The 111081-nt window shown below is 57.7% G+C and carries 114 protein-coding genes, 1 tRNA gene and 2 riboswitches (1 of these 117 only partly in view); of the genes, 70 read left to right on the forward strand and 45 right to left on the reverse strand.

Annotation, left to right across the window (positions count from 1 at the left end; genetic code table 11):
- Positions 1 to 345 (reverse strand): hypothetical protein (locus tag ACR0JB_RS18705; RefSeq protein ID WP_480790180.1); only part of this gene is annotated, 345 nt, incomplete at its 3' end.
- Positions 346 to 572: 227 nt separating this feature from the next.
- Here ACR0JB_RS18705 and ACR0JB_RS18710 point away from each other — a divergent pair.
- Entirely contained in the window at positions 573 to 1787 is a 1215-nt protein-coding gene (locus ACR0JB_RS18710) for a DegT/DnrJ/EryC1/StrS family aminotransferase (protein ID WP_480643998.1), read from the forward strand.
- A gap of 6 nt (positions 1788 to 1793) precedes the next feature.
- Here ACR0JB_RS18710 and ACR0JB_RS18715 read toward each other — a convergent pair whose 3' ends face one another.
- From ACR0JB_RS18715 to ACR0JB_RS18730, 4 genes are all read right to left on the reverse strand, one after another.
- Positions 1794 to 2459: a trypsin-like serine peptidase gene (locus tag ACR0JB_RS18715; RefSeq protein ID WP_254437398.1), complete on the reverse strand. Its 666-nt coding sequence runs from the start codon at positions 2457 to 2459 to the stop codon at positions 1794 to 1796.
- Positions 2460 to 2563: 104 nt separating this feature from the next.
- On the reverse strand, positions 2564 to 3118 hold the full coding sequence (gene phaR, locus ACR0JB_RS18720; protein WP_170349151.1) for a polyhydroxyalkanoate synthesis repressor PhaR: 555 nt from the start codon (positions 3116 to 3118) through the stop codon (positions 2564 to 2566).
- A 135-nt stretch (positions 3119 to 3253) separates the two neighbouring features.
- Positions 3254 to 3700 (reverse strand): phasin family protein, encoded by a 447-nt coding sequence (locus ACR0JB_RS18725; protein WP_170349152.1) that lies wholly within the window; start codon positions 3698 to 3700, stop codon positions 3254 to 3256.
- A gap of 131 nt (positions 3701 to 3831) precedes the next feature.
- Entirely contained in the window at positions 3832 to 5634 is a 1803-nt protein-coding gene (locus tag ACR0JB_RS18730) for a PHA/PHB synthase family protein (protein WP_170396330.1), read from the reverse strand.
- A 114-nt stretch (positions 5635 to 5748) separates the two neighbouring features.
- Here ACR0JB_RS18730 and phaZ point away from each other — a divergent pair, with 114 nt between their 5' ends.
- Together phaZ and ACR0JB_RS18740 are read left to right on the forward strand one after the other, a co-directional pair.
- On the forward strand, positions 5749 to 7020 hold the full coding sequence (gene phaZ / locus ACR0JB_RS18735; RefSeq protein WP_170349154.1) for a polyhydroxyalkanoate depolymerase: 1272 nt from the start codon (positions 5749 to 5751) through the stop codon (positions 7018 to 7020).
- A gap of 28 nt (positions 7021 to 7048) precedes the next feature.
- Positions 7049 to 7609, forward strand: coding sequence for a DUF6151 family protein (locus ACR0JB_RS18740; protein ID WP_226688278.1), 561 nt, complete (start codon positions 7049 to 7051; stop codon positions 7607 to 7609).
- Here the strand turns inward: ACR0JB_RS18740 and ACR0JB_RS18745 are convergent.
- The 5 genes from ACR0JB_RS18745 to ACR0JB_RS18765 all read right to left on the reverse strand — a co-directional run bounded on the left by ACR0JB_RS18745 (position 7600) and on the right by ACR0JB_RS18765 (position 11203).
- On the reverse strand, positions 7600 to 8316 hold the full coding sequence (locus ACR0JB_RS18745; protein ID WP_170396334.1) for an alpha/beta fold hydrolase: 717 nt from the start codon (positions 8314 to 8316) through the stop codon (positions 7600 to 7602). The genes ACR0JB_RS18740 and ACR0JB_RS18745 overlap by 10 nt on opposite strands.
- 85 nt (positions 8317 to 8401) lie before the next feature.
- A complete protein-coding gene (locus tag ACR0JB_RS18750) occupies positions 8402 to 9016 on the reverse strand; it encodes a hypothetical protein (protein WP_170349434.1) in 615 nt (204 codons plus the stop codon).
- 17 nt (positions 9017 to 9033) lie between these two features.
- On the reverse strand, positions 9034 to 9462 hold the full coding sequence (locus ACR0JB_RS18755) for a VOC family protein (RefSeq protein WP_480790181.1): 429 nt from the start codon (positions 9460 to 9462) through the stop codon (positions 9034 to 9036).
- Complete coding sequence (locus ACR0JB_RS18760) at positions 9462 to 10454, reverse strand: alpha/beta hydrolase (protein ID WP_480790182.1); 993 nt, start codon at positions 10452 to 10454, stop codon at positions 9462 to 9464. The genes ACR0JB_RS18755 and ACR0JB_RS18760 overlap by 1 nt, the downstream gene beginning before the upstream one ends.
- Complete coding sequence (locus ACR0JB_RS18765) at positions 10454 to 11203, reverse strand: alpha/beta hydrolase (RefSeq protein WP_170349159.1); 750 nt, start codon at positions 11201 to 11203, stop codon at positions 10454 to 10456. The genes ACR0JB_RS18760 and ACR0JB_RS18765 overlap by 1 nt, the downstream gene beginning before the upstream one ends.
- Positions 11204 to 11396: 193 nt before the next feature.
- Here ACR0JB_RS18765 and thrS point away from each other — a divergent pair, with 193 nt between their 5' ends.
- The 5 genes from thrS (at position 11397) to ACR0JB_RS18790 (ending at position 16090) form a co-directional block, all read left to right on the forward strand.
- Positions 11397 to 13355, forward strand: coding sequence for a threonine--tRNA ligase (thrS, locus tag ACR0JB_RS18770; RefSeq protein ID WP_170349160.1), 1959 nt, complete (start codon positions 11397 to 11399; stop codon positions 13353 to 13355).
- Between the two features lie 222 nt (positions 13356 to 13577).
- Positions 13578 to 13880 (forward strand): BufA1 family periplasmic bufferin-type metallophore, encoded by a 303-nt coding sequence (locus ACR0JB_RS18775; protein ID WP_170349161.1) that lies wholly within the window; start codon positions 13578 to 13580, stop codon positions 13878 to 13880.
- Between the two features lie 70 nt (positions 13881 to 13950).
- Positions 13951 to 14808, forward strand: a complete 858-nt coding sequence (gene bufB / locus ACR0JB_RS18780) for an MNIO family bufferin maturase (protein ID WP_170349162.1) — start codon at positions 13951 to 13953, stop codon at positions 14806 to 14808.
- Complete coding sequence (locus ACR0JB_RS18785) at positions 14805 to 15566, forward strand: HvfC/BufC N-terminal domain-containing protein (protein WP_170396342.1); 762 nt, start codon at positions 14805 to 14807, stop codon at positions 15564 to 15566. Before bufB ends, ACR0JB_RS18785 begins: the two co-directional genes overlap by 4 nt.
- A complete protein-coding gene (locus ACR0JB_RS18790; RefSeq protein WP_170349164.1) occupies positions 15563 to 16090 on the forward strand; it encodes a DoxX family protein in 528 nt (175 codons plus the stop codon). The genes ACR0JB_RS18785 and ACR0JB_RS18790 overlap by 4 nt, the downstream gene beginning before the upstream one ends.
- Position 16091: 1 nt before the next feature.
- Here the strand turns inward: ACR0JB_RS18790 and ACR0JB_RS18795 are convergent, their stop codons facing one another.
- Together ACR0JB_RS18795 and ACR0JB_RS18800 are read right to left on the reverse strand one after the other, a co-directional pair.
- Entirely contained in the window at positions 16092 to 16460 is a 369-nt protein-coding gene (locus ACR0JB_RS18795; protein ID WP_170349165.1) for a hypothetical protein, read from the reverse strand.
- 41 nt (positions 16461 to 16501) lie between these two features.
- Entirely contained in the window at positions 16502 to 16819 is a 318-nt protein-coding gene (locus ACR0JB_RS18800; RefSeq protein ID WP_170349166.1) for an ArsC/Spx/MgsR family protein, read from the reverse strand.
- Between the two features lie 215 nt (positions 16820 to 17034).
- On the opposite strand from ACR0JB_RS18800, the gene ACR0JB_RS18805 reads away from it, so the two are divergent.
- Positions 17035 to 17241: a cold-shock protein gene (locus tag ACR0JB_RS18805; protein WP_010439113.1), complete on the forward strand. Its 207-nt coding sequence runs from the start codon at positions 17035 to 17037 to the stop codon at positions 17239 to 17241.
- 156 nt (positions 17242 to 17397) lie between these two features.
- Here ACR0JB_RS18805 and thyX read toward each other — a convergent pair whose 3' ends face one another.
- Positions 17398 to 18309 carry an FAD-dependent thymidylate synthase gene (gene thyX, locus ACR0JB_RS18810; protein ID WP_170375946.1) on the reverse strand — a complete coding sequence of 304 codons (912 nt, stop codon included), beginning with the start codon at positions 18307 to 18309 and terminating at the stop codon, positions 17398 to 17400.
- A gap of 175 nt (positions 18310 to 18484) precedes the next feature.
- Between thyX and ACR0JB_RS18815 the strand changes: the two genes are divergently transcribed.
- From ACR0JB_RS18815 to ACR0JB_RS18825, 3 genes are read left to right on the forward strand one after another with little or no spacing between them, the layout of a single operon-like run.
- A complete protein-coding gene (locus ACR0JB_RS18815) occupies positions 18485 to 18913 on the forward strand; it encodes a VOC family protein (protein WP_170349169.1) in 429 nt (142 codons plus the stop codon).
- Entirely contained in the window at positions 18910 to 19614 is a 705-nt protein-coding gene (locus ACR0JB_RS18820) for a DUF1194 domain-containing protein (protein WP_170396344.1), read from the forward strand. Before ACR0JB_RS18815 ends, ACR0JB_RS18820 begins: the two co-directional genes overlap by 4 nt.
- Positions 19611 to 20321, forward strand: a complete 711-nt coding sequence (locus ACR0JB_RS18825) for a DUF1194 domain-containing protein (RefSeq protein ID WP_170396346.1) — start codon at positions 19611 to 19613, stop codon at positions 20319 to 20321. Before ACR0JB_RS18820 ends, ACR0JB_RS18825 begins: the two co-directional genes overlap by 4 nt.
- Here ACR0JB_RS18825 and ACR0JB_RS18830 read toward each other — a convergent pair whose 3' ends face one another.
- From ACR0JB_RS18830 to ACR0JB_RS18840, 3 genes are all read right to left on the reverse strand, one after another.
- On the reverse strand, positions 20322 to 20819 hold the full coding sequence (locus ACR0JB_RS18830; protein WP_413247476.1) for a MarR family winged helix-turn-helix transcriptional regulator: 498 nt from the start codon (positions 20817 to 20819) through the stop codon (positions 20322 to 20324).
- Between the two features lie 77 nt (positions 20820 to 20896).
- Entirely contained in the window at positions 20897 to 21121 is a 225-nt protein-coding gene (locus tag ACR0JB_RS18835; RefSeq protein ID WP_480790183.1) for a succinate dehydrogenase assembly factor 2, read from the reverse strand.
- Positions 21122 to 21150: 29 nt separating this feature from the next.
- Positions 21151 to 21543 (reverse strand): helix-turn-helix domain-containing protein, encoded by a 393-nt coding sequence (locus tag ACR0JB_RS18840; protein ID WP_170349173.1) that lies wholly within the window; start codon positions 21541 to 21543, stop codon positions 21151 to 21153.
- Positions 21544 to 21633: 90 nt separating this feature from the next.
- Here ACR0JB_RS18840 and ACR0JB_RS18845 point away from each other — a divergent pair, with 90 nt between their 5' ends.
- Both ACR0JB_RS18845 and ACR0JB_RS18850 read left to right on the forward strand, forming a co-directional pair.
- The gene (locus ACR0JB_RS18845) at positions 21634 to 22836 is read left to right on the forward strand and encodes a pyridoxal phosphate-dependent aminotransferase (RefSeq protein WP_170577614.1); all 1203 of its coding nucleotides are present in this window, start codon (positions 21634 to 21636) and stop codon (positions 22834 to 22836) included.
- Between the two features lie 14 nt (positions 22837 to 22850).
- Positions 22851 to 23252, forward strand: coding sequence for a hypothetical protein (locus ACR0JB_RS18850; RefSeq protein WP_170549590.1), 402 nt, complete (start codon positions 22851 to 22853; stop codon positions 23250 to 23252).
- Positions 23253 to 23260: 8 nt separating this feature from the next.
- Here the strand turns inward: ACR0JB_RS18850 and ACR0JB_RS18855 are convergent, their stop codons facing one another.
- The 3 genes from ACR0JB_RS18855 to ACR0JB_RS18865 all read right to left on the reverse strand — a co-directional run bounded on the left by ACR0JB_RS18855 (position 23261) and on the right by ACR0JB_RS18865 (position 26387).
- Positions 23261 to 24613, reverse strand: a complete 1353-nt coding sequence (locus ACR0JB_RS18855; protein WP_480790184.1) for an MATE family efflux transporter — start codon at positions 24611 to 24613, stop codon at positions 23261 to 23263.
- Positions 24614 to 24719: 106 nt separating this feature from the next.
- Positions 24720 to 25643 carry a polyphosphate kinase 2 gene (gene ppk2 / locus ACR0JB_RS18860; RefSeq protein ID WP_170396352.1) on the reverse strand — a complete coding sequence of 308 codons (924 nt, stop codon included), beginning with the start codon at positions 25641 to 25643 and terminating at the stop codon, positions 24720 to 24722.
- A 135-nt stretch (positions 25644 to 25778) separates the two neighbouring features.
- Positions 25779 to 26387: a carboxymuconolactone decarboxylase family protein gene (locus ACR0JB_RS18865; protein WP_425080393.1), complete on the reverse strand. Its 609-nt coding sequence runs from the start codon at positions 26385 to 26387 to the stop codon at positions 25779 to 25781.
- Positions 26388 to 26521: 134 nt separating this feature from the next.
- On the opposite strand from ACR0JB_RS18865, the gene ACR0JB_RS18870 reads away from it, so the two are divergent.
- From ACR0JB_RS18870 to ACR0JB_RS18885, 4 genes are all read left to right on the forward strand, one after another.
- A complete protein-coding gene (locus ACR0JB_RS18870; protein WP_480790185.1) occupies positions 26522 to 27352 on the forward strand; it encodes a class I SAM-dependent methyltransferase in 831 nt (276 codons plus the stop codon).
- A 132-nt stretch (positions 27353 to 27484) separates the two neighbouring features.
- Positions 27485 to 29443, forward strand: coding sequence for a DNA topoisomerase IV subunit B (gene parE / locus ACR0JB_RS18875; RefSeq protein ID WP_170396358.1), 1959 nt, complete (start codon positions 27485 to 27487; stop codon positions 29441 to 29443).
- A gap of 41 nt (positions 29444 to 29484) precedes the next feature.
- Positions 29485 to 30540 (forward strand): serine hydrolase domain-containing protein, encoded by a 1056-nt coding sequence (locus ACR0JB_RS18880; protein WP_480790186.1) that lies wholly within the window; start codon positions 29485 to 29487, stop codon positions 30538 to 30540.
- Between the two features lie 119 nt (positions 30541 to 30659).
- The gene (locus ACR0JB_RS18885) at positions 30660 to 31718 is read left to right on the forward strand and encodes a GTP pyrophosphokinase (protein WP_170505429.1); all 1059 of its coding nucleotides are present in this window, start codon (positions 30660 to 30662) and stop codon (positions 31716 to 31718) included.
- Between the two features lie 83 nt (positions 31719 to 31801).
- On the opposite strand, the gene ACR0JB_RS18890 is transcribed toward ACR0JB_RS18885, so the two are convergent.
- Positions 31802 to 31963, reverse strand: coding sequence for a hypothetical protein (locus ACR0JB_RS18890; RefSeq protein WP_170505427.1), 162 nt, complete (start codon positions 31961 to 31963; stop codon positions 31802 to 31804).
- A gap of 63 nt (positions 31964 to 32026) precedes the next feature.
- On the opposite strand from ACR0JB_RS18890, the gene ACR0JB_RS18895 reads away from it, so the two are divergent.
- The gene (locus tag ACR0JB_RS18895; protein ID WP_170359182.1) at positions 32027 to 32308 is read left to right on the forward strand and encodes a hypothetical protein; all 282 of its coding nucleotides are present in this window, start codon (positions 32027 to 32029) and stop codon (positions 32306 to 32308) included.
- A gap of 18 nt (positions 32309 to 32326) precedes the next feature.
- Here the strand turns inward: ACR0JB_RS18895 and ACR0JB_RS18900 are convergent, their stop codons facing one another.
- The 3 genes from ACR0JB_RS18900 to ACR0JB_RS18910 all read right to left on the reverse strand — a co-directional run bounded on the left by ACR0JB_RS18900 (position 32327) and on the right by ACR0JB_RS18910 (position 35721).
- The gene (locus ACR0JB_RS18900; RefSeq protein ID WP_480790187.1) at positions 32327 to 33097 is read right to left on the reverse strand and encodes an alpha/beta hydrolase; all 771 of its coding nucleotides are present in this window, start codon (positions 33095 to 33097) and stop codon (positions 32327 to 32329) included.
- Positions 33098 to 33169: 72 nt separating this feature from the next.
- Positions 33170 to 34009 carry an EamA family transporter gene (locus ACR0JB_RS18905; RefSeq protein ID WP_480790188.1) on the reverse strand — a complete coding sequence of 280 codons (840 nt, stop codon included), beginning with the start codon at positions 34007 to 34009 and terminating at the stop codon, positions 33170 to 33172.
- Between the two features lie 1037 nt (positions 34010 to 35046).
- A complete protein-coding gene (locus tag ACR0JB_RS18910) occupies positions 35047 to 35721 on the reverse strand; it encodes a TIGR04283 family arsenosugar biosynthesis glycosyltransferase (RefSeq protein ID WP_480790189.1) in 675 nt (224 codons plus the stop codon).
- Positions 35722 to 35794: 73 nt separating this feature from the next.
- Here ACR0JB_RS18910 and ygfZ point away from each other — a divergent pair, with 73 nt between their 5' ends.
- Positions 35795 to 36532, forward strand: a complete 738-nt coding sequence (gene ygfZ / locus ACR0JB_RS18915; RefSeq protein WP_170396366.1) for a CAF17-like 4Fe-4S cluster assembly/insertion protein YgfZ — start codon at positions 35795 to 35797, stop codon at positions 36530 to 36532.
- 104 nt (positions 36533 to 36636) lie between these two features.
- Positions 36637 to 37581 carry an ABC transporter transmembrane domain-containing protein gene (locus tag ACR0JB_RS18920; protein ID WP_170396368.1) on the forward strand — a complete coding sequence of 315 codons (945 nt, stop codon included), beginning with the start codon at positions 36637 to 36639 and terminating at the stop codon, positions 37579 to 37581.
- 57 nt (positions 37582 to 37638) lie between these two features.
- Here the strand turns inward: ACR0JB_RS18920 and efp are convergent, their stop codons facing one another.
- A complete protein-coding gene (gene efp, locus ACR0JB_RS18925) occupies positions 37639 to 38202 on the reverse strand; it encodes an elongation factor P (protein WP_170349189.1) in 564 nt (187 codons plus the stop codon).
- Between the two features lie 218 nt (positions 38203 to 38420).
- Between efp and ACR0JB_RS18930 the strand changes: the two genes are divergently transcribed.
- The gene (locus ACR0JB_RS18930; RefSeq protein ID WP_008757056.1) at positions 38421 to 38741 is read left to right on the forward strand and encodes a DUF6280 family protein; all 321 of its coding nucleotides are present in this window, start codon (positions 38421 to 38423) and stop codon (positions 38739 to 38741) included.
- A 63-nt stretch (positions 38742 to 38804) separates the two neighbouring features.
- Here the strand turns inward: ACR0JB_RS18930 and ACR0JB_RS18935 are convergent, their stop codons facing one another.
- A complete protein-coding gene (locus tag ACR0JB_RS18935) occupies positions 38805 to 39374 on the reverse strand; it encodes a cobalamin biosynthesis protein CobQ (RefSeq protein WP_170396369.1) in 570 nt (189 codons plus the stop codon).
- A gap of 61 nt (positions 39375 to 39435) precedes the next feature.
- On the opposite strand from ACR0JB_RS18935, the gene ACR0JB_RS18940 reads away from it, so the two are divergent.
- Positions 39436 to 40893, forward strand: coding sequence for a cobyric acid synthase (locus tag ACR0JB_RS18940; protein WP_170410436.1), 1458 nt, complete (start codon positions 39436 to 39438; stop codon positions 40891 to 40893).
- A gap of 3 nt (positions 40894 to 40896) precedes the next feature.
- Here the strand turns inward: ACR0JB_RS18940 and ACR0JB_RS18945 are convergent, their stop codons facing one another.
- The 3 genes from ACR0JB_RS18945 to ACR0JB_RS18955 form a co-directional block, all read right to left on the reverse strand.
- Positions 40897 to 41775 (reverse strand): hypothetical protein, encoded by an 879-nt coding sequence (locus ACR0JB_RS18945; protein ID WP_425080386.1) that lies wholly within the window; start codon positions 41773 to 41775, stop codon positions 40897 to 40899.
- A gap of 74 nt (positions 41776 to 41849) precedes the next feature.
- A complete protein-coding gene (locus ACR0JB_RS18950; protein WP_170396373.1) occupies positions 41850 to 43268 on the reverse strand; it encodes a TolC family outer membrane protein in 1419 nt (472 codons plus the stop codon).
- Between the two features lie 96 nt (positions 43269 to 43364).
- On the reverse strand, positions 43365 to 44018 hold the full coding sequence (locus ACR0JB_RS18955) for a protein-L-isoaspartate O-methyltransferase family protein (protein WP_170349438.1): 654 nt from the start codon (positions 44016 to 44018) through the stop codon (positions 43365 to 43367).
- Positions 44019 to 44246: 228 nt separating this feature from the next.
- Between ACR0JB_RS18955 and ACR0JB_RS18960 the strand changes: the two genes are divergently transcribed.
- The 3 genes from ACR0JB_RS18960 (at position 44247) to ACR0JB_RS18970 (ending at position 48567) form a co-directional block, all read left to right on the forward strand.
- A tRNA-Cys gene (locus tag ACR0JB_RS18960) sits at positions 44247 to 44320 on the forward strand.
- Between the two features lie 289 nt (positions 44321 to 44609).
- The gene (locus ACR0JB_RS18965) at positions 44610 to 46010 is read left to right on the forward strand and encodes a site-specific integrase (RefSeq protein WP_480790190.1); all 1401 of its coding nucleotides are present in this window, start codon (positions 44610 to 44612) and stop codon (positions 46008 to 46010) included.
- A gap of 103 nt (positions 46011 to 46113) precedes the next feature.
- On the forward strand, positions 46114 to 48567 hold the full coding sequence (locus ACR0JB_RS18970) for a KAP family P-loop NTPase fold protein (RefSeq protein WP_480790191.1): 2454 nt from the start codon (positions 46114 to 46116) through the stop codon (positions 48565 to 48567).
- 107 nt (positions 48568 to 48674) lie between these two features.
- On the opposite strand, the gene ACR0JB_RS18975 is transcribed toward ACR0JB_RS18970, so the two are convergent.
- From ACR0JB_RS18975 to ACR0JB_RS19005, 7 genes are all read right to left on the reverse strand, one after another.
- Complete coding sequence (locus ACR0JB_RS18975) at positions 48675 to 49376, reverse strand: HhH-GPD family protein (protein ID WP_480790192.1); 702 nt, start codon at positions 49374 to 49376, stop codon at positions 48675 to 48677.
- A gap of 102 nt (positions 49377 to 49478) precedes the next feature.
- Positions 49479 to 50933 carry a DNA cytosine methyltransferase gene (locus ACR0JB_RS18980; RefSeq protein WP_480790193.1) on the reverse strand — a complete coding sequence of 485 codons (1455 nt, stop codon included), beginning with the start codon at positions 50931 to 50933 and terminating at the stop codon, positions 49479 to 49481.
- Between the two features lie 200 nt (positions 50934 to 51133).
- Positions 51134 to 51889: an MvaI/BcnI family restriction endonuclease gene (locus tag ACR0JB_RS18985; RefSeq protein WP_480790194.1), complete on the reverse strand. Its 756-nt coding sequence runs from the start codon at positions 51887 to 51889 to the stop codon at positions 51134 to 51136.
- A complete protein-coding gene (locus ACR0JB_RS18990; RefSeq protein WP_480790195.1) occupies positions 51889 to 53556 on the reverse strand; it encodes a DEAD/DEAH box helicase family protein in 1668 nt (555 codons plus the stop codon). The genes ACR0JB_RS18985 and ACR0JB_RS18990 overlap by 1 nt, the downstream gene beginning before the upstream one ends.
- Positions 53557 to 55884 (reverse strand): ATP-binding protein, encoded by a 2328-nt coding sequence (locus tag ACR0JB_RS18995; protein WP_480790196.1) that lies wholly within the window; start codon positions 55882 to 55884, stop codon positions 53557 to 53559.
- A gap of 250 nt (positions 55885 to 56134) precedes the next feature.
- Complete coding sequence (locus tag ACR0JB_RS19000; RefSeq protein ID WP_480790197.1) at positions 56135 to 57346, reverse strand: hypothetical protein; 1212 nt, start codon at positions 57344 to 57346, stop codon at positions 56135 to 56137.
- A 495-nt stretch (positions 57347 to 57841) separates the two neighbouring features.
- On the reverse strand, positions 57842 to 58798 hold the full coding sequence (locus tag ACR0JB_RS19005; RefSeq protein ID WP_170359196.1) for an NAD(P)-dependent oxidoreductase: 957 nt from the start codon (positions 58796 to 58798) through the stop codon (positions 57842 to 57844).
- 102 nt (positions 58799 to 58900) lie between these two features.
- On the opposite strand from ACR0JB_RS19005, the gene ACR0JB_RS19010 reads away from it, so the two are divergent.
- From ACR0JB_RS19010 to cobJ, 8 genes are all read left to right on the forward strand, one after another.
- On the forward strand, positions 58901 to 59785 hold the full coding sequence (locus ACR0JB_RS19010) for a LysR substrate-binding domain-containing protein (protein WP_170375972.1): 885 nt from the start codon (positions 58901 to 58903) through the stop codon (positions 59783 to 59785).
- 72 nt (positions 59786 to 59857) lie between these two features.
- Positions 59858 to 60066: riboswitch (cobalamin riboswitch) on the forward strand.
- An 83-nt stretch (positions 60067 to 60149) separates the two neighbouring features.
- On the forward strand, positions 60150 to 60539 hold the full coding sequence (locus ACR0JB_RS19015) for a DUF1636 family protein (RefSeq protein ID WP_170375974.1): 390 nt from the start codon (positions 60150 to 60152) through the stop codon (positions 60537 to 60539).
- Positions 60536 to 61591: a cobalamin biosynthesis protein CobW gene (gene cobW / locus ACR0JB_RS19020; RefSeq protein ID WP_480790198.1), complete on the forward strand. Its 1056-nt coding sequence runs from the start codon at positions 60536 to 60538 to the stop codon at positions 61589 to 61591. Before ACR0JB_RS19015 ends, cobW begins: the two co-directional genes overlap by 4 nt.
- Before the next feature lie 3 nt (positions 61592 to 61594).
- Positions 61595 to 64888 (forward strand): cobaltochelatase subunit CobN, encoded by a 3294-nt coding sequence (gene cobN, locus ACR0JB_RS19025; RefSeq protein WP_170505405.1) that lies wholly within the window; start codon positions 61595 to 61597, stop codon positions 64886 to 64888.
- On the forward strand, positions 64885 to 66024 hold the full coding sequence (gene cobG / locus ACR0JB_RS19030; RefSeq protein WP_170396379.1) for a precorrin-3B synthase: 1140 nt from the start codon (positions 64885 to 64887) through the stop codon (positions 66022 to 66024). Before cobN ends, cobG begins: the two co-directional genes overlap by 4 nt.
- The gene (locus tag ACR0JB_RS19035) at positions 66024 to 66653 is read left to right on the forward strand and encodes a precorrin-8X methylmutase (RefSeq protein ID WP_170396381.1); all 630 of its coding nucleotides are present in this window, start codon (positions 66024 to 66026) and stop codon (positions 66651 to 66653) included. Before cobG ends, ACR0JB_RS19035 begins: the two co-directional genes overlap by 1 nt.
- Entirely contained in the window at positions 66650 to 67378 is a 729-nt protein-coding gene (locus ACR0JB_RS19040; RefSeq protein WP_170349249.1) for a precorrin-2 C(20)-methyltransferase, read from the forward strand. The genes ACR0JB_RS19035 and ACR0JB_RS19040 overlap by 4 nt, the downstream gene beginning before the upstream one ends.
- Positions 67375 to 68127: a precorrin-3B C(17)-methyltransferase gene (gene cobJ / locus ACR0JB_RS19045; protein WP_170375981.1), complete on the forward strand. Its 753-nt coding sequence runs from the start codon at positions 67375 to 67377 to the stop codon at positions 68125 to 68127. Before ACR0JB_RS19040 ends, cobJ begins: the two co-directional genes overlap by 4 nt.
- Here cobJ and ACR0JB_RS19050 read toward each other — a convergent pair.
- Positions 68100 to 68849 carry a cobalt-precorrin-6A reductase gene (locus tag ACR0JB_RS19050; protein WP_170396384.1) on the reverse strand — a complete coding sequence of 250 codons (750 nt, stop codon included), beginning with the start codon at positions 68847 to 68849 and terminating at the stop codon, positions 68100 to 68102. The two genes, cobJ and ACR0JB_RS19050, sit on opposite strands and share 28 nt — an antisense overlap.
- Between ACR0JB_RS19050 and cbiE the strand changes: the two genes are divergently transcribed.
- The 9 genes from cbiE to ACR0JB_RS19095 all read left to right on the forward strand — a co-directional run bounded on the left by cbiE (position 68848) and on the right by ACR0JB_RS19095 (position 75696).
- Positions 68848 to 70047, forward strand: coding sequence for a precorrin-6y C5,15-methyltransferase (decarboxylating) subunit CbiE (cbiE, locus tag ACR0JB_RS19055; RefSeq protein WP_170396386.1), 1200 nt, complete (start codon positions 68848 to 68850; stop codon positions 70045 to 70047). The two genes, ACR0JB_RS19050 and cbiE, sit on opposite strands and share 2 nt — an antisense overlap.
- Positions 70044 to 70412 carry a cobalamin biosynthesis protein gene (locus ACR0JB_RS19060; protein ID WP_170349253.1) on the forward strand — a complete coding sequence of 123 codons (369 nt, stop codon included), beginning with the start codon at positions 70044 to 70046 and terminating at the stop codon, positions 70410 to 70412. Before cbiE ends, ACR0JB_RS19060 begins: the two co-directional genes overlap by 4 nt.
- Positions 70409 to 71203 (forward strand): precorrin-4 C(11)-methyltransferase, encoded by a 795-nt coding sequence (gene cobM, locus ACR0JB_RS19065; protein ID WP_170349254.1) that lies wholly within the window; start codon positions 70409 to 70411, stop codon positions 71201 to 71203. The genes ACR0JB_RS19060 and cobM overlap by 4 nt, the downstream gene beginning before the upstream one ends.
- The gene (locus tag ACR0JB_RS19070) at positions 71196 to 72512 is read left to right on the forward strand and encodes a cobyrinic acid a,c-diamide synthase CobB (RefSeq protein ID WP_170396388.1); all 1317 of its coding nucleotides are present in this window, start codon (positions 71196 to 71198) and stop codon (positions 72510 to 72512) included. The genes cobM and ACR0JB_RS19070 overlap by 8 nt, the downstream gene beginning before the upstream one ends.
- Positions 72509 to 73237, forward strand: a complete 729-nt coding sequence (gene cobA / locus ACR0JB_RS19075; protein WP_170396390.1) for a uroporphyrinogen-III C-methyltransferase — start codon at positions 72509 to 72511, stop codon at positions 73235 to 73237. The genes ACR0JB_RS19070 and cobA overlap by 4 nt, the downstream gene beginning before the upstream one ends.
- Complete coding sequence (cobF, locus tag ACR0JB_RS19080; RefSeq protein ID WP_170396392.1) at positions 73230 to 73973, forward strand: precorrin-6A synthase (deacetylating); 744 nt, start codon at positions 73230 to 73232, stop codon at positions 73971 to 73973. The genes cobA and cobF overlap by 8 nt, the downstream gene beginning before the upstream one ends.
- A 43-nt stretch (positions 73974 to 74016) precedes the next feature.
- A riboswitch (cobalamin riboswitch) is annotated at positions 74017 to 74224 on the forward strand.
- A gap of 36 nt (positions 74225 to 74260) precedes the next feature.
- Positions 74261 to 74431, forward strand: a complete 171-nt coding sequence (locus tag ACR0JB_RS19085) for a CbtB domain-containing protein (protein ID WP_170396394.1) — start codon at positions 74261 to 74263, stop codon at positions 74429 to 74431.
- A 4-nt stretch (positions 74432 to 74435) separates the two neighbouring features.
- The gene (locus ACR0JB_RS19090) at positions 74436 to 75134 is read left to right on the forward strand and encodes a CbtA family protein (RefSeq protein WP_170396397.1); all 699 of its coding nucleotides are present in this window, start codon (positions 74436 to 74438) and stop codon (positions 75132 to 75134) included.
- 67 nt (positions 75135 to 75201) lie between these two features.
- Entirely contained in the window at positions 75202 to 75696 is a 495-nt protein-coding gene (locus tag ACR0JB_RS19095; protein ID WP_170396399.1) for a hypothetical protein, read from the forward strand.
- On the opposite strand, the gene ACR0JB_RS19100 is transcribed toward ACR0JB_RS19095, so the two are convergent.
- Positions 75693 to 76037 (reverse strand): DUF1636 family protein, encoded by a 345-nt coding sequence (locus tag ACR0JB_RS19100; RefSeq protein WP_170349261.1) that lies wholly within the window; start codon positions 76035 to 76037, stop codon positions 75693 to 75695. The genes ACR0JB_RS19095 and ACR0JB_RS19100 overlap by 4 nt on opposite strands.
- A gap of 141 nt (positions 76038 to 76178) precedes the next feature.
- Between ACR0JB_RS19100 and ACR0JB_RS19105 the strand changes: the two genes are divergently transcribed.
- From ACR0JB_RS19105 to mdoH, 7 genes are all read left to right on the forward strand, one after another.
- Positions 76179 to 76637, forward strand: coding sequence for a DUF302 domain-containing protein (locus ACR0JB_RS19105; RefSeq protein ID WP_170349262.1), 459 nt, complete (start codon positions 76179 to 76181; stop codon positions 76635 to 76637).
- 79 nt (positions 76638 to 76716) lie between these two features.
- Positions 76717 to 78336 carry a thiamine pyrophosphate-binding protein gene (locus ACR0JB_RS19110; RefSeq protein ID WP_170410478.1) on the forward strand — a complete coding sequence of 540 codons (1620 nt, stop codon included), beginning with the start codon at positions 76717 to 76719 and terminating at the stop codon, positions 78334 to 78336.
- On the forward strand, positions 78323 to 79507 hold the full coding sequence (locus tag ACR0JB_RS19115) for a CaiB/BaiF CoA transferase family protein (protein ID WP_170505394.1): 1185 nt from the start codon (positions 78323 to 78325) through the stop codon (positions 79505 to 79507). Before ACR0JB_RS19110 ends, ACR0JB_RS19115 begins: the two co-directional genes overlap by 14 nt.
- Positions 79508 to 79688: 181 nt before the next feature.
- Positions 79689 to 81059 carry a tetratricopeptide repeat protein gene (locus ACR0JB_RS19120; RefSeq protein WP_480790199.1) on the forward strand — a complete coding sequence of 457 codons (1371 nt, stop codon included), beginning with the start codon at positions 79689 to 79691 and terminating at the stop codon, positions 81057 to 81059.
- A 32-nt stretch (positions 81060 to 81091) separates the two neighbouring features.
- Positions 81092 to 82309 carry an OpgC family protein gene (locus tag ACR0JB_RS19125; RefSeq protein ID WP_170376005.1) on the forward strand — a complete coding sequence of 406 codons (1218 nt, stop codon included), beginning with the start codon at positions 81092 to 81094 and terminating at the stop codon, positions 82307 to 82309.
- Entirely contained in the window at positions 82306 to 83805 is a 1500-nt protein-coding gene (locus ACR0JB_RS19130) for an OpgD/OpgG family glucan biosynthesis protein (protein WP_170396407.1), read from the forward strand. The genes ACR0JB_RS19125 and ACR0JB_RS19130 overlap by 4 nt, the downstream gene beginning before the upstream one ends.
- Entirely contained in the window at positions 83802 to 85670 is a 1869-nt protein-coding gene (gene mdoH / locus ACR0JB_RS19135) for a glucans biosynthesis glucosyltransferase MdoH (protein WP_170396409.1), read from the forward strand. The genes ACR0JB_RS19130 and mdoH overlap by 4 nt, the downstream gene beginning before the upstream one ends.
- On the opposite strand, the gene ACR0JB_RS19140 is transcribed toward mdoH, so the two are convergent.
- On the reverse strand, positions 85671 to 86486 hold the full coding sequence (locus tag ACR0JB_RS19140; RefSeq protein WP_170396411.1) for a CE1 family esterase: 816 nt from the start codon (positions 86484 to 86486) through the stop codon (positions 85671 to 85673).
- Positions 86483 to 86956 carry a rhodanese-like domain-containing protein gene (locus ACR0JB_RS19145; protein ID WP_170396413.1) on the reverse strand — a complete coding sequence of 158 codons (474 nt, stop codon included), beginning with the start codon at positions 86954 to 86956 and terminating at the stop codon, positions 86483 to 86485. The genes ACR0JB_RS19140 and ACR0JB_RS19145 overlap by 4 nt, the downstream gene beginning before the upstream one ends.
- A gap of 212 nt (positions 86957 to 87168) precedes the next feature.
- Here ACR0JB_RS19145 and ACR0JB_RS19150 point away from each other — a divergent pair, with 212 nt between their 5' ends.
- From ACR0JB_RS19150 to selD, 7 genes are read left to right on the forward strand one after another with little or no spacing between them, the layout of a single operon-like run.
- Positions 87169 to 90036: a monovalent cation/H+ antiporter subunit A gene (locus ACR0JB_RS19150; protein ID WP_170517314.1), complete on the forward strand. Its 2868-nt coding sequence runs from the start codon at positions 87169 to 87171 to the stop codon at positions 90034 to 90036.
- Positions 90036 to 90395: a Na+/H+ antiporter subunit C gene (locus ACR0JB_RS19155; RefSeq protein WP_170396417.1), complete on the forward strand. Its 360-nt coding sequence runs from the start codon at positions 90036 to 90038 to the stop codon at positions 90393 to 90395. Before ACR0JB_RS19150 ends, ACR0JB_RS19155 begins: the two co-directional genes overlap by 1 nt.
- Complete coding sequence (locus ACR0JB_RS19160) at positions 90392 to 91936, forward strand: monovalent cation/H+ antiporter subunit D (RefSeq protein WP_170349273.1); 1545 nt, start codon at positions 90392 to 90394, stop codon at positions 91934 to 91936. Before ACR0JB_RS19155 ends, ACR0JB_RS19160 begins: the two co-directional genes overlap by 4 nt.
- Positions 91936 to 92433 (forward strand): Na+/H+ antiporter subunit E, encoded by a 498-nt coding sequence (locus ACR0JB_RS19165; protein ID WP_170349274.1) that lies wholly within the window; start codon positions 91936 to 91938, stop codon positions 92431 to 92433. The genes ACR0JB_RS19160 and ACR0JB_RS19165 overlap by 1 nt, the downstream gene beginning before the upstream one ends.
- A complete protein-coding gene (locus tag ACR0JB_RS19170) occupies positions 92430 to 92699 on the forward strand; it encodes a K+/H+ antiporter subunit F (RefSeq protein WP_058282485.1) in 270 nt (89 codons plus the stop codon). Before ACR0JB_RS19165 ends, ACR0JB_RS19170 begins: the two co-directional genes overlap by 4 nt.
- 10 nt (positions 92700 to 92709) lie before the next feature.
- The gene (locus ACR0JB_RS19175; protein ID WP_170349275.1) at positions 92710 to 93093 is read left to right on the forward strand and encodes a Na+/H+ antiporter subunit G; all 384 of its coding nucleotides are present in this window, start codon (positions 92710 to 92712) and stop codon (positions 93091 to 93093) included.
- 5 nt (positions 93094 to 93098) lie between these two features.
- Positions 93099 to 95258, forward strand: a complete 2160-nt coding sequence (gene selD, locus ACR0JB_RS19180; RefSeq protein WP_480790200.1) for a selenide, water dikinase SelD — start codon at positions 93099 to 93101, stop codon at positions 95256 to 95258.
- Here the strand turns inward: selD and mnmH are convergent.
- Together mnmH and ACR0JB_RS19190 are read right to left on the reverse strand one after the other, a co-directional pair.
- Positions 95249 to 96301 carry a tRNA 2-selenouridine(34) synthase MnmH gene (mnmH, locus tag ACR0JB_RS19185; protein WP_480790201.1) on the reverse strand — a complete coding sequence of 351 codons (1053 nt, stop codon included), beginning with the start codon at positions 96299 to 96301 and terminating at the stop codon, positions 95249 to 95251. The two genes, selD and mnmH, sit on opposite strands and share 10 nt — an antisense overlap.
- A gap of 44 nt (positions 96302 to 96345) precedes the next feature.
- A complete protein-coding gene (locus tag ACR0JB_RS19190) occupies positions 96346 to 97011 on the reverse strand; it encodes an SOS response-associated peptidase (protein ID WP_480790202.1) in 666 nt (221 codons plus the stop codon).
- 55 nt (positions 97012 to 97066) lie between these two features.
- Between ACR0JB_RS19190 and ACR0JB_RS19195 the strand changes: the two genes are divergently transcribed.
- On the forward strand, positions 97067 to 98719 hold the full coding sequence (locus tag ACR0JB_RS19195; RefSeq protein WP_170505383.1) for a tetratricopeptide repeat-containing sulfotransferase family protein: 1653 nt from the start codon (positions 97067 to 97069) through the stop codon (positions 98717 to 98719).
- A gap of 63 nt (positions 98720 to 98782) precedes the next feature.
- On the opposite strand, the gene ACR0JB_RS19200 is transcribed toward ACR0JB_RS19195, so the two are convergent.
- The gene (locus ACR0JB_RS19200; protein WP_480790203.1) at positions 98783 to 100360 is read right to left on the reverse strand and encodes a bifunctional metallophosphatase/5'-nucleotidase; all 1578 of its coding nucleotides are present in this window, start codon (positions 100358 to 100360) and stop codon (positions 98783 to 98785) included.
- Positions 100361 to 100468: 108 nt separating this feature from the next.
- Here ACR0JB_RS19200 and ACR0JB_RS19205 point away from each other — a divergent pair, with 108 nt between their 5' ends.
- The 4 genes from ACR0JB_RS19205 to arsC are packed head-to-tail and all read left to right on the forward strand — an operon-like array spanning position 100469 to position 102628.
- Positions 100469 to 100807 carry a DUF952 domain-containing protein gene (locus ACR0JB_RS19205; protein ID WP_170396429.1) on the forward strand — a complete coding sequence of 113 codons (339 nt, stop codon included), beginning with the start codon at positions 100469 to 100471 and terminating at the stop codon, positions 100805 to 100807.
- Positions 100804 to 101235: a DUF1330 domain-containing protein gene (locus ACR0JB_RS19210; protein WP_170396431.1), complete on the forward strand. Its 432-nt coding sequence runs from the start codon at positions 100804 to 100806 to the stop codon at positions 101233 to 101235. The genes ACR0JB_RS19205 and ACR0JB_RS19210 overlap by 4 nt, the downstream gene beginning before the upstream one ends.
- A complete protein-coding gene (locus tag ACR0JB_RS19215; protein WP_170396433.1) occupies positions 101232 to 102290 on the forward strand; it encodes a quinone-dependent dihydroorotate dehydrogenase in 1059 nt (352 codons plus the stop codon). The genes ACR0JB_RS19210 and ACR0JB_RS19215 overlap by 4 nt, the downstream gene beginning before the upstream one ends.
- Entirely contained in the window at positions 102287 to 102628 is a 342-nt protein-coding gene (gene arsC / locus ACR0JB_RS19220; protein WP_170396489.1) for an arsenate reductase (glutaredoxin), read from the forward strand. The genes ACR0JB_RS19215 and arsC overlap by 4 nt, the downstream gene beginning before the upstream one ends.
- On the opposite strand, the gene ACR0JB_RS19225 is transcribed toward arsC, so the two are convergent.
- From ACR0JB_RS19225 to ACR0JB_RS19235, 3 genes are read right to left on the reverse strand one after another with little or no spacing between them, the layout of a single operon-like run.
- The gene (locus ACR0JB_RS19225; protein ID WP_170396435.1) at positions 102625 to 103944 is read right to left on the reverse strand and encodes an MATE family efflux transporter; all 1320 of its coding nucleotides are present in this window, start codon (positions 103942 to 103944) and stop codon (positions 102625 to 102627) included. The two genes, arsC and ACR0JB_RS19225, sit on opposite strands and share 4 nt — an antisense overlap.
- Before the next feature lie 3 nt (positions 103945 to 103947).
- Positions 103948 to 104466 (reverse strand): PaaI family thioesterase, encoded by a 519-nt coding sequence (locus ACR0JB_RS19230; protein WP_170359260.1) that lies wholly within the window; start codon positions 104464 to 104466, stop codon positions 103948 to 103950.
- A complete protein-coding gene (locus ACR0JB_RS19235) occupies positions 104466 to 104885 on the reverse strand; it encodes a PaaI family thioesterase (protein ID WP_170359262.1) in 420 nt (139 codons plus the stop codon). The genes ACR0JB_RS19230 and ACR0JB_RS19235 overlap by 1 nt, the downstream gene beginning before the upstream one ends.
- A gap of 113 nt (positions 104886 to 104998) precedes the next feature.
- On the opposite strand from ACR0JB_RS19235, the gene ACR0JB_RS19240 reads away from it, so the two are divergent.
- From ACR0JB_RS19240 to ACR0JB_RS19275, 8 genes are all read left to right on the forward strand, one after another.
- Positions 104999 to 105367 carry a MerR family transcriptional regulator gene (locus ACR0JB_RS19240; protein WP_170349296.1) on the forward strand — a complete coding sequence of 123 codons (369 nt, stop codon included), beginning with the start codon at positions 104999 to 105001 and terminating at the stop codon, positions 105365 to 105367.
- Positions 105368 to 105656: 289 nt separating this feature from the next.
- The gene (locus ACR0JB_RS19245) at positions 105657 to 106058 is read left to right on the forward strand and encodes a MerR family transcriptional regulator (RefSeq protein WP_170349298.1); all 402 of its coding nucleotides are present in this window, start codon (positions 105657 to 105659) and stop codon (positions 106056 to 106058) included.
- Positions 106059 to 106104: 46 nt separating this feature from the next.
- Positions 106105 to 107886, forward strand: a complete 1782-nt coding sequence (locus ACR0JB_RS19250) for an acyl-CoA dehydrogenase C-terminal domain-containing protein (protein WP_170396437.1) — start codon at positions 106105 to 106107, stop codon at positions 107884 to 107886.
- Positions 107887 to 107940: 54 nt separating this feature from the next.
- Complete coding sequence (locus ACR0JB_RS19255; protein WP_170349301.1) at positions 107941 to 108153, forward strand: hypothetical protein; 213 nt, start codon at positions 107941 to 107943, stop codon at positions 108151 to 108153.
- 277 nt (positions 108154 to 108430) lie between these two features.
- On the forward strand, positions 108431 to 109069 hold the full coding sequence (locus ACR0JB_RS19260; RefSeq protein ID WP_170349303.1) for a glutathione S-transferase family protein: 639 nt from the start codon (positions 108431 to 108433) through the stop codon (positions 109067 to 109069).
- A gap of 11 nt (positions 109070 to 109080) precedes the next feature.
- The gene (locus ACR0JB_RS19265) at positions 109081 to 110292 is read left to right on the forward strand and encodes an acetyl-CoA C-acetyltransferase (protein ID WP_170549710.1); all 1212 of its coding nucleotides are present in this window, start codon (positions 109081 to 109083) and stop codon (positions 110290 to 110292) included.
- Positions 110292 to 110780, forward strand: a complete 489-nt coding sequence (locus ACR0JB_RS19270) for a cupin domain-containing protein (RefSeq protein ID WP_480647185.1) — start codon at positions 110292 to 110294, stop codon at positions 110778 to 110780. Before ACR0JB_RS19265 ends, ACR0JB_RS19270 begins: the two co-directional genes overlap by 1 nt.
- On the forward strand, positions 110773 to 111081 hold the start of the coding sequence (locus ACR0JB_RS19275) for a 3-hydroxyacyl-CoA dehydrogenase NAD-binding domain-containing protein (RefSeq protein ID WP_480790204.1). Its footprint extends 1893 nt past the window's final position; 309 of the gene's 2202 nt are visible here — the first part of the coding sequence; the start codon lies at positions 110773 to 110775; the stop codon falls past the right edge of the window. Before ACR0JB_RS19270 ends, ACR0JB_RS19275 begins: the two co-directional genes overlap by 8 nt.

Genomic DNA, 111081 nt, shown 5'->3' on the forward strand with positions numbered 1-111081 from the left:
ACAAGCCATCCATTGATCATAGGTGATTTCGTTGCGCGCCATGGCGATGGGAATATCGATTTCAACGCGATGCAACGGTCGTTCATCTTTACCAATGGCCGGAGGCCCGACGTCGACCATAGCCAATTTGCCATCTAGCATGACCAACCCGTTTATCGAGTCTCCGATCGGGCCTCCCATCGTAAATTCACCAAGGGGTAAGACGATCATTTCAGGACAAACATCGCATTCCTGAAACACATCAAGCGGTGCAACTTCAGTGCCATCCGAAAGCACATATTCCGCATATACTGCCGAAGCGAACGTTGAAAGCGCCCAAAGGCAAGTGAAACGTGCGAATGTCAAAGCCGTGATCCAACCCATCAAACAAAAAGCGTAAAGGTTGGGTCATTGGCATCTTACTGCCCCCGAAGTTGCAAGCTCAAAATACTTTTTGGGACCTGTCGCAGGCTGACCTGCGACCTTCCGACTGTGAAGGATTGGTGAAATTTCGCCAACATGGCGATTGAGGGGTTTTATTGCCCCCCATTTAGCTTTATCTTTCCCAAAGTTAGAATTTGGGAAAATCAAATATGACGCTTCCTCCAAACGTTCATGACGCCGAACCCATCCCCGAAGCCGCAAAAGAAGCCATCGACGCCCTGATGCAGTCGGGCGACCTGTTCCGCTATACCGCGCCGCAGGATGCCCCCGTGGCTTTGCTTGAGGCGGAATTCGCCGCCCTGCTAGGCACGAAATACGCGCTGGCCGTGTCATCGTGCTCGGCTGCATTGTTCCTATCCCTAAAGGCACTGAACCTGCCGCGGGACGCGCGGGTGTTGATCCCCGGCTTTACCTTTGCCGCCGTGCCCTCGTCTGTCGTGCATGCGGATTGCATTCCGGTGCTGTGTGAGGTCGGCGAGAATTATCGCATCGACATGGAAGATTTCGCCACCAAGCTGGACGGCGTACAGGCCGTAATCATCAGCCATATGCGCGGCCACACGTCCGACATGGATGCCATCATGGCGCTGTGCAACGAACGCGACATCCCGGTGATCGAGGATGCGGCTCATTCGCTGGGCACAACCTGGCATGGGCAGAACATTGGCACCATCGGCAAGGTGGGGTGCTTTTCATTCCAGTCCTACAAGATGATCAACGCGGGGGAAGGCGGCATCCTGATCACCGACGATGCCGACCTGGTGGCCCAGGCCGTGATCATGTCGGGCGCTTATGAGCACAACTGGAAGAAGCACAAAACCCCGCATGGCGACAACTCGCCCGAGTTGGAGCAAGCCTTTGCCCGCTGGCAGAACCAGTTGCCGCTGTATAATCTGCGGATGAGCAACCTGAGCGCCGCCGTGATCCGCCCCCAAATCCCCGAACTGGCGCGGCGTGTGCGTGATGGCCTGTCTAACCACGACTACGTGGCCGAACGGCTGAACACCTCGTCCCATATCGACGTCCCTGCCCCCCTGACACCCGAACGCCGGGCACCGGATTCGATCCAGTTCAATCTGGTCGGAATGAATGAGGCCGAAATCCGCGCCTTTGCGGCTGCTTCAGAGGCACGCGGTGTCAAAGTTCAGGTTTTCGGCCTGAGCGAAGACAACGCCCGCGCCTTCTGGAACTGGCAATTCCTGCCCGAGAAGTTCGACTTGCCGCAGACACGGGACATGCTGATGAAAGCGTGCGACGTCCGTCTGCCTGTACGGCTGACCAAGGAAGAACTGGACGTGATCGCCGATATTCTACTGGCTTCGGTCGGCGAGGTGACCGGTCCGGTTCCCGTCTACGGAACTTGATAAGGCTTACGGATCGAGGTCAAACAACTCGGTCGACAGAAACAGGGCTGTAATCCCCTCGGGGGTTACACCCACACGCGACAGGATCGCCGCGACTTGGGGGCCGGTCGGTGTGTCCACTAAAAGCGGCGCACCGGAATCTCCCATCATGACCGGGCACAGCGACAAGACCATTCCTCCCTCAAGGGGACGCGGCGCACAGGTCAAAGTCCGGCTGAGGACATGAGGCCGAAGACCGGGATACCCCGCAACAAACGACGAAGGCGTCAACGCAGATGCCAAAGGCAGATAACCAACCGTTTGACCAATAGGCTCGGTCAATTCCAGAACCGCCCAGTCCAATTCGGTACGGTCGTCGAACGCCCCGTCAACGCCTTGTTCCGGATGCAACTTATACCCATCGATACCCGCAACGGCCGCGGCCTCTCCGCGTTGATAGCCAGCGACAAACCGGATGCTAGAGGGCAGTATCCAACGTTTGCGTGGGGAATTGTACAGGCAATGCGCAGCAGTCAAGACCAGCCGGTCAGACACCAATACGCCAGTACAATGTGACCGCCGATCCCTGCTGGCGAAATTGAGGCGCCCAATGGCACGCCATGGGGGCTGATCCGCATCCAGGATCTCGCGCGCACGAATGGCATCGCACCCTTCTTCGGATTGGGTGCCCATCGTGCAAACCGCAGACCAGCCTTCTGAAAAAACGCCCTGTGATGACACCGGGTGGGCCCAAAGCACCGCAACACTCAGGACCAGCCAGCGCAACACAACAGACGTCAGTTCAACTTGGAGAGCTTTTTCTGCAACTCAGCCAGCTGCTTTTTGATGTCATCCAGATCTTCTTTCGATTCCGAATTGGCATCTTCACCTTCTTCTGGGCCTGACCAATTGCCTGACAGCCCCCCGGTCATCGCCTTGAGGAATGCCTGTTGCTGCGCCTGCATGGCTTCGAAACCCGGTATCTGCGACATCGGGTTCATGGCATTCATATTCTCCATCATCTTGCTCTGGCTTTCGCGCAGCATCTCAAACGAACTTTGCAGGAATTGCGGCATCATCCCGCCACCCGGAATCATGTAGCTGCGCACCAGATCGTTCAGAACGTTGACCGGCAGCACATTTTCACCCCGGCTTTCGTGTTCGGCGATGATTTGCAGTAGATATTGCCGGGTCAGATCGTCGCCAGATTTCAGGTCAATGATCTGCACTTCGCGCCCATCGCGGATGAAGGTCGCGATATCTTCGAGCGTAACATAGTCGCTGGTCTCGGTGTTATACAGCCTGCGGCTTGCATAGCGCTTGATCAACAGCGGTTTTTCTTGTTCTGGCACCGTTTGCCCTCCCCAAGGATGATGCGTTGCAGCAGAGATTATGCGACCGCAGAACAAAAAGAAAGGGCAGGTCCTAAGACCTGCCCTGCGCGATTGCACCAAATGGGAGGAGTGGGTGCGCCTCGCGCCCAAATTTTACTTGGTGGCTGCAGCTTTTTTGGCAGCGGCAGTCACGTCGTTGGTGGCTTTCTGAACAGCAACGGTTGCTTCTTCAGCAGCGTCTTTACCAGCGGCCATCAGCAGCTCGACGGTTTCGGTCTGCAGTTTTTTCGCGATTTCAGCGAAAGCAGCCATGTTTTCAGCAGCAACTTCAGCCGACGCGCTTGCGAAGTCGGTTGCGGCTTTTGCGTATTCAGCAGGCTCGGCCTTTGCTTTCGACATCTCGGTCAGCTTGGACAGTGTGTCTTTGGTCCATTTGTTCGAGATTTCAGCCGACTTCTCTGCTGCTTCCAGAGCAACACCGGACAGCTTTTCGTTCAGCGAAGCGGTCGATTTGAAGGCACCTTCCAGAGCGGTGGTGTCAACGGGGAATGCACCCATCATGTCTTTCAGGGTCGCGGTAAAGTCTTGAGTCTTTGCCATTGTCCTAATCCTTTTTGCCGAACCGGGCCCACCCCGGCTTTCATCAGCTTGAGGACAATATGATTGCTGCAATGCAGCATTGCAAGTTTTTTATTGCTGCATTGCAGAAATTATTAAGTTTCAAAATGAAATCAGTTGTTTGGATCGGCCACCACATAGGTCCCGGGTGCTGGTGCAAGCCGTGGGTGATCCGAATCGCCGGTATCGCGGGCAGGAACCTGCTTGCCGGATCGCTTCTTCAACCAGGCCTCCCACAGGGGCCACCACGAACCTTCGTGGAAGTCGGCCTCTTTCATCCATGTGTCCGCGTCCACCTTCAGATCGGGGTTGGTGTAGTGGCCGTATTTCTTCTTGCTGGGCGGGTTGATGATGCCTGCGATGTGACCGGATTCCGAGACGACAAAAGTCTTGGAACGTGACCCCATCTTTTGCACACCACGATAGCAGTCTTTCCAAGCAGCAATGTGATCCGTCTGACAGGTGATCGCCATCAACGGCACGTCCACGTCACTGACATGCAGCTTGTGCCCGAGAAGTTCGAAACCGCCTTCGGCGAACTCATTGCGCTGGCATAGCCCGCGCAGGTATTGCACCGTCATCTTGGCAGGCAGGTTGGCCCCGTCCCCATTCCAGTACAGCAGATCAAAGGCTGGCGGCATCTCGCCCAGCATATAGCTGCGGATGGCTGGACCGTAGACCAGATCGCGCGAGCGCAGAAAGGACATGGTGCGCCCCATGATCCATGAGCGCAGAATGCCTTCTTTGTTTACCTCTGCCTCAACCCCGTCAATGAAGTCGTTCTGCAGAAATGGCGTAAACTCGCCCTGTTCGGAAAAATCCGTCAGCGCAGTAAACATGGTGGCCGATTTGATCGACTTGTCGCCGCGCTGCTTCTGCAACGCCAGGGTCAAACTTAGAGTAGTACCAGCAATGCAATAACCAATCGCGTTCACCTGCTTGACCTTGCAGATTTTCTTAGTTTCTTCGATCGCGGTCAGAAAGCCATCTTCGATGTAATCTTCCATCCCAACATCCGCATAGCTTTCATCAGGATTGATCCAACTGACCACAAACAGTGTATAGCCTTTTTCAGTGATCCATTTGATCAGGCTGTTCTGGGCCTTAAGGTCAAGGATATAGAACTTGTTGATCCAGGGCGGGAACAGCACGATCGGTGTTTCATACACCATTTCAGTCGCGGGTTTGTACTGGATCAGTTCCATCATACGATTGCGATAGACCACATCACCCGGAGTGGTCGCCAGATTGCCGCCGACCTCAAACGCGCTTTCATCGGCCAGTTTGACAACCAGCTCGCCGTCATTGGCCTCAAGATCCGAGACAAGGTTTTCCAGCCCTTTGATCAATGACTGCCCTTCGGTCTCAACCGCCTTTTGCAGAGCGTCTGGATTGGTCGCCAGGAAATTCGTGGGGGACATCATGTCGACAATCTGCTGCGAGAAGTATTTGAGGCGGCGTTTGTCCTTGGCATCCAGATCCTCAACCGAGGCCACGGCCTGCGCGATGGCTTCTGCGTTGGTCTGGTATTGCTGCCGGATCAGACGGAAATAGGGGTTGGTTTCCCATAAGGGGTTGGAAAAACGCTTATCCTGGGGTTTGGGCTGGTCATCGTCAGCCTCGCCCGTGGTCATTGCTTTTTGGGCTTCGGCGAAGTTCAATACCGACTTGCCCCAGTATTCTATCTGTTGTTCCAGCAGTTTTGCCGGATTTTGCCAAGCTTCGGCCCAATAAGCTGTTGCTGCTCGTGCGAAAAGCTCTTGATTCGGGCCATCCAAAGCGGGGGTATGAGGCTTTTTGGCCGACATGACTTCGATCAGCCGCTTCGAAAGCGCCTCGACCTTTTCCATATTTTCTTTAAGGCGTTCAACGTTTTCTTCGGTCAGTTCTGGCATCTGATCTTCACTTGTTGTCATTTTAACAATTCCCCCCTAACCTCGCTGCTACGCAGAATAACGTCGTGGGTGTCGGGGGGCAAAGCGGCGAATGGTCCAATCTTATTGGCTGACATCTAGGAGGCCCCTTTTTCCATGCGCTACATGATGACATACGACCTGATGGAAACGATGCGCAACACCAACCAATGGATGGGCGCAACTGCCAGCGCAATCGCATCCTACCCCGCGTTTTCCATGATTCCCAACCCCGCAATTAGTATGATGGCTGCCTGGGGTGATGTCACCGAACGTACTTTCCAACGGATGATCGTCAAACCGGACTGGGGCATCCGCACTTTTACATGCGAGGATGGCAAAGACCATCTGGTCGATATCACGACCGTTGTCGAACGTCCCTTTGGTGATCTGGTGCATTTCCGGGTCAATGGGCGCGAGGAACAGCCCCTCAAGGTGTTGCTGGTGGCGCCGATGTCCGGGCATTATGCGACGTTGTTGCGCTCGACGGTGAAAAGCCTGCTGGTGAATTGCGAAGTCTATATCACTGATTGGCATAACGCGCGCGACATTCCTGTTTCCGAAGGCAAGTTCGATGTAGAGGACTATACACTCTATCTTGTCGATTTCATGAAAGAACTTGGTCCCGACACTCATGTGGTGGCGATTTGTCAACCTGCACCGCTGACTCTGGCCGCCACGGCCTATCTGGCCGAGGTTGAGCCCAAAGCGCAACCCAGCACGCTGACCCTGATAGGTGGACCGGTAGACCCCGATGCCACCCCGACCGATGTGACCGATTTTGGCCGCCGCGTCACCATGGGGCAGCTGGAAGAGACCATGATCCAGCGTGTCGGCTTCAAGTACAAAGGCGTTGGCCGCATGGTCTACCCCGGCCTGTTGCAGCTGGCGTCTTTTATGTCGATGAACGCAGAGCGTCATTCCAAAGCGTTCTCAGAGCAGATTCAGCGCGTTATGCAAGACGAAGCTTCGGACCATGATGCGCATAACCGTTTCTACGATGAATATCTGGCCGTTATGGACATGACCGCCGAATTCTATCTGTCGACGGTTGAGCGTGTGTTCAAGAACCGCGAAATTGCCCGGAACGAATTCGTCGTCGCGGGCCACAAGGTGGACATCGGCAAAATCACCAATGTTGCGGTCAAGACGGTTGAAGGCGCAAATGACGATATCTCGGCCCCCGGCCAGTGTATCGCGGCGTTGGACCTTTGCACCGGTTTGCCCGCATCAAAGAAGGCCAGTCATGTTGAACCAGCAGCCGGGCACTATGGCATTTTCGCCGGACGCAGCTGGCGTGACAATATCCGGCCACTGGTGATCGACTTCATGACCGCCAACGCCCGCAAACCACAACGCCGGGCCGCCAATAAGAACAAGATCGCCTGACAAAATGAGCGGGAGAGCGGCCCACCCAATGCCCTTCTCCTGCGAATGCGGTACTTTGCACGGGCATATCACCGCTGAAGGAGTGCATTCGGGCACCCATGTCGGTTGCTTTTGCCGCGACTGCCGCGCAGCACAGCTGTACTTCGGTCAACCCGATCCATCCCCCGGCCCTGTCAACATCCTACAGATGAGCCCAGAGGAGATCTGCTTCGAAGGTGGCTCGGAAAAACTTGCGCTGATGCAGCTAAGCCCCAAAGGGATGTTGCGGTGGTATTCCAGTTGCTGCAATGCGCCGCTGGCGACTACCGCGCGGACCGCGAAGTTTCCTTTTGCGGGGTTCGACGTCAAGCGCATCTCCGATCCAAGCGGGCTTGGTCCGATCACAACCCGTGGCTTTGTTCCGCAGCCGAACGGCAAGCAATCGCATGAAAAACTGCGCTATGCAGCGGTTGGGATGCTGACGCGCCTCAGCAAATCGTGGCTGTCCGGAAGCTGGAGAAACACGCCGTTTTTTGACCTAGGCGACGGCAAACCTGTGGTCGCACCGACGATACTCAGCAAGACTGAGCGCGCGAAATTCTACACGTAAGCTGCGCGAGCGGGTGCGCTTAGCCATTGTGTCAGCGCGTCATTCACGAAATCGGGCGCTTCGAGCGTCGGCAGGTGCCCGGCCTCGTCAATAACTTTCAAATCGGCACCCGGTATCAGTTCGGACATAAAGGTATGTTTGCGTAGCGGTGTAAGGGTGTCATGCGCGCCGGACAGAACCAGTGTTGGCACCTTGATGCGCCGCAGCCCACCTTGCTGATCGGGACGCCGTTGCAAAGCGCGAATCTGACGTTCGAACACCTCTGGCCCCAGATCCAGCGCCATTGCGACCAAGTCGTTCAGAATAGGTATGCGCCGCGGTCCCGGTGCCAACGTGTTCGAGCTGATTATCCGACGCATCACCTCTTCCAGCCGACCCATTTTCGCGGCGACCAACAACTCTTCGCGCGCCGCCGCGGTCTGAGGTGTATCGGCCTGCGCATCCGTCGCCATCAGGCAAAGACGCGACACCCGATCTGGCGCGCGCCGAACCAGCTCCAGCGCCACCACGCCACCCATACCCGACCCAACCAGCGCAAATCGTCGCGGCAGTTGGTCCAGAAGGGACGACGCAATCTCTTCGATACGTTCACCCAGTGAAATCGGTGCAACCGTAACCGCGCGCTGCCGCGACAAGCTGTTGATCTGGGGTTCAAACAACCGTGCGTCGCACATCATTTCAGGCAGTAAAACCAGCGGCTCGATCACGCGGGGCCTCGCAACACTTCAACTTTATAAGCAATGCTCTTTGCACTCAGGATGAGGGGTTTTGCAGGTTCGGGCAAGTTAAACTTCAGGGATATTTGATGTCCCGGAAAGGCGGGAAATCTGCATATCGGTTGCGACGGGTTTTCAGGTCTTCGCCCGGCTCAGCCCCGGCGCGCAGCATACACCCCCGCGGCGCAATATAGCTGTCGATCCGGCGATGGGGGTGTGGCCTCCACACCAGATTAAAGGCGCAGAGCTTGGGAAAGAACCAGATTTCGGAATAGTCAAGATGATCGTGCATCCACCACGCCAAATCACGCCAATCACGTCCCGCATCGTATTGATCGGCGAACCAAGGGATGACGATTGACGCCCCGGCGATCCGGGCATCCCCTTCGCCCCGATCCCAGATATGGCATTCCAACGGGTTGTCGTTGCGGGCGCAGTTCAATCGGTTCTCATTCCCGAATTGATTCAACGAGGGTGACCGATACCCGGACCGGACCGCGATACGTCCAAAGGTTTCCTCAAGCGGGTCCAGCAGGGTCTGGCAAAAGGCGCGCCCCGTTTCGATGGCAAGGTCAGGATTGTCTGGAAGGTTTTGCTTTTCATGGAAATTTCCAATCTCAGAATACAGGAATTCCCGCATGAAGAAATGCCGGGACAGACGTACACGCCCAAGCGTTTCAAGGCTCCACATGCTGCCCGGCTTGCGCATTACCCATACCCGTTCCAGCAAAAGGCACCGTCCGGTGCAAGCGCAGAGAAGGGATTGAAGGCCACTTCCCAGATCGTCCCATCGGGGGCGCGGAAATACCCATGATGCCCGCCCCAGAAAACATCAGATGCCGGTTTCAATATCTCGGCTCCGGCTTCTCCGGCCTTGTCCAACACCTGCGCAACCTCGTCCTTTGACCGGCAATTGTAGCTGAGCGTTAGCGCACCATGGCCCAAAGAGTCTACGTCAACTCCGATCTCTTCAGCCAATGCAGACAACGGGTACAATCCTAAAGTCTGACCGATAAGGTCAAAGGCAATTACCCCGTCGGGGCTGATGACCCGCTTCCAACCCATGTCCTCATAGAACCCGGCGGCAAGCTCGGGGTCATCCACCCCAACTGTGATCAAGCTCACTCGCTGGTCCACTATTCGATCCCCTGCTCACTCAGCCAGTCCAGAATACCTGCAACAGTCGCGTCCGTCTGCCCCGGGGACATCAACCGACCCGCGATCACATGCGACGCTGGATCATCCCCTGGCCCCATTGTCACCAGATTGACCGTCTTCGGTCCACCCCATCTTTCGGCCATTTTATGCGTCAGGTCAGGACGCACGACTTGATCGTCATCCGAAAACCAAAACAGCGCTGGAATCTGCGCGCTCGAGAAGTCCAAGGCATAGACAGCCTCGACCAACAGGGTCATCGGCACCACAGCCTCCCACGGGTAAACCGAGGTCCAATAGGTGTTTACCTCCGGGTCCGGGCCAGAGACATTCCGTTCCTCCCCCATCACCAAGGGCAGCCACTTCCGCGCCCAGGGCAAGCCGGGAATCCACGCGCCCGGTGTGTTCACCCCGAAATTCGGAGACACAAAGACCAAAGCCGCCACGTCTTGGCTCAGTTCTTCATCCAACGCTGCTGCTGCGGCCAGCGTTCCGCCGGTCGAGGTTGAGATGACAACAACCTTGTCGCCAACGGCCCGCGCCGCGGCCAACCCCTCGGCCATATCCTGCATCCAGCCCGTAGCCGTCCCTCCGGCCATTGCCGGGCCATCGCGACCATGTCCCTTCAGGCGCGTATAGACCAGATTGGCCCCCAGAGCGTCGGCCACCTTATCCGGCACCGGACGGATTTCCTCGGACGAGGCCGAAAAGCCATGCACATAGAGAACCGAAACGGGCGTGCGTTGTTCTTTGAACCCGTCCTGCCAGACCACGCGCTTTTCCACTCCGGGCACGATGTCGTCATAGACGGATTCTGTGCTTTCAAAGTAGACCTGAACCCCTTCGCCGAATTTGCGCGGATCAAAGCGGGGATGCAGGTCGACCTGTTCACGCGGCCCGAACCAATAGATCAGGCCACCGACAACAGTCAGTGCCAGCAGCAGACGCCCAAGAAACCACCCTAAGCGCTGCATCAACTGGCCTCCATTACCTCAAGCACTGCGTTTTCGATCAACCCCAGACAGGGGCCGTCCGAGAACCGGTGATCTGCGTCTTTGACCAGCAATAAACGCATATCTGGCCCACTGGCGTGTTCCAGCAACCGCACAGCCGTTTCAGTGGACACCGCCGTATCCGCCGTGCCCTGCAGAAAGCGCACCGGGAAAGGCAGGTCTAGCGCGTCGCGCAGCACCAACCGTTGCCGCCCGTCTTCGATCATCCGCTTGGTGATGATGTAGGGTTCCATATAATCCGAGGGCAGTTCCACATGCCCAACACTATCCAGCGCAGCCTTTTGTTCGGCGCTGAACGACGCCCAATAGCCGTCCTCAGTGAAATCAGGCGCGGCGGCAATGGTCACCATACCAGCGATCCGTTCGGGTATAGTTCTGGCAAGCAACAGCGCCTGCCACCCGCCCATGGATGATCCGACAACGATTAACGGCCCTTCGGTCAAGGCTGCCACAGCCTCAATCGTATCTTCGTGCCAATCGCCGATACAGCCATCGGTGAATTTCTCGGAACTTTCACCATGACCGGAATAGTCGAACCGCAAAAACGCCTGCCCGCGCGCCTGTGCCCAGTCTTCCAGGTGCACCGCTTTGGTGCCTTCCATGTCCGATTTGAGCCCGCCCAGAAAAACGACGGTCGGGCCATGGCCCTCACTTTTGTGATAGGCCAACCGCCGGTCTTTTGCGGTGATCAGAAATTCCGTAGCTGCCATGAAACCCTCTTTCCATTTGCATCACATCATGCACGGCAGACCAGTGGTCGCAATTCCCGATTTTTGCAGTCTCGCAGCGTCAGTCCTGCTTCCTTCGACACTTGACAGGTTTTGCTGCACCTGCCACATGAGCCGGACACCATAACCCGCAACCGGGCGTTCAGTGGGCGCCAAACCGACGAGGAGAGCCGATATGGCCCTGGATGCAAAATCCGTCTCACTCACCTTTCCCGATGGCAATGCACGTTCTTATGACGCAGGCGTAACGCCCGCGCAGGTGGCTGCCGATATCTCGACCTCGCTGGCGAAAAAGGCCATCTCGGCCACGGTGAATGGCCAGCACTGGGACCTGCAATGGCCCATCGAATCCGATTCCGATATCGCCATTCACACCATGAAGGATGAGGTTCAGGCTAATGAACTGATCCGCCACGACCTGGCGCACATCATGGCCCGCGCGGTGCAGGAGATCTGGCCCGATACCAAGGTCACCATCGGCCCCGTCATCGAAAATGGCTGGTATTATGACTTTGATCGGGCGGAACCTTTCACGCCCGAAGACCTTGGCCTGATCGAAAAAAAGATGAAGGAAATCATCAACAAGCGCGACCCCGTGACCACCGAGGTCTGGGACCGTCAGCGTGCGATCGATTTCTACACCGCCAATGACGAGCCCTATAAGGTCGAACTGATCGACGCCATTCCGGGCGATGAGCCGCTGCGCATGTATTGGCATGGCGACTGGCAGGACCTGTGCCGCGGCCCGCATCTGCAGCATACCGGTCAGGTTCCAGGCGATGCGTTCAAGCTGATGTCCATCGCCGGAGCCTATTGGCGCGGTGACAGCGACCGTGCGATGCTGCAGCGCATCTATGGCGTGGCCTTCACCGGCAAGGAAAAGCTGAAAGCTCACCTGCACATGCTGGAAGAGGCCGCCAAGCGCGACCACCGCAAGCTGGGCCGCGAAATGAACCTGTTCCACATGCAGGAAGAGGCCCCCGGCCAGATCTTCTGGCATCCGAACGGCTGGAAAATCTACACCACCCTGCAGGACTATATGCGCCGGATGCAGGAACGCGATGGATATGTCGAGGTCAACACCCCGCAGGTCGTCGACCGCAAATTGTGGGAGGCCTCGGGCCATTGGGACAAGTACCAGGAAAATATGTTCATCGTCGAAGTCGACGAGGAACATGCCCGCGAAAAGGCAATCAACGCGCTGAAACCGATGAACTGCCCCTGTCACGTGCAGGTGTTCAATCAGGGCCTGAAATCCTACCGTGATCTGCCGTTGCGGATGGCTGAATTCGGGTCTTGTGCCCGTTATGAGCCTTCGGGCGCGCTGCACGGAATCATGCGCGTGCGTGGATTCACACAGGATGATGGTCACATCTTCTGTGCCGAGGATCAGATCGAATCCGAGACCGCCAAGTTCATTGCCTTCCTGTCTAAGGTCTATGCCGATCTGGGCTTCCATGATTGGACGATCAAACTGTCTACTCGTCCGGAAAAACGGATCGGGTCGGATGAAAGCTGGGATCTGGTCGAAAAGGCGCTGGGCGATGCCTGCAAGGCCGCCGGATATGAGTATGAGCTGCTAGAAGGCGAAGGCGCGTTTTATGGGCCCAAGCTGGAGTTCACTCTGACCGACGCGATCGGCAGGACATGGCAATGCGGGACCCTGCAGGTGGACCCCAACCTGCCCGAGCGGCTGGATGCCAGCTTTATCGGTGCCGACGGCGCCAAGCACCGCCCGTTCATGCTACACCGGGCAACGCTGGGTTCGTTCGAACGCTTCATCGGCATTCTTATCGAAGAACACGCAGGCAAGCTGCCGTTCTGGCTGGCCCCGCGTCAGGTCGTCGTCGCCTCGATCACGTCAGAAGCCGATGATTATGTGGCCGAAGTGGTTGAGACGCTCAAGGCCGCCGGTGTCCGCGCCGAGGCTGACATCCGCAACGAAAAGATCAACTACAAGGTTCGCGAACATTCGGTCGGCAAGGTTCCGGTCATTCTGGCCGTCGGTCATCGCGAAGTTGACGAACGCACCGTCAGCGTTCGCCGGCTGGGCGAAAAACAAACGCAGGTTCAATCGCTTGAAGCTGTAACAAATGAGCTTTCACAGGCCGCGACACCGCCGGATCTGTTGTAACATTCGGCATGGAATTGCCATGAATTCGGCCCCGCTTTTGGGGCCGAATTGAAATATTTCCTCTTTTCTTATTCAAAAACAGTATATTAACTTACAAGGGGGCATTGTGCGCCCTGACGGGCTTGTGAGACACGGGCTCGTGAATTCAACTCTGGGCCGCAAGCCACTACCTTTGTCATTGTCACAAGCAGACATACGCAGTCATCAAAAGGGATTACCGAGATGTCGAACACCGCAAAATCACTGGTTATCGCAACCGCAGTCGCAGCCGCCGTTTCGGGCGCAGCCACAACTGCCACCGCACAAGCCAAAGAGAAATGCTATGGCATTTCGCTGGCCGGTCAGAACGACTGCGCCGCGGGCCCCGGCACAACCTGCGCGGGCACCTCGACCGTAGACTATCAGGGCAACGCCTGGACTCTGGTCGATGCAGGTACCTGCGCCGATATCGAACTGCCGGCCGAGGCTGACGGCACACCGCGCAAAGGCTCGCTGGAAGCTCAGGACCGCGATCTGCCGGCATAAGTCTGGCCTAAGCTAGTCAGGGGGCGGGCGACTTCGCCCGCCCCTTACTTCTAGAACAAGGAGCTGCCAAATGTTGGATGACACACTCCGTTCGAACCGCCTGCCTCTGGCACCCGGCGTCGGGTACAAGCCGCAGCATTTCGCACAGATCCTTGAACACGCACAGCCAGTTGCCTGGCTGGAAATTCACGCCGAGAACTACATGGGTGACGGTGGTCGTCCGCTGGCGCAATTGCGCCATCTCTCGGAAAAGTTTCCGATCTCGGTCCATGGGGTTGGCCTGTCCATCGGCAGCGAAGGCCCGTTGGATGCCGACCATCTGGCACGATTGAAACACCTAGTTGGCTGGCTGAAACCGGCCAGTTTCTCGGAACATCTGGCATGGTCGACCCATGACAGCCATTTTCTGAACGACCTACTGCCCCTGCCCTATACCAATGCCTCGCTTGCACGCATTTGCGAGCATATCGATCAGGTACAGGAAACCGTCGGTCGCCAAATGTTGTTGGAGAATCCGTCCAGCTATCTGGCGTTCGAAGAAAGCACCTGGTCCGAGCCCGATTTTCTGCGCGAAGTTGCACGTCGCACTGGGTGCGGCCTGCTGCTGGATGTGAACAACGTCTTTGTCTCAGCCACCAATCTGGAATTCTCACCGCAGGGCTATATCGATGCCTATCCTCTTGAGAAGGTAGGGGAAATCCATCTAGGCGGACATGATGAGGATGAGGACGACCATGGTCGCCCCCTGCTGATTGACAGCCATGGGCGCGAAGTCGTTGATCCGGTTTGGGCGCTGCTGGACTACGTTCTAGAGCGATCTGGCCCCAAACCCGTGTTGGTCGAGTGGGACACGGACGTTCCAGAATGGCCCGTGCTGCGGGCCGAAGCAGACCGAGCGCAAGCGGCCCTGGACCGCGTCCCGGCATGAGCGTTTCGCAAGAAAGTTTTCACGCCGCGCTGATGAACCCGTCAGCCGCCATCCCCAAAGGGCTGCTGGACGCGGTCGCACAACCTGCCGGGCGGCGGTTCAGTGTGTATCGCAACAACGTGGCGGTGTCGCTGACTGAAGCGATGCATCAGGCATTTCCGGTCATCACCAAATTGCTGGGGGCACAGAACATGGATGGGCTGTCGGGTATTTTCCTGCGCAAACATCCCCCTTCATCGCCGTTGATGATGTTTTACGGTGAAGAATTCCCCGAATTTCTGGCCGGAATGGAGCAGCTCTCGCATATTGGATACCTGCCTGACGTGGCGCAATTGGAGCTTGCCTTGCGCCGTTCCTACCACGCCGCTGACAGCGAACCAGCCCCGGCGGACGCACTGGCTGTTCCGCCCGAAGACATCATGCGGGCGCAGCTGGGATTTGCCCCGTCGATGCGGGTTCTGCGCTCGGACTGGCCGATTTATTCGATCTGGCGTTTCAACACCGAAGACGACGCCCCCAAACCCGATCCCACTGCCCAAGACGTTCTGATCACCCGGGCAGAGTATGACCCGGTTCCACATCTGCTGCCCGAAGGCGGCGCGCACTGGATTGCGGGCCTTCAGGCCGGGCAAACCATGGGTGGCGCGTTTGAAGATACTGCAAACCATTTCCCCGAATTTGACCTTGGGGCCACTCTGGCGCTGCTATTACAAGGCGGCGCAATAACCTCTGTGACTATCGAAAGGCTGGCAACATGACTGCCCTGATCTCATTGCACAACAACACCCTGGGACGGTTAGAGATGACCTCTGGCTGGTTGACACCGACCTTGGCCAGGCTGGTCTTTGCGGCAACATTGCTGGTGTATTATTGGAATTCGGCGACCACCAAGCTGGGTAGCGGATTCTTTGGGTTCCTGTTCCCGTCCGACGGTGCCTATGTGCAGATTTTCCCCAAAGCAATGGAAGCCGTCAGCTATGACAGCTCGCAATTGGGGATCATGCATTGGGCCATTGCTGTTGCGGGGACCTGGGCTGAGTTTCTTCTACCTACGCTGATCGTGATCGGACTTCTGTCGCGGTTCGCAGCATTGGGTATGCTGGCATTTGTCTGGGTTCAGACGATCGTAGATGTCACGGGCCACGGTACGGAATTGGGCAGCTACTTCACCAACGCCGTAAGCCTGCTGGATGATCGGACACTCTGGTCCTTCCTGCTGGCAGTGATCGTGATCAACGGCGCAGGGCCGCTGTCCGTTGATCGCATCCTGCACATCAAGTGATCTAGAAATGCGCCTTGGGCTCGTCCGGTTTACCCGCGGCCAGTCCAAGGAGGCCCGCAACACCCGCAAATGCCACCGGGAACATAGTGAACACGTTAAAGCCAAAGGCGTAATACATCCCGGCCGCTGAGATCAGCAACAAGACCCCTCCGATCAGGGCCCGTGCATGGGCCATTGCACCGCCAGCAATCGCCAATAGCGGCGCAATGATCGACGCGAACTGTATGAGTTGCGCGTTGTCCACCTGCTCGGCCAGCCCGTCGATCTCACCAAACCGATCAATCAGTTCGACATAGCCATAGCCGAAAAAGCCAACAATCATCCCGATCAAACCGGCGATGACACCCAAAATCATAGCAGCGTTACGCATTCAAAATCCTCTAACTTGCGTCAATTCAGATAGTCATCCGGTCACGCAACGCCAAGCCCTGCCTTCGTTTCCGCCGTCCATCCCAGATACAGGGTTCCGTCTTGCTCAATCAGGGGGCGCTTCATCAGGGTCGGGTGATCTGCCAGCAGTTGCAGCGGAGGCCGCGCGCGTTGTGCATCGTCTAATCCACGCCAGGTTGTCGAACGGGTATTGAGCAAAGCCTCGCCGAAGCGATCCAGCGCCTGCGTCAGCATCGCTTTGGGTACGCCATCGGTCCGAACGTCGACAAACTCAGTATCTGGAAGTGATTTCAAAGCCTTGCGGCACGTGTCACAGTTTTTCAGACCATAAAGGCGCATTTCGGGTGTCTCCTGTATCTGGTTCAATTTTCAGCAAATTTGCCTGCACGTTTCAGAAATTCTTGATTTTTTACTTCACCATGCAATGTTGAAAAAGACGAAACTCACAATTCGCGCTGTATCGTTACGGCGATACGGTGATTAATTGCGGCGACGTCAATCACTGCCCCCACCAATTATGTGGGACAACGCGTAAGTAGAAGGAGACACGGGAAATGCCAACTGGCACCGTGAAATGGTTTAATACCACGAAAGGCTACGGGTTTATTGCCCCTGATGAGGGCGGCAAGGACGTATTTGTTCATATCTCGGCCGTTGAACGGTCCGGTCTGACCGGGCTCGCTGACAATCAGAAAGTCTCGTATGAGTTGGAAGACGGACGCGACGGCCGACAAATGGCATCTGATTTAAAGCCACTGTAAAACAGTCCCGCATGCTGCGGGTGATCAAAACAGGCCAACGGCCAATTTCCGGCCGTTGACCAATATTCAAAGGTTAGAAACCTTACCCTCGCGCCGGGTCGGCTTAGGCGCGAGAGGATTAGCTTTTTCCGTCACAATAATGCGCAATACGCGAGATCAGCTTTTGCGAATGACCGCTTCGAACTCGCGCCATTCCCGAGCGGTCATGCCCGAGTTTTCCTGCGTGACATTTTCCCCAGCCAGCATCCGGCGCAGGCTGTCGACCATCTGAGCCGAAAGGTTCACCGCACCCAGCCGATAATCCTCGAACGCTTTGTAGGCGAAGGGCACCCAGTCGGCGACGATCTTGCACATGGTATCCGCATAGACCCGGATCTCGTACTGCGCATGCGGGTCGGCACGCAGGCGCAAGAAGTGGAACAGGTTGTGCAGATCAACCTTCCAATACCACTGCGTATAGATATTCGCGGGCAGGTTCATCCGCGCCAGTTCACGCGCCAGACCCTGTTGGCCGTCTTGGTTGATCATCGATTCATAGTTGTCATAGCACCGGGCGCTGTCGGCCTTGAGGATATCCAGAACTCGCGCGGCCTCTTCCCCTTGCAGCGCATCACCCCGGCCTTGGTTGTTTACCTCGGACTGCGCGGCAACGTGATCGGGTGCGGGGATATAGAACTCGCGGTCCAGAATTGAATAACGCGCGGAATACTCGTTCACATTTGCCGTGCGGTGACGAATCCACTGCCGGGCGACAAAGACAGGTAGCTTAACGTGCAGCTTGATCTCGCACATCTCGAACGGGGTCGAATGCCAGTGACGCATCAGATAGCGGATCAGACCCTCATCGTTCTGCACCGATTTTGTGCCTTTGCCATACGACACCCGCGCCGCCTGACAGATCGCCGCGTCGTCACCCATATAGTCGATCACGCGCACAAAGCCGTGGTCCAACACCTGATGAGCGGTATAAAGGTGATCTTCCATACCCGCAGCCACAACGCGGCGTGTTGGATGCGATTGCGCCCGTTGCGCTTCGATCTCGGCCAGTTGGTCAGAGGACAGCGGCATAAAAGTTCCTTTCCAGCAATGAGTCGCCCACCACTATATATCGGCAATTCCCCGACCGGAACCGCGACATGTACACCCAGCGGCGCATTTTCAAAATTGTGTCCGCCCTGCCCCTCGACACGCATTTTCCGCGCGCTAAGCTGCAGCCCATCACCTGAACGGAAAGGAAGCCACAATGGGGCTGAGATATCTTCACACCATGATCCGCGTGAAGGATCTGGAAAAGTCGATGGCGTTTTTTGAGTTGCTGGGCCTGAAGGAAACCCGCCGCTATGACAGCGAGGCGGGGCGGTTTTCGCTGATCTTCATGGCGCCCCCGGGGCAAGAGGATCGCCCAATTGAGCTGACCCACAATTGGGATGGTGACGATGCGCTGCCCAGCGACAGTCGGCATTTCGGGCATTTGGCCTATGGCGTCGACAATATTTACGAGGTCTGCCAGCACTTGCAGGACAATGGTGTGGTGATCAACCGCCCGCCCCGCGACGGCCGTATGGCGTTTGTACGGTCGCCCGACAATATCTCGGTCGAGTTGCTACAGAACGGTGACGCGCTGGAAGCCGCCGAACCCTGGGTCAGCATGGAAAGCACCGGACACTGGTGATCCGCTGGCTGACAGCACTGGGACTGGCCGGACTGGCCAGCCCGCTTCGGGCCGAAACCTGTCGCCTGGCCCTGGCGTTGGCTATGGATATCTCAAGCTCGGTGGATGCAACCGAGGATACCCTGCAGCGGCAGGGCCTGGCCGCTGCCCTGATCGCCCCTGAGGTGACCGAGGCGTTCTTTTCCTCTCCTTTGCCCGTGGCATTGGCTGTGTATGAGTGGGGCAGCCGCTCGACCCAGCGCATGATCCTGAACTGGACGATGATCAACACGCAAGCTGATTTGCTAACGGTGGCAGAGACCATACAGCGTTCAGTCCGATCTGACGGTGACTCGGCCACTGCCATCGGGCAAGCTTTGGCTTTTGGTGCGACCCTGATGCAGCAAGCACCACCATGTTTGTTTCAGACCATCGACCTGTCTGGGGACGGCGCAAATAATGACGGTTTCCAACCTGCATCCGCTTATCGCCACTTTCCGTTCGAGGGCATTGTGGTCAACGGGCTGGTTATCAATGCTGCCGATTTCGAGGGCGAAGTTCATCTGATTCCCTACTTCGAAAACAATGTTCTGTACGGGCCTGGCGCATTTCTAGAAGTCGCACAGGGGTTCGAGGATTTCGAACGCGCCATGCGGCGAAAGCTGGAACGTGAACTGACAAGCTTGCAAATCGGCGTCCTGCAGGACTTCGCGCCTAGATGACGCGGCTATTGGCATTTGTCATTAGTTTGATCGCTGGTTCGGCCACGGCAGAGTGCCGACAAGCTCTGGCGCTGGGGCTGGATGTTTCTGGTTCGGTGGACAGTCACGAATACCGGCTGCAACTTGACGGTGTGGCAGCCGCTTTGCAGCGTCCTGAAGTGGTGCAGCTATTGCTGTCAAACCCTGCTGCCCCTGTGCGGCTGGCGATTTTTGAGTGGAGCGAGCCGGGCCATCAACGTCTGTTGCAAGACTGGATCGCCATACGTTCGGGCAACGATCTTGACCGGATCGCCTTATTACTGAACCGAGCCAAGCGCAGTGCCGCCCCGCAAGGTACGGCTGTTGGCTCAGCGATGCTGTTTGGGGCTGACCTGCTGTCCGACCAAACAAGTTGCTGGAAACGAACACTCGATCTGTCTGGCGACGGCAAACACAATCTGGGCACTCACCCGCGCGAAGCTAAAAGCGCGCTTGAAGCTTCGGGCATCACCATCAACGGCCTGGTCATCGGCGCGGATGATCCCAGCCACGGCGACAAACGCTATGTGCAAGTTGGAGAGCTGTCTGCCTATTACACTGCCTGGGTAATTCTGGGGCCAGACGCCTTTGTCGAGGTTGCCCTTGGGTTTGACGCCTACGAGGACGCCATGACCCGAAAACTGATCCGAGAACTCGAAGGGTTGATCCTGTCAAACCTGCACCCCTGATCAGTAGATATAGCGGATCTGATCCGTCCAGTACCGCTCAACCCGGCGCAGAGAGGTTGTGATGTCATCAATTCCCTCCAACCCAAGCACGCCACGGGTCTGCAGCCCCTCGGCATGGCGCGAGAACAGCTCGGTCACGATATCCCGAATCTCGCGTCCTCGTGGCGTTAACCGAACCCGGACCGAGCGTCTGTCGATCTCACACCTTTGGTGGTGCATATAGCCCATTTCGACCAACTTCTTGAGATTGTAGCTGACGTTGCTGCCCTGATAATAGCCACGGCTTTTCAACTCACCCGCCGTCACCTCATGATCGCCGATATTGAACAGAAGCAGGGCCTGAACGGCGTTGATTTCCAACACGCCCACCCGCTCGAACTCATCCTTGATAACGTCCAGTAGCAGACGGTGCAGCCGCTCGACCAAAGCGAGCGCTTCAAGATAGCTGGTCATGAAACCCTTGGTTTCCGGCGCGGAGACCTGCATTTCCATACTCATCCGATCCTCCGATTCAGTCGCGCTGTTTCAGGCAGCATGAATCGAAATCCCCAAGAATCGGTTAAGCTGGATTTTCTTTATTTTTGAAAGGTCTGCGCGATCTCCGAAACCAGATGGACAAACCCCTCGGGCGGCTGGGCCTGCCCGGTGACCCACTGATACAGATCCTGATCATTTTCGTGTAGCAGCGCGTCGAACTGATCCAGACCCGCTGCATCCATCGCGTCGAGATTACGTTCGGCATAGGCCGAAAGGATCAAATCCATCTCTTTGATCCCGCGTCGCATGGACCGCATTTTCATGCGTTTGATCCTGACTTCCCGTGTTTCGGTCACTTTCCCTGCTCCGACATCAAGCGCAGCTTCTTCTCAAGCCGCGCGGCCCGTTCGGCACTGGCGCGCATCTCGCCCCGGATTGCGCGTAGCTCGGCCACCGCATCCGCCAGCTCGATATTGACCTCGCCGTCTTCGACGGGGGCGTCCATACCTTCGCCTTCGCCGGTCAGCAACCACATGATCGAAACGTTGATCATACCCGCCATCATCGACAAACGGTTGGCACGCGGTTCGGACAGATCGTTTTCCCAGGCCACAATAGTCGCTTTTTTGACACCCAGCCGACGCGCCAGTTGGGTCTGAGTCATACCAGCGGCCTCGCGCGCGCCTGCCAGCCGGTCCCCGAATGTCGCTGCCTCTGGGCTATACCAGTCATTTTCGTCGGTCATCAGGGTCTCCATGTCTCGGCCTCATATCGCTTGATCGTCATTCGGGCGCACCCTATGACAGACAGGTTGAACATACAAACTGAGGCCATCATGACTTTCCTGTCTGCGACACTGTCACGCGTAAAACCATCACCAACCATCGCGATGACCGCCAAAGCAGCCGAGTTGAAGGCGGCGGGGCGTGATGTGATCGGCCTGAGCGCGGGTGAACCCGATTTCGACACGCCACAGAACATCAAGGACGCGGCTGTTGCAGCCATTGCAGCGGGCAAGACAAAGTATACCGCCCCTGACGGAATTCCCGAATTGAAACAAGCCGCCTGCGCCAAGATGAAGCGTGATCATGGGCTGGATTACACGCCCGCACAGATCTCGGTCGGGACTGGCGGCAAGCAGACGTTGTATAACGCGTTGATGGCGACAATGAACGACGGGGACGAGGTTGTTATCCCCGCGCCATATTGGGTCAGCTACCCGGACATGGTTCTGCTGGCCGGAGGTACGCCAGTCGTGGTCGAGACGACGCTGGAAAACAGCTTCAAACTGACCGCCGAACAGCTTGAGGCGGCGATCACGCCCAAGACCAAGTGGTTCATCTTCAACTCCCCGTCGAACCCTACGGGAGCGGGCTATAGCCGTTCGGAATTGAAAGCCCTGACAGATGTACTGATGCGCCACCCGCATGTGTGGATCATGTCCGACGACATGTACGAGCATCTGGCCTATGACGGGTTCGAATTCTGCACTCCGGCCGAGATCGAACCGGGCCTCTATGACCGTACCTTGACCTGCAACGGCGTATCGAAAGCCTATGCTATGACCGGCTGGCGCATTGGCTATGCGGCGGGACCGGTCGAGATCATCGCCGCCATGCGCAAGATTCAATCACAGTCGACCTCGAACCCCTGCTCGGTCAGCCAATGGGCGGCGGTCGAGGCGCTGAACGGAACGCAAGCGTTCCTGGCCCCGAACAACGAGACGTTCAAACGTCGCCGCAATCTGGTGGTTGACATGCTGAACCAGATCGACGGTATCACCTGCCCCACGCCCGAGGGCGCGTTCTATGTCTACCCGTCGATCGCAGGACTGATCGGCAAGTCCACTCCGGCCGGCACCAGAATTGACTCGGATGAGGCCTTCGCCACCGCTCTGCTGGAAGAGGCCGACGTGGCCGTTGTATTTGGCGCGGCCTTTGGCCTGTCACCGAATTTCCGGGTCAGCTATGCGACCTCGGACGAGGCGCTGACCGAGGCCTGCACCCGCATCCAGCGCTTTTGCGCGTCCCTGACCTGATCCGGAGGCCCCTGATGACCGCAGAACTGCCTGAATACTACTTTCGTGTCCGCGAGAATGGCGCAGCGGTTTTTCGGATCGATACCGAAAACCGTCAACGGCGGATCGAGATGGATCAGATCGCGGTCATCAACATCCGCAATGGCGAGGTCAAGCCACAGGGCCAGCGCACCCTGACAGCGGCGGATCAGGCGGAAATCGTACGTTGGATGGACGCGCGCAAAGCCCTGCTGGCGCAACGGGATATCGACGACATTCACCGCGCGGTCGACTATCTGAATCTGACCACGCAATGGGCACAATCCAAGGCGTCGGACGAACAGCTTGAGGATGTCACCGACCGGTTGTTGCTGGCGATGCACGACTTACGCTCCGTACTGGTGCGCAAAAAGGCAGATCGGCTAAGCAAAGGCTGAAGGCGCGGCTATTCCGCAGGCACCCCTACGGTCTGAACCGAGCGCATCCAGAAACGGGCCATCAGCAGGACAGCCGCACAGGCAAGCCCCAGCACAAGGCCCAGCCAGATGCCGATCCCGGCCATCCCCTGCACAAAGCCAAAGTAATAGGACGCCGGTATCCCAACCACCCAATAGCTGAGCCCGGCCATTACCATCGGCACCTTGGCATCTTGCAATCCGCGCAACAGGCCCAGTGCAATCACCTGTGCCCCGTCGACCAACTGGAACAAAGCGGCCATGGCCAGCAGGCCCGTTCCGATGGCCAGGATTTGCGGGCGCTGCGGATCGTCGGGTTCGACAAACACAGAAATCAGCGGCTCGGCGCAGGTCACAAACAAGATAATCGTCAGAACAGACACCAGCAGAGACATCACGGTCACCGCCTTCGCACCTTTTTCCAGATGTGGTCGATCCTTGCGCCCAAGGGCGTTCCCCGCACGGATCGTGGCCGCGTTAGACAACCCCAGATGCACCATGAACGTGGCCGAGGCCAGATTCAGCGCAATCCCATGCGCCGCCAGCGGCACCGGCCCGATCCAACCCATCATGAAGGCGGACATGGCGAACAGCGACACCTCGGCAAGCAATGTAAATCCAATGGGAATGCCAAGACGCAGCACGCTGTACAGCATCTCCCAATCCGGGCGCCAGAACCGTTGGAACAGGTTATGTTCGGGCAATACGCGCACGGCGTAGACCACGACCGCAACCAGCGACACCATCTGCGTCACCACCGAGGCAATTGCCGCCCCCATCACGCCCAGTTCGGGCGCACCCCAATTGCCGAAGATCAGCGCATAGTTGGTCAGTGCGTTGACGACAGCGGCCGTCACAGTGATCCACAAAACGATCTGCGTGCGCTCCAAAGCGGCCAGATAAGATTTCAGCACCATAACCACCAGCGCCGGGAACAGTCCCCATCCCGCAACACGCAGATATTGCGATGCGGTTTCAGCCACCTGCGGATCTTGCCCTGCAGCAATCAAAATCGGGTGGGACCACCACAGCAAAGGCATAACCAGCACGGCGTATAACAAGGACAGCCACACCCCCATACGGGTCGAGCGGCGAATGCTGGTCTCATCCTCTTCGGCGGCCGCAGTCGCCACCATGGGCATCACCGCTAGTCCGAAACCGCCGCCAAACAGGAACAGCACGAAATAAAAGCTACTGGCCAGCGTCACTGCGGCCAAAGCCTCGACCCCGTACCAGCCCAGCATGATCGTATCGGTCAAACCAATGGCAAACTGCGCCAGATGCCCGCCGACCAGCGGCAGACCCAGAACTGCAATGGCCCGGAAGTGGGCGCGATATGTCATTACCTTATTCATTTCACCAGCCTTATGCCCGGCCTGAGGCCGGGACAAGAGGTGATCAGTGAAATTTCAAGGTGAGACTAGTGCTGCCGGCAATTGGCCGCTTGGTTCATCGCGCGTCAGGATGCAGGGAGGTGCCCAAAATATGCTCGGACTGATGAATGACGTGATGCGCCTGCCCTACGATCATGGGATCGGGCTGGCCCACGATATTGTGGTCCTTGTCCGGGTAATCCAGCGTCGACAAAAAGTGGCGCATACAGTTCAGACGCGCACGTTTCTTGTCGTTCGACTTGACGATGGTCCAAGGCGCGTCGGCGGTGTCGGTATAGAAGAACATCGCCTCTTTCGCTTCGGTATAGTCGTCCCATTTATCCAGGCTCGCCTTGTCGATGGGCGACAGCTTCCATTGCTTCAACGGGTCGGTTTCCCGGCTTTTGAAGCGGCGCTGTTGTTCCGGCTGCGTGACCGAGAACCAATATTTGTAGAGCTGAATACCCGAGCGGACCAACATCCGCTCCAACTCGGGCGTCTGTCGCATGAACTCAAGGTACTCGTTGGGCGAACAAAAGCCCATGACCCTCTCAACGCCCGCACGGTTGTACCAAGAGCGGTCGTAGAACACCATTTCACCGACCGTAGGTAGTTCCTGAATATAGCGCTGATAATACCACTGGCCTTTCTCTTCCCAGGTCGGCTTGTTCAAGGCCACGACGCGGGCTTGCCTTGGGTTCAGGTGTTCCATAAACCGCTTGATCGTACCGCCTTTGCCTGCCGCATCACGCCCTTCGAACAGCAGAACAAAGCGTTGCCCCGTCTCTTGCGCCCAAAGCTGCACCTTAAGCAATTCGGCCTGCAATTGCGCCTTTTGCGCCTCGTACTTGCCCCGCGCCATCTTGCGATCATAGGGATACTTTCCGCTTTCGAACGCCTGCCGAATTCGCTCGGGGCTGGGTTGCGATGGCTCAGGATTGGGTGTTGGGACAATTTTGACAGAGGATTGTTTTTGTTCAATTTGTGCCGCTGCTTCCATTCAATTTTTCCTTTTTCACTATCCGCAGGAACGTCTAGCAAAAGGCGCAGATTTTCGCTTTGACACGGGTCAAATTTTTGAGCCGTAGCGTAGGAAACTTTCCACTAATGAAGTTCAACACGCTGCGGCAGATTTCTAGCTATGCCCCCAATCCGCCGGATCATCCGAGTTGTTGGGTGAAAGACCCAGAACGTCGCCTGTGGTAGAACATCCAAGCCCAAGAACCGTTCTGTTCGCGTATGAGAAATACGCGCAGACCTGATTGATCTCGAGGATCTCGCCATCGTCCCACCCGGCGTCCCGCAGGGCGCGAACATCAGCCTGAACCATCTGCGCAGGTGCTTCGGTTAGCTTGCGCGCATAGCACATAGCAGCGATCTGGGCGTTGTCCAGCGGTGCGGAATCCGGCGTTCCGGCCTCAATCGCGGCGCGGATGGCATCGCCCCGCTCCGCGTCTGCCAACAACCGCTGCAACCCGCTAAAGTGATGCTCGACGCAATAGCTGCACTGGTTCAGGGAACTGACCCAAACCCCCAGCACCTCAAGAAACCACTTCGGGACTTTATTGGCCGAGTGATGCAGGACGTTCTTGTACAGCGCCATGTGACCTTCCATCGAATGCGGCCGCAAAGAATGCACCATCATTATGTTGTCCACGTTGTTGTCAGGCCCGGTTACCCGCTCGTAAAGCTTTCTCAGCTTGCCGGTGGCTTCGTCAAATGGAACAGTCTTAATCCAGCTCATATGGTCCTCGCCCTGTTGTCGTGTCGCGTCTTCGCCTCCCAGTTTCGCACTCGTATCCTTCTGAGACAAAACTGGATCGCCCCACCATGTCAGGCTAAGCTGACGAAACGCAAGTAAGGGAGTATCTCATGGAAATGGCGGAGAAAACTGTCACTGAGTTCTATGCCAACCACCCAATTTCTGCGCCGCATATTCTGACCAAGCTGACAAGCCTTCGCGGATCGCTTGAGGATGTGACCCCGCAAGAGCTCTACCCTTATGATCAGGATCACTATGACGGCCTGAATGCCAACGCCCGACTGGCGGACAAGGTCCGGATGAAATCTGGTTATCGCGTTTTGGATGTTTGTGCCGGGCTTTGTGGACCTGCGCGATGGTACGCCTCTGAGCTTGACGTTGACGTCACTGGCCTCGATATCAGCCCCAACCGCGTCGACGGTGCCAAGGAACTGAACGCGCTTGTCGGACTACAGGATCAGGTGCATCCAATTCTGGGCAGTGCGATGGATATACCCTTTGACGATGCGCATTTCGATGCGGCGGTCAGTCAGGAATCCTTCTTGCATATCCCCGACAAGCTCAAAGCCCTATCCGAAGTGTTCCGCGTTCTGCGCACTGGCGGACGGTTCGCCTTTACCGATTGGGTGATGCATGAGCCCCTGCCCGATGATGAGATGGAATTGTACCACCAACGTTTTGCCTGCCAGTCCCTGCTGAGCATTCCCGAATACGAAACTGTGTTGAAAAAAACTGGATTTTCGGTTGCCTCGGCCAACGATGTAACGGCGTCCTGGGGCGAAATTCTGGCGCGTCGGCTTAGCATGTATCAAACCTTGGATGCCGAGGCCGAACGCGCTGGCAACCCGTCCAAGGGGGATACTTTCCTGAAAATGTACGCGCAATTTGTCAGCGACGTGAAACAAAGAAGGATCGGCGGGGTACGATTGACGGCGGAAAAACCTTAATAACTTCGGCTTCGTGCAGAGGTGTCACCCATCAAGATCACAGCCAATCGCCCACAACACCTCGCGCCCCTCTTCCCCCGGACCACATCACCTGCCATAATGGGTCTCAACCTAAAAACAAGAGCAGCCCCGATGCCCGACGATCTGTTGACGCCAAGCGCGACCACCACTTACGACGCCTCTTCGATTGAGGTACTGGAAGGTCTTGAGCCGGTCCGAAAACGCCCCGGTATGTATATCGGCGGCACTGATGAGCGCGCTTTGCACCATATGGTGGCCGAAATCCTCGACAACTCGATGGACGAAGCCGTCGCGGGCCATGCCAACCGGATCGAAGTTGAACTGCACGCCGACTACGCCCTGACCGTACGCGACAACGGACGTGGCATTCCGATCGACCCGCATCCGAAATTTCCCGACAAATCAGCGTTGGAGGTAATCCTGTGTACCCTGCACGCGGGTGGCAAATTCTCGGGCAAGGCGTACCAGACCTCGGGCGGTCTGCATGGCGTGGGCGCATCTGTGGTAAACGCATTGTCGGATTCGATGGTCGTGCAGGTGGCGCGAGATAAAACGCTGTTCGAACAACGGTTCTCACGCGGTATTCCTTTAGGCCCGGTGGAAAAGGTCGGCGCGGCCCCGAACCGACGCGGCACCACAGTCACTTTCCACGCTGATGCCGAGATCTTTGGCCATCACAAATTCAAACCGGCGCGGCTGTTCAAATCCATCCGATCCAAGGCCTATCTGTTCTCGGGCGTCGAAATCCGTTGGAAGTCCGCCATCGACGATGGCGAGACCCCGACCGAAGCGACCTTCCACTTCCCCGGTGGCCTGTCGGATTACCTGAAAGAGACGATGAATGGCTCGTCCACCTATGCTGAGCAACCCTTTGCCGGTACCGTGGACTTTAACGAGAAATTCGGCACTCCCGGCAAGGTCGAATGGGCGATCAACTGGACGCCTTCACGCGACGGGTTCATCCAGTCCTACTGTAACACCGTCCCCACCCCCGAAGGTGGCACCCATGTGGCAGGCTTCTGGGCTGCGGTCCTTAAGGGGATTAAAGCCTATGGCGAGCTGATCAACAACAAAAAGGCAGGTCAGATCACACGTGATGACCTGATCACCGGCGGCTGTGCGCTGGTCTCTTGTTTCATCAGTGAACCTGAATTCGTGGGTCAGACCAAAGACCGTCTGGCCACGGTCGAGGCACAGCGGCTGGTCGAAAACTCGGTCCGCGACCATTTCGACAACTGGCTGGCTGCCGACACGAAATCCGCTGGCGCTATCTTGGACTTCCTCATCCTACGGGCTGAGGAACGCCTGCGCCGACGGGCCGAGAAGGAAACACAACGCAAGTCCGCCACTAAGAAACTTCGTCTCCCCGGCAAGTTGGTGGACTGTAGTAGTTCAACACGCGACGGCACGGAATTATTCATCGTCGAGGGCGACTCGGCCGGTGGGTCCGCCAAGATGGGCCGTGACCGCAAGACACAGGCCCTGCTGCCCCTGCGCGGCAAGATCCTGAACGTGCTGGGCGCGGCCAGTTCCAAGCTGGGCACCAATGCCGAGATCAACGATCTGACGCAGGCTTTGGGAGTGGGGCTTGGCACCAAATTCAACGTCGACGACCTGCGCTATGACAAGGTCATCATAATGACCGACGCAGATGTGGACGGGGCGCATATCGCCTCGCTGCTGATGACGTTCTTCTTCACCCAGATGCGTCCGATGATCGACGCGGGACACCTGTATCTGGCCTGCCCGCCCCTCTACCGTCTGACCCAAGGCGCAAAACGCGTCTATTGCCTGGACGAGGCCGAGCGCGACGAATGGCTTGAGAAAGGTCTGGGCGGCAAGGGCAAGATCGACGTGTCACGCTTCAAGGGTCTGGGCGAAATGGACGCCAAGGACCTGAAAGAAACTACGATGGACCCGGCCTCGCGCAAGCTAATCCGCGTCACCATCGACGAGGACGAACCCGGCGAGACCGGCGATCTGGTCGAGCGCCTGATGGGCAAAAAACCCGAACTGCGGTTCCAGTACATTCAGGAAAACGCGCGGTTTGTGGAGGAGTTGGACGTCTAAGACGATCGAACGCGAAAGACATCAATCAGTGCAGAGGCCAAATGTTCAAATCACGTAAGGCAAGACTGTGCTGGTCAACTGGTATTCTTGTTCTCGCTGGTGTGATTGTGATGTTCGCGGGTCGCTACCGCGAACCGGCCACTGTTGAAGACATCGTCGAGTCCTTTCTTCAGACACATAATATTCCGGGGGCTGTGCTGGCCTACGGCCCCTCGGATGCAGAGCCCAAAGTCGTGGCGTTTGGCGTGTCAGACCCGATTGAGAACACGCCCATGTCGACCGACCAGCCATTTCGCCTGGCCTCGGTCACAAAACCCATCGCAGCCAGAGCACTGATCAAAGCCGAGGAACGTGGCCAAATCGACCTGGATCGTCCCATAGCCGAGCTTGCCGACCTGCCTCCGCCGCATGACCCGCGGGCCGCACAAGTATCGGCGCGGCAGCTTTTGGCGCATACGGGTGGGTTCGATAGAACTATCAGTTTCGATCCGATCTTCGCGCCCGATCGGCTTGGCCTCGACTGGTCGGCCAGTTGCGCCAAAGTGGCCCGGACCGTGTGGCAAACCATGCCGTTGGATCACACGCCGGGCAACAAGACGGCGTACTCGAATGTTGGCTTCTGCCTTCTGACCGATCTGCTGGGGGCGGACGTTGAAGACGCCCTGCAGCAGGTTGCCGATATCCATCTGGAGGGGCCCGCCGGGGCCAATTGGGAACTTCGCAGCGACGGTTGGACCCGCGTGCTGAGTTCAGAGGACGATCAAGGCTGGCTTTCAGGCTTGGGTATCGCTGGTGGGGCAATCGGCACTGCCGAGGCGGTCTGGACCATGGCCTCGACGCCCAAACCGTTTTTCGAGGCGACGGCATCACAAGACGAAAAAAGTGATTTCTACGCGTCGGGCTGGCATGTCTGGCCGGAAGAGAACGGCCAGCATCTGACCCATTGGGGCGGGGTTCGAGGCATCTTCACAACCGTCTTTCGATTTTCGGAAGGAGAGACCGTTGTCGTGTTGTTCAACGCCTCACCTGTTGAGCCCAATAGTGCATTTGTGTCGCTGCATAACGCGTTTTATGAGTTCAATAAATCGAATAGGTGAGATCAAAATTGACCACACTGAAGAGCAAGCGCCTGATGGGCAAAAAACCCGAACTGCGGTTCCAGTACATTCAGGAGAATGCGCGGTTCGTGGAAGAGTTGGATGTTTGAGGAAGTCCATTGAAGAAAGAAGAATTTAAAGCGCAATACGAAGGCCGACGAAAAGAATTTGAAAGCCTCAGAACTTCGATTTTTGGGTTGGTTTCAAAAGCGATTACCGAAGCGGGCGTTTCGGCAATGCCTATCTTATCTCGAACAAAAGACCTAGACAGCGCAGTGTCAAAGTTTGAACGGAAGAAATATGATAGTCCGTTCCAACAAATGACGGACATTGTTGGTTTCCGGGTTGTACTGTACCTTGAGCATGAAATTGAGTTATTCGAAAAAACCCTTCGCGAGTATTTCAAAGTTGATGAAAAAAACTCTGTTGATAGGCGAAAGCCTACTGACGTTCAAAAAGTTGGGTACCGCTCTTTGCACTTGATATGCACTCTCGGAGAGGAGCGAAGGAACCTTCCAGAATATCAGGATGCGTGTGACATCCCATTCGAAATTCAAGTGAGAACAGCCTTAGAGCAGGCTTGGGCTGAAATTGAGCATAAGCAAAAATACAAGTCAAAAGTCGCGTTGCCTTCCGACCTACAAAGGCGGCTTAACATTTTGTCCGGCAACTTGGAACTAATCGACAAAGAACTTTCTCGGATTGCTCTAGCGGCAAACGATTACAAACATAGACTGAATTCGGGAGATGATTCTGTTGAAAGCGATTACCTTTCCGCCACCTCAGTCTTAATAGTCTGCGAAAAATTCGCTCAAGAAAACAGGTTGAAAGTCGCCTCGAAGAATAAGTTGAACCCGAGTGAAAAATCAACAGAGCGCCTAATTGAAGAACTCACCGAGTTTGGTGTGCATACCGTCAAAGATTTTCAAGATCTACTCGGGTCTCTTCCAATCGAAGAGTACAAAAAGAATGAAGATGATGATAACACTGTATTTGGGATTATCAGGGATGCGATGATCATCAACAATCACAAAAAATACTTCAAAAAATGCTATTGGGGTCAATTCGATTTTGAAGTGCGAGACGTCACTTTTTACAACAAGCTTATAGATGATCTCGAGGACATTGAAACTCTGATCTACCAAAATGGTGGGGAAATTCGTTATGACGACGAGTAACTTCTACACGGCGAGCGTGGCTTGACCGCTCGTATTGATCATTTTACTCGACGCGAGATTTGCGTAAACCCCGTCCAGCCAAGTTACAATTCTCGCACCCGGCTGTAGGGTGGGTGCATGATGCCTAGCGTCACGCAATGGTGGGATAGCGCCAAGCCTTCCCACAAACGCCCTACAAACACCCCCTTGCCTAACCCGTTGATCTCGTTCACACTTACCCTCAATCCGTCATTCAAGAACGACATTTGAGGTTCCGAGCGTCCAAGACGCAATGAAACCAACTACAGATTTTCGAACGGGAGGACGACATGAAAACACTAACCCTTGGGCTGGCCGTTGCGCTGCTGGCCAGTCAAGCGAATGCGCAGCAGACATTGACCACCGCATCCCCCATTCCGGACGGGGCCGAGACCAAGTTCTGCTACTACAACGGCATGGCCTATTCGCAGGACGCGTTTGTTCTGCTGGTCGGCGACAACACCGTTACCCAGACGGTCAGCACGATCCAGGAACGCCTGCTGCGTTGTCACCGTGAGGACGACGGCACGATGAAGTGGAAACCGCAGAGCACGTTCTCGACCAACAACTGAACGCTTAAGGTGGGCGGGCTAGCCCACCTTCTTCTCCAGCCAGTCCGCGATCTGCGCGGCGGGCTTTTCCCAGCCGGGCTCCATAAACAAGAAATGCGCGTGGTTCTCGACGGGCATGAAAGTCGCTCGGTCACCATACAAATCGGCCAGGGCGCGGCAGGTGTTGGGGTTCACCGCCCTGTCCTCAGTCCCTGATACGACCAGCACTGGGCAGTCGACCTTGTCGATATCGACCTTCATCGCGTGGTGATCGTCGAACATCCAAAAAAACATCTCGAACATCACCCGCCCGCTTTCGGCGCCCAAACGGTCGAACACCGCGTGCTGTTGCGCCTCGGGCATTTTGTTCAGCGCGAAGGGGGCCATCAGGTCGAACTCGACCCGCATGGGCTGTTTCCAGAACGCCCCGCCCTCCATCAACGCACGCGGGATGGCGCGTTCGTCATCGGTTTCGGGCAAGGTGCCCCAAGGCGCGTTCGGGTTGATCAGGACAATCGCACTGGCCAACCCGCGTGAGGCCACCTGCTGCGCCACAACTCCGGCGATGGCGTGGCCCAACAGAACCGGTTTGCTGTCCAACCCCTGCACGAACTCTGCTATGTCGTTGGCATAGTCCATCACGCTGGTATCGGTCAGGCGCGGGTCAGGGTTCGCCTTGGGGTCCCCGCCGTGATAGCGCAGCGCGGGGGTGTGAACGGTCCAGCCCCGGTCGCGGAAAAACCCGGCATAATCCTGCATACACCATGGCCCCGCAAAGGCACCGTGGATCAGAACAATCTCTTTGGTCATGAAAACGCTCCCTTTTCTCTCGCTACTATGAGAGATCGGGGGCGACTTCAGCAAGGCTGTGTCGCAGGCCTATCAGACGGACAGGCCTATCAGCGCCACTCCGACAGCCATAAGAACCGCTGCACCAAGCCGCCGCATCCAGTTCCCCTCTTTCAGGAAAACAAACCCGATCAGCGCCGCGAATATTACCGAGGTTTCCCGTAGCGCCGAAACTGCACCAAGCGGTGCGTAGTTCTTGGCATAAAGCACCAGACCATAGGCTGTCATCGAAACAAGCCCGCCCAGAATGCCGATCATCCAGACTTTGGCAGGCAATTCAGCCAGGGTCTTCCGTCGACGGATACCAACAAACCCCGCGATAAACAGATGCAGAAACGCACCCCAGGCCCAGTAGCTAAGCGTATTGCCTGACAAGCGCACGCCAATACCGTCCACGACCGAATATATCGAGATGCAAAAGCCCGTACCCAGCGCAAATCCAAGGGCCCAACGGCCCACACCAGAGCGCAATGCCTTCCAACTGCTGAGCTGGATACCAACCGCAATCAGCGCGATCCCTCCCCACGCTTGCAGCGGCAGCACCTCGCCCACCAACAGCATCGCCCACAGCGATACAAGCGCCGGAACGATACCGCGGGCAATTGGGTATACGACGCTTAGGTCTCCGTGCTGATAGGCTTTGCCGAGCATGAAATAATAGCCGAAATGCACCACGGTTGAGATCAGGATGTATGGAAAGCTTTCGGCACTGGGCAGTGGCAGCAACAGGATCATTACCGTTGCTGGAATGACATGCCCCAACGCCACCAGACCCAGAGTGGTGGTCCGATCAGCCGCGGTTTTGACAATCGCATTCCAAACCGCGTGCAACACCGCCGCCGTCAAAATGATGGCAATGACAAACAGGGTCACATCCGAACCTTTCGTAAAGGAAGAAACTGTCCTGCAAATCGGACCGGCTAAGTTATTTGCACAGGTTGAGGCCGATCACAACGCAGCTTCGATCAGTGTTTTGAGAATGTTTTCGGTGAGTCTGTTTGGGTTTCCACCGCAGGAGGAAGCGGTGATTGTGCCGTTGACCAGCGCAAGATAGCTGCCCTGCAGGCAAAGCCCTATTGATGCGGAATCTCTACAACTGAACGTGAGGAGTGTTGCCAGCGCGCTGGCGCGCGGTCACTTTGATGTCATGACATTTGTGACCGAAAATCAACTGCCCTTGCTGATCTTGTTCTTTATTATCGGCTCGGTTGGCACCGCGTTTCTATTTCGCAAACCGGCCGGGCACCGGGCATGGAAGCTGGCCGACCTTGTCTGGGTCGTTCTGGGCGGGATCGGCGCACTGGTGGCGGTTCTGGCCGGGCTCTACACCTCGGACAGTTCGCGGTTGGACCGGCAAATCGATGTGGCTTATGCCGCGACGCTTGCTTTTGACCGCGACGCCGCGCGCTTCCGACTGCGGTTCTGCGATCCAGCCTATGACCCGGACACCGCCGTTTTGTGCGATAAGGTTGAATTCCTTTCGGCCTCAACCGCCAGTAATGCTGACCTGCCCTTGTTCATCGCTGTGACCAATGAGGTGGCACCGCTACAGGGGTTGCATTTCCTACTTGGCGGGCAAGCGAAAGATGAACAGCAGGAAATTCGCGCTATGGCCGCCAAGGCCGATGCGTTCAGCATCGATCAGTTCCTTGTTTTCACCACGCTGGACGATGCAACACAGGTTGCGATCGACAACATGCGCCGGAAAGTGCCCGCCATTGCCGGGGATTATCTGATCCTTGCCCAAAGCTATGATGACCTGGTTGAACAGGTCGGAAAGCTAAAAGACGAATGGGAATACCTGCAGGAAAACGCGCATATACTGGTGTTGCAAATCGTCGCCCTGTGTCTGGTCAGCTTTGCCGCGCCCTTCCGGTTGGGCAAATCCATTGTCGAACTGCGCACAACGCTCAGCGTCGGTACGCCTGCGCCAAGCGTTCCGGATCAGCCCCAAGAAAATATCGTGTCAGGGTCCACAGATTCCGTGCTCCCCGACGCAGCCACCCCGCCCGCGCATAGCGGTCCGCGCTCGTAGCCGCGCGGGTGCTCAGCAGGGTGATGCGGGGCAAGGCGCGCACCAGCGCCACGTCCTCCATCAACGGCTGGTCCGGGTAACCTGCGGCTTTGTCATAGGCGCGACGCGGCACAAGCAACCCCTGATCACCATAAGGTAGGCTAAACACCCGGCTGCGCAGATTGGCCCAGCCCGCAACCCAGGCTGACCAAAACCCGCTGGCCTGAAAGGTCAGACGAAAAGCCGCGGGGTTGCCCGTGGGCAGATGCTCTCCGACGTCCTTGCTCCACCCTTCTTGCAGGACGGTATCGGCGTGCAAAACCAAAAGCCATTCACCTTTGGCTACCGCGCAGCCCCGCAGCAACTGCCCCCCGCGTGAGGGCGGCCCGGTCACAATCTCAGCCCCCGCCTCTTCTGCAATTTCAAGGGTCTGGTCGGTCGAACCGCCATCGGTAACGATCAGCTCTCGGACCAACCCCGTGTGCAAACCCTCCATCAAAGCCGGTAAGGACTCCAACAAAGCCTCAGCCGCGTTCAGGGTCGGAATGACGATGCTGATTGGTGCTGGCAAGGCGGATATCCTCTGGTCATAGCGACGCGATCTCCTATATCACGGGGCCAAGGGAAAAGACGAGGACCACCCCATGCCCAATCGCCGTATTCTGCGCCTTAGCGGGTCGGACACTGACAGCTTTCTTCAAGGGCTGGTCACCAATGATATTTCCGGGCTGGATCAGGGACTGGTTTATGCCGCACTGCTGACCCCGCAGGGCAAGTACCTGGCGGATTTCTTTCTGAAACGCGACGGCGAGAAGGTTCTGCTGGATGTCGCCGAGGATATCGCCGACGGGTTCGTCAAGCGGCTGGGCATGTACAAGCTGCGCGCCGATGTTTCGATTGAAGATAGCGGGCTGAATCTGCAACGCGGCATAGGCCCGGCACCCGCAGGCGCCCTGCCCGACCCGCGCCATCCAGATATGGGGTGGCGGGCGTATACGGTCGAGGCCGAAGGCGACGATGGTACGGATTGGGACGCCATCCGCGTGCGACATTGCATTCCGGAAACCGGTATCGAACTGACCCCCGACAGCTATATCCTTGAATCTGGATTCGAGGGTCTGAACGGCGTCGATTTTAAAAAAGGGTGCTATGTCGGGCAGGAAGTCACCGCCCGGATGAAGCATAAGACCGAGTTGCGCAAAGGGCTGCGTAGCGTTCGGGTTAATGGCACCGCGCCCGTTGGGACCGAAATTACATCTGGCGGCAAACCGGCCGGTACCTTGTTCACCCAATCGAACGGTCAGGGGATCGCCTATCTGAGGTTTGACCGCGCCAGCGACGATATGCAGGCTGCCGAGGCCACCGTCACGCTTGACGCCTAACATGTTGCTATTCCGGCACGGCTGAACCGTTGCGCGGCCCGGTACCCTTTGAACCCTTTCGGGGCGCTGCCACACTGCGGTCAGTCCACTGAACGGATGCGCATATGCTTAAGTTATACGCTGCGATCTGGCGTGCCAGCGCCGGGCGGCAAATCATTCTTATTGTCCTGTCCATCGCCATCGCAGGCCTTGCTGCGGTGCCATTAGAGTTTCAGCGCGATATCGTTAACCATCTGACCTCGAACGATATCAGCACCGAGCGATTGCTATATCTGGGTGCAGGCATGATGTCGGTCATCCTGCTGAGCCTCGCCTTAAAGTGGCTGCTGGGCTATCGCGCCGGGACGCTGGGCGAGGATCTGATCCGCATGATCCGCCAGCGGCTTTTGGTGCGTTCCTCCGACTTGAGTGAAACCGGTGAGAAAATGCGCTCGGGAACCATGACCACGGCTATTTCCGCCGAGGCCGAGGAGTTGGGAAAGTTCGCCGGTGGCGCCTTTTCAGATCCGGTTGTGCAGATCGGCACGCTGATCAGCGTCATTGGTTACATCTCATCAACGCAACCGGGTCTGGGCATGATTGCCTTTTCAATGATCGTACCGCAGATCATTATCGTGCTGGTCTCACAGCGTAAGGTGAACGTCTTCGTGGCTGAGCGGGTCCGCATATTGCGCAGCTCTACCGACAGGCTGACGACCGAAGACATTGATGCCGTGGCGCGCGATATCGAGGCTCAGTTCGACGATATCTACAACACGCGCCGCCGCATGTTCCTGTGGAAGCTGTCCGCGAAATTTCTGCTGAGCGTAATTAATGGCGCAGGCACGGTCGGTGTTCTGATGCTGGGCGGGTACCTGGTTCTGAATGGCAAAACGGATGTGGGCACCGTGGTCGCCGCCACCAGCGGTCTTGGCCGCATTCAGGGTCCCACGGCCTTTTTGATTGCCTTTTACAGACAAGTCAGTGCCAATCGCATCAAATATGAATTGATGCTGGAATTGTTCGGTCCGAACCCAGAACGATATCGTCGACCCAGAAAGCTAAACTAAAAAAGACCGCGCGGCCCCTGCCATCGCGGTCTTTTCGTGTTTTGCTAAAGCACCGATTTACGCGCGTTCGGAATATTCCATGCTTTCGGTGTTCACAACGATCATCTCATCCTGACCGATGAAGGGCGGTACCATGACCTTGACGCCGTTATCCAGAATGGCTGGCTTGAACGAGTTTGCAGCAGTTTGACCTTTGACCACCGGCTCGGTCTCGACGATCTTGCAGGTCACTTTTTGCGGCAATGTGGCGTTCAGTGCTTCGCTTTCATAGAATTCGACCACGATGGTCATGCCGTCCTGCAGAAACGGGCGACGTTCACCCAACAGTTCAGCAGGCAGTTCGATCTGCTCATAGGTCTCAGAATCCATGAACACCAGCATGCCGTCAGATTCGTACAGGAACTGCTGATCTTTCTGTTCAAGACGCACGCGCTCGACCTTATCCGCCGAACGGAAACGTTCGTTCAATTTCGAACCATTGCGCAGGTTGCGCAGTTCGACTTGCGCAAAAGCACCGCCTTTACCGGGCTTTACATGGTCGACCTTAACAGCAGCCCACAGCCCGTCGTTATGCTCAAGCACGTTGCCGGGGCGAATTTCGTTCCCATTTATCTTGGGCATCACATAAATCCTTCACAAACGGTTGATGCGTCAGTTCCCGTCCCTATATCTGGCGTAACCACACCTGACAAGACAACGAGACCTAGTGCTGCACTTGCAGCAAGCTATGCAAATGACGCAACGCAACTATGCATTTTAGCTGTATCCGAATCACATCTAATAGGTCATAAGGACCGTCACGCCGAAAATGCAAGAGCAAGAACAACAAGGAAGACGAGATGAGAGATTTCGTTGACGGCACTGCCTTTAACAATGAGCAAGGCAATCGTGCACGCAAACTTTTCGCAGCCGTTGTGCTGGCTGCACTGGACGACGCTATTGCCGATGACAAGAAATACGGCAACGGCCCGGAACAGATCGCCCGTTGGGCCCGCTCGCGCGATGGCCGCGAGGTGCTGTCCTGCGCAGGTATCGACCCCAACGAGCGGGTTGTCGGCGGGTTGATGGAGTTCGTTGGTCGTGGCGTGCGTACCTCGGTCGCGCTGTCGCGTGAAGAAAGCGAGCGTCGTAATGCCGCTCAGCAGGCAGAAGCCGCTTAAACCAAGGCGACATCTGCAGGAAAAAGCGCGCCCACTTTCCGGGCGCGTTTTTCTATTTCCGGGTCAGAAAAGCAGCAGCCATTGGCGGGCAACCCAAATCTCGGCCCCTAGCAATGCGGCAAAGAATAGCTTGGCGGGCGCTGACAGCCCCCTGTTCCATAGCACCACATAAGAACCAGCACATATAACGACAGAAACAGGCGTTACCAAAAGCGCGTGATACGCACTGTCCCAATAGCTGACCGGGCTGTGAAAGACCCAATCGCTCAGCGGCCAGAATTGCGGCCGACCGTCACCGGCATGCAGTAGGAAATCCATCGACAGATGCAGCAGCCCTGCGGATGCGGTGACCGTCAAAAACCGCCATCCCCGCCAGTACCCAAGCATCAACGCCACCCCCCACAGGATGAATGAGTTGTCGATGGCAAACACCGTCTGCCAGGCTGGTGAGAAGTATAGTTCGTCAAAGACGACCTGTGGCGGGATGCTCAAGACGTGCAAGGACACCCCAGCCATGACGTACAGCGACAGATCGGGCAGAACCGAGCCCAGCACCGCAGCCCACAGAATGGCCCCCCGCGCAGGCCGCGCAAAAGCGGCAGCGCCGATCAAAAGATGCGCGGGCGTGTTCATCCGGGGCTTTCCCTTTGGTGTCAAATCAGGTCATCTGCGCCCTAACGTATAGGAGACGACCATGGTTCGCGCCATCATGATTCAGGGCACCGGCAGCAATGTCGGAAAATCAGTTTTGGTGGCCGGGCTTGCGCGCGCTTATACGCGGCGCGGGCTGAAAGTGGCGCCGTTCAAGCCGCAGAACATGTCCAACAACGCCGCCGTGACCGAGAATGGTGGCGAGATTGGCCGCGCCCAGGCCCTGCAGGCACGTGCTGCCAAGCGTCCGACCCATACGGATATGAACCCGATTCTGTTGAAACCGGAAACGGACACCGGCGCTCAGATCATTGTTCAGGGTCAGCGTGCAGGCACGATGAAGGCGGGCGACTATCGCAAGGACAAGTCCAAGCTGTTGGATGCCGCGCTTGAAAGTTTTGACCGGCTGTGCAGCGATGCCGATCTGGTGCTGATCGAAGGTGCCGGCAGCCCGGCTGAAACCAACCTGCGCAAGGGCGATATTGCTAATATGGGCTTTGCCTGTGCCGCTGATGTACCGGTCGTTCTGGTGGGCGATATCCACCGAGGCGGAGTCATTGCGCAAATCGTCGGCACGCAGGCGGTTTTGGATGCCGGTGATCTTGAGATGATCACAGGTTTCGCCGTCAACCGGTTCAAGGGCGACGTCTCCCTGTTTGACGAAGGGCGCGACGACATCGCCACCCGTACAGGATGGCCATGCATGGGCGTAATTCCGTGGTTTCATGACGCCTGGAAATTACCCGCTGAGGATATGATGGACATTCGCTCGCACAGTGGCGGGGCCTGCAAAGTGGTTGTCCCGCAATTGGAACGCATGGCGAATTTCGACGATCTTGATCCGCTGTCGGCCGAACCGGGGGTCAGCGTTGAAATCATCCCAGCCGGGCGTCCTTTGCCGGGTGATGCCGATCTGGTGCTGTTACCCGGCAGCAAATCCACCATCGGCGATCTGGCCTATTTCAGGGCGCAGGGCTGGGATATCGACCTATATGCCCATGTTCGCCGGGGTGGCCATGTGCTGGGCCTGTGCGGTGGCTATCAGATGCTGGGCAAAACCATCGCCGATCCCGATGGCGTCGATGGCCGACCCGGCACTGTTGACGGGCTGGGCTTGTTGGACGTGACCACCCTCATGGCAGGCCAAAAGCAGGTCACCCTGCGCACGGCACGCACCATTCCGGGACATGAGCCAGTCACCGGGTATGAAATTCACATGGGCCGAACCGAAGGTCCCGATTGCGATCGCGCTTGGCTTGAGATCGAAGAGCGGCCGGAAGGTGCTGCTGACAGCACAGGCCGCATCCGCGGGAGCTACCTGCACGGCATCTTTTCTTCTGACGCTTTCCGCGCCCGCTATTTGCAGCAGTTGGGCGCAGAATCGGACCTGTCATATGAGGATGGGGTCGAGGATACGCTGGACGCGCTGGCGGACCATCTGGAACAGCATATGGACCTGGATCGCCTGCTGGGTATGGCCCGGCCGCCTAAGCGGCCTTAAGGGTTAATCGACTTCGCGCTCGGCCAGCGCGCGGTAAATCTCACGCCGCACCATCTTGCGGACGTTGCGAGTGATACGCTGGCCTAGAACGCCCTGCAGCTCTTCCCGAACGACCTGTGCGATCAGAACGCGCATTGCGTCTTCGTCCAAGGTCAGCGCGCCTTGTCCGGTAGCCAGAGGGGCTGTGTTCATCACTGGCAAGTCTTTGCCTGCAGTCTGCGCATTTTTGCCAGTTGGCCGCACGTGCAGTTCTTTTGCTTCTGATTTCACCGCCTGCGCAGACGCCACGACCGCAGGGTCCCGGACGAAGGTTGCCTTTGTGGCTGTGTCAACGTCTTCGTGTATCGTTTCAGCTTGGCTGATCTTTGCCGAGTAGGTGATGTTGAACTCATCTTCTGCGGCCCACTCCAGCGGTTTTGCCGGTGTCTCGACCTCCGCCGCCCACTCCAGCGGCTTTGTCGGCGTGCCGGAATAAGCATCTTCGCTGTCGCCGTCCGGCTCCCACTGATCTTCGGTTCGGGCAATTGCGGTTTCCAGCGCTTCGATCTTGGCGCTCAGACTGCCGGTCAGGCCGTCCTCTGGCTCAGTCGTGGTTTGCTGTTCGACCGCGGGTTCGGCATGTTTCACGATATCACAAGCCCGCAGAAGCATCGGTTTGACAGAATCTTCGGCCTTGTAAACCGGTTCCGCTTTTTCTGGCTGAGGCTTCTCTTTCACGGCCACTTCACCGACTCGCAATGCGTCGGTCAGAACCAGCCTGCCGGGCTTTCGCGTGTTGGATGACGCCATAACACCCGGAATTTTACGATCTTCTTCGGTGACCAGACGCTTAATCGAGGACAAGACGTCCTCGATTCCCGCTTTTACGACTTTATCCGTCATTGTTCTCTACCGCTCTATCCTCGGGATCGAGTGTAGCTAAACAAACCGGTCCTAACAACAGGTAGTATTGGCCCTTAGTCGCGACGCAACGCTTTGAGGACGCGATCCAAGTCCCGGCTTTGCCTGCTGATCTGCGCCGGAGCCTTTTTAACCAAGTTGTAATACAGGGTTGGATCATAAATCTGGACAGCCAGACCCAGACGTTCAGCCGTCAGCAAACCCTGCGCATCCAGCAGTTGATAAGCGGCACGCGACCGTTCGGTGCGCGATCTAACTTCGGCCAGCTGCGCATCCAGCAAGTCCTGCTGAGCGTTCAGAACGTCCAGCGTGGTACGTGCACCAAGGGTTGCTTCTTCGCGGATACCGTCAAACGCAACCTGCGACGCGCGGACCCGTTCGGTCGATGCTCTCAGGCTGGCTGAAGCAGCTTGGAACGACGAATAGGCATTCACAACACCTTGGGTGATGTCTTTTTGCACGTTCAGCAGGTTGGCGCGCGATGCGTCGCGTTGTGCCATTTGGCGGCGAACCGAAGCTGCAAGACGACCGCCAGCATAAACCGGCTGCTCAAAACGCAGTGCGATGGTTGCGTCTTCGAGGCTATCATCATTGTCATAGCTTTCACGGATACCCGCATCGGCATTCAGACGGACATTCGGACCAAGGTTTGCACGTTGCTGTTGCACGTTTAAGTCCAGCGCGCGCACCTGATGCTGTGCTGCCAGAATGGCGGGGTGATTTCGTTGTGCCAGTGCTACGGCTTCTGATTCCGAGCGCGGCAGGTTCGGCAGACCAGGAAGGCCCTGCGTCCGTCCGGGAGCCTTGCCAACTGCATTCACGTATTCAGCCTGCGCCTGGGCCAGAAACCCTCGTTCGACCGCGAGGTCCGCTTGCGAGCTGGCCAGCTGCGCCTCGGATAGCGCGACGTCTGTCCGGGTGACTTCGCCAACGTCAAACCGGTCCTGCGACGCCCTCAATTCCTCGGACGACACGTCGACGTTGTTCAAGCGAATCTGAACCGCTTCTTCCTGCTCCAGGACGCGCAGATAAGCTTCGGCCCCGCGGAACAGGACACCTTGTTCGACGTCCAGCAAGGTCTGACGTGTTGCCAGAACCGTTTCTTGCGCGGATTGCTTGCCCAGAACCGAGAAGCCACCGTCATAAATCAGCTGGCTCAGGGTGAGGCCGGTGAAAAAGTTGGCTGGCTCATCCCGCACAACACCAGCGCTCGTGCTGTTGCGATTGTAATTCTGACTGACCTCGACCGCCCAGTTGATGATCGGGCGCAGCGCCGACAGCGCGATTGCGACGTCTTCATCAGCCGCGCGCAACAAGGCGCGGTTCTGTTCCAGCAGCCCACTTGTATTGTAAGCCCCGATAAACGCGTCGGTCAGGTTATCAGCCCAGACCGCACGCCCCGGTACAACACTGAGCGCGAGTCCCGCCGTCAGTGCCATCGCCTTAATTAGCTTTCCCCCTGTCCTTGAACGCATGTCGAAATCCTTCTCAAATCAAAATTACGCTGCCCTGAGCGTAGTTTGCGCCGATGTTTTCAACTAATCAAGGTCGCAGAAAAATAAGCGATGAAATTATAGCGAAAATGCACACTCGGCGGAAAATGCCTGCAAAACCGGGGCATTGGCGTTGAATGCATGACGCCACGTCACCCGACCGCCAGATTTATGCCCGATCCGAACGGTTCCAAGCTCTCCTTCGACGAACAGGCAGGCAATGCGTCCGTGATCCTTCAACTGGGCGATCAATGCCTCGGGAACCTGCTCAACCCCGCCTTGTATCATGATGACGTCATAGGGGCCGTGTTCGGTCGCGCCCTGCGCCAGCGGCCCAACATGTACAATCGCGTTGTCGGCGTCTGCTTCCATCAAGATCGTTTGTGCTTCGGCGGCCATATCTTCATCTTCTTCCACGGCAACCACCAACTGCGCCATACGCGCGGCAACCGCAGTGGAATAGCCCAGCGCCGGGGCGATATCCAATACAGCCTCGTCATTCGAGATATTCAGCGCATCCAGCATTTTGGCCAGCGTCCGCGGTTCGGGCAAGCAACGGTCGCCACCAAGGTCGATCACGCCTTCGGCGTAGGCCGCTTCACGCTGAGCGTCAGGTACAAAATTCTCTCTCTGAACGGTTAGCATGGCGTCAATGATGGGGAATTTCGTTACATCCGAAGGTCGGATCTGCGTATCGACCATCGTGCGGCGCCGGGTTGCGAAATCTGTCATTGGATCGCCCATGTTTTTCCCTAGTGTTCCCGGCTTTTGCCACATCCAGAAGAAACCGGCAACGGCTGCAACGTCGAAAGTTTCACCAGATCGCAGAGACTTGGTGTCGCGCCGCGCCATGCTGCAACACATGGAGGTGGATTTTTGCAATCAACCCACTGGACGCCCCTGACGAAAGGTGTTAAAACGCCTGCCACACCACAGCAAGTATTTGATTTTACTTGAAAAGGCGAGTTGGCGGAGTGGTGACGCAGCGGATTGCAAATCCGTGTACACCGGTTCGATTCCGGTACTCGCCTCCATTTTATTCTAAATCATTGACTTAGCCCTGTGGTGCTCGGGTGTGACACAAAGTGGGACACACCTACAATGATGCAGTCATCCTTCCTAAGCCTTTCAAGACACGGCGTTTATTACTTCCGGTGGCCTATCCCTCCGTCTTCTGAGCAAAAGAGAACATCTGTAAGAATATCGCTGCGTACTCGCTGCCCGCATAGGGCTGGTGATCTGGCGCGCTTTCTTGCATCTTGCGGTCGATTAATACCGGATCAAACTAACGTGCCCCGACTAAGACAAGACCAAATCCGATCAATGGTGCATCGGTACTTCAAGGCTTCGCTCGACAAGTATTTGGAACGGCTAAACGACAAAGGCTTTCCAGATGGATCAATCAGCGCAATGCAGCAAGAGATTGAAATCCATGAAAACGCTGGTGAAGGCGAGGATTTACTTTCAGACCTCTATCTCGATAGCGATGCGTTTTGCGACGCCTCTGACATAAGCACACAGGACTGGGATGATAACGCGATGGACCTACGCCGGGAGTGGCGAAAGGGACGCAGAGATATGCTCAGGCGCGTTCTGGAGGCTGTAGAACGCCTTGAACACTATTCTTATGATGACGCCCCAGCCGTGACTGTTTCACCGCCTGCAAAGGCGCTTCCTGCCTCTTCACCAATAGGTACCGCAATTGATGACTTCATTGCGGAACATTCGCGTCAGTGGGCTGAAAAAACAGTTAGCCAGAACAGCGCGTACCTGAAAATTCTTGTTGAGTACTTTGGGCCAGACAGGTTGCTGAGCACGATAACTAAGCAAGATGCGAACGAGGTCAAAAAGGTTCTGCAAGCCTTACCATCCAGCCGGAACACCAAGCCCGCCCTAAAAAACATGCCTTTGATGGAAGTCATCAAGCTGCCGGGTCAGAAGACAATCGCCCCCAAAACGATCAATAGCCACATACAAATGTTCAAAGGGTTTTTTGATTGGGCCGAGCGACACGGATACTCACCGCATAGCCTCTTCGACGGCATGAAAGTGGCAAAGGCCAAAAACAGCGTAACCGAACGCAAACCCTTCAAGCCCGACCACGCCCGCACGATTTACAAAGAACTAACAGAAAACTCGTCTGGGCTGGTGCGCAAGGAATGCCACAAGTGGGGTATGCTGCTAGGAATGTTCACTGGTGCGCGCCTGAACGAGGTATGCCAACTAGAAACTGCAGATGTGCAGCAGGATTACGGTGTTTGGTATCTGAACATCACCGATGAAGGAGATGACAACAATAAACGCGTTAAGTCTGACGCAGGGAAACGCAAAGTACCCCTACACGCCGAATTGCTTCGCATGGGATTCTTGGATTTCGTGGAGAGTAGAAAGCCAGGCAAAAGACTTTTCCCTGAATACAGCTACAACGTGAATGGTGGCTATGGGCGCAACCTAGGCCGCTGGTGTAATGAGAGTTTCCTGAAAAAGTTGGGAATCAAGGAACCGGGTTTAGTGTTTCACAGCTTTCGCCACACTATCGTTACGCGACTAAGCCAAGCCGGAGTATCTGAACCAATTGTTCAGTGCATAGTTGGCCACGCCCGATCTGGCGTAACGCAAGAGGTCTACAACAAGGAAGGGTACACTTTAACCCAACTCAAAGACGCAATCGACAGTTACCAGATTGAACAAAATATTTTGCATCTCGGATCCACTGCATCGTAAGTCGGCTTTTGTGTTTTAGTGGCAAGGCCGAACCTTGCCGCTTTCAGTCCCCTATTGAAGTAAAAAGCACCAATTTTTACCCCAGCCGACCAAAGGACAAGCCATGCATGAGGCTTGCAATCCTGTAGCGAAAGCAGTTCAATCTGTCTTCTTTCCAAATTCTGCTCAATGTTATTTTCTACTTAGATTTGATGCGAACCCTCGTGTCCGAACGAATGATCGCCGTTGCAAAATATACGCCAAATTGTTGCCTGCCAAACTTAGTCTGCCGTGCTTGACCTGCGCCGTTCAAAAGCATAGCAAAGCTTTGATTTATATCCTTAAGCTTTTCTGCAGGTCATTCGTGAGTAACGCCTCAACTCAACTCAACCCCGACGCACCCATATCTAAAACTGATGAGGATAAATTTGCCTTCTCGCCATTTGCGGAGGGGTTAGCAGGAGTAGTAGCCGACTATGATCGTTCAAGTAGTTTTACGATTGGAATTTGCGGCCCTTGGGGATCAGGTAAAACTAGCCTAATCAACCTAACAAGAGACGCCTTAAAAGAAAAACTGCGGAATGGCGATCACAACGCCCACGCTGTAATTTTGCCGTACTCACCTTGGCTCATTGGCAATAGGGACGCATTGTTGCGTGGATTGTTACCCGCAGTTGCAAACGGCATTCGTCGTAGCGTCCCTAGAAAGAAAAGAACCAGTGATCTCAATCGTGCTATCAAGACACTGGACTTGTACGGGCGGGCCATCAAAGGCGTTGAAACTGGTTTGACTGTGGGCGCAGCGACCGCCACCGCATTTGGGCTTGCGGTCGCTCCTTGGCTTGCGCCTGTGGTAGCCGCATTTTCAGGATTAGGGAAGATCCTTGGACTCGTTTCTGATAAGCCTGCCACTCTTGATGAGCTGCGTGATGCTGCGCAAAGGGCTCTAAGAAAAGCTAAAGTAAGGGTGTTAATTGTAATTGATGACCTTGACCGGCTTGATCCAACTGAAGTTGTCGAAATGGCGAGGCTTGTGCGCTCAACGCTTGATCTTCCACATGTTACGTTTTTGGTAGCATACGATAGACAACAGGTGGCTAATTCTGTCCGAACAGTATTGGGCGTAGACGGTGACGCCTACTTGGAGAAAATCGTCCAACTGCAAGTGAATGTACCCGCGTGCAACTCCTACGACCTTGCGCGTGCTCTGGCAGAAGAACTGCAATCTGTTTTCGGAGACCTTAGCGAAGAAGAGACCAATAGTGTGCGCTCTGCTATTTGGGCTGGAGCACGACAACTATTTCTCGACACGCCGCGAGATATAGCGCGTATCACAAACTCATTGAGCTTTGGGTGGTCTATGCTTAAAGGAAGCGTGGACGCCGGTGATCTACTTTTGGTCACTTGCCTACGTCTAAAGACTCCAGAACTGTACGAATGGTGCAGAAGGTATTGCGAGGAATACTTTGTAAACAGGCCTCAACGGATGTGGGGGGACGGGCCAACAGGTTTGTTCAGTCAACACCTTACTCAAGCTTGTGAAACTGCTGGGGTTGAACAGGATACTCTCTTGTCGGTCTTGGAGAACCTGCTGCCAGGGATTTCAATGGTACCAACGCCTGACGATACTCCATCACTCTTCGGGGACCAAGAAGATGCAGATGCTGCTGTCAGAAACCGTAGACTGAGTAGCCCAGAACACTGGCGTAAGTACTTTGACCTGGTGGAAGGCAGGTACGGAATTACTGATCAAGGGTTTGCTACATTCATCGAAGACGCCAAAAACAATCCGCAAGTTGCGGTATCAACGTTTTTAGAGCACTCGCAAAGAACGGACCCATCGGGCACAAACTCGGGAGAGAGATTGCTGGACAGGCTACGTGCGGAAGCTCGCGGTGCTAGCTTAGATACTGAACAACGCATCGGTTTGATCTCGGTTTTGGCTAACTCAGCCGATGAATTGGATCGTAACCTTGGACCCGCCTCGTTCTTTGGGGCAACAGCTTATCAAATGGCCAGCTGGACATTGCGGCCTCTGTTGTGGCCGCTTAGTCCTGAGCATCGCGAACTTGCATTGAGAAACGCTGCAAGTGACGGCACCTCAATTGGCTGGATCAGCTACGTGCTTAGAGGAGAGTTGTTTGACCATGGAATTATTGGTCGGGGACAGCGGGAAAGAGAACCAATGCTCGACGAGAATGCGTTGCGAACCGTGAATGGAATTCTTGTGGAGCGCATTCAAGACACCGCTGATCATGGCTCACTACTCGAACTGCACTCGTTGCCCAATTGTTTGCTCTTCTGGAGAGATGCCTCTGAAAACCCTGAATTGGTCAGAGCAAGAGTTAGTCACTCAGTATCTACTGACGCTGGCTTAGTGCTTTTCCTTCATGCGTTGAAGCAGATGGTGCGCTCGTCTGCGGGAGATTATTGGAAGATTGATCGGGACTTGGTTGCGGAATTCTATGACGTTGAGATGGCTATAGAACGTCTTAGACAAATTCAATCGGAGGAGAATGGAAAGTTGTCATCCAAAGCAACCGATGCCTTGGAGATGTTGCGAAGAGACCGAGACTAAACATTCGCCCCTACTTCGCTTATTCGAGTTCGGCTCAGTAAATGTCTCAGCATTTCTATAGATTCAAAATTTGCCGCATAGGCGGTTTGAAATCAACGCTACACCACTTAGCCGAGCAGCACTCTACCTGCAAAATCGCACTTTTTCAGCATGCAGCATTCATTGCAACGTGGGTTTCTAGCTCTACATAGCCCCGCTGCAAAATCCAGAACAGCCCAGTTGACCCGAATTGGGTTGGCACACTTAACCAGCCAATGAGCGGCCTCTTGGAGCCATGGGTCGTGACGAATGTCCGCAAGCCGGCGAGGTCTCAAATATCTCTCCAAAACCCTTGCCATATTGACGTCTACCAACGGCCTAGGCTGACCGTGCTGGAAGAGTAGAATCGCGTTGCCCACGTATTGACCAACGGCTGGAACCTTAGCGAGTGCGTAGGGATCTGAAGGGAAATGACCGTCTTGCTCTGCGGCATAAGATGCCAACGCGCGAAGAGAACGTGCCCTTCTCCTCCACAAGCCAATTGGCTTCAGAACACACTCGAGCTCTTCTACCGGCGCTAGGGCAATGGCATTCCAACTCGGATATCGAGAGAAGAATTTTCGATACATGCCCGCCACGGTTTCAGCACGCGTCCGTTGTAATAGAACCTCCACACAGATTCTCTCGAAGTCACTTGCATCAAGGGAGCGCCAAGGCAGGTCACGTCCGTTTTTGTCGAACCAACTCAATAAATTAACGCGAAGGTGTGAAATCCTTAACTTCTCAGACCTAGTTAGTTTGCTCGATTTAGAGGATCTGACTAACGGCATTTCGGTTTTCTCGTATCTAGGGTCCTCTGCGCCTAAAATACCGGCGCCTCGAAGTTAATCAGCTTGGCCGATTGCCCAAATTCGATCACGTAGAATTGCCAATCAACCGACGGCTTCTTCCAAAATCAGCCTAAAGTGAGCGCTGACCGCCTCCGCCAGACCGACAGGAACAGCGTTTCCAATTTGGGTATACTTCGGCACTTCCCGGTCAAACACGCCCTCACGAGGATTCCCAGCGCGTCGTAGTCCTCCGGTAGTTCGCTTGCCACGGAACTGGTACCAGTCCGGGAAAAGTTGCAGGCGCGCCCATTCCCGAACTGTTGGAACACGTGGTTGCGAGAAGTGAACGTAGTCATCCGGGAGCGATGTCGCAGTTATGGTCGGTTCACCATTTCCCCAGCTGGCAGGAAGCAACTTCTGCGCGAACTTCTTGGTCTTGAACTCCTCAGGAATCTCCCCGTTGTTTGCATGCATGGCAATGAACTTTGCAACTACGCGCCGATTGTGCCGACTGTATTCCTGCTCCGTGAGTGCGAGCTTCTTACCGCGCATCCATGATGGTTTGGCCCTAAGCCTGCGCTGAATGACTGTAAGCGGTTTCGGCGATGGGTAGACAAGCGACTCGAGCTTTCCGCGTGGATACTCGCCGCTTCTCAGGAGCGCATCCACTTCGGGATCCACCAAATCGCCAAGCAAATCCTCTAGGTGAGGGAATGACATTGCACGTGGTGCCGGCAGAAACCCAGCTTCTACGGCATCTCCCTTGCGCAAAACATTCTCGCTTTTGAAAGTCGACGGTTCCAGAAAACTACACGCTTCGAACACGTCTTTGCGTATTCCAACAACGAGAACTCTTGGCCGGTTCTGGGGAACACCGTAATCCTTTGCATGCACCAGCGACCAACGAACTTCGTAACCGGGGATTGCCTTGAAGCGTTTCAGCACGTCAGGAAAAATTAGCTCACCACCCGACTTCGTCCACTTGGCATGTAATAGACCTCGAACATTTTCAAACAGGAAAATGCGAGGTCGCAGCTCCTCTATGATATTCGCCATTTGTTCGTAGAGCTGGTTAGACGGGAGCTCTTTTTTGTCAACGTCGTATGACCTGCGTATACCGATTCCAGAGAACCCTTGGCAGGGCGGTCCACCAGCTAGCACGTCGATGTTGCTACCGCCACCTTTAGACCAAGTCCTCGCGCGTTCTTTCGAATACCCGAGCTCAGGAAGCGCCGCCAAGTCCGCCTCCAGTTTACGAAGCCGGTTGCCCACCAGCTCGTGAGCATCCTGGCAATGCAGGTCTTCGTTTTCAGCGAAACGCATACCGCCTAGGCTATGGTGACGGTTCGCCAAGTAAGTCGCCCGGGCATCATCGTTGAGCTCGTTTACGAACACTGGGGTAAAACCCGAGTTCTCAAATCCAAGCGACAGACCACCACAACCGGCAAATAGGTCTACCACCGATAGCAAGCGATCTCCACCGCCTTTGCGCTTCGGGTTGTCGGCGTCATCGACCGCGACACCTTGGAAAGAATTATTGTCTCGTAAGTTGTTCACGTTTTCCCCTAGGTCCCGGTCGATTCCCTGGCCTCTGACCATATATGCCTCAGACGTGCAATCAAACTACCAATTGTTGTGCCAGCGGTCCAGGCCTGAGAGCCACCATCAAGACAAAATTCTCAAGGGTAAGCCGGTATTTTCGCCAAGACTACACTCCACCTCTTAAAAATATTCTCTTACGGACTTCGTGAAAGCCTCTATATCCTCAGTAGATCAAGGCTAGGCGAAGAAGGAAACAGCGCTTCCACGTTGCTTGGCTTGATCTTAAACAACGGGCCTTTCTCAACAGTCTTCCCGCCCCGGTCGCTGATTAGGTGATCGACCGTAACGGTTCCTGTCTCAAGCAACCGGCCCAGTTCCCTTACTCGTGGCCGAGCCGTGAACGTCACATACCGATAGTGAAAATAGTCCTTGCCAACATGTTTGCTGGGAACCGCGACGATCCATGCCGATGCTGGCTGCTTTTGGATCAAGCGTTGCTCGAGATCCAACATGTTCCAAGCAACGAGGTCTCGCGCTCCCGTTTCCGGCAAGATTTGCTTCTCGCGTAGCCAACCGTTGGCATAATCAACCTCGAGAAACAGGCCTTGGCTGTTCGGAAGCCTTGCACGTACCGTGCAATTCAAGCGGCGCTCCCCGTCTCGATCATATCCGCACTTATCAAGTAGTTCTCGGGTGCTCTTGCAAGAACTGATGTCCCAATCAGGGACCTTTGCAAATAGGTTAACCCGGTTCAAATCCTTGGCCTTGCTACCTCGCCTAGCGGTTATTACGACTCCCTTGTACTGGGCCTTTGAAAGCGATGTCATCGGCACGTCGAGATGATGAAGCAAGGTCATTCCCACGCTCGTGTCCCCATGGCCCATCGCTTCCACGGGCCCCTTGCCCGCCAAGGTCTTCAGTTTTTGGAGCAACTCCTGCGCTTCGGGCTCAAGAGATTGAATATCTTGCATCAAAAGTCCTCTCCACCCGGGAAGCGCAAACGAGCACCGTCTTCGGCGTCTTCGACGTCCGCGACATCCGCGAGGTACTTGTTAAAGAATTCCGCGGGTTCATCGTTGTCGAACTTCACGATTTCACCGTCTCGGTACCGGACGATCTCTACGCCCGAACCTTTTTCCTCGGCGTCGCGGTTCATCGACAAACCAGCGGCAAGTCGCCTGATGTCAGCAACGAAATCGAGCACTAGGACCCGGTCCTTTTTTTCGTTTACCCTCAAGCCTCGGCCGAGTTGCTGCAAGAAAATACGCCGACTATGGGTTACCCGCATGAAGGCCACCAAGTTGACATCCGGCACGTCGATGCCTTCGTTGAGCATCTCGATCGAGATCAGCAGGTCGATCTCACCCATGCGGAACGCCGATAGGTTCTTGAACCTTTGCTCACGTGGCAATCTGCTATGCATCAGCGCAGCTCTTACGCCTTGCGCAGAGAATAGTGGCCTAAGTCGCTCCGCGTGCTCAATAGACCGGCAAAAAGCCAAGGCGCGCGGGTCCGACATTTCAGCCATTTTCTCGCAAATGGTCTTGACCATTGCGAGGTCGCGTTCCGGAACAAGCAGCTTTTGGTTGAGGTCCTTTATAGTGAAACCTTGCTGAGATGCCCGGGCAACCTCCTCCCAGTCGATCCCGTCGGTGAGCATCCGATAGTCAACTTCCGCTAGGAACCCGCGCTGCATGCCGTCGACGATGTCCATGGAGAACGCCGGGTCCCCGAACAGGTCGGTGATATCCCTGTCATCTCCGCGCCATGGGGTCGCGGTCAGCCCGACGAGGAAGTTTGGCTCCAGCTTTGCAATAAGACTGCTGAAGCTCTCAGAAGGCGCATGGTGAGCCTCGTCTACTATCACCAGGCCAAATCTACCGGCTAGGTCGTCCCCTCGAGCAATCGCCGAGCTGACGGATTGCCAGGTCGCGAACACGACGCCGCCGGGGTATGCAGGTCGCTCGCCGTCCGTCCAAAGATGCGTAGAACAATCCTTGGGCAGCTGCGCCCAACTCGACACTTCCAATTGCTTAACTAGGTCACTCATGTGGGCCATGACCAAGACTTCTTGCTTTTGGTTTCTGGCGAATTCTTGGGCAATGAGCTGGTTGGCAACCATCGATTTTCCAAGTCCCGTTGCCATCAACACGAGCGCACGTCGGTCACCCCGTCCCCTCTTTGCCTCGACCGCGTTGATCGCCTCGTTCTGGTAATCTCTAGGCTCTCGCCTGTCCATCGAAACCGATGGTAGTTGATCGTAGAACTGCAGGAGGTGATTTCCATTCCAGGCGCGTAGATCGATGCCCGCGTTTTCTTGGGCTCTAATGAAATCGTACGCGCCCGGGTAAAATTCTTGGTTCGTAGCCGCAACAGCTGTGACTGCGTCGTACTTCCCGAGGGCCCACGCGGCTTCTCTTGCACCAGCCTCGTCGACGCTTCCGTGCGTGCGATACTTCGCTTGGAATACCCACCTTTGGCCCTCGATGACACCCACAACATCTGCGCCGTGGTCGCCTGAGCCACCGACGAGGGCAACGTTGTCGAAACCGGCGTGCTTCGCAAGCCGGGCGATCATGCGCTCGAATGCCTGCCACGGCCCGTAGGCCAACCTTTCAACGCTAACGAACCCGGGCATCTACGCCTTCCAGGACTCGAGCAGCTTGAGCGAAGCGAGAGCACGCGCGAACCTCAAGCGCCAATCGAGGTCCTTATTCAAGGCCGATGCCCCGTCGTCCACCAGCCACGTCGCGTCGTTTAGACCTTCAATAACTTGCATCACGGAGTCTTCTCTTTGGTCCGGCGAGAGGTGTTCGTAAGGCCGGTCGAAATACGCTCCATCCATGACGAGCTTTGGCCATCCTCGAACCAATTCGGCCAGGTAATCCTCGGACACGAACCGAGCGAATTCTCCCCTGCGTACAAGTTCCTCGACCTCGCCTGGTGAAAGAGATGCAGACTTATATGCGGACCGCTTGATGTTCTCTAGCTCATGAGGTGACAATTGACCCGGCTCGATCGGCGCGACTCCGGGGAGTTTCTCGTCAAGGAAGAGCTTTAACCCTTCAAGTAAGTTGGACGCAGCACTTGCGGCGCGCGACACGTCACCCGTCTCTTCTGGGAAGTATTTTTCGCGCAATAGTCGGCTTACTCGCGACACTGGAAAGTTTCTTGGCGTTTCCGCGGACAACGTGAGAAAGTGATGCGCTAGATCAACCAAGAGATAATCCGCTGGCGTAACTACGCTTTCTTCGAAGTAAGGGGATGACGCGTTGTAATCGAAGCGGAAAGTGTATCCGTCCGGTTTAACGCGAAATGGCTGGCCATCGAGGTCAGCCTTGTGGCGAAAAGCCGAGACCTTGACTAGGACATCCCCGGGCAATTCAGAAAGCTCGTAGCTCTGGGAGAGCGATAGGTCCGGTTCAGGCTTCGACGTGCTGGGCTTGTTGCCGTCTTCCGGCACATACCCGTCTATCGGGGGATCGGACTTTTCGTCTGGATCGTCTATACCAGTGGTTGTCTTCTTCCCAGCAATCGGAAACTTTCCCGCGAACTTGTCGGCGCCGCTTCCACCACCTCGCTTAGCCCTTTCAGCTTGTTCGACGAGTTCGTACCACTTGTCGTCCTCCTGAAAATCGGGATCGCCTTCGTAAAACTTGTCTACGTACTCCTTGATGAGGCCTGAATTAAGTCCTGTGCCCTCAGCCGTTCCCGGGACAAGAGCAGCGAGTCCTGCCGTGCTTTTGCGGTAACCTGTGAAGAGGCGCGCCATGGGACTATCGTTTTTGGCCATTCCCATGCGGCTAGCGACTTGAGGTTGCATAGGTGATGTCCCGCGGACAAGTTCAACAACTTTTCTCCACTCGGGATCGAGCTTATCGAACGAATCCTTCTGGTGCGATACTCGGACGAAGTCGATCTCTAGCTCGCCCACGATACGGCCGCCCCAGTGTATCGCGTCAATCGGGTACTCTAAGAATGAATCCCCATCGATGCCACGGAAAGTAAAGAAAGACTTGTCCAATTCCTCGATCACGCGCCCGTTTCGTATCAAGTCGATCCCGAATTCTTCCTTGTCGAAGTATCTCTGGATCCCCAGCCACCCTTTCAACCGCCTTGTTCTTTTGACGACGTTCTCATCGTGTCCGCAGGCAGAGCACTTTTCCTCATTCTCGAGTAGCCACACCCAACAAGTCGAGCAGAATTTCCGAGAGTCGAGCGTTTTGTCGATCTCGACCTTGGCCGGAACCCTGCCAAAGGACTGTGTTTCAACTGACCGCGTCTCGCTCCAGACGCAGTGTTTCATGGGCTTAACTACGTCACCATCGTAGTTAAGCTTGATATCTAGGCGCTGCATGACCCGTCCGTAAATCTTGCCGAGCCGGTCGCGTGTTCTTTTCTTTCCAATACCCCAGATGAGTGGGCGAACTCGGTCTGCCTCTAGCCGCGAGATTTTGATCTCAGTCCCATGAATCCCTTCCGACATTTCTTTCTCAGACTTGGCACGCGTTTGCACCGGAGCAATGAATGTTTTTTGTTTCTCCAGAAGATCAAAGTCTATTACGAGGCCTGTCCACTCGGGATCTTCAGACCGTGTAGTCCAGACCTCTGTTCGCCTGCCCATACGCGCTGTTGAAATATTGAAGCCCATCCCGAATAGGCCCATTTTTTCAACGGGGTCATTTCCGGAGTACCCTGCCCTAACGGCGTCTTGCAGTGTCTCAAGCGACATGCCGATACCGTTGTCGAGCACGGAGATTTCACCGTGTCCAGCCTTTAGTTCGGCGTCGCTAGGCAAACGGATCCAGATTCTCGGGTCGGTTGCCGGCTTGTCATTGCGCGACTGATCGATAAACGCGTCAATAGAATTGTCGACGAGTTCTGCCAAACATTGCCAAGGAGCGAAGTCAATTTGACCCAGCATCCTGAGAACCCTCGGCGACGGCGTAATATCGACTGTTGTCATTGGCTGCTCCCCTCTTGGAGTGTTTTTAATTTCTTAATGCGGCAAAAAATAGAATTCTAGGCCGCTCAATCATTTTATGGTTGCGCCCAATTCCCAGCTGTACGGGCTTCATGTGATAGGCTTCTCCATACGGGCAAACTTCCCGGGAAATTAGGTAGCGCTCGCAAACACGACAATTTGCGCGAGATGCACAAAGGCTTCTTATTCGCCCCGGTAATGGTTGAGTATCAGTTGGAAAGGGAAGCTGCACTCATCCCGATTTTATCGCGGAAGCTTTTACTGTCACTTCTGGGAGTTGATCATACTTGTTGTAAAACTTTTCTTTCATGACAGAAACGAGCTCGTCCAGTAGATGCGCCTGCACGATAAAAGCATCATGAATAGGCAATATCGAATGCCCTTGTTGGACAAAGTGTAGCATGACACTCTCTGCCAGATCACTTTCTTCGCGTTGCAGCTTTAAGCCCGCATTTTGCCCAATCAAATCCCCGACCATTGGGTAGGCATCCAGAACGGCTTGCCGGAATTCGATAGCAGTCATTCCATGCTTGCGTTCATCAAATCCTCTAGGCTCGGCGATGTGTTTGGTCGGGGCATTAAGTAGAGCAGCCAATGTGGACTTGGCATGATCACGAAGTATGTCACTGGCAGCAACACCCTTTATTGCTGAGTATGGGTCCGCGGGTATAGTGGCATTTGCCTTTGCCAATAGTACTGCAGGATTAAAGCCTCTGTAGTCGACTTCTACAGTTTCCTCACCATTGATCCTCACCGTACGCCTCACATGCTTGCGCACGTACTGCCACCATCCTCCATGGAACCTACCACCCTGTTCAAACTTGCCGTTGTTGAAGATGCGGCGCATGTATTTTGCATTCTCTGAAAACGCTAGGTCCGCGTAGTCCTCGCTAACGTCTTTGTACCCCAAAGGCTTTATTGAGGTAATGTCGGCCTGCCCATTCACCTCATTGATCAAGTGAAGTGCTGCCCTCATGGCATGGGTCTGTCTGGTGTCAGGATACTTTATGGGTTGCTTTTCGCTATCCCTTAGTATCAGCACCTCATCTGGCTCTGCAGTTTTGAAGGCACTTATGGTCAACTGTTCTGTGTACAGTGCCTGTATCGACTTTGAAGTCATTGCAAAACGGGTGTGCTGTGCATTGTCCCCGTATTGGTATCCATCCGCGGTGATGCAAATAAGGTCTGTACTCAACAGCCAATCAAGTGCCATGCGGAAGCGATGGGCAGTCATGTATGCCGGTCTGTACCTGCTTTCACGATCAAGGCGCTGCTTCTGCCGTCCTATTCCTACGGACATTCCGCACTTTTTTACATGGGCCCGCAACACATTGACAAGCACAGTCCCTGCGCAGTCACTGAACTTTTGCTGTTCTCGTTGATTGCGTTTACGCGCATAGCTTGCTTGCCACTGCGCGCAAAGCCAATCTAGCGTGGTATCCAATCTACCTTGCGCTTGCTCGTTGTTAAGTTGCAGATACGGCTCGAAAGCCCAAGACTGCGCCGCACCTTGATCGGGTAGGTTAGCCTCTTCTATAGCTTGCCTAATGTGCCTCAGAAACTCTTGGCTCCGGTCTTGGTTCATTACAAAAATCCGACATATTTTTGCGCGCACCTATCTACCTTCTTTGTCGAACCCACTTCCCCCATACCCCTCACTTCTGACCGTGTTGTTTGCTTGGCTCCTTAGCCGGGCCTCTGGGAAGTATCTAGCCCATCAGACTTTGACACTAGAGGTTAGCACCCTTTGCCATCTCTTTTTGGGCGTTGACAATACCTGCACCAATCTCCAGCTTGTGTGACACAAAGTGAGACACACAAGCCAACCTCGCTCCCGATAGCTTTGGGAATTCAATGGCTTAGAAAAACGGTAGCGGGTCCGGTACTCGCCTCCACTTCTTTGATTATCTAACCGGTATTCAACTGCGCTCGGTGTGCGCTATTCGGCCTGACCTCTCTGTGGGATAACTTCATAACCCGGCTCCTCCGGTTCATCATCGTGCATCTCGGTCGGGAAACCGGGCGCCGTGATATCCAGCCCGGTCGCGTCCTCCAACCGCTTGATAATATTCGGTGACAGTTCGCGTTCACCATAGCGGGCGATACCGTCGTCGAAGATGCGGATCATTACCGGGTTGATTTCCAAGGGCACTCCGGCGCGGTCGGCGACGTCTTGGAACAGTCCGATGTCCTTTTTGACAAGGTCCATGGTGAAAGAGATATCGCGGGACCCGTTCAGAATGACTTGGCTTTCCGTTTCATGCACGAATGAAGTGCCCGACGAAATCTTTATCGCCTCATAAGTGGTATTCAAATCCATCCCGGCCGCTTTGGCCGTTACCAGCGCTTCGGCACAGGTGATCAGGTTGGCGGTCGCCAGATAGTTGGTCAGAACTTTTAGGACCGAGGCTGAGCCCAACTCCCCCGTGTGCAGCACGCGCCGCCCCATCGTGGTTAAAAACGGCAGAATCCGCTCAAAGGTTTCGCGATCACATCCGGCGAAAATCGAGATATTGCCAGTAGCCGCCCGGTGGCACCCGCCCGAAACCGGGCAATCCACCGCCGCGCCTCCACGCTCGATCACCATGGCGCCCAGTCGTTTAACCTCGGCTTCGTCGGTGGTCGACATCTCCATCCAGATCTTGCCCGGCCCGACCTCGGGCAGCATATCTTGCATCACTGCGTCCGAGGCCGCCGGGGACGGCAGGCAGGTTATAACGGCATCGCAGTCCCGCATCATCTGCGCCGGGCTTTCCGCGGCTTCGGCCCCCTTGGCCACAAACTCGGCCACCAAATCGGGGTTAAGGTCGTGAACCGTCAGGTCAATCCCGTTGCGCAGAAGCGAGCCGGACAGTTTGCCGCCCACATTTCCTAAACCGATAAATCCGACTTTCATGTTTCCCTCCTGACGGTCGTATTCGGGCCGAGTATCAGTGTTGTCTGTTAGAAACGAAAATGATTAATAATGCCAATTATGGTCAAAATAATTTGGTGATCTATGGACCGCCTTCCAAACCCCACATGGTTGCGCAGCTTTGAAACCGCCGCGCGGCATCTGAATTTCACCACCACAGCAAAAGAGCTGGGCCTGACGCAGACGGCGGTCTCATTGCATATCCGGTCGCTTGAGGCCGAGCTTGGGCAAAAGCTGTTCACCCGGAATGCCCGGCGGTTGGAACTGACTGAGCTGGGGCAGTCTTATTCGTTGACTGTGCGGCGTGCGCTTGGCGACATCGCCCTGTCCACCAACAGCCTGTTCGGCCCTGCCTCTCGCCAGACCCTGACGATCCGTGCGGCGATATCGACAGCCACCTATTGGGTCGCGGCGGAACTGCCCGACTTTACCGCTCGCCACCCCGAGATCCCCGTACGCCTTGTCTCGCACATCTGGAATGACAGCGTGGCCCCCGGCGATGTGGATGTGGAAATCCGGTTGGGTTATGGCGATTGGCTCGGCGTTCAGTCCGAAAAGCTGACAGACGAAATGCTGGTACCGGTATGCCGGGCCGGGGACTCGCCCGCGACCCTGAACGTACTGCGGCAAGGCCCTCTGATTCATATCCTTGGATACGAAGACAACTGGGCGCGGTACTTTCAGGCCAACGGACTCGCGCTTCCGGACCAACCGCCCCGACATTCGGTGGACACCTCGGTCGCAGCACTGCAGCTTGTGATGGCCGGTGCGGGCTATGCAACGGTTCTGGAACGGTTCGCCCGGAATGCGATCCGGCAGGCTGCGCCGATTGCAATTGCGGGTCCTGCGATTCCCTTTGCCCAATCGCATTACCTGATCCGTACACAAGGCGCTGCGCAACCGACCGCTGCGGCAGGGTTGTTTTGCGCCTGGCTGCGGGAACGGCTGGCCGTGCATGCCGCAGATTGACACAGGCTGGTCGCTTTTTCGGTTTGAACGATTTCACCATGCGCCTCGTGCTTGACAAGCCCCCTGCCCGTGCCGCATGTCGCATGCGTTGGTGTCCATCTTCGGATGGATGAAAAGGGAATGCGTCAGCGGGCAACCGTCAAACGCAGCCGCCCCCGCGACCGTGACCGGAGAGGGTGCCCAATGCCACTGGCCCGCAAGGCCGGGAAGGCGGGACATCTGCCGGGGCAAACGCCCCGACATCCGCAAGCCGGGAGACCTGCCAGCACCCGAAGTTGAAACCGGACGGGGTGATCCGGTGTCGGGTCCATGTGCAGACGTGGCCCGCATGAAACCCCGTCCCCTGCAAAGAGGATTTGGGGGGATGAGAGACGTGACCGAGACTGCACCAGTCGAGCTGCTGGTCTGCACGACCTGTCGGCGTGGCCTGCCGATTGAAGACGATGCGCAACGTCCAGGTGCCCTGCTGCACAAGGCACTGGAAGACGCAGATTTGCCCGAAGGTATCGTGCTGAAGCCGGTCGAGTGCCTGTCAAATTGCGATCAGGGTTGTTCCATAGTGCTGCGCGGCGGACCGACCCGCTGGACCTTTGTGTACGAAAACCTGAACGAAATCGACCATGTCGACACCATCGTCGAAGGCGTCACCAAGTATCTCGCCGCCGAAGACGGTTTGGTCAAATGGCGCGAACGTCCCGAACATTTCCGCAAAAACTGTGCGGCCCGCATTCCCCCGATTGGAGCCCTGAAATGAGCAACCTCGAAAAACTCCCCGTCACTGTGATCACCGGCTTTCTGGGTTCGGGCAAAACCACGCTGGTCAAACATCTAATGCAGAACCCGCAGGGCAAGCGTCTGGCCGTTGTCGTCAATGAGTTCGGCGATGTTGGCGTCGATGGCGATATCCTCAAGTCCTGCGCCATTCCCGATTGCCCCGCAGAAAACATCATGGAATTGGCCAATGGTTGCATCTGTTGCACCGTGGCCGATGATTTCATCCCGACCATCGAAGCCCTAATGGCGCTGGAACCGCGCCCCGATCACATCCTGATCGAAACCTCGGGCTTGGCCCTGCCCAAGCCGCTGCTGAAAGCCTTTGACTGGCCCGATATCCGTTCGAAAATCACCGTGGACGGCGTGATCGCTCTGGCCGATGCCGAGGCTGTCGCCGCCGGTCGCTTCGCCCCGAATGTCGAGGCTGTGGACGCCCAGCGCCTGGCCGATGACTCGATCGACCACGAAACACCCCTGTCCGAGGTTTTCGAGGATCAGATCTCCTGCGCCGACATCATCCTGCTGACCAAGCCCGATCTGGCTGGTCCGGAAGGCGTGGCAAAGGCCAAAGAAGTGATCGCAGCCGAGGCTCCGCGCCCCCTGCCCGTCGTCGAAGTTGCCGAAGGCGCTGTGGACGTGCGCGTCGTACTGGGGCTTGAGGCTGCCGCCGAGGATGACATGGATGCACGCCCGTCGCACCACGATGGCCACCACGATCATGAACATGACGATTTCGAAAGCATTATCGTCGAGTTGCCGGAACAGACCGATCCGGCAGCACTGGTTGCCAATATCGAACGCTTGGCAAATGAGCTGAACATCCTGCGGGTCAAAGGTTACGCCGCTGTTCAGGGCAAACCGATGCGCTTGTTGGTCCAGGCGGTTGGCGCACGCGTGCGACATCAGTACGACCGCCCATGGGAACCCGGCGAAGAGCGCCGCTCGCGTCTGGTGGTGATTGCCGAACATGACGACATCAAAGAGGCCGCGATCCGCGAGATCCTCGCGGGTGTGACCGAGGCCGCCGAGTAAGCCATGCACGTCGTCTTCCGCGAAAGCCACGGGCTCGAGGAAACCGAGACCCCGACCGATCTGGGCCAAAGCCCGGCGGATCTGGTGGTGCTGTCCTTTTCGGACAGCGACCTCGGAGCTTTCGCGGCAGGCTGGCATCGCGGTGGCGGGGCTGAGGGGCGGATGCCCACGATGCGGTTGGCCAATCTGACGGCGTTGAAACACCCTCTGTCCGTCGACACCTACGTCGAACAAACTCTGGAAGGTGCGAGAGGCATCCTGATCCGCCTGATCGGCGGCGTGCCTTATTGGTCCTATGGCCTGCAGCAGGTTCTGGCGCTGGCGCAGGACAAGGGCATCGCGCTGGCTGTCCTGCCAGCGGATGGGCGCGAAGATACGCGGTTGGACGACTTTTCCACCCTACCCGTTTCAACCCTGCGGCGGCTGGCGCATCTGTGCGATACCGGCGGCGAAGTTGCAGCGCAGGCCGCGCTGGCACAGATGGCGTTGGCGGCGGGGCTTTATGCAGGCCCTGTGATGGGCGCTAAAACCATCCCCGAATGCGGCGCCTGGTGCCCTGACCGTGGCGTAATTCCGGTGGAAAAGGCGTTCACGGGCGATGCAAAACGCCTTCTCGTGAGTTTCTACCGCGCTTACCTGACCTCGGCGGACACCGCCCCGGTCGCGGCCCTGATCCGTAACCTACGCGCGCGCGGGTTCGAGGCTGTGGGCCTGTTCGCGCCGTCGCTGAAAGCCCCAACCGCCGCCGAATGGTTGCGCGGAAATATTGTAGCATTGCAGCCGTCGGCCATAATCAACGCCACTTCATTCTCGGGCAAGGGCGCGTCTGGCACATCTCCGCTGGACGCGGCCAATGTCCCTGTGTTTCAGGTCGCTTTGTCAACTGCACGCCGCAAGGCCTGGGCCGAGGCGGAACGTGGCCTCTCGCCCGCCGACCTTGCCATGCATGTGGTGTTGCCCGAGGTAGACGGGCGGATTTCGGCGGGCATCGCCTCATTCAAAGAACCCGGGAAACGTGACCCACATCTGGAATACTCGCGATTTGCCCACCGGGCCGAAGATGAACGGATCGAGGCCATCATCGAACGGGTGACCGGGTGGCTAGCTTTGCATGACAAGCCCAAGGCCGATCAAACCCCGGTGCTGGTGCTGTCCACTTACCCTGGTAAGGACTGGCAGATGGCCCATGCTGTGGGGCTGGACGCGCTGGCCTCAGCCGAGGCGATGTTGGCCGATCTGCAGGGCGAAGGGTACGACACCGCCCCCGCCCAACCCATTACCGAAACCCTGATGGATGCAAGGGTATCGTGGCCGCTTGCGGACTATCTGGCGGCGCTGGCCGATCTGCCGGATGAATTGCGCGGCGACCTCGAAACCGTTTGGGGGAGGCCCGAGGATGACCCAGCATTCACAGACGGCGCTTTCCAATTCACCGCCTTGCGCCGTGGCAAGGCGCTGATCGCGCTGCAGCCCGAACGTGGCACGCCCGAGTTGCGCGAGGATGATTACCACGACCTCTCACGCACCCCACGCCACGGCTATGTGGCCTTTTATCTGTGGCTGCGCAGAGGGTTGGGTGCGGATGCGCTGATCCATATCGGCGCGCATGGCACGCTGGAATGGCTGCCTGGCAAATCGGTCGCCCTGTCGGCGAATTGCTGGCCCGAGGCGCTGATCCGCGATCTGCCGGTGATCTACCCCTTCATCGTCAATGACCCCGGCGAGGCCGCGCAGGCCAAGCGCCGGATCGGGGCGGTCACGCTGGGTCATATCCCACCCCCGATGAAGGAAAGCGGCACGCCCGACCGGATGGTGCGGCTGGAATCCCTGCTGGACGAGTTTTCGAACGCCGACGGGCTGGACCCCAAGCGCCGGGACCGCCTGCAAGAAGATATCCGGGATGAGGCGCAGGCCATCGGGTTGGAAAACGACCTAGGTCTGGATCAGGCCACCTGCACTGCCGAGGCAATCACCCGCATCGACCGCTTTGTCTGCGATATCAAGGAAAGCCAGTTCGGTGACGGGTTGCACATCTTTGGTCGCACGCCTGAGGTCACCGGTAATTTTGACCCCGCCCCTTCCGCCCGTGCGGAACGCAGGGCTCTGCTTGACGTGCTGGCGGGAAAACGGATCGAGGCCGGACCGTCCGGCTCACCCTATCGTGGACGGTCGGATGTGCTGCCTACCGGTCGGAACCTCTATACCACCGATCCGCGTTCGGTTCCTACCCACGCCGCCTATACCCAAGGCGTGAAGCTGGCCGAAGAGCTGGTGCGGCGGCATTTGCAAGAGGAAGGTGATTATCCCAAGGGCCTGATCGTCGACCTATGGGGCTCGGCCACCATGCGCACGGCAGGCGAAGAATTCGCCATGGCGCTGCACCTGTTGGGCGTCAAGCCAGTCTGGGACAAGGGGTCCGAGCGAGTGTCAGGCATCGAAGTGCTGCCGATCACCGATCTCAGCCGCCCCCGCCTTGATGTGACCCTGCGCGTATCGGGCCTGTTCCGCGACGTGTTCCCGACGCTTTCGGCACTGTTCGGTCAGGCCGTCCGTGCCTTGTCTGACCGTGATGAAGCCCCGGATTGGAACCCCTATGCCGGGCAAGCCCCTGCCGCGCGAGTCTTTGGCCCCGCGCCCGGCAGCTATGGCGTGAATATGACGCAACTGTCTGAAATCTATACCGATGAAGCCCGCGCGCAGGCGGGTGAAGCATGGCTGCAGGCAAGCTCTTTTGCGTTAGAGGGCGACCATATCGCGCAGGATGTCACCGGCATCACCGAACGCGTCGCCAATGCCGACAGCTTTGTCCACCTGCAGGACCTGACCGAGACCGACCTGCTGCTGGCCAACGACTATGCCACGCACGAGGCCGGGTTTGCCGCTGCCAAGACCGTCACCGGCGGCAGCGCGCAATTGTACCACCTCGACAATACCAACCCCGACACTCCCCGCGCTCGTACCCTGTCCGAAGAAATCAGCCGCGTGGTTCATGCCCGCGCTGCCAATCCCGGCTGGATTGCAGGGATGCAACGGCACGGGTTCCGCGGGGCCGCAGAGATCGCGGCGACGCTGGACCATATGGCGTCTTTTGCCCACCTGTCCGGCACAGTCGCTCCGCACCTGTTCGATTTGTACCACGATGCCACGCTGGGTGACGCCGAGGTTGACGCCTTCCTGCAAGAGGCCAATCCGCAAGCACATCAAGCCATGCAGGACCGATTCCGCGCATTGCTTGACGCGGGGTTGTGGAACACACGCCGGAACTCGATCCGCGCGGATCTGGAGGGGTTGGGATGAGCGCCCCCACCTCAAAACCTGTTGTTCAAGGCTGGTGCCCCGGCGCCCATCGTCCGATGATGTCGGGCGACGGGCTGGTGGTGCGGGTGCGCCCCCGGTTGGCACGTCTGAATGCGACGCAGGCTTTGGGCTTGTGCGAGTTGGCCGAGCGGTTTGGCAATGGCACCATCGACCTGACCAACCGAGCCAACCTGCAATTACGTGGCGTGAAAGAGGCCGATCATCAAGCGCTACTTGCCGAACTTTCCGCGCTGGAACTTTTGGACGCAGAACCCGGCATCGAAGTGCGGCGCAATATTCTGGTCTCGCCGCTCTATGAAACGGGCGATCTGACCGCACGGCTGACACAATCCTTGATTAACCGACTGGCAGACCTGCCCGCCTTGCCTGCGAAATTCGGTTTTGCCATCGACACTGGCCCGGCCCGTCTGATGGCCGCGGATTCTGCGGATATACGGCTGGAGAACGGCGAAGATGGCCTGATCCTGCGCGCCGATGGCTGCGAGACAGGGCGCGCCGTCTCAGAGGTCGAAGCCATAGACCAGCTTATCGCGTTGGCTGAATGGTTTGCCGAAAACCAAACCTCGGACAATCGCCGCATGGCCCGCGTGGTCGCAGCACAAGCCTTGCCTCTGGAATGGCAAGGCAGCCCAGCCAACGCTGTTGGCTCACCGCTCCAACCTGGCATTTGTGAACTGGGCACACTTTATGGTGCAGCATTCGGGCAACTGCCTGCGCAGCGTCTTTTCAGCTTGATCGAGGACACAGGCGCTTCCGCCCTGCGGGTGACCCCCTGGCGGCTGTTCCTGCTGGAAGGCGGGGCGGCGATCCCGGCCCCGGCCTTTGTCACAGATGGCACCGATCCGCTGATGACCACCGACGCCTGCCCCGGTGCACCGTTCTGCCCGCAGGCGCAGGTAGAAACCCGTGCTGTCGCCCAAGCGCTGGCACCGCATTTGGAAGGCAGCCTGCATGTCTCGGGCTGCTCAAAAGGATGCGCCCGAATGGGAACAGCGGATGTCACTTTGGTCGGTCGCGATGGGCGATTTGACCTTGTCAAACACGGCCGCGCAGGGGATGAGCCCTGCCAACGCGGGCTGACCCCCGAAACACTTATGACCATGGACCTGACCTGATGCCCTATGAATATGAAACCGATGGCGCAGCGATCTATAAGGAAAGCTTTGCCACCATTCGGTCCGAGGCCGATCTGGCCCGGTTCGACGCCGACGAAGAGCAGGTTGCCGTCCGCATGATCCATGCCGCCGGGATGGTTGGGCTGGAAGAGTTCGTGCATTTCTCACCCGGTTTTGTGACCGCTGCCCGCACGGCACTGGAAAACGGCGCGCCAATCCTGTGTGACGCGCGCATGGTCAGCGAGGGCGTGACCCGGTTCCGCCTCCCCGCCGACAATGAGGTGATCTGCACCCTGCATGACGAACGCGTACGTCCGCTGGCCGCCGAGATGAGCAACACCCGTTCGGCCGCTGCGCTGGAATTGTGGCGCCCGCATCTTGAAGGTGCTGTTGTGGCCATCGGCAATGCTCCGACAGCACTCTTTCACCTGTTGAACATGCTGGAAGATCCCGACTGCCCGCGCCCTGCAGTCATCATCGGTTGCCCGGTGGGCTTTGTCGGCGCGGTCGAATCCAAGGACGCACTGTGGGCGGCACAACCGGTGCCATCCTGTATCGTCAAAGGTCGTCTGGGCGGCAGCGCCATCACCGTCGCCGCCGTCAACGCCATCGCGAGCCGCGCGGAATGAGCGCGGGCAAGATATACGGCGTCGGCCTTGGCCCCGGCGACCCGGACCTGATGAGCGTTCGGGCCGACCGTCTACTGCGCAATGCGCGCCACGTGGCGTTTTTCCGCAAGCCCGGCCGCAGCGGTCAGGCACGCAAGATCGTCAATGGCATGATTCCCGGCGATGCTGTGGAATTTCCGATGGAATATCCCGTCACCACGGAAATCCCCCTAACCGATCCGCGCTATAACGAGCTGCTGTCTGCCTTCTACAAAGACTGCGCCGCGCATTTGAAAACCCTGTCGGATGAAGGTGAGGATGTGGTGGTTTTGTGTGAAGGTGACCCATTTTTCTATGGGTCTTTCATGCATCTTTACAGCCGCTTGCGTGACGAAGCTGACGTCGAGGTTGTTCCCGCCATCACCGGTATGTCCGGCGCGTGGACAGCAACCGGTGACCCGATCACGTGGGGCGATGATGTCCTGACCGTTCTGGTCGGCACACTCCCCGAAGATACTCTGGCGGAACGCATGGCGCAGACCGATGCTTTGGTGGTGATGAAGATCGGGCGCAACATCGAAAAGGTGAAACGGGCCCTGAAAACGGCTGGCCTGTATGATCGAGCATGGATCGTCGAATACGCTCAGATGCCGAACCAGACCGTGACGAAACTGTCCGAGGCATGTGACAAGGTCACCCCCTACTTCTCGATCATCATCGTGCATGGTCAGGGGCGGCGGCCATGAGCGGGTGGGTCAAGATCGCGGGTCTCGGACCCGGAAACGAGGACCTTGTAACGCCCGAGGTTTCCGCCGCATTGGCCGAGGCCACGGATATCGTCGGCTATATCCCTTACGTCGCGCGCGTGGCCGAACGCCCCGGCCTGACGCTGCACGCCAGCGACAACCGGGTCGAGATTGACAGGTCGCAGCACGCGTTGCAGATGGCGGCCGAGGGGAAACGTGTGGTCGTTGTGTCCTCGGGCGATCCAGGCGTGTTTGCCATGGCGGCCGCCGTGTTTGAGGCGCTGGAAAATGGCCCTGTTGAATGGCGCGAAATTCCCATCGACGTGCTGCCGGGCATCACCGCGATGCTGGCCGCATCGGCGCGTGCGGGAGCACCTTTGGGGCATGATTTCTGTGCCATCAACCTCAGCGACAATCTGAAACCCTGGTCGCTGATCGAGAAACGTCTCCGATTGGCGGCGCAGGGTGATTTCGCCATGGCGTTTTACAACCCGCGCTCAAAATCCCGCCCCGAAGGCTTTGTTAAGACGCTGGAAATCCTGCGCGAGGAATGTGAGCCCGAACGTCTGATCCTGTTCGCCCGCGCCGTATCCCGCGCGGATGAGGCGATCCGGGTTTCGACACTGGCCGAGGCAACGCCGGATATGGCGGACATGCAGACGGTGGTTATCGTGGGATCATCCCTGACCCGTGTGATTGATCGCAACAGCGCCCCGATCGTCTACACCCCAAGGTTCACACCGGAATGAGCCAGCCAGTCCAAAACCTGCGTTACGCTCGTCAGTTCGTGTCGTTGTGGCAGGATCGGACGGTCGATCATCAGTACGGGCAGGCCCAACGCCCGCGCGGCGTCCAGCTTGGCGCGCGCGCCGCTGCCGCCTGCGTTCTTGGACACGACCAATTCGATGTCATGGCGTTGCATCAGCGCCCGGTCATCCGCTTCGGTAAACGGCCCGCGCGACACAACCACATCGCAATTCGGCAAGGGCAATTCACCGGGTTCATCCACCAGCCGCAGCAGGTAGTGGTGTTGGGGCTGGGCGGCGAAGTCCTCAAGGTGCATCCGCCCTACCGCCAGAAAGACACGTTGCGCCAGGCCGGACAGGGCAGCCACTGCGCCGCCGATATCGGGAACATGCTGCCAGCGGTCCCCGTCTTGCGCCGTCCAGGCCGGACGGGTCAGCGCAGCCAGCGGCAGCCCGGTATCGCGGCAGGCGGCAATGGCGTTCCGGCTCATTTGTGCGGCAAAGGGATGAGTGGCATCGATCACGTGGGTGATCGCGTGATCCCAAAGGTACTGCGCCAACCCCTGCGCGCCGCCAAAACCACCGACACGCACAGGCAAGGGTTGCGGGCGGGGGTTATCGACCCGTCCGGCGTAGGAATAGGTTGCCGAAACGCCCTGCTCGGCCACGGCCTTAGCCAGCGCGTTGGCCTCGGTCGTACCGCCAAGGATCAGGAGGTGTGTCATGCTTAAAGCTCCGTGGCTGACCGTTCTGGGCTTGGGCGAAGATGGACTGGATGGCCTGCCACCGGCAAGCCGTCAAGTGCTGGAACGCGCCGAAATCGTCATGGGCCCGCCGCGGCACTTGTCGCTGATTCCAGAAACCGGCGCGCAGAGGGTTGAGTGGCCTGTGCCTTTCTCCGATGGCCTTCCGATGCTGGCCGGCTTTCGGGGCCGTCCGACTGTGGTTCTCGCCTCGGGCGATCCCTTCTGGTTTGGTGCAGGTTCAGTTATCGCGCGCAATTTCGAGGCTGGCGAATGGACTGCCCTGCCCGGCCAATCGACCTTTTCGCTGGCCGCTGCGCGATTGGGCTGGCCGCTAGAGACCACGCTGACCTTCGGCCTGCACGCAGCCCCGCTGACCCGGTTGCGTCCTGATCTGGCACCGGGGGTACGCGCCATCCTGCTGTTGCGGGACGGCAAGGCGGTGGCGGAACTGGCGACCTACCTAACCGAAACTGGATTTCCCGACACCCGCCTGCATGTGATGGAGGCTCTGGGCGGCCCTCGAGAACGGGCGCGCAGTGTATCGCTGACCGAAGCGCTGCTGGGCGGATTCGACCACCCGGTCTGCGTCGGGCTTGAGGTTGCAGGCGAAGGTCGCGCCTTTCCAAAGGCGTCGGGCAAGCCGGACGAGATTTTTGAAACCGATGGCCAAATCACCAAGCGCCCCGTGCGGGCGTTAACTCTGTCGGCACTGGCGCCGCAGCGGGGCGAACACCTTTGGGATATCGGCGGCGGCACGGGTTCGATCAGCATCGAATGGCTGATGTGTGACCCGACCCTGACGGCCACAACCATCGAACCCCGCGCAGATCGCGCCGAGCGCATTCGGCGCAACGCTGATACGCTGGGCCAGGACCGATTAAATGTTGTACACGGCACTGCTCCGGGCTCACTGGGTGGTCTGACCTTGCCGGACGTGGTTTTCATCGGCGGTGGTCTCAGCACCGAACTGATGGAATGGCTGCAAGCCGCCCTACCCAAAGGCACAAGGCTGGTCGCCAACGCGGTGACGTTGGAAAGCGAAGCATTGCTCGCGCAGTGGCAAGACAAGCTGGGCGGCGAGCTGTTGCGGATCGAACTGGCGCAAGCCTCGGCACTTGGCCCCCGGCGCGGCTGGAAGTCCGCTTATCCGGTGGTGCAGTGGAGCGTCACCCTATGATCGTCGCGGGATTGGGATTCTCATCTACGGCCACGTTGGACAGCTTGCGGGCGGCCTTTGATCGGGCCAGCGATGGGCAGCGCGTGGATGCGCTGGCCACGGTGGCGGACAAAGACGGCCATCCTGCGTTGATCGAATTCGCCTCGGCCATCGCACTGCCCTTGCATTTCGTCGCCCCTGCCGATCTGGCCGGGCAGCGCACGCTCACCTGCTCGAACCGCAGCCGCGCCACGTATGGCACCGGCAGCGTGGCCGAAGCATCCGCCCTTGCCGCTGCCGGATCCGGCGCGCGGCTGACCTCACCCAGACAAATCTCAGACGACCGGCTGGCCACCTGCGCCATAGCCATCGGAGGACAAACATGACTGTTCATTTCATTGGCGCCGGACCGGGCGCTGCCGACCTTCTGACCCTGCGTGGACGTGATATCATCGCGTCTTGCCCGGTATGCCTTTACGCCGGGTCGCTGGTGCCCGAGGAAATCCTTGGTCACTGTCCCGAGGACGCAAAGATCATAAACACCGCGTCGATGGATCTGGATCAGATCATGGCCGAGATCGAGACCGCACATCAGGCTGGTCAGGATGTGGCGCGCCTGCATTCCGGCGACCTGTCGGTCTGGTCAGCGATGGGTGAACAAATCAGACGGCTGAAAGAGATGGGCATCCCGGTCAGCGTGACGCCGGGCGTGCCGTCCTTTGCTGCTGCGGCGGCTTCACTAGGAACCGAGCTGACCCTGCCTGGACTGGCGCAATCTGTGGTGCTGACCCGGACGCCCGGCCGCGCGTCCTCGATGCCCGAAGGGGAAACGCTTGAGAACTTTGCCCGCACCGGCGCGACTTTGGCCATTCACCTGTCGATCGGCAATCTGGACAAGGTGATTGCCGATCTGACCCCAGCCTATGGTGCGGACTGCCCGGTGGCCGTGGTGTATCGCGCCAGTTGGCCGGATGAGAGGATCATCCGCGCCACGCTGGACACCTTGAAAGAGGCGCTGGATGAAAGCATCTCGCGCACCGCACTGATCATGGTGGGTCCGGCGCTGGCAGGCGAAGGGTTCGATGAAAGCTGCCTGTATTCAAAGGATTACGACCGACGCTATCGTCCGCAAAGTGCCGATAGCCCGTGGTCAAGCTGGAGCCACGGTGATGACTAACCCCCCGGGTCTTCTGATTTCTGCCCCGTCCTCGGGAACAGGTAAGACAACAGTCATGCTGGGCCTGTTGCGGGCCTTGGCCGAGGATGGGCTGACCGTACAACCGTTCAAGAGCGGTCCGGACTACATTGATCCTGCCTTTCACCGGGCAGCAGCCGGGCGGGCCTCGTTTAATCTGGACAGCTGGGCGATGGGTGATCCGTTGCTGAGCGCGATTTCGGCACAGGCCGAGGGTGCGGATATCGTGGTCGCCGAAGGTTCGATGGGGCTGTTTGACGGCGTCGCCAAGCCGGGCGAGCTGGGGCACGGGTCCAGCGCCGAAACCGCCCAGCGCATGGGCTGGCCTGTGGTGCTGGTGCTGGATGTGGGCGGTCAGGCGCAATCAGCGGCGGCAACTGCACTGGGGTTTCGGATGTACAACCCCGACCTGCCGTTTGCCGGTGTAATCCTGAACCGTTGCGCCAGCCCGCGGCACGAGCGTCTGACGCGTCTGGGTATGGAGCGCGCGGGTCTGCCAGTTCTGGGCGTTTTGCCCCGGCGCGGTGATTTGACTCTGCCGGAACGCCATCTGGGCCTGATACAGGCGGTCGAGCATCCTGATCTAGAAAGCGCAATTGTCGGCTATGCCGCGTTTCTGCGCGAACATGTGGATCTTGAGGCGATTAAGGTGGCGGCCTCCTCAGGCCCCGATGGGCCATCGTCAGCCGCGCTGCCGCGCCCTCCGGCGCAACGGATTGCGCTGGCCCGCGATGCCGCGTTTTCCTTTACCTATCCGCATTTGCTGGAAGGCTGGAGCGCGGCGGGCGCAGAAATTCTGCCGTTTTCACCTCTGGCGAACGAGGCACCTGCTGCCGATGCCGATCTGGTCTGGCTGCCCGGTGGTTATCCGGAATTGCATGCGGGCACACTGGCTGCCGCCGACATGTTCCAGACCGGACTGCGCAAACACGCTGAATCCAAACCCGTGCATGGGGAATGCGGTGGATACATGGCGCTGGGTCAGGCCTTGATCGACAAAGAGGGCGAGCGACATCAGATGGCAGGCCTGCTGGGGCTGGTGACCTCGTATGAAAAGCGCAAGTTCAATCTGGGATATCGCCGTGCGAAATTGCTGGCCCCGATGCCCGGTTTTGCTGTCGATGCGGCTTTGCGGGGGCATGAGTTCCACTATTCTTCGATAGTAGAACAGCCTGACGCACCACTGGCGCGAGTATTTGATGCCGAAGGCGCTGAAGGGCCTCAAACAGGATCGGTGCGCGGGAATGTCACTGGTACGTTCTTTCACCTGATCGCCGAGGCTTCGGCATGAGCGGTTTCGTATCCTTCATAGGTTCCGGCCCCGGTGATCCCGAGCTTTTGACCCTGAAGGCGGTCGACCGGATGCAAAAAGCAGATGCGGTGCTGTTTGATGACCTCAGCAGCGGCCCGATCCTAAGTCATGCGCATGACGATGCAGATCTGGTGGGCGTGGGCAAACGGGCCGGGCGACCCTCACCCAAGCAGGATCACGTGAGCCGCCTGTTGGTGGATTACGCCAAGACCGGTGCTCGCGTGGTGCGGTTGAAATCCGGTGATGGCGGACTGTTTGGCCGGCTGGAGGAAGAACTTGTTGCCCTGCGTGCGGCCGGGATCGAATATGAAATCATCCCTGGCATCCCCTCGGCGGTTGCGGCAGCGGCAGCGGCGGGGATACCGCTGACTCGGCGTTTGACCGCACGACGGGTGCAATTTGTCACTGGCCACGATGTCAGTGGCAAACTGCCCGAAGATCTGAACCTGCCCGCGCTGGCCGATCCGGATGCAACGACTGTGGTGTTCATGGGCAAACGGACCTTTCCCCTGTTGGTAAATGCACTGCATGAGCATGGCCTGCCGCTGGAAACACCAGCCCTAATGGCCGAATCCGTATCGACTCCCGACCAGAGCCTGCACCGTGCAACGATTGGCGCGCTGTCGCAAAAGCTGGAGGTCGAGATCGGCACAGCCCCGGCGCTGATCCTGTATGGCCCGTTGGCAGAGTTCGACGATGTTTGAGTTGTCTCTGATCGGAATTGGCACTGGCAACCCGGATCACGTGACCTTGCAAGGGGCAAATGCCATCCGCGATGCAGACCTGATCCTGATCCCGCACAAGGGCGAGAACAAGGCTGATCTGGCCGGGTTGCGCGAAGAGATCATTGCAGCTGTGACGGACACTCCGCCGCAGATCGCCTATTTCGACATTCCCAAGCGCCGAGCCGATGATGGTTATCTGCGCGGGGTCGACGAATGGCATGATGCCATTGCCCTGCGCTGGCACGAGGCGATTGCTGCCCATCCAGATGCGCGACAAGTGGCGCTGCTGATCTGGGGCGACCCGTCGCTTTATGACAGCTCGCTGCGAATCGCGTCGCGGCTGGACCCTCAGCCCACGACACGGGTGATCCCTGGCATCACCGCGCTGCAGGCATTGACGGCCGCCCACGCCATCCCGATAAATGATCTGGGCGCGCCTTATGTTGTGACCACCGGACGGCGGATCAGGGATGAAGGCTGGCCGGCAAATGCCTCGAAAGCAGCGGTAATGCTGGATGGCGAGTGTTCGTTTCAAACTCTGGACATGGCCGATTATGACATCTGGTGGGGTGCCTATGTCGGCATGAAAGAGGAAATCCTGATCAAAGGCGCTTTGACCGATGTGGCGCAGGAGATTCTGGACACCCGCGCCAAGGCACGTGCCGATCATGGCTGGATCATGGATATCTATTTGCTGAAAAAGCGCGTGATCTGACCTAAAAGGTCGCAAATGACGATTGCACCTGCGGCACCATAGAGGCTAAATGAACGCGTCTGGTCCTGCCGGAGACATCCGGATGCTAAGAGGGAATGTGGTGCGACTGCCATGGCAGCCAAGTCCACAGCCGCCCCCGCGACTGTAAGCGGAGAGCCCCTGTTCAACCAGCCACTCCTGTTTCTCAGGGGGAAGGCGAACAGAGGCATCGACCCGCAAGCCAGGAGACCTGCCAGGCGACAATTGAAACACCGGCCGTCGGGTGCGGCGGCAAAGGAGAATAAAAGATGGCAACACAAACGCAAACAGCATCCGCCTCGCGCGCTGGTATCTTTCCGGTCATGTTCGCGGTGGTACTGGGTCTGGGTATCATCACCCTGACCGGTCACGTACAGGCCGCGGCGCTGCATGACGCAGCACACGACGTGCGCCACGCGACCGGCTTCCCCTGCCACTAAGACCATGTTCAGTCGTATACTGACCAGCGCGTTGTTAGCTGGTGCTGCAGCGGGGCTGATAGCCGCCTTGCTGCAGTTGGTCTTTGTGCAACCTGTTTTGTTGCACGCAGAGCTGTACGAATCCGGTGAGTTGGTGCACTTCGGAGCCGAAGCCGTTTCGGCGCATCCCGAATTGCCGGGCATGTTCTCGGAACTGACCCGTGACGCGCTGAGCGTCATTTTCACCATGCTGACCTATACCGGTTACGCGCTGCTGATGGTTGCTCTGATGTCCGTGGCCGAAGGCCAGGGCCACACGATTGATGGCCGCACCGGCGTGCTTTGGGGTCTGGCTGGGTTCATCGCCTTTCATCTGGCGCCTGGCTTTACCCTGGCACCAGAGGTGCCTGGTGTAGCGGCAGCTGACGTCTATGCCCGACAGGTCTGGTGGTTTGCCACTGTTGGTGCTGCGCTTGTTGCGCTGTGGTTGATTGCGTTTGGCGGCAACCTGATCAGCTATGTGATCGCAGCAGCCTTGTTGCTGGCACCCCATCTGATCGGTGCGCCCGAACCGGATGTGTTCACCGGCCCCGTACCGACCGAGATCGGCGCTCTGTTTGCTGCTCGCGCCTTTGGCATCGGTCTGGTGGCCTGGGTTCTGGTCGGTGCCTTTGCCGGGTATTTCTGGCAAAGCGAAGGCAAACGCGTCGAAGCAGCGGCCTGATCCTCTTATATAATGACGCGCCGGGTTCTGCCCGGCGCGTTTCTTTTTGCCCTAAAGGAAAGAAAAAATGGCACGCTCACTTGCCCTTTTTGCAATCGGCCTTGTGTTCGGTGGAGGTACTGGTTTTGTGCTGGCGGCAGCCAATGGCGTCACGTTTGACGGCCACGATCATGGCGATCCGTCCCATCACGGCGGCGCGCATGCCGAAGCGATGGCCCATGACCATTCGACCACGGTAAACCTGCCCGCAGGGGCGGACGCCCCCAGCGTTGCAATCGCGCTGACCCAGGACCCGATGGCCGGGTGGAACCTGCACGTCATGCCGCAGAATTTCCGGTTTGCCCCGGAAAACGCGTCAACAGCCGATGTAGACGGCGAAGGCCACGCGCATGTTTACATCAATGGCGAGAAACTAGCCCGGCTCTACGGCAACTGGATACACATCCCCGATCTTCCGAAGGGAGAGGTCGAGGTTTCGGTTTCGCTGAACGCAAACGGCCACAGCGCACTGACGGTCGACAACGTACCGGTCAGCGCAGCCGTGACCGTTCAGGTCGATTAAAGCGCCGGTATCCGCGCGCGCAAACACATCCGAAGTCGCCCGCAGGGTCGGGCGTCTTCGATCCAACCTGCGGGACTGTCCAAATAGGCTTTGCAGGTCGCGACGATGTCTTCGGCATCGGTAACGATATCGACCCCCGAAAACACGTAAGACGCCCGTCCTGCGGCCTGCAATGCCAATGCGGTCGGCTCAGCGCAGCCACTGAAACAGGCGTGATCCGAGATGACGACCCGACCATTCAGCCCTGCACGCACCAGCGCGTCATCCACGGCCTGCCTCTCGGCCACTCGGTCACGCGTTCCCGCACAACTGCTGCAAATCAATAGGCGTATCGGGTCCACGTGTGGCCTCGTGTTTGATAGTTTGCATGTTTCTGCGGCTTTCTGGACGTCGGCGCAATCCTGAATACGCACGGAAATGTGCGTGCGCGGAACTCGGATTTCTGGCATCACTCAGACAGTCACATTGAACGAGGCACCGTCATGCGCACGCTTTTGGGTTTGCTCTGTCTTCTCGCCCTGCCTGTCCGGGCCGAGGAACCATTGTCGGGTTGGGCAGTGTATCCAACCGTCAAAAGCTATGAGGAACTGGTCGCGGATACGAAGGCTGCGGTGAAGGAAAACGGGTTGATCGTGGTCACGCAGGCTGGTCCGACCAAGGCGGCTGCGGCCCGTGGCATCACTATACCCGGCAATCTGGTGATCGGTGCCTTCAACAACGACTATGCCGTGCGCGTTCTGGAAACCTCTGTCAGTGCAATGATCGAAGCGCCGATTCGTTTTTACGTAACTGAGAACGACGACGGCACCGCCACCCTGTCCTACAAAACGCCCAGCTTTGTCTTTGCCCCCTATGTGTACGAGGGCGGAGAGCCTTTGCGCGATATTGCCCAAGAACTTGACACAAAGTTTCAGTCAGTGGCGGAATCCGCAGCCAAATAGTCACACTGACGTGAACCTGCTTGCGTCTGGCTACGTCCTCCGCAATCTGCTGAGCAACGAAAACTTCGGAGCATAACGAATGCAGGACCTCTCCCCCCGCGCGGCTGACCTTTTGGCCCAAAGACTATACGAGGCCGGATGCCGCCACGCTTTTGGCATGCCCGGCGGCGAGGTTCTGACGCTGGTGGATGCTCTGGAACAGGTTGGGATCACCTTTCACCTGACCAAACACGAAAACGCCGCCGGCTTCATGGCAGAGGCTGTCCACCACCGTGATGGCGCACCTGCCATTCTGGTGGCCACTCTAGGCCCCGGCGCGATGAATGGAATCAACGTTGTTGCCAACGCGCTGCAAGACCGGGTGCCGATGATCGTTCTGACCGGCTGTGTCGATGCGGATGAGGCACTGACCTATACTCATCAGGTGATGGATCACGCGCAGGTTTACCGCTCGATCACCAAGGGCACGTTCACGCTAACGGCCCAAGGCGCAGACGTGGTTGCTGACAGAGCGGTTTCGCTGGCCACACAGCCCCGCCCCGGTCCGGTTCATATTGACGTGCCGATCTCGGTCGCGGATACGCGCGTATCCGGGAGCAAACGCCGCCGTCTGGTCAAACCCGCTGCGGTCGCGCCCGAAGGGAACTGTGTTGAGAAAGCCCGCCGCTGGGTGACCGAGGCCGAACGCCCCATCGCGATCGTGGGTCTGGACGTGCTTTATGACGACTCGCGCAATGTGGTTCAGGCGTTTCTGGAACATTTCAACATCCCCTTCGTGACCACCTACAAAGCTAAGGGCGTCGTGCCCGAGGATCATCCTTTGTGCCTGGGCGGCGCAGGTTTGTCGCCCTTGGCCGACAAGCATCTGGTGCCGTTGGTCGAACAATCCGATCTGGTGTTGTGTCTAGGGTATGACCCGATCGAAATGCGCCCTGGCTGGCGCGAGATCTGGGACCCCGAGGAAAAGCGCGTCATCGATATCTCGGCTGTCGTCAACGATCATTACATGCATCAAGCCGGGTTGAATCTGGTCGCCCACACGGGCGCCACGCTAGAAGCCATCGCCAAGGGGAACCCCGCCCGAGCGACGTGGCCGGGTGGTGAACCCGCGCAGGTTAAGGCCGCGCTGGCGCAGGCCTTCCCCGCGGATGATGACTGGGGCCCGGCGGCCGTGATCGCCGAATCCCGCGCCGCCCTGCCCGCTGATACGCTGGCCACCGCCGACAGCGGCGCGCATCGCATCCTGCTGAGCCAGATGTGGGAGTGCCACGAAGAACGCGGGCTGATCCAATCCTCGGCCCTGTGTACCATGGGCTGCGCCGTACCGATGGCCATTGGTCTGAAACTGGCAGAGCCTGACCGCCCGGTCATCAGTTTCTCGGGCGATGCTGGTTTTCTGATGGTTGCCGGAGAGCTGTCGACCGCAGCCGAGATGGGCTGCAATCCGATTTTTCTGGTCTTTGTCGACGCCAGTCTTGCGCTGATCGAGTTAAAACAGCGCCAGCGTCAGATGGGCAATATGGGCGTGGATTTCGACCGCCACGACTTTGCCGCTATGGGGCAAGCCTTTGGTGGCTATGGACATACCGTCCGCAACCGCGCAGAACTGCGGTCGGCGCTGGAGCAGGCGGTCAAAGCCGACCGCTTTACCGTCATCGCTGCAGAAATCGAGCGTGGAGGATATGATGGCCGGATCTGAGGGACCGCTGAAAGGCGTCAAGGTGCTGGATCTCAGCCGCATTCTGGCTGGGCCAACCTGTACACAGCTGCTGGGCGATTTGGGCGCCAACGTCATCAAGATCGAAAACCCGGCCAGTGGCGGCGATGATACCCGGCAATGGGGCCCTCCTTACGTTGAAGACGCTCAGGGCAACCGCTCGGACCTGAGTGCGTATTTCATGTCGGCCAACCGCAACAAGAAATCCGTCGCCATCGACATCACTACGCCCGAAGGCCAGGCTGAAATCAAACGGCTGGCATCGCATGCCGATATCCTGATCGAGAATTTCAAACCCGGCGGGCTGGCGAAATACGGGCTGGATTACGCCACGCTATCGCCGGAGTTCCCGAGCCTCGTCTATTGCTCGATCTCGGGCTATGGCCAGACCGGGCCGAATGCGTCCAAGCCCGGCTATGACCTGATGGCGCAAGGTTATGGCGGGATCATGTCGCTGACCGGCGACCCCGAAGGCGCACCGATGAAGGTGGGTGTTGGCATCGCTGATGTGATGTGCGGAATGTATGCCTGCGTTGGCATTCTAGCCGCTCTGCGCCACCGGGATCAAACCGGCGAAGGCCAGCAGATCGACCTGGCATTGGTCGACTCACAAGTTGCCTGGTTGATCAACGAGGGCGTCAATTACCTGACCTCGGGCAATGTTCCGCAACGGCGGGGCAACGGGCATCCCAACATTGTGCCTTATGACGTTTACGAAACTTCGGATGGCCATGTGATTCTGGCCGTGGGCAATGACGGACAGTTCCGCCGTTTCTGCGACTTTATCGGGCGGCCCGAGCTGGCCGATGATCCGCGCTTTGCCACCAACCCGACGCGCCTGGAAAGCCGCGACGCTTTGAACGCAGTTCTGCGCCCGGCGGTTCAAGCCTATGACACTGCCACCGTCATCGCCGAGCTGGAAGACCGCAAAGTACCCGTCGGCCCGGTGCGGACTTTGGATCAGGTTTTTGCCTCGGATCAGGTCGCGGCTCGGCAAATGCAGATCGCCATGCAGGCGGCACCGGGGTCGGTGCAGCTGATCGGGAATCCGCTGAAATTGTCACGCACTCCGGTCACCTATCGAGCTGCCCCGCCCGAATTCGGGGCGGACACCCAGGCCGTTTTGAACGCCAAAAATCCATTCGAAGATTGAAACACTGTGCCCATTTAGGCGGCATGTTGCTGAAACATGCCGTTGAATCGGCGGTTTTTTTCACGTTTTACACACACGGCTTTTCACCAATTCGAGAGCAGAAGCGATACTGATACGACGCCGTCAGAGTCTCTGCTACATCGAATAGTGTAGAAAATTAAAATTGGATCGGACCAATCGCATGAAACAGGATGTTTTCGGACAGATGAACACCCTCAGCCATTCGGCAAGCGTCGAGGCGTGGAACGGTGTTCTGCTTGGGTTCATGGCGCATGCGGCCATTACTCCGCAACATCTGGGCAAGGTGCTGGAGCTTGAGCCCGACTTTGCCCTGGGTCACGCCATCAAAGGGCTGTTCATGGTTCTGCTGGGCCGGCGTGAGATGACGGCGGTCGCGGTCGAGGCCCTGTCAGAGGCCAAAGCCGCGATGGAACGGCAACCGATCTCTGAACGTGAGCGCATGTATGTCGAGGCGCTTGGCCTGTATCTGGAAGATCTGCCCTCGCAGGCGATTCAAAAATTTGAGCAGATTCTGCGCTCCCATCCGCAGGATACTCTGGCGATGAAACTCAGCCACGCAACCCGGTTCGTTCTGGGTGACCCGACCGGTATGCGCCGGTCAATCGAGCGGGTCTTGGCCGCTTATGAACCGGATCACCCAGGGCGTGGCTATCTTCTGGGCTGTCACGCTTTCGCGTTGGAGGAAACGGGCGAATACCAAAAGGCCGAGATTGCCGGACGCCAAGCCCTTTGGATGGTTTCGGATGATGCCTGGGGTCTGCATGCGGTGGCCCACGTGCACGAGATGCAGGGCAATGCGCAATTGGGGCTGGACTGGTTGGCCGGACGCGAGGACGCTTGGACCCATTGCAACAACTTCCGCTATCACGTCTGGTGGCACAAGGCACTGATGCATCTGGACCTGGGTCAGGTCGACCAGGTGATGGAGCTGTACGATACCCACGTTCGCCAGGACAAAACGGACGATTACCGCGATATCTCGAACGCGACCTCACTGCTGTCGCGCCTAGAGCTGGAAGGCGTCGACGTAGGCAATCGCTGGGAAGAGCTGGCCGATCTCAGCGCGGCCCGGACCGAGGATGGCTGCGTGGTCTTCGCCGACCTTCACTATCTGCTGGCATTGACTGGTGATAACCGCAACGAAGCGACCAGCAAAATGTTGCAGCGCATCCAAAATGACGCGCAACGTAATCAAGGCGATACTCCGGTCCGCATGTCCGACCCGGGTATTGCAGCCTCCAAAGGGCTTGAGGCTTTTGGTGAGGGGCAGTACGCCGCCGCATTCGACTTTTTGTCGAGCGCGCGCAATGGCATGCAACTGGTAGGTGGCAGCCACGCCCAACGTGATGTATTCGAGCGCATCACCATTGATTCGGGCCTGCGCGCGGGCCGTCTGGATGCTGTCGAGCGCATCTTGGACGATCGCCGCGCCAAACGGGCCGGAGGCGAGGACAATTACGCACTTGCGCGCCGCGCATTGATCGACGCGGCCCGCGACAACGGAGACGCACAAAGCGTCCCGGCTGAATAACAAAAACAAAGACCAAGAAGGACAGAACACGTATGGCGACTGCATCGCCCGCTTCTGATTTTGCGCCTGTGGCCGCCTCGGCGGCCGCCCCTGCCCGTGTGCGTGATCCGCGCCTTGATTTTTACCGCGGCATCGCGATGTTCATCATCCTGATCGCACATATCCCCAATGACCCCTGGGCCAAATGGATCCCCGCGCGGTTCGGCTTTTCCGATGCGACCGAAATTTTCGTGTTCTGTTCCGGCATGGCCTCGGCCATCGCCTTCGGCGGGGCGTTCCTGCGCAAGGGCTGGTGGTTGGGCACCGCCCGCGTGGCGTTCCGCATCTGGCAGGTCTACTGGGCACATATCGCATTGTTCTTCTTTGTCGCCATGTCCATGGCCGCGCTGAATGAAAGCGGATTGTTCGAGAAAAACTATATCTCTTCGCTGAATCTGCAGCATTTCTTTAACGATCCTGCACCGCAGATCGTCGGGCTGTTCACCCTGACCTACGTGCCCAATTACTTCGACATCCTCCCGATGTATCTGGTAGTTCTGGCGATGATGCCGCTGGTCATGGGCCTGTCACGGATTGGGTTCTGGGCGGTTGCCTTGGCCTCAGTCACGCTGTGGCTCGTGGCGCAGACCGACGTTCTGGACTTGCCGGCCGAGCCGTGGTCGGATCGACAGTGGTTCTTCAACCCCTTTGGTTGGCAATTGCTGTTCTTCACCGGCTTTGCATTCATGCGCGGCTGGATTCCCGCCCCCCCGGTCTCGAAAACGCTGATCTGGGCAGCGGCGCTGTTCCTGATCTTCTCGATGCCGTTTGGCTCATGGAAAGTGTTCACCTGGATCAACGCAGCAGCCCCCGATCTGGCCGACGAAATCCGAAAAGTTTGGCCCGTTACTAAAGAGTTCCGCGACAAGACCGATTTTGGCCTGTTCCGGTATCTGCACTTCCTGTCGCTGGCCTATCTGGGCTGGGTCGTTGCGGGAGAACACGGCCATCGCCTGATCGCCACCGGTCACGGCGCGGCGGCCAAAATTTGGCAATTCCTGCTGACCGTGATCACCAAAGTCGGGCAGCAATCGCTGGCAGTATTCGTTTTTTCCATGGCAGCAGCACGGCTTATCGGCGTCGGACTGGACCTGAGTGGGCGGGATGTTGCCAGTGTGTTCATCGCTAACATGATTGGCTTTGCGATGATCATCGGGGTGGCATACATGGCCGCTTGGTTCAAATCACAACCTTGGAAGTCAAAGAAATGAATTTTACACGTCGTGCATTTCTGGCCTCGACTTCGGCGCTTGCCTTTGCGCCTGCCACATTTGCCACCGGCGGGGAAACCCCCTTTGACCGCAATGACGTCATCGCGATGGCCCGGGATCTTGCCAGCCGCCCCTATGCGGAACGCGAAATGGTGCCCCAGGAATGGCAGGACCTGACCTATCAGCAATACCGCTCGATCCGGTTCCGCCTGGACCGGGCGCTATGGTTTGAAACCGAGACGCCCTTTAACGTCGATTTCTTCACACCTGGCTTATACTTCCCGCGCACCGTCAAGGTGTCGACGGTCGAGGATGGTTTCGCAACGCCGGTCGCGTTTGATCTGAGCATGTTCGACAAATCCGAGGATGTGCCTGAACTTCCGATCGACGACACGCTGGGCTTTTCCGGTTTGCGCCTACGCACCGAGATGCACCGCCCCGGCAAAACCGACGAGTTCTGCGTCTGGCAGGGTGCCAGCTATTTCCGCGCCATCGGCCTGCACGAGGTTTACGGCCTCTCCGCCCGTGGTCTGGCGCTGAAAACCGGCGATCCGGATGGTGAGGAATTCCCCGAATTCATCCGGTTCTGGCTGGAGCGCCCAAAACCCGGCCAGCGTGACATGGTGGTTCACGCGCTGATGGACAGCCCCAGCGTGACCGGTGCTTACAGATTCAATGTCACCGCAGGCGCGGATTGCGTCATGGATATCGAGGCCACCCTGTTCCCGCGCGAAGAGCTAACACATGTCGGAATCGCGCCGGGCACTTCGATGTTCTTGTTCGACCAGACCAATCACAGCCGGTTCGACGATTTCCGCCCCGCCGTCCACGACAGCGACGGTCTGCTGATCCGCAACGGTGCCGGAGAAGTTTTGTGGCGACCGTTGGCGAACCCGACGCGTCTGCAGATTTCGTCCTTCGTTGACATGAACCCACGCGGGTTCGGCCTGATGCAGCGGAAACGCGAGTTCTCGGACTACGCGGATCTTGAGGCGAATTACCACAAACGCCCCGGTCTTTGGGTCGAACCGAAGGGCGACTGGGGCAAAGGTACTGTAACGCTGGTTGAGATTCCGGCAGATCAGGAAATCTATGACAACATCGTCGCCTATTGGCGCCCGATGGAGCCTTATGCAGCGGGCAGCCAGGTCGACCTGTCCTACCGTCTGATCTGGGGGGACGAGCCGCAGCGCACGCCGATGCCGCGCGTGATCAACACCGCCATGGGTGAAAACACCTTTGGAGAAGGGCGCCTGGCCGTCATCGACTTTGAACCGTCTGAGTTGTTCGAAGACCCCGAGGCGATGACGATCTTCGTCAACTCACCCCACGCCGAAACGTCCGAGGGTGTGCTGCAACGCAACCCCGATACCGGCGGGCTGCGTCTGGCCTTTTCCTTCCAGCCGGGCGACCGGAACCACGTGGAACTGCGCGCGCAGTTGCTGAAAGACAAACAGCCTGCCTCTGAGGTCTGGCTCTACCGTTGGACCGTATGACCGAAGACTTGCATATCATGCCGCCCGAGGCACCGCTGGCCATGCCCGCGCAAGATTTCAGCGCGGGCTTCCGTGACGCGCAAGTGCCCGAGGGTCAGCGCCCCTCGGCCGGGTTTTGGCGCGCCTTGGCGTTTTCGCCTGCGATGGCCGCGACTTTAGGCCTGCTGTGGGTAATGAGCGACTGGTTTGGGGCCGAAGGGATCAACCTGATCGAAGCCATCCTGCTGGCGCTGATCTCGTTCAACTTCTTCTGGATTTCCTTCACGGTCTGCACCGTGCTGCTAGGCATGGTTTCCCTGTCGCGGCAGGAACAGCCCAAACGCGAGGGCCGTCCACAGCCCTTGCGCGTGGCGCTGTTGATGCCGGTCTATAACGAGGTGCCGTGGAACGTGCTGGGCAATGCCCGCACGATGCTCGAGGATTTGCAGGCGCGGGGTGGTCAACACCACTATGCCATGTTTATCCTGTCCGACACCCGCGACCCCGAGATCGCAGCACAGGAACAGGCCAGTATCGAGGCACTGCGAACGACGCTGGCCCCGGGTCTGGAACTGTATTACCGCCGTCGCGAAGAAAACACGGACCGCAAGGTCGGTAACATCGCCGACTGGGTCAGCCGTTGGGGCGCGGATTGGGATGCGATGTTGGTGCTGGATGCCGACAGTCTGATGACGGGCCGTGCCATCCTACGCCTGACGGATTCACTGGCGCGCGATTCTGGCGCGGGCCTGATCCAAAGTTATCCGCAACTGATCGGCGCGCAATCGGTCTTTGCCCGGATGCAGCAGTTTGCCAACGGCGTGTATGGCATTGCATTCGCCGAAGGTCTGGCGCGCTGGTGTGGGCAAGAGGGCAACTATTGGGGTCACAACGCGATTATCCGCACCAATGCCTTCGCCAATTGCGCTGGTCTACCAAAACTGCTCAGCCTGAATGGTCAGGAAAAGCTGATCATGAGCCACGATTTCGTCGAGGCCGGTCTGATGCGTCGCGCCGGTTGGGGCGTGCGGTTCCTGCCGCGCATCCGCGGCTCGTACGAGGAAACACCGCCCACACTGATCGACCATGCGCTACGCGACCGTCGCTGGTGCCAGGGCAACCTGCAGCACCTGAAGCTGCTGGGGTCTGCCGGGTTCCGGGCAGTGTCGCGGTTCCACATGTTCCACGGGGCGGTGGGCTATCTAATGTCGCCGCTGTGGTTCGCCTTGCTGGTGATGTGGGCGCTGATCGGTCAGGGCGAGGATGCCTCGGTCCTGCATTATTTCAGCCCCGACAACCCGCTGTTCCCGCAATGGCCCGAGATGTCGGAAACCCGCCATGTGCTGATCATTCTGGTGATGTATGCGATGTTGCTGGCCCCCAAGGTGCTGGGCGTACTGGCGCTGCCGCTCAGCGGAGTGCGCTATGCGGATTTCGGCGGCGGTTCCAAATTCCTGACGTCGTTTCTGGCCGAGGTCATCCTGTCGATCCTTTACGCTCCGATCCTGATGGTGCAACAGATGATCGCAGTATTCCGCACGGCGCTTGGTCTGCAAAAAGGTTGGTCCCCGCAGGCGCGGGATGGTGGCAGCTATAGCCTGCAAACGCTGGTCCTGTGCCACATGCTGGAAACCATCAGCGGCATCGCATTGAGTGTGGGTATCCTGTCCGGTCTGGTGTCGATCTGGCTAGCCCCGATTGCCGTCAGCCTTGCGCTGGCGATCCCCCTGTCCGCACTCAGCGGTGTGTCGGCTGGTACTGCGCGGCGCATGGTCGGGATGAAAGAGGATTTTCACGAGCCCGCCATCACGCGATCCGCCCGGCGTCATCGGAACGAACTGAAGCGCTTGATTGAGGGTAAATCGGTCATGACCCCTGCCGAGTGATTAGCCGCCCGGCAGGCCTTCGTACCAGTCCACCATTATGTCCGCCCAACCCTTGGGCACTGAGTGGCCACCGGGAAACAGCGCGAATTCCAGCATGCCGCCTTCGGCACACCCGCTCCATCTGCGTCGCATGAACTGACCGGTGGTTGAAAAACCGCTGGGCTTGGTATCGACGCATTCATTGGCAACCCGCCAGATTTCCAGCCCGGCAAAGATATCGCCTTGATGGAACCGGCCACCGCCCAGAATGCGTCCTTCTAACGGCACCACATTGTCGGTCCAGCCGTGGGTGTGGAACATCCGTACCGGGCCTTCGCAGCTTTCGGGATGCGGTCGCCAGAAACCGCCAGACACCGGTACATAGGCCGAAAACGTATCGGGTGCCGCGCAGGCGAGGTAATAAACCATGAACGCCCCGGCCGAGAAACCGCCGAGAACCACCCGATCCGCATCCACACCGAAACGGTCCGAGGCATCTTGCACGGCCTCGGTCAGAAAGGCGGTTTCATCCCGCCCTTCCCAACCGGGAAAGAAGTTCCAGCTTTGGCGGCCATTTCGTTCTGACCCCTCGGGCGCCATGACTGCATAACCGCGCGCCAGCAAAGGCTCGACCATGCTGCGGTTTTTCAAAGTACCGGTAGCCGAACCCCCATAGCCATGCAGAAAGACAACCAACGGTGGGTTATCCGCCTCGGGCAATTCGATGTGGTACCCACCCGAGGCCGTCTCACACACGCCTTCCTGATCGGCACAGGCCGCCAACCCCGCCTGCCCGGCGAATGTCAAACCCGCTGCCAAGGTGAATGCCCGGATCATCCTGTCTCTCCTGTATTGTGTTCAACCGGCAAACCAGCCCGTACCCATCCCGGCCCTGCGGCGGACCCCAGCATACCCTCTGGTACGTCAATGATGTTTGTGAACCCTGCCTCGGTCAATCTGTTGCTCAGCCGAGCCGACCTGACCCCACGCGCGCAAATCAATGCAACAGGCGCGTTCCGATCACCGCCGGTCAGCTGTGCCAGCGCCTGTTCGAAATCATCGCGGCGCATATCCAACGGATGCGCTCCCTGGCCAACGCCCGTGGTCTGCCATTCCCGCGGCGTGCGAATGTCGACCAACAACACATCCCCAGACACCGCTTGCTGATGCGCGTCCTGAACACTCAGCCTGTCACCCGCGTAATCTTGCGGGATCAAGCGATATTCCCGAACAGCAAAGCCAGCAACGATGGCGGCGCCACCGCCCAACAGAACCCATCGGCGTGTTCGGTTTGCTTTGTCTGCCACGCAGCTCCCTCCTGATCCGATGGGATGTGCTTATCACAGCCCGAATTTCGAATCCGCGTTGAATTTCAACCGGCAGATCAAGATCGCGTCATTGTTTCGCACCCCAATCGATGGCGCTAGGACTGCGGGTAAAACTTGCAATAGCTGGACAGTTAGAAAATTATCCTTAAAAACCAGTACTACATTTGACCGCCCAGATCGGAGTATCGCACTTGTCCCTATTCCTCATCGCGGCCCTTCCCTTCCTCGGAGCTGTTTTCCCAGCCCTTCTGATCCGGGCAGGACGAAACGCAGCAGCATCAGCCGCCGGGCTGACCACCTTTCTGGCGCTTATGGGGCTGTTGATTCACATCCCGTCGGTCATGCGCGGAGATGTCGTTACGGCGCGGTTCGACTGGATACCGGCACTGGGACTGAACGCGAATTTCATGCTGGACGGTCTTGGGTTTCTGTTTGCCCTGCTGATCCTGGGGATCGGATTGCTGATCATCCTCTATGCGCGGTTTTACCTATCACGCGAAGATCCAATGGGGCAGTTCTATACCTACCTTTTGTTGTTTCAGGGCGCGATGGTTGGGATCGTCCTGTCCGACAATATCCTTCTTTTGCTTATTTTCTGGGAACTTACATCACTAAGTTCATTCCTACTGATCGGCTATTGGAAACACCTGCCCGAGGGCCGACAGGGCGCACGGATGGCGCTTGCCGTCACCGGTGGCGGCGGACTGGCGATGATCGCGGGGATGCTGATTCTGGGCAATATCGTGGGCTCATATGACCTAAGCGTCATCCTGCAAAACAAAGAGCTGATCCAAGCCTCACCGTATTACATGCCCGCGCTGGTCCTGATCCTGTTGGGCTGTTTTACCAAGTCGGCGCAGTTTCCGTTCCATTTCTGGCTGCCACATGCGATGGCCGCACCGACCCCGGTTTCGGCCTATCTGCACTCGGCCACGATGGTGAAGGCCGGGTTGTTCCTTATGGCCCGGATGTGGCCGGTTCTGGCGGGGACGGATGCGTGGTTCTACATCGTAGCAACCACAGGTCTGGTGACCATGCTGATCGGGGCCTGTATTGCCTTGTTCAAAGACGATCTTAAGGCACTGCTGGCGTTTTCAACCGTGTCGCATCTGGGTTTGGTGACGATGCTGCTGGGCTTTGGCACCAAGATTGCAGCTGTGGCGGCGATATTCCACATTATCAATCACGCCACCTTCAAATGTGCTCTGTTCATGACCGCCGGGATCGTGGACCACGAAACCGGAACCCGAGACATCAAACGTCTGGGCGGGTTGCGTCAGTTGATGCCGATTACATTTACCATCGGAACGATTGCCGCGCTATCCATGGCCGGTCTGCCTCCGCTGAATGGCTTCCTGTCCAAAGAAATGATGCTTGAGGAGACAGTCCACACCACCTGGCTGCACTCGCACTATCTGGTACCGGGTCTGGCGCTGCTGGCGGCACTGTTCTCGGCTGCCTATTCCTTCCGCTTTGTCGGGCATGTCTTCCTTGGCCCGCAGCGCAACGATTATCCGCACCACCCGCATGATCCGCCTGTCGGTATGTGGCTGGCTCCAGCCTTCCTGGTGGTGCTGGTTGTGCTGATCGGGCTGTATTCGGCCGCGCTCGTTGGGCCTCTGGTCGCGGTAGTATCCAGCGCCGTAATCGGTGGAGAGAAGCTGCCCTACTACTCACTGAAGCTCTGGCATGGCTTTACGCCCGCGCTTTACATGTCGGCCGTAGCCACACTAGGCGGTCTGTTCCTGCTGGCGCTACACCGTCGTGGCGAACAGCTGTGGAACGCCCTGCCCCGCCCCGAAGCGAAAGTCATCTTCGAGGCTGTCATCGGCGCGTTTACTGCCCTCAGCCGCTGGATCACCGACACATTACATAATGGTGTGATCAGCCGGTACGCCATCATCCTTGTCGCGTTCACCGTCGGGCTTGGCTACTACGCCTATTCAACCGGCACGATAGGCCCCGAAACGCGCGAGCCCCTGCCCATTCAGATCATTCCATTCATCGGCTGGACTTGCCTAGTGGGCGCGACGCTGGCGATCATGTGGTTCCACCGCAATCGTCTGCTGTCGCTGGTGCTGATCGGCGTCGTAGGCCTGATCGTTTCGATGGCGTTCAACTACCTCTCGGCCCCGGATCTGGCGCTGACGCAGATCTCGGTCGAGGTGGTGACGATGATCCTGTTGCTCCTGTCGCTGAACTTCCTGCCCACGGATACACCGTGGGACAGCAGCGCGGCGCGACGCTGGCGGGATGCGGCGATCTCAGTGGTGGCCGGCCTTGGCACCGGTGCACTGATCTATGCGCTGATGCTGCGGGATTTTGCCTTTCCCACGATTTCCGAGTTCCACTTGGCCAACTCGTACAAAGGCGGTGGCGGTACCAACGTGGTCAACGTGATCCTGGTGGACTTCCGGGGCTTTGATACCTTTGGCGAGATCATCGTTCTGGGCATCGCCGCCCTGATCATCTTTGCCCTGACCGAGGCCGTTCTGGGCACCAACGTCCGCAGCTATCTGTTGAACCGCAAGCCGCACTGGCCGCAATCAGGGGATTCACATCCGCTGATGATGGTTGTGGCAACCCGCGTGATGATGCCGATTGCCCTGATGGTTGGGGCCTACATCTTTTTCCGCGGTCACAACCAGCCTGGGGGCGGGTTCATTGCCGGTCTGATCGTCGCGATTGCCTTCCTGATGCAATACATGGCCAGTGGCTACACATGGGCCATCGAACGACAGCGGTTCTACTATCACGGCACCATCGGCTGGGGTGTTCTGATCGCTGCCGCCACCGGGATCGGAGCATGGTTCAACGAACGCCCGTTCCTGACCAGCGACTTCGGCTATCTCCATTGGCCACCCCTGGAAGAGTTCGAATGGGCCACCGCCATCCTGTTTGACACCGGCGTGTTCCTGGCCGTGCTGGGTGCGGTGATGCTGGCGCTGGACAGCCTGTCGCGGTTCGCGTGGCAGCCGGGCATGGCGCAAGAGTTCCCGATGGATATCAACCCGCTACGGGACGACTCGAAAGACGAAGATAAGAAGGAGCAGGCCTGATGGAAGCGCTCGTAGCCTCAGCCGTAGGCATCATGACCGCCGCCGGGATTTTCCTGATCCTGCGCCGCCGCACATTCCCTGTCATTCTGGGGCTGTCGCTGATCACCTACGCGGTGAACGTGTTCCTGTTCGCCACCGGGCGGCTGGCGCTGGATGCGCCTGCGGTTCTGAACAAATACGAAGAGGTTCCTTATACCGACCCGTTGCCACAAGCGCTGGTGCTGACGGCCATCGTGATTTCCTTTGGTATGACGGCGGTGATCGTGATGATCGCGCTGTCCGCTTATCTGTCGTCGAAGGATGACCATATCGACATGACCGCAAAAGACAGCGTCGACGGCGCGGGAGAAGACGCATGAACCACTGGATCGTAGCGCCGATCGTCCTGCCCGCGATCCTGGCCCCGTTCATCATCATGGTCCTGCGATATCACCTGGACCTGCAGCGCATCTTCTCGGTCGCCGGTGTAGTGGCGTTGCTGGGGATTGCCCTGACCATCACCGCGCAGGCCGCAGGTGGCGATATTCTGGTCTATGAGCTGGGCGATTGGCCTGCGCCCTTCGGCATCGTGCTGGTGCTAGACCGCCTGTCTGCGATGATGGTCTTGCTGACCGCCCTGCTCGCCTTGCCCATTGTGCTATACGCTATTGCGTCCGGGTGGGACGACAGGGGCAAACACTTTCACGCGCTGTTTCACTTTCAGCTCATGGGCGTCTGCGGTGCCTTCCTGACGGGCGATGCCTTCAACCTATTCGTTTTCTTCGAGGTGCTGCTGATCGCTTCCTACGGCTTGATGACGCATGGGGGCGGGTCGGTCCGGCTGAAGGCCGGGGTGCAATATGTGGCCTATAACCTGTTGGGCTCGACCTTGTTCCTGTTTGCGCTCGGCACGCTTTATGCCGTGACCGGAACGCTTAACATGGCCGATCTGGCTGTTCGAGTCGCCGAAATTCCGCCCGAGGATACCGCCCTATTGCGGGTTGGAGCGGTGTTGTTGCTGTTGGTCTTTTGTATCAAGGCGGCCGTCTTGCCACTGCATTTCTGGTTGCCTGCCAGTTACGCCAATGCACCTTTGCCCGTCGCCGCACTGTTTGCGATCATGACCAAGGTGGGTGCCTACTCAATCCTGCGCGTAGATACGCTGGTCTTTGGGCCCGATGTGGCTGTAACGCAAGGATTGCTGGGCGACTGGCTGCAACCCGCCGCGCTTCTGACGCTGGCCGTGGGTGCCATTGGTATTCTGGGCTCGCAGCACATCGCACGGATGACGGCCTTTTGTGCCATCGCATCAATGGGCACATTGTTGATCGCAATTTCACTGTTTACCGAAACGGCCACAACTGCCGCGCTGTACTACATCTTTCATTCGACCCTTGCGACGGCGCTGATGTTCCTGGTGGCTGACCTAGTGATGGAACGCCGGGGCGGGGCCATCGCGCCAACGGCCCCGATGGCGCAAAGCGGGCTGGTCTCGGCCCTGTTCTTTGTTGGGGCAATCGCTATGGCGGGGATGCCCCCGCTGTCGGGTTTCATCGGCAAGCTCCTAGTGCTGGATGCGGCGCGCGACGCACCGGATGCAAACGCAATCTGGGCAGTGATCCTGATCGGGTCGTTCGTCACGATCGTCGGGTTGGCGCGCGCAGGCACGCTGATCTTCTGGAAAAGCCATGACGCACAACACAACCCGGCGCCCGAGGTGGAAGATGACGAGGAAGCACCAGCCCTGCCCGCACCCGAACCAAACCCCGGACTGGCCTTCACCGCCATTTTTGGCATGGTCATGGGGCTTGTGATGCTGACCTTGTTCGCGGGCCCTGCCCTGACTTACGCTGGCAAAACAGCTGAACAGTTGTTCACACCCGAAAACTACATCTCAGCCGTTCTGGGGGGAGAGGAATAATGAGACTTCTGCATCGAATATTCCCCCACCCGCATCTGACGATCCTGCTGACGCTGGTGTGGATGCTTCTGGCGAATTCGCCTTCGCTGAACTCTCTGGTGTTCGGGTTGCTGCTTGGGATTATCATTCCCTTCATTACTCAGCCCTACTGGCCCGACAGACCCAAACTGCGAAACTGGCCGATGATCATCGAGTATATGCTGGTGGTGCTGTGGGATATCGTAATGGCCAATATCACCGTGGCCCGTATCATCCTGTTCAAACGCGATGCCGACCGACAGCCCAACTGGGTCTGTATCCCACTTGAACTGCGCACCCCCGAAGCGATCACTGTATTGGCCGGAACCATCACCATGACCCCCGGAACGGTCAGTTGCGATCTGTCGGCGCAAGGCCACAACCTGCTGGTTCACTGCCTGGATGCGCCCAACGTGGATGAGGTGCGCGACCAGATCAAACAACGCTATGAGCGCCGTCTGAAGGAGATTTTCGAATGATCGAGATTGCGATCTGGTTTGCCTTCGCCTGTTTCGGGGCGGCCATCATGCTGTGCCTATATCGGATCATCTCGGCCGAGGGTGTGGGCACACGTGTTCTGGCGCTGGACACGATGGTCATCAACACAATTGCGCTGATGATCCTGTACGGGCTGGCTCTGGGGACCGAGATCTTTTTCGAGGCCGCCATGATCATCGCCATGCTGGGTTTTGTCTCAACCGTAGCCTATGCGCGCTTTATGCTGCGCGGCAATATCATCGAGTGAGGGCGCCCCAATGTTCATAATCGAGTTTCTAGTCGCCTTCTTTCTGATCGTATCCGGCATATTCGGTTTTGTCGGCTCGTATGGGATGATAAAGTTGAAGGACCCGATGTCGCGTCTTCATGCCCCAACCAAAGCGACGACGTTAGGTGTGGGTGGTGTGCTGCTGGCGTCGATCTTTCATTCGGCAGTAATCGAGCAGCATATTTCCCTGCACGAGCTGCTGATCACCCTTTTCCTGTTCCTGACTGCGCCGATCACGGCCCTGTTCATTGCCAAATGGCATATTCATCGCCATGAAAAGCCCGATGATCTGCCAGATGCGGGTGAGGATGAGCTTTGGGCCACTCACGCGGTTGAGCAGGTCGAAGACGTACCAGACCACACAAAGACCTGAATTCCATGCATCACCCTCCGCTGCCCCTGACCCGTGATCTGGTTCTGATAGGCGGCGGGCATACCCACGCGCTTGTACTGCGGAAATGGGGCATGAACCCTTTGCCCGGTGCGCGGGTGACGGTGATCAACCCCGGTGCCAATGCCCCCTATTCCGGTATGCTACCAGGCTTCGTCGCCGGACATTACCAGCGTTGGGAGCTGGACATTGATTTGGTGCGCCTTGCCCGATTTGCCGGTGCGCGCGTGATCCTGGGCCCGGTTGATGGTATCGACATCGACCGGCGTCAGATACACGTGCCTGGCCGACCACCCGTGGCCTTCGATGTGGCGTCGGTCAATGTGGGGATCACCTCGGACATGCCGGCCCTGCCCGGATTTGCTGACCATGCAGTTCCCGCCAAGCCGCTGGGACCGTTTGCCTCCAGGTGGGCGGAGTATCTGGACGGCAGCGGCCCCGCCTCAGTCGCCGTGATCGGCGGTGGGGTCGCGGGGGTAGAACTGGTTATGGCCATGGCTCATGCCCTTCGCGCCAAAACCCGCACGGCGCAGGTGACACTGATCGACAATGCCCGGGCCCTGGCAGCGACGGGGACCAAGGCGGGCGCGACCATTCGTAAGGCGATGGCCGATCTGGGGATTGAGCTGATCGAGCATGCCGCGATTTCACGCATCGAACAGGATCATGTTCTGCTAGAGGATGGCCGCAAGGTTCCCGCCGAATTTATAACCGGGGCTGCCGGTGCCCGCCCCTATGATTGGATCACCCAGACGGGCCTTGATCTGCATGACGGCTACATCCGCGTGGACGCCCATCTGCAATCCAGCGATCCGGCGATCTTTGCCGCCGGAGATTGCGCCCATCTTGCCGATAACCCTCGTCCAAAGGCCGGTGTCTATGCGGTCCGAGAGGCTCCGGTCCTGTTCAACAATCTGCGGGTCGCTCTGGGGGCCGGGAAGATGCGGCGATATCAGCCGCAGAAAGACTACCTAAAACTGATCTCTTTGGGTGGTAAATCGGCACTGGCCGAACGTCTTGGAACCTCGTTCAGCGGGCCAGTGATGTGGCGATGGAAGAACCATATCGACCAGAGCTTCATGAATAAATTCCGCAACCTGCCCCAGATGGCACGCCCCGCCCTACCGCGCCACCATGCAGCGGGCATGCAAGAAGCCCAGGGGGAAAAACCCATGTGCGGCGGCTGTGGGGCCAAGGTTGGACGCGGCGCATTGCAAACAGTTCTGAGTGGCCTGCCAAAGCCGAACCGCGACGACATCACCCCCTTGCCCGGGGACGACGCCGCCCTGCTGACAACCGGCGGAGCGCGGCAAGTGATGACCTCGGACCACCTGCGCGGCTTCACGAATGACCCAGTGCTAATGACGCGCATCGCCGCTGTTCACGCACTGGGGGATATCTGGGCCATGGGGGCCAACCCACAGGCGGCGACGGCAACGATCATCCTGCCGCGCATGTCCCCGCAATTGCAGCACCGCACCTTGTCCGAGATCATGATGACGGCCACCGAGGTCATCCGCGAAGCCGGGGCAGAAATCGTGGGCGGTCACAGCTCACTCGGGGATGAGATGACCATCGGCTTCACTCTGACCGGACTGTGCGACAAAGACCCGATCACTTTGTCCGGAGCACGTCCTGGGGATGCATTGATCCTGACAAAACCCCTGGGCAGCGGGGTGTTGATGGCCGCTGAAATGGCGGGGCAAGCTGATGGCAGTTGGGTGGCCGATGCCTTGCGGCAAATGGTTCAGCCGCAAGGCGCGGCATCGCGCATTCTGGCCGGGGCACATGCGATGACGGATGTAACCGGATTTGGACTGGCCGGGCATCTGATAGGCATGTGCGAAGCCTCGGATTGTGGTGTAGTTTTGGATCTGGACACGATCCCTCTGATGATTGGCGCGCTGGAATTGGCCGCTCAAGGTGTCCGGTCGACAATCTTCGAGGACAACCGCGCAATCGTTCCGGGCATTCCATCCTCGGACAAGGCCGACCTGCTTTTTGACCCGCAAACTGCTGGGGGATTACTGGCCGCCGTCGCATCCGATCAGGCGCACGAATTGTGCGAACAGCTAAGGCACGCGTGCTATCCGGCGGTCATCATCGGGCATCTGACTGACACTCCGGGTTTGCGGCTTCAGAGCTGACCCAGAATTTCTTCAACCCGAGCGGCTGCGGCGTTCAGGCCCGCATCGTCCAGCGCCGCCACGTCGATTTGCGCGATAATCTTGACGGCGCGTGTTTTGGAGTATTTGGCATAGGCCGGGTCATAATGCTGTTCCATCAACGCCCGCGTCAGCGCCCGTTTATCCCCCGCATCGATCAGCGTTAGCCATCCATCCACCACATCGTGTCCTCGATGGAACCGTAGCGGAGACAGGCGATCGCGCAAGCGCTCGGTATCCGAGAGGATATCGTCGTAAGCCTTGACCAGATACGCGGTACGCGCCTTAAGGGAAGCGGACACCTGAATCCGCGGTGCCGTCCGCAACGCAGTCCACAAGCTTGGCGGCAGGATCAGCGACCCGATCTTGGAGGATTCAGCCTCGACAACCACCGGGCGCGCTGGGTCCAAGCCGCACAATGCGGCGGATAGAGCGGACTCGAAGGCTTTCTGGCTGGGCTGCCCGCCCGGCATTTCACCTAGCAAAGATCCCCGGTGGTTGGCTATGTCTTCGAGGTCCAGAACCTGAACGCCGCGCGCCTTCAAATACATCAGCAGGTCAGTCTTGGCTGTGCCCGTATACCCATCGAGGGCCACCAACCGGTGCGGCAATGGATCGTCATAGAGGTAGCGATTCACCAATCGGCGGTAGGCTCGGTATCCGCCATCGACCACTTCGGCCCGCCAACCGATCTGTTGCAACATCCATGTGAACGACCCTGATCTCTGTCCGCCACGCCAGCAATAGACCAATGGTTTCCAGCCGCCCTCGTGGTGCGACAGGCTGTGTTCTATGTGATTTGCCGCGTTCCGAAACACCAGCGCTGCGCCCAGCTTGCGGGCCAGAAACGGGTTTTGCTGCACGTAGATCGTACCTACCTGCGCGCGTTCTTCGTTATTAAGCACTGGCAGGTTGATGGCGCCGGGCAGATGATCCTCTGCATATTCAGCGGGGCTGCGCACGTCGATCACAGTGTCAAAATCATGCGCATACAGGCCGGGTAGATCAGAAAATTTCAAAGCCATGCCAACGGTCTATCCTGCGAACTTTGAAATGAAAAGGCGCCCAGTCACGCCGGGACAGGTTCAATCAGGTCCGGCCCGTTCGCCCGGTTCGAATTCACTGCTGGATCAACGCGGTAGAACTCCAAGACACCCTCGGCCCCGGGTTGCATCAAACGTGCCGCGCCTTTCCCCGCCTCCCCTAACCACAAAGGCCAATCGTCAGGCTCAAGGATCAGTGGCATCCGATGATGAACGGCGCTGAGGTGGCGATTTGCCGGTGTTGTTACGATGGCGCAAGTGCCCTGCTGCGTACCCTCAATGCCCCAATCCTGCCAGACCCCGGCAAATGCAATCGGTGCGCCATCTTTGCGGTGGATGTACCATGGCAGACGTGTTCCCTGTTCAGTTTTGGTCCATTCATAGAACCCTGTTGCCACGATCAGGCAGCGTCGTTCGCGGCAGGCGGCGCGAAATGCAGGCTTTTCGGCCAGAGTTTCGGCACGCGCATTGATCAGCAAAGGACCGGCGGTTTCAGTCTTGTACCAATGCGGCAGGAACCCCCAGCGCAGCGAATCCAACTGGCGTCCGCCTTCGCCAACGCGCACCACATGCACTTGATTTGTCGGGCAAACATTGAAGTTCGGTACAGCAGGCAACGTGTTTGCAGGCCGTGCTGAAAACAGCTGCGCCATTGCGTCATTTGGAAGGGTTATTGCAAACCGTCCGCACATGGGTAAAGAACCATCAATAATCGTTTCATACAGGCACAGGGTGTCACGGGGTCACATGCAAAATCAAACAGCGAATACCCTCAAAGGCAAGGCGGTGGCTGCTTTGGAAGCAGGCAAGCTGCAACAGGCGCTGAAGAAGGCACAGTTGGGTGTTAAGAAATTCCCCAAGGATTCTGATTTCCACGCCATCTCGGGCTTTGTGCTGACCGAAATGAAGCAATACAAGAAATCTATTCCGCATTTCGTCGAAGCGTCACGAATAAAGCCAGACGACCCTCAATTCGTCGAAAATCTGGCAAATGCGCTTATGCAGACCGGACAGATCCCCAGGGCGCTGGAATATACTGAACAAAAGCTGGAACAGTTCCCAAACAACAAAGAACTGAACCGCGTCCTGGATGAGATTCACCTGAAAGGCAGCAACTGGCGCCTGATCATTGAATATGCGAGCAAGAAGCTGAAAAGCGAGCCCGACAATGCGAACCTTCTGTCAAAGCGGGCCCGCGCTTTTTCACAGATCGGGTTTGTCGAAGACAACACACGCGATATCTCTCGCGCCTTTGAGCTGGAACCAGACAACGTAAACATTGCGTTCCAAAAATCCGTGAACCTGCATCAGAGTGGCGACAAGCAAGCGGCAAAGGAAATCTTGCAGCGCATTCTGGATGCTGAGCCCGAAAACATGTTCGCTCTGATGCAGATGTCTTCATCAATTACCAAGGATGACGCGCCAAAACTAATGGAGGCAGTTGAGACCGCCATCGCCAACGCGGACGAAGACCTCCATGAATTGGAATTCGCCAAGGCGCAATTAATTTCGAAAATCAACGGCTTGAGCGCCGCTATGCCGCAATATGAACGTGCCAATAGGATACAACACGACGGTAACCCCTATGATGCCGCCGAGGAAGAGAGAAAGCTTAAGCGGACCATCGAACTGTTTCCCAAAGGAGCCGATTTACCTACAGCCGGATCAAGCGAAGCGCCGGTTCCCATTTTCGTTCTGGGTCAACCCCGCTCGGGCACTACGTTGATGGAAATGATGCTAAGTTCAGCCACCGATATCTTTGGGTGTGGTGAGTTAATGCTGGCTTCTGACCTTTCGCGTGAATTCGAAATGGACGGCCAGGGATTTGACGCTGAAAAAGCTGATGAATTTGCGCAGAAATTCCGCAAGATGATGCCGCCAATCCCTGATAACTCGCTCGCCTTTGTCGACAAGTTACCGCACAACTATCAGCGTGTTGGTTTCCTGCTGGCCGCCTTCCCCAATGCAAAGATCGTCAATATGCTGCGTGATCCCCGCGATGTCGGATTGTCGAAATGGATCCGTCGGTTCCCGGCTGGTGGGATGCGTTATGCGTCGAACCTGACAGCCATTGCTCATTCGGCGAATATGTACCGCCGCTATATGGCACATTGGGATACTGTGTTCGGTAACCGCATACTGACCGTTCCTTATGAAAAATTGGTGGCCGATCCAAAAACCTATAGCCAACAGGTTGCTGCGTTCTGCGATATCGAATGGAACGAAACCATGATGCATCCCGAGAAAAACACCAAGCAGGTCAGAACGGCCAGTATCGATCAGGTCCGCAATAAGATCTCGACCAAATCCATTGGTGGATGGCAGAGCGTGTCCGAACATCTACGCCCCATGCTTGACGGGTTCGATCCCGCGCTCTGGCCCGAATACAATTTGGGCTGAGTGCGCCCGAAACACGAAAGGCCGCATCAGGGATGCGGCCTTTTTCTTTGCTATGTCGCAGAGTTACTTCTGCTTGATACGACCGTCCAGATAAGGCTGGTAGGGCGCATTTTCAGCCAAGTACTCAGCCGTGACATCTGCCAGATCCGGACCAAAGTCATAGGCATTCTTGTCGTCGCCTTCGAACATGTTGTACCCGTCGCCGCCGTTGCGGACATAATTATTGGTCACAACCAGATACGTCGCTGCCGGGTCAATTGGCGCAAAACCATCACCCTCGGCGACCATGACCTCGGACACGCGCCCTTCGTTCGGCGCAACCGCCGGATCCCAGGTGAATGTCAGACCCGCAACCTGCGGAAAGCGGCCCTTTACATCTTCGACCTGGCTTACGCCGTTCTCCAGTGCGTCGATCACCCCCTGACCACTGATCTCGAAGGTAGACAGGGTATTCTGGAATGGTAGCACCGTCAGCACCTCGCCCATGGTTACTTCGCCCGGGTCGATTGAGGCCCGCAGCCCGCCAGAGTTGGCAATCGCAATCTGTACACCCTGATCGGCCACACGCGCCAGCATGGCGTCGGCGACGAGGTTGCCCATCTCACATTCCTGCACACGACAGACAGAACGGTCCCCCTCGATGGCGTCTGCTGCATTCGCCACCACCTTGTTGCGGATTTCGTCCAGCGGCACGGCCAGTTCGGCGATACGGTCCAACGCGGACTGATCCTCGGTAACGGAGTTGTCCATGATCAACGGCTCGCCCACCGCCTCAAGCACATTGCCGTCATCGTCGAAGGTTACGTTCAACTCACCCAGAAACTTGCCATAAGCATAGGCCTGCACGATCTGGACACCGTTGACCACGGTCGGGTACGGACCCGCTGCCTTGTCGGACACGTTCGACAGGTAAGTGTTCGAATGACCGCCGACAATTACGTCCACCCCGCTGGTTTCCTGCGCTACGCGTTGATCAACACCATAGCCAGAATGGCTGAGAACGATGATTTTATTAACGCCTTCGCCGGTCAACTTGTCCACTTCGGCCTGCACTGCGGGGGCCGGATCAGAAAAGCTGATATTTGGACCAGGAGAGGCAAGATCATGCGTGTCTTCCGGTGTCAGGCCAATCAGGCCGATCTTTTCCCCGCCCACTTCGATGACAGTCGATTTCTTGATCTTGTCAATCAGCAACTCTTCGTCGGCAATATCCGCGTTCGACATCAAAACCGGAAATTCCACCGAGTCGATGAAGCCGCGCAGCACTTCGGGGCCATCGTCGAATTCATGGTTGCCCACGGTCATCGCGTCATACCCCAGCTTGTTCATGAACTCGGCTGCGACCTTGCCCTTGTAATAGGTATAGAACAACGAACCCTGAAACTGATCCCCACCATCGACCAGGATCGAGTTTTCGGCCCGCGCGCGCGCGTCATTCACCGCAGTAACCAACCGGGCCGAACCGCCGAAACACTTGCCTTCTGCTTGGTCTTCCTCATCACAAGCGCTGTCATACTTGTTGATCGGTTCAAAACGCGCGTGGAAATCGTTGGTATGCAGAATCGTCAATTTATAATCGGCTGCGGCCATGCCTGCGGTCAGGCCCAGAACCGCGGCGGACGCCAAAAAGCGAGTGAACATCTTCATACTCCTTGTTTTTGTTTGGCGCGATGTTGCGCCTGCAGACAACAAGAGTCAAAGGGGGAAATCCGGGTTGATTCTGCCCGTCACGCGGGGCATCACCACCTCATGCTGATTTACAAGATATTCAGGGCCGAGGAATGGACCGCACTGCAGGATCAGGGTGCCTCGGATGGCGCACCGATTGATGTGTCTGATGGATATGTCCATTTCTCGACCGCCCAACAGGCGGCTGAGACCGCAGCCAAACACTTTGCCGGTGTCGAAGATTTGACCTTGTTGGCCTGCGATGCCGATGCCATGGGCGATGATCTGAAATGGGAGGTCTCGCGCGGTGGCGCCTTGTTCCCGCATCTTTACCGGCAGATCCGCATGACAGATGTCGTCTGGTCGCGCCCCCTGCCCTTTGGCGGGCAAGCCCACCAATTCCCCGAGGGGATGGAATGAGGTCTTTTGTCGACCCTGACCGCACCCAGTTTGAAGCCTTCAAGGCGCTGGACCGTGATCATCCGATCGAGATGTTGAATCTGGTCAAGTTTCGCGACATAGCCGAATACCCGACGGGACACGAACTGGCGGATGCCGGGCTGACCGGCGCGCAGGCTTATCGAAATTACGGCGCGGAAACCGCCCCGATTATTGCGCGCCTTGGGGCGTCGATCCTGTGGCGCGGCGCGTTTCAGACCACTCTGATCGGCCCGCAGGACGAAGATTGGGATGAGGTATTTATCGCCCGCTATCCGACTGCACATGCGTTTTTGGAAATGGTGACCGACCCGGATTATCAGGCTGCGGTTATTCACAGGCAGGCGGCGGTTGCAACTTCGCGCCTGATCCGCTGCGCCCCGGCCAAAGGTGGAGAGACTTTCGGATGAAACTGACCGAGAAACTGGGGCTGGCGGTCCTGCACAAGATGGACCCTGAAGCCGCCCATGGCATGTCGATCAAGGCGTTGAAGGCCGGGCTTGCCCCGATGCCCGGGCCGGTCACATCGCCGCGGCTGAAAACTCACGTAGCTGGACTGGACCTGCCCAACCCGGTCGGTCTGGCTGCGGGGTTTGACAAGAATGGAGAGGTTTTGACCCCCCTCTCACGCACAGGCTTTGGCTTTATCGAAGTGGGCGCTGTTACACCACGCCCGCAGCCCGGCAACCCCAAACCTCGCTTGTTCCGCCTGACTGAGGATAAGGCCGCCATCAACCGCTTTGGCTTCAACAACGAAGGCATGGAGGTCATGGCGCGCCGTCTGGCCGACCGCCCCAAAAACGCGATCATCGGGCTGAACCTGGGTGCGAACAAGGACAGTGACGACCGCCCCGGAGACTTTGCCAAGGTGTTGGCCCATTGCGCCGAGCATCTGGATTTCGCCACGGTCAATGTCTCATCCCCCAACACCGAGAAACTGCGGGACCTGCAGGGCAAGGCCGCGCTTGGCGCATTGCTGGGCGGCGTGATCGAAACCCGCAACGGCCTGTCCCGGCCTTTACCCATTTTCCTGAAAATTGCCCCTGACCTGACCGAGGCCGAATTGCAGGACATCGCAGATGTGGCGAAGGAAACAGGCGTTGACGCGGTGATCGCAACCAACACTACACTGTCCCGCGATGGGCTGCGCAGTGGGCATAAGGGTCAAACCGGCGGCCTGTCCGGCGCGCCTCTGTTCGATAAATCGACCCGCGTTCTGGCACAGCTGAGCCAGCTGACCGAGGGCAAAATCCCGCTGATTGGCGTGGGCGGTATCAGCAGCGCGGAACAAGCGTATGCCAAGATTTGCGCCGGTGCATCCGCCGTGCAGCTTTATACCGCGTTGGTGTATGGCGGCATTTCTCTGGCCGCAGATATCGCGCAAGGTCTCGATAAATTGCTGGAACGAGATGGATTCAACAACGTCGCGCAAGCAGTTGGAAGTAAACGAAAGGATTGGCTTTGATTTCATATTGGCACAACCCGCGCTGTTCGAAATCCCGCGCCGGTCTGGCTCTGCTGGAAGAGAATGGCGCGCAGGTCGAGGTTCGGAAATACCTGGAAAACGCACCCTCGACCGATGAGCTGCGCACGGTGCTGGGCAAACTCGGCATCAACGCCATAGACATGATGCGCACGGGTGAGAAACAGTTCAAAGAACTGGGTCTGACCAAGACCTCACCTGCTGACGAGTTGATCACCGCAATGGCCGAGAACCCCATCTTGATCGAGCGCCCTCTGGCAATCGCAGGTGACAAGGCTGCCATCGGGCGCCCGCCCGAGAACCTGTTGACGTTGATCTAGGCCACCTGTGCCTCCAGCCTGGGATAACGCCAACCCATGGTGACGCCGCGCGCGATGTTCAGAACCATCAGCGCGGCCCACAAGCCGTGGTTACCAAAGGCCGGCACCAGTAGGAACAGGGCCGCCACATAGATCGCAACTGATTGAACCATCGCGTTGCGCATCGCACGCGTCCAGGTGGCCCCAATATAGATGCCGTCGAACATCCAGCTTGCCACCCCGATTGCCGGGGCCAGCGCGGCCCAGATCAGATAGTCTCGCGCCGCCGCGCGCACCTCGGCCGAGGTTGACATCAGATCGATCAGCGCAGGCCCAGCCAAATAGAACACAACCCCCAGCAGGAACGCCCCACCTACGCCCCATTGGGACGCCATGATTGACGCCCGCCGGACCTGAGACCGGTTCCGCGCGCCCACGGCACTGCCGACCAGAGCCTCGGCGGAAAAGGCGAAGCCGTCCAAGGCAAATGCGGTGATCTCAAGAAATTGCAGCAAGACCTGATTAGCAGCTAGGTTAACGTCTCCCAGATCGGACCCAACGAACAGAAATGTCGTGAACGCGCCCGTCAGCAGAACAGATCGGATCATGATGTCAGCATTAACCTGCATCATCCGGCGCAATCGCGCTGCGTCGAAAATACGTGGCCAGTCGCGCCATTGATTCCCTGTGAACGCTTCGCGGCACAGATACAGGCCCAGCGCCAGCCCGGTCCATTCCGCGATCAGGGTAGCAATGGCCACACCTTCGACGCCCCAGCCCAACCCAAGCACGAACCACAAGTCCAGCAAGATGTTCAACCCGTTCATCCAAACCTGCAGGAGGAACACGCCCCGTGTCTGCTCTATTGCGATCAGCCAACCCGTAACGGCAAAAAGCGCGATGGTTGCCGGGGCACCCCAAATGCGGATTTGCAGGTAATCCTGCGTCAGCGCCTCAACCTCGGGGCTGGCGGGTGACAGGGCAAACGCCCCCCAGAACAGCCCGACTTGTGTGAGAATAAAGAACAGCCCCGCCGCGCCGCCCAACAGCAGCCCGCGCATCAATAGTGCACCGGTTTCCGCCGCATCCCCTGCCCCGCGCGCCTGCGCCGCCAGACCGGTCGTGCCCATGCGCAGAAAGCCAAAGATCCAATAGATCGCGGACAGGATAACCGCGCCCATACCGACGGCCCCGATGGGCGCAGCCAACCCCATCTGACCGACTACACCGGTATCCACAGCGCCAAGTATCGGAACCGTGGCATTCGACAGCACAATCGGAACGGCGATTTTCAACACCCGCGTATGTGTCAGGGGTGCCGAGGCGTGCTGCGTCACGGGTTACTCTCTTTCCGCTTTCGGCTGCGGCATCAGGAAATGCCCCGTGGCCTGCGCGATGGGTCGTGCGTGATTGTCCTGCCAGGCCTCGACCCGGACCGAGGCATATCGCCTGCCGGACCGGCTGACAAAGGCGCGCGCATAAGCATCCCGCGGCAAGCCAGAGCGTAAGTAATCAACCGTGAAATCAACGGTTTTTGGAAATCTCACCGCATCGGCTTTGAACAAATCTTCGGCGTCGATCTCACCGCTTTCGATGCGGGGAAAGAAGTGTTCCCAACTCAGCGTGATGACGGCCGTCACCTCAAGAAATGCGGCTGTAACCCCGCCATGCAGCGCGGGCAGCAATGGATTTCCGATCAGCTTGTCGTCAAAGTTCAGCACCCCAGTCAGCTCATCGCCGCGTCGGTCGAAGGTGATATTGAGAAAGCGGATGTAAGGAACTCCGTCGACAATCGCCTTCAGGGCCGCGTCGCGACGTTGCTTGACCACCTGCATGGGTTCGGGTCGGGGACGCGCCATTACAATCCCTCCACCGTAAAGGCGCCTGCCGCTGTTGCGACCGGGCGTTCTTGATCGTCGTCCATCGCGGTCGCCCGAACAAAAGCAACATTGCGCGTAATGTGATAGCAGGTCGCACGCGCCGTAATGCTCTGCCCCGGCGTCGCCGCGCGCATATAGTCAATTCTCAGGTCAATTGTGGCCGTCCCGCCCGGAGCGGACGGATGGGACATAACGGCCGCCCCACAGCATGTGTCCAGGGCGGCAAACACAGCGCCGCCATGGATAACGCCAGTTCTGGGGTCTCCGATCAGATCCGCATTATACGGCATTGAAATTTCAGCCTCGCCATCGCTGATGGTCGTCAATTTCAGACCAAGTGCGTTGGCATGCGGAATCGCCTCAATGAACTGGCGGGCAATCTCTACTTTGTCGACCATGTATGCGTGTCCTTTGGATTCCGTCCTTTATGAGCCTGCGCTTTGCAAAAGAGCAAGACCGCCTGTTGCGCTTGCCGCCACGACGCCCTAGTTTGCTGCTGAGGAGACAACAAATGACTGACAACCGTTTGTCATTAAACGAGATGTGCGAAGAGTTCGACGTAACCAAGCGCACTTTGCGTTATTACGAATATATCGAACTGCTGCAGCCCGAACGCGAAGGCCGCTCGCGTTATTATGGGCCGCGGGAATGCGCGCGGATGAAACTGATCATGCGTGGGCGCCTGTTTGGATTCTCGCTGGAAGAGATTCGCCAGTGGCTGCTGATCTATGAAGATCAGGGGGATCAGGCGCAAATGGCCGAGTTTATAAAACTGGCCGACCGGCAGATGCCTGAACTGCAAAAACAGCGTCAGCAACTGGACGAGGCGATGGAAGAACTCCAACGCCTGCGCGACCAGACCGCTAAATCTCTGGGTTGATCTTCGACAGGATCAACTGGCCATTTTTAACCTTTAGAACATTTTGCGAGCGCAGCGCTGCGTCAGAATTACTGTCTGACCGTTAGGCGTCAGCCCCCGCCCCACAGCTAAATTCCGTTACGTAACGTTTTCAATTGGGCGTTATCCGTACCTTGACGCGAGAGGATGCTACGTCAACTTTCATAGTGACGTAGCGTTTGCATTACGTGAACGTCATCTACGTGTTGTAACGTGCGCATCAACTGCGCAACTGACTTTGATAGACGCCAGTGACAAGAGTGCTGAAACCATGACCGAAGATCTGATGACCATCCGTGAAATGTGCGAGACATATGATGTCACGCCGCGCACTTTGCGATTTTACGAGGCCAAGGAACTTTTGTTTCCGATCCGCGAGGGCCAGAAACGTCTGTTCACCAAACGTGACCGGGCGCGCCTGAAACTGATCCTGCGCGGCAAGCGCTTTGGCTTTAGCCTGGAAGAGATCCGGCAGCTACTGGACCTGTACCATGTGGGCGACCAGCAAATGACCCAGATGACCCGTACGTTTGAAATCGCACGGGAACGTCTGGCAGATATGGAAGCCCGCCGCGAAGAGCTGACGCAAGCCATTGACGATCTGAAAGAACAGCTGCGCTGGGGCGAAAAAGTCATCGCCTCGATGAAGAACGAGAACAAAGCCGCCGAATAACCATGGCGGCTCAATCCCCGGACATCTGAATTTAAGGGAGCTTCAAATGCCCGTCTATAACGCGCCTACAAAAGACACTCAGTTCATTCTGCACGATGTTCTGAAAATCTCAGACTCGGATATTCCGGGGTACAGTGAACTGGAATCCGAATTTACCGGTGCCGTTCTGGAAGAGGCCGGCAAGGTCGCGGCCAATGTTTTACATCCCCTGAATGTGGTGGGTGACACCGAAGGGTGCCGGTTGGAAAATGGCATCGTGTACACGCCCACAGGCTTCAAGGACGCGTTCGAGCAGATGAAAGAAGGCGGCTGGACCGGCCTCGACATGCCCGAAGAGTATGGCGGTCAGAACATGCCCTACGTCATCGGCACGGCTGTGGGCGAGATGTTCTCGGGCGCGAACCAGGCCTTTACGATGTATCAGGGCCTGACCCATGGCGCGGCCTCGGCCATTCTGGCGCATGGTTCGGACGAGCAGAAGAACAAGTACCTGCCCAACATGGTCAGCTGCGAATGGACCGGCACCATGAACCTGACCGAACCGCATTGCGGCACCGATCTGGGCCTGATGCGTACCAAAGCGGAACCGCAGAGTGACGGCAGCTATAAGATTTCCGGCCAGAAAATCTTTATTTCGGCCGGCGATCACGACATGGCCGACAACATCATCCATCTGGTGCTGGCCAAGATTCCCGGCGGTCCCGAGGGTATCAAGGGCGTGTCGCTGTTCATCGTGCCCAAGTTCATCGTGAACGAAGACGGGTCACTGGGTGAGCGCAACGGCGTCTCGGTCGGCAAGATCGAAGAGAAGATGGGCATCCACGGCAACTCGACCTGCGTCATGAACTATGACGAGGCCACCGGCTGGTTGCTGGGCGAAGAACACAAGGGCATGCGCGCCATGTTCACCATGATGAACGAGGCGCGTTTGGGTGTCGGCATGCAGGGTCTGTCTCAGGCCGAGGCTGCGTTCCAGAACGCCTTGGAATACGCCAAGGACCGCTTGCAGGGTCGCGATGTGACTGGGGTGAAGAACCCGGACGGTCCCGCCGATCCGTTGATCGTTCATCCCGATATTCGCCGCAATCTGATGGATCAGAAAAGCTTCACCGAAGGGGCCCGCGCTTTCATCCTGTGGGGCGCGACGATGATCGACAAGGCGCACCGGTCGGATGACAAGGACGCGGACGGTCTGATCTCGCTGCTGACGCCGGTTATCAAGGGCTTTTTGACGGATGAAGGCTACGACATGACCGTTCAGGCGCAGCAGGTCTATGGCGGCCACGGATACATCGAAGAATGGGGCATGTCGCAATACACCCGCGACGCCCGCATCGCGATGATCTACGAAGGTGCCAATGGCGTTCAGGCGCTGGACCTCGTAGGCCGCAAGCTGGCACAGGATAGCGGCAAGCACGTCATGGCGTTTTTCGAGATGGTGAAAACCTTCTGCAAGGAAAACGGCGGCAAGGATGAGGCTTATGATAAGGCGTTCATCGAACCGCTGAAGGCCGCGTCCAAGGATCTGCAAGCGGCTGGCATGTATTTCATGCAGGAAGGGATGAAAAACCCCAACAATGCTCTGTCCGGTTCGTACGACTTCATGCACATGTTCGGCCATGTCTGCCTGGGCCTGATGTGGGCGCAGATGGCCAAAGCGGCGCAGGACGCGCTGGATGGTGGCGCGTCGGACAAAGAGTTCTACGAGACCAAGCTTAACACCGGTCGTTTTTACATGGCGCGCCGCCTGCCCGCCACGGGCATGCATCTGGCGCGCATCCAGACCGGCGCGGAAACGGTCATGGCGCTGGAGGCCGCTAACTTCTGAACACAACCCGGCCTTGGAGTCCTACCCCGAGGCCGGACTTTCGAAAGAGAGACAATGCCGAAACGTTTTCGCCTGACCCGCCGCTTTCCGGTCGCAATGACCGAGGACAGCTATCGCAAACTGCGCGGCTTTGCGCGCGAGGCCGGGTTGGACGAAGGGGAGGCGCTATCCTTTCTGTTCGAGAATTTCAACAGCGTTATCAATGAGGACAAGCTGACCCGAAGGCTGCGCGAATTCAATTCTGAGCTTGAGGCGCGCAAGCGATGATCAAGGCGCAACAGATATTTGCTCGCGCTCAACTCAAGGCTGGGCGCCTCCGGCGGGAGTATTTTTGAAAAGATGAAAATGTGATGCGTCCCTGCCACCGGGCGCACTCACCATCAGGACAGGGACGACTTCACCTTTTACGGTCATCGGCTCTCCAGCCTGTACCGCTCGGCCATATCAAAGGAACAAGGTTGGTAAATAGTGAACGCGAAGTCTTCATCTTTTCAAAAATACTCGAATCCGACCTGACCACGCACACCACGGGAGGGGTGATCGCATGACTATCAAACTGCACTGTTTCGGCGAAAGCGGAAATTCCTACAAGGCCGCGCTGGCGCTTGAGATGTCGGGATTGGACTGGGAGCCTGTCTTTGTCGATTTCTTCAACGGCCAGACCCGCACATCCGAATACCGTGCCGACGTCAACGAGATGGGCGAAGCACCCGTTCTGATCGATGGCGATTTCCGCACTACGCAATCCGGTGCCATTCAGGCCTATGTGACCGAGAAGTCTGGCAAGTTCGGCGGCAAGGATCGCGACGAGAATTACGAGATTTTCCGTTGGGTTCTGTGGGACAATCACAAGCTCAGTTCGATGGCCGGGCTGACCCGCTTTCTGATCAACTTCTTGCCTGAACAGCACCGCAACCCGGATGTCATCGCCTTTAACCAAGGGCGGTTGAAAGCGGCCTATCAAATCCTGAACGACCATTTGGACGGCCGTGACTGGATCGTCGGTGATGGCGTGACCAACGCCGATATCAGCTGTTGCGGCTATCTCTATTACCCCGAACCATTCGGCTTTGACCGCGCCGACTGGCCCCATATCGATGCCTGGCTGACGCGCCTTAGCGAGCAGCCCGGTTGGAAACACCCCTATGACCTGATGCCCGGCAACCCGTCGGATCGAGCTTAAGGAGAAGACCCATGACCGAAGCTTATATCTATGATGCCCTGCGCACCCCGCGCGGCAAGGGCCGCAAGGATGGCAGCCTGCACGAGGTTACCTCGGTGCGCCTGTCCGCCCTGACCCTGAACGCGATGAAAGAGCGTAACAACCTGGAAGGTCACGCCGTCGAGGACGTGATCTGGGGCAACGTCACGCAGGTGATGGAACAGGGCGGCTGTTTAGCGCGATCCGCCGTGCTGGCCTCCGATCTGGATCAATCGATTCCCGGCTTGGCGATCAACCGTTTCTGTGCCTCGGGGATGGAAGCCGTAAATTTGGCGGCAAACCAGGTCAAAGGCGGCGCCGGCCAAGCCTATATCGCAGGCGGCGTAGAAATGATGGGCCGTGTGGCAATGGGCAGCGATGGTGCCGCGATTGCCGTTGATCCAACGTTGGCGATGGATACCTATTTTGTGCCGCAAGGCATATCGGCCGATATTATCGCAACTGAATATGGGTTCAGCCGCGACGATGCCGATGCGCTGGCCGTTGAATCGCAGAAACGCGCTGCGGCCGCTTGGGAAGACAATCGGTTCGAGAAATCGGTTATCACGATCAAGGATCAGAACGGCCTGACCATTCTGGACCGCGATGAATACATGCGCCCCGGCACGGACATGCAAAGCCTTGGCGCGCTGAACCCCTCGTTCGCGATGATGGGTGAGCAGATGCCGGGCTTCGACAAGGTCGCGATGATCAAATACCCGCATCTTGAGCGGATCAATCATATCCACCACGCGGGCAACAGCTCGGGCATCGTGGATGGTGCTGCCGCCGTACTGATCGGCAACAAGGAGTTTGGTGAGAAATACGGCCTCAAGCCGCGTGCCCGCATTAAGGCAACTGCCAAGATCGGTACCGATCCGACCATCATGCTGACCGGCCCGGTTCCGGTGACCGAGAAGATTTTGGCCGACAATGGCATGCAGATTAGCGATCTGGACCTGTTCGAAGTGAACGAAGCCTTCGCTTCGGTCGTGTTGAGGTTCCAGCAGGCATTTGACGTTGACCCTGCTCTGGTTAATCCAAACGGCGGCTCAATCGCGATGGGTCACCCGCTGGGCGCGACCGGTGCAATGATCATCGGCACGTTGCTGGATGAGTTGGAGCGTCAGGACAAAGAAACCGGTCTGGCCACGCTCTGCATTGCATCCGGCATGGGTGCGGCAACCATTATCGAGCGGGTCTAATGCCCAAGCTGGACCTCTCACAGATCCCGTTCAAGGGGGGCTCGTCTTATCCCGGCAAACTGGCGCAGGCGACCGCCGGTCGTTTTGTGCAGCGTGTGGGCGATGCGGGCGGGCTGACCCAATACGGCGTTAACATAGTGCGGCTGGAACCGCAGGGCATGTCCTCACTGCGCCATTACCATATGGAGCAGGACGAGTTTGCCATCATCCTCAGTGGCAGTTGCACACTGATCGACGACGATGGCGAGCATGACTTGCAGCCAGGCGATTGCGCCGCTTGGCCTGCAGGTGAGGCCAATGGCCACCACCTTGTGAACAAAACCGATGCGCCCATGACCTTTCTGGTCGTGGGCACACGGACCCCGACCGAGACCGGCTATTACAGCGACATAGACATGATGGTGAAGGATGACGAGAACGGATTCGCCTTCACCCGCAAGGATGGCAGCCCGCTGACGGCTGACCAGATTGGAGATGACAATGACTGATTTCACTCTGAGCAAAGACGCGGACGGCGTCGCCTTTGTTACCTGGGATGCCCAGGGCAAATCCATGAACGTGCTGACGCGCGAGGCCTTTCAGGAGGTCAGCCAACTGATCGATCAGGCCCTGAACGATGACGAGATCAAAGGTATCGTCATCACCTCGGGCAAAGAAGGCTCATTCGCGGGCGGTATGGACCTGAACACGCTGGCCACCATCCGTCAGGAAGCGGGCGAGGAACCAGCGCAAGCGTTGTTCGACTTCGTCATGGGCGGCCACCACATCCTGCGCAAGATGGAATTGGCG

Source organism: Ruegeria sp. BI7 (assembly GCF_056537925.1).

Excerpts from the sequence above, each read along its gene's own strand:
- ACR0JB_RS18710 (WP_480643998.1), top strand. The coding sequence starts at position 573 with ATGACGCTTCCTCCAAACGTTCATGACGCCGAACCCATCCCCGAAGCC.
- ACR0JB_RS18715 (WP_254437398.1), bottom strand. The coding sequence starts at position 2,459 with ATGGGCACCCAATCCGAAGAAGGGTGCGATGCCATTCGTGCGCGCGAG.
- ACR0JB_RS18725 (WP_170349152.1), bottom strand. The coding sequence starts at position 3,700 with ATGGCAAAGACTCAAGACTTTACCGCGACCCTGAAAGACATGATGGGT.
- ACR0JB_RS18730 (WP_170396330.1), bottom strand. The coding sequence starts at position 5,634 with ATGACAACAAGTGAAGATCAGATGCCAGAACTGACCGAAGAAAACGTT.
- phaZ (WP_170349154.1), top strand. The coding sequence starts at position 5,749 with ATGCGCTACATGATGACATACGACCTGATGGAAACGATGCGCAACACC.
- ACR0JB_RS18740 (WP_226688278.1), top strand. The coding sequence starts at position 7,049 with ATGCCCTTCTCCTGCGAATGCGGTACTTTGCACGGGCATATCACCGCT.
- ACR0JB_RS18750 (WP_170349434.1), bottom strand. The coding sequence starts at position 9,016 with ATGTGGAGCCTTGAAACGCTTGGGCGTGTACGTCTGTCCCGGCATTTC.
- ACR0JB_RS18760 (WP_480790182.1), bottom strand. The coding sequence starts at position 10,454 with ATGCAGCGCTTAGGGTGGTTTCTTGGGCGTCTGCTGCTGGCACTGACT.
- ACR0JB_RS18765 (WP_170349159.1), bottom strand. The coding sequence starts at position 11,203 with ATGGCAGCTACGGAATTTCTGATCACCGCAAAAGACCGGCGGTTGGCC.
- thrS (WP_170349160.1), top strand. The coding sequence starts at position 11,397 with ATGGCCCTGGATGCAAAATCCGTCTCACTCACCTTTCCCGATGGCAAT.
- ACR0JB_RS18775 (WP_170349161.1), top strand. The coding sequence starts at position 13,578 with ATGTCGAACACCGCAAAATCACTGGTTATCGCAACCGCAGTCGCAGCC.
- bufB (WP_170349162.1), top strand. The coding sequence starts at position 13,951 with ATGTTGGATGACACACTCCGTTCGAACCGCCTGCCTCTGGCACCCGGC.
- ACR0JB_RS18785 (WP_170396342.1), top strand. The coding sequence starts at position 14,805 with ATGAGCGTTTCGCAAGAAAGTTTTCACGCCGCGCTGATGAACCCGTCA.
- ACR0JB_RS18790 (WP_170349164.1), top strand. The coding sequence starts at position 15,563 with ATGACTGCCCTGATCTCATTGCACAACAACACCCTGGGACGGTTAGAG.
- ACR0JB_RS18795 (WP_170349165.1), bottom strand. The coding sequence starts at position 16,460 with ATGCGTAACGCTGCTATGATTTTGGGTGTCATCGCCGGTTTGATCGGG.
- ACR0JB_RS18800 (WP_170349166.1), bottom strand. The coding sequence starts at position 16,819 with ATGCGCCTTTATGGTCTGAAAAACTGTGACACGTGCCGCAAGGCTTTG.
- ACR0JB_RS18805 (WP_010439113.1), top strand. The coding sequence starts at position 17,035 with ATGCCAACTGGCACCGTGAAATGGTTTAATACCACGAAAGGCTACGGG.
- thyX (WP_170375946.1), bottom strand. The coding sequence starts at position 18,309 with ATGCCGCTGTCCTCTGACCAACTGGCCGAGATCGAAGCGCAACGGGCG.
- ACR0JB_RS18815 (WP_170349169.1), top strand. The coding sequence starts at position 18,485 with ATGGGGCTGAGATATCTTCACACCATGATCCGCGTGAAGGATCTGGAA.
- ACR0JB_RS18825 (WP_170396346.1), top strand. The coding sequence starts at position 19,611 with ATGACGCGGCTATTGGCATTTGTCATTAGTTTGATCGCTGGTTCGGCC.
- ACR0JB_RS18830 (WP_413247476.1), bottom strand. The coding sequence starts at position 20,819 with ATGAGTATGGAAATGCAGGTCTCCGCGCCGGAAACCAAGGGTTTCATG.
- ACR0JB_RS18835 (WP_480790183.1), bottom strand. The coding sequence starts at position 21,121 with ATGAAAATGCGGTCCATGCGACGCGGGATCAAAGAGATGGATTTGATC.
- ACR0JB_RS18840 (WP_170349173.1), bottom strand. The coding sequence starts at position 21,543 with ATGACCGACGAAAATGACTGGTATAGCCCAGAGGCAGCGACATTCGGG.
- ACR0JB_RS18845 (WP_170577614.1), top strand. The coding sequence starts at position 21,634 with ATGACTTTCCTGTCTGCGACACTGTCACGCGTAAAACCATCACCAACC.
- ACR0JB_RS18850 (WP_170549590.1), top strand. The coding sequence starts at position 22,851 with ATGACCGCAGAACTGCCTGAATACTACTTTCGTGTCCGCGAGAATGGC.
- ACR0JB_RS18855 (WP_480790184.1), bottom strand. The coding sequence starts at position 24,613 with ATGACATATCGCGCCCACTTCCGGGCCATTGCAGTTCTGGGTCTGCCG.
- ppk2 (WP_170396352.1), bottom strand. The coding sequence starts at position 25,643 with ATGGAAGCAGCGGCACAAATTGAACAAAAACAATCCTCTGTCAAAATT.
- ACR0JB_RS18865 (WP_425080393.1), bottom strand. The coding sequence starts at position 26,387 with ATGAGCTGGATTAAGACTGTTCCATTTGACGAAGCCACCGGCAAGCTG.
- ACR0JB_RS18870 (WP_480790185.1), top strand. The coding sequence starts at position 26,522 with ATGGCGGAGAAAACTGTCACTGAGTTCTATGCCAACCACCCAATTTCT.
- parE (WP_170396358.1), top strand. The coding sequence starts at position 27,485 with ATGCCCGACGATCTGTTGACGCCAAGCGCGACCACCACTTACGACGCC.
- ACR0JB_RS18880 (WP_480790186.1), top strand. The coding sequence starts at position 29,485 with ATGTTCAAATCACGTAAGGCAAGACTGTGCTGGTCAACTGGTATTCTT.
- ACR0JB_RS18890 (WP_170505427.1), bottom strand. The coding sequence starts at position 31,963 with ATGTCGTTCTTGAATGACGGATTGAGGGTAAGTGTGAACGAGATCAAC.
- ACR0JB_RS18895 (WP_170359182.1), top strand. The coding sequence starts at position 32,027 with ATGAAAACACTAACCCTTGGGCTGGCCGTTGCGCTGCTGGCCAGTCAA.
- ACR0JB_RS18900 (WP_480790187.1), bottom strand. The coding sequence starts at position 33,097 with ATGACCAAAGAGATTGTTCTGATCCACGGTGCCTTTGCGGGGCCATGG.
- ygfZ (WP_170396366.1), top strand. The coding sequence starts at position 35,795 with ATGCCCAATCGCCGTATTCTGCGCCTTAGCGGGTCGGACACTGACAGC.
- ACR0JB_RS18920 (WP_170396368.1), top strand. The coding sequence starts at position 36,637 with ATGCTTAAGTTATACGCTGCGATCTGGCGTGCCAGCGCCGGGCGGCAA.
- efp (WP_170349189.1), bottom strand. The coding sequence starts at position 38,202 with ATGCCCAAGATAAATGGGAACGAAATTCGCCCCGGCAACGTGCTTGAG.
- ACR0JB_RS18930 (WP_008757056.1), top strand. The coding sequence starts at position 38,421 with ATGAGAGATTTCGTTGACGGCACTGCCTTTAACAATGAGCAAGGCAAT.
- ACR0JB_RS18935 (WP_170396369.1), bottom strand. The coding sequence starts at position 39,374 with ATGAACACGCCCGCGCATCTTTTGATCGGCGCTGCCGCTTTTGCGCGG.
- ACR0JB_RS18940 (WP_170410436.1), top strand. The coding sequence starts at position 39,436 with ATGGTTCGCGCCATCATGATTCAGGGCACCGGCAGCAATGTCGGAAAA.
- ACR0JB_RS18945 (WP_425080386.1), bottom strand. The coding sequence starts at position 41,775 with ATGACGGATAAAGTCGTAAAAGCGGGAATCGAGGACGTCTTGTCCTCG.
- ACR0JB_RS18950 (WP_170396373.1), bottom strand. The coding sequence starts at position 43,268 with ATGCGTTCAAGGACAGGGGGAAAGCTAATTAAGGCGATGGCACTGACG.
- ACR0JB_RS18955 (WP_170349438.1), bottom strand. The coding sequence starts at position 44,018 with ATGACAGATTTCGCAACCCGGCGCCGCACGATGGTCGATACGCAGATC.
- ACR0JB_RS18965 (WP_480790190.1), top strand. The coding sequence starts at position 44,610 with ATGGTGCATCGGTACTTCAAGGCTTCGCTCGACAAGTATTTGGAACGG.
- ACR0JB_RS18970 (WP_480790191.1), top strand. The coding sequence starts at position 46,114 with ATGCATGAGGCTTGCAATCCTGTAGCGAAAGCAGTTCAATCTGTCTTC.
- ACR0JB_RS18975 (WP_480790192.1), bottom strand. The coding sequence starts at position 49,376 with ATGCCGTTAGTCAGATCCTCTAAATCGAGCAAACTAACTAGGTCTGAG.
- ACR0JB_RS18985 (WP_480790194.1), bottom strand. The coding sequence starts at position 51,889 with ATGCAAGATATTCAATCTCTTGAGCCCGAAGCGCAGGAGTTGCTCCAA.
- ACR0JB_RS18990 (WP_480790195.1), bottom strand. The coding sequence starts at position 53,556 with ATGCCCGGGTTCGTTAGCGTTGAAAGGTTGGCCTACGGGCCGTGGCAG.
- ACR0JB_RS18995 (WP_480790196.1), bottom strand. The coding sequence starts at position 55,884 with ATGACAACAGTCGATATTACGCCGTCGCCGAGGGTTCTCAGGATGCTG.
- ACR0JB_RS19005 (WP_170359196.1), bottom strand. The coding sequence starts at position 58,798 with ATGAAAGTCGGATTTATCGGTTTAGGAAATGTGGGCGGCAAACTGTCC.
- ACR0JB_RS19010 (WP_170375972.1), top strand. The coding sequence starts at position 58,901 with ATGGACCGCCTTCCAAACCCCACATGGTTGCGCAGCTTTGAAACCGCC.
- ACR0JB_RS19015 (WP_170375974.1), top strand. The coding sequence starts at position 60,150 with ATGAGAGACGTGACCGAGACTGCACCAGTCGAGCTGCTGGTCTGCACG.
- cobW (WP_480790198.1), top strand. The coding sequence starts at position 60,536 with ATGAGCAACCTCGAAAAACTCCCCGTCACTGTGATCACCGGCTTTCTG.
- cobN (WP_170505405.1), top strand. The coding sequence starts at position 61,595 with ATGCACGTCGTCTTCCGCGAAAGCCACGGGCTCGAGGAAACCGAGACC.
- cobG (WP_170396379.1), top strand. The coding sequence starts at position 64,885 with ATGAGCGCCCCCACCTCAAAACCTGTTGTTCAAGGCTGGTGCCCCGGC.
- ACR0JB_RS19035 (WP_170396381.1), top strand. The coding sequence starts at position 66,024 with ATGCCCTATGAATATGAAACCGATGGCGCAGCGATCTATAAGGAAAGC.
- ACR0JB_RS19040 (WP_170349249.1), top strand. The coding sequence starts at position 66,650 with ATGAGCGCGGGCAAGATATACGGCGTCGGCCTTGGCCCCGGCGACCCG.
- cobJ (WP_170375981.1), top strand. The coding sequence starts at position 67,375 with ATGAGCGGGTGGGTCAAGATCGCGGGTCTCGGACCCGGAAACGAGGAC.
- cbiE (WP_170396386.1), top strand. The coding sequence starts at position 68,848 with ATGCTTAAAGCTCCGTGGCTGACCGTTCTGGGCTTGGGCGAAGATGGA.
- ACR0JB_RS19050 (WP_170396384.1), bottom strand. The coding sequence starts at position 68,849 with ATGACACACCTCCTGATCCTTGGCGGTACGACCGAGGCCAACGCGCTG.
- ACR0JB_RS19060 (WP_170349253.1), top strand. The coding sequence starts at position 70,044 with ATGATCGTCGCGGGATTGGGATTCTCATCTACGGCCACGTTGGACAGC.
- cobM (WP_170349254.1), top strand. The coding sequence starts at position 70,409 with ATGACTGTTCATTTCATTGGCGCCGGACCGGGCGCTGCCGACCTTCTG.
- ACR0JB_RS19070 (WP_170396388.1), top strand. The coding sequence starts at position 71,196 with ATGACTAACCCCCCGGGTCTTCTGATTTCTGCCCCGTCCTCGGGAACA.
- cobA (WP_170396390.1), top strand. The coding sequence starts at position 72,509 with ATGAGCGGTTTCGTATCCTTCATAGGTTCCGGCCCCGGTGATCCCGAG.
- cobF (WP_170396392.1), top strand. The coding sequence starts at position 73,230 with ATGTTTGAGTTGTCTCTGATCGGAATTGGCACTGGCAACCCGGATCAC.
- ACR0JB_RS19085 (WP_170396394.1), top strand. The coding sequence starts at position 74,261 with ATGGCAACACAAACGCAAACAGCATCCGCCTCGCGCGCTGGTATCTTT.
- ACR0JB_RS19090 (WP_170396397.1), top strand. The coding sequence starts at position 74,436 with ATGTTCAGTCGTATACTGACCAGCGCGTTGTTAGCTGGTGCTGCAGCG.
- ACR0JB_RS19095 (WP_170396399.1), top strand. The coding sequence starts at position 75,202 with ATGGCACGCTCACTTGCCCTTTTTGCAATCGGCCTTGTGTTCGGTGGA.
- ACR0JB_RS19105 (WP_170349262.1), top strand. The coding sequence starts at position 76,179 with ATGCGCACGCTTTTGGGTTTGCTCTGTCTTCTCGCCCTGCCTGTCCGG.
- ACR0JB_RS19110 (WP_170410478.1), top strand. The coding sequence starts at position 76,717 with ATGCAGGACCTCTCCCCCCGCGCGGCTGACCTTTTGGCCCAAAGACTA.
- ACR0JB_RS19115 (WP_170505394.1), top strand. The coding sequence starts at position 78,323 with ATGGCCGGATCTGAGGGACCGCTGAAAGGCGTCAAGGTGCTGGATCTC.
- ACR0JB_RS19120 (WP_480790199.1), top strand. The coding sequence starts at position 79,689 with ATGAAACAGGATGTTTTCGGACAGATGAACACCCTCAGCCATTCGGCA.
- ACR0JB_RS19125 (WP_170376005.1), top strand. The coding sequence starts at position 81,092 with ATGGCGACTGCATCGCCCGCTTCTGATTTTGCGCCTGTGGCCGCCTCG.
- ACR0JB_RS19130 (WP_170396407.1), top strand. The coding sequence starts at position 82,306 with ATGAATTTTACACGTCGTGCATTTCTGGCCTCGACTTCGGCGCTTGCC.
- mdoH (WP_170396409.1), top strand. The coding sequence starts at position 83,802 with ATGACCGAAGACTTGCATATCATGCCGCCCGAGGCACCGCTGGCCATG.
- ACR0JB_RS19140 (WP_170396411.1), bottom strand. The coding sequence starts at position 86,486 with ATGATCCGGGCATTCACCTTGGCAGCGGGTTTGACATTCGCCGGGCAG.
- ACR0JB_RS19155 (WP_170396417.1), top strand. The coding sequence starts at position 90,036 with ATGGAAGCGCTCGTAGCCTCAGCCGTAGGCATCATGACCGCCGCCGGG.
- ACR0JB_RS19160 (WP_170349273.1), top strand. The coding sequence starts at position 90,392 with ATGAACCACTGGATCGTAGCGCCGATCGTCCTGCCCGCGATCCTGGCC.
- ACR0JB_RS19165 (WP_170349274.1), top strand. The coding sequence starts at position 91,936 with ATGAGACTTCTGCATCGAATATTCCCCCACCCGCATCTGACGATCCTG.
- ACR0JB_RS19170 (WP_058282485.1), top strand. The coding sequence starts at position 92,430 with ATGATCGAGATTGCGATCTGGTTTGCCTTCGCCTGTTTCGGGGCGGCC.
- ACR0JB_RS19175 (WP_170349275.1), top strand. The coding sequence starts at position 92,710 with ATGTTCATAATCGAGTTTCTAGTCGCCTTCTTTCTGATCGTATCCGGC.
- selD (WP_480790200.1), top strand. The coding sequence starts at position 93,099 with ATGCATCACCCTCCGCTGCCCCTGACCCGTGATCTGGTTCTGATAGGC.
- mnmH (WP_480790201.1), bottom strand. The coding sequence starts at position 96,301 with ATGGCTTTGAAATTTTCTGATCTACCCGGCCTGTATGCGCATGATTTT.
- ACR0JB_RS19190 (WP_480790202.1), bottom strand. The coding sequence starts at position 97,011 with ATGTGCGGACGGTTTGCAATAACCCTTCCAAATGACGCAATGGCGCAG.
- ACR0JB_RS19195 (WP_170505383.1), top strand. The coding sequence starts at position 97,067 with ATGCAAAATCAAACAGCGAATACCCTCAAAGGCAAGGCGGTGGCTGCT.
- ACR0JB_RS19200 (WP_480790203.1), bottom strand. The coding sequence starts at position 100,360 with ATGTTCACTCGCTTTTTGGCGTCCGCCGCGGTTCTGGGCCTGACCGCA.
- ACR0JB_RS19205 (WP_170396429.1), top strand. The coding sequence starts at position 100,469 with ATGCTGATTTACAAGATATTCAGGGCCGAGGAATGGACCGCACTGCAG.
- ACR0JB_RS19210 (WP_170396431.1), top strand. The coding sequence starts at position 100,804 with ATGAGGTCTTTTGTCGACCCTGACCGCACCCAGTTTGAAGCCTTCAAG.
- ACR0JB_RS19215 (WP_170396433.1), top strand. The coding sequence starts at position 101,232 with ATGAAACTGACCGAGAAACTGGGGCTGGCGGTCCTGCACAAGATGGAC.
- ACR0JB_RS19230 (WP_170359260.1), bottom strand. The coding sequence starts at position 104,466 with ATGGCGCGTCCCCGACCCGAACCCATGCAGGTGGTCAAGCAACGTCGC.
- ACR0JB_RS19235 (WP_170359262.1), bottom strand. The coding sequence starts at position 104,885 with ATGGTCGACAAAGTAGAGATTGCCCGCCAGTTCATTGAGGCGATTCCG.
- ACR0JB_RS19240 (WP_170349296.1), top strand. The coding sequence starts at position 104,999 with ATGACTGACAACCGTTTGTCATTAAACGAGATGTGCGAAGAGTTCGAC.
- ACR0JB_RS19245 (WP_170349298.1), top strand. The coding sequence starts at position 105,657 with ATGACCGAAGATCTGATGACCATCCGTGAAATGTGCGAGACATATGAT.
- ACR0JB_RS19250 (WP_170396437.1), top strand. The coding sequence starts at position 106,105 with ATGCCCGTCTATAACGCGCCTACAAAAGACACTCAGTTCATTCTGCAC.
- ACR0JB_RS19255 (WP_170349301.1), top strand. The coding sequence starts at position 107,941 with ATGCCGAAACGTTTTCGCCTGACCCGCCGCTTTCCGGTCGCAATGACC.
- ACR0JB_RS19260 (WP_170349303.1), top strand. The coding sequence starts at position 108,431 with ATGACTATCAAACTGCACTGTTTCGGCGAAAGCGGAAATTCCTACAAG.
- ACR0JB_RS19265 (WP_170549710.1), top strand. The coding sequence starts at position 109,081 with ATGACCGAAGCTTATATCTATGATGCCCTGCGCACCCCGCGCGGCAAG.
- ACR0JB_RS19270 (WP_480647185.1), top strand. The coding sequence starts at position 110,292 with ATGCCCAAGCTGGACCTCTCACAGATCCCGTTCAAGGGGGGCTCGTCT.